General features: G+C 45.1%; 77 protein-coding genes, 1 tRNA gene and 1 pseudogene. 30 read left to right on the top strand and 49 right to left on the bottom strand.

Features of this window, described 5'->3' with window-relative positions; genetic code table 11:
- Positions 1-90: 90 nt before the first annotated feature.
- Positions 91-1,182: pseudogene (locus B7360_RS18405) on the top strand (carbohydrate-binding protein); the annotation flags it as partial.
- Positions 1,183-1,511: 329 nt separating this feature from the next.
- Here the strand turns inward: B7360_RS18405 and B7360_RS18400 are convergent.
- Together B7360_RS18400 and B7360_RS18395 are read right to left on the bottom strand one after the other, a co-directional pair.
- A tRNA-Leu gene (locus B7360_RS18400) sits at positions 1,512-1,596 on the bottom strand.
- Positions 1,597-1,787: 191 nt separating this feature from the next.
- Complete coding sequence (locus tag B7360_RS18395; RefSeq protein ID WP_085344297.1) at positions 1,788-2,453, bottom strand: SDR family NAD(P)-dependent oxidoreductase; 666 nt, start codon at positions 2,451-2,453, stop codon at positions 1,788-1,790.
- A 227-nt stretch (positions 2,454-2,680) separates the two neighbouring features.
- On the opposite strand from B7360_RS18395, the gene B7360_RS18390 reads away from it, so the two are divergent.
- The gene (locus B7360_RS18390) at positions 2,681-3,949 is read left to right on the top strand and encodes a DUF2254 domain-containing protein (protein ID WP_048626860.1); all 1,269 of its coding nucleotides are present in this window, start codon (positions 2,681-2,683) and stop codon (positions 3,947-3,949) included.
- 184 nt (positions 3,950-4,133) lie between these two features.
- Entirely contained in the window at positions 4,134-4,613 is a 480-nt protein-coding gene (locus tag B7360_RS18385; RefSeq protein ID WP_046873615.1) for an RDD family protein, read from the top strand.
- Between the two features lie 87 nt (positions 4,614-4,700).
- On the opposite strand, the gene lptG is transcribed toward B7360_RS18385, so the two are convergent.
- Both lptG and lptF read right to left on the bottom strand, forming a co-directional pair.
- Positions 4,701-5,771 carry an LPS export ABC transporter permease LptG gene (lptG, locus tag B7360_RS18380; protein WP_085344296.1) on the bottom strand — a complete coding sequence of 357 codons (1,071 nt, stop codon included), beginning with the start codon at positions 5,769-5,771 and terminating at the stop codon, positions 4,701-4,703.
- 3 nt (positions 5,772-5,774) lie between these two features.
- Complete coding sequence (lptF, locus tag B7360_RS18375) at positions 5,775-6,875, bottom strand: LPS export ABC transporter permease LptF (protein WP_006742363.1); 1,101 nt, start codon at positions 6,873-6,875, stop codon at positions 5,775-5,777.
- A gap of 200 nt (positions 6,876-7,075) precedes the next feature.
- Between lptF and pepA the strand changes: the two genes are divergently transcribed.
- The 5 genes from pepA to B7360_RS18350 all read left to right on the top strand — a co-directional run bounded on the left by pepA (position 7,076) and on the right by B7360_RS18350 (position 13,732).
- The gene (pepA, locus tag B7360_RS18370) at positions 7,076-8,584 is read left to right on the top strand and encodes a leucyl aminopeptidase (protein WP_005397459.1); all 1,509 of its coding nucleotides are present in this window, start codon (positions 7,076-7,078) and stop codon (positions 8,582-8,584) included.
- A 115-nt stretch (positions 8,585-8,699) separates the two neighbouring features.
- Entirely contained in the window at positions 8,700-9,149 is a 450-nt protein-coding gene (locus tag B7360_RS18365) for a DNA polymerase III subunit chi (RefSeq protein WP_085344299.1), read from the top strand.
- 96 nt (positions 9,150-9,245) lie between these two features.
- A complete protein-coding gene (locus B7360_RS18360) occupies positions 9,246-12,104 on the top strand; it encodes a valine--tRNA ligase (protein WP_046873613.1) in 2,859 nt (952 codons plus the stop codon).
- Between the two features lie 202 nt (positions 12,105-12,306).
- Positions 12,307-12,711, top strand: coding sequence for a DUF2061 domain-containing protein (locus B7360_RS18355; RefSeq protein WP_053809377.1), 405 nt, complete (start codon positions 12,307-12,309; stop codon positions 12,709-12,711).
- Positions 12,712-12,826: 115 nt separating this feature from the next.
- Positions 12,827-13,732, top strand: a complete 906-nt coding sequence (locus B7360_RS18350) for a bifunctional helix-turn-helix transcriptional regulator/GNAT family N-acetyltransferase (protein WP_080936680.1) — start codon at positions 12,827-12,829, stop codon at positions 13,730-13,732.
- Positions 13,733-13,751: 19 nt separating this feature from the next.
- On the opposite strand, the gene B7360_RS18345 is transcribed toward B7360_RS18350, so the two are convergent.
- Positions 13,752-14,552, bottom strand: a complete 801-nt coding sequence (locus B7360_RS18345; RefSeq protein ID WP_006742360.1) for a hypothetical protein — start codon at positions 14,550-14,552, stop codon at positions 13,752-13,754.
- Between the two features lie 166 nt (positions 14,553-14,718).
- Positions 14,719-15,132, bottom strand: coding sequence for a ribonuclease E inhibitor RraB (gene rraB, locus B7360_RS18340; protein ID WP_005381081.1), 414 nt, complete (start codon positions 15,130-15,132; stop codon positions 14,719-14,721).
- A 583-nt stretch (positions 15,133-15,715) separates the two neighbouring features.
- Here rraB and arcA point away from each other — a divergent pair.
- From arcA to B7360_RS18310, 6 genes are all read left to right on the top strand, one after another.
- On the top strand, positions 15,716-16,936 hold the full coding sequence (arcA, locus tag B7360_RS18335; protein WP_006742359.1) for an arginine deiminase: 1,221 nt from the start codon (positions 15,716-15,718) through the stop codon (positions 16,934-16,936).
- 156 nt (positions 16,937-17,092) lie between these two features.
- Positions 17,093-18,097, top strand: coding sequence for an ornithine carbamoyltransferase (gene argF, locus B7360_RS18330; protein WP_085344295.1), 1,005 nt, complete (start codon positions 17,093-17,095; stop codon positions 18,095-18,097).
- A 99-nt stretch (positions 18,098-18,196) separates the two neighbouring features.
- Complete coding sequence (locus tag B7360_RS18325; RefSeq protein ID WP_031780631.1) at positions 18,197-18,292, top strand: hypothetical protein; 96 nt, start codon at positions 18,197-18,199, stop codon at positions 18,290-18,292.
- An 87-nt stretch (positions 18,293-18,379) separates the two neighbouring features.
- Positions 18,380-19,309, top strand: a complete 930-nt coding sequence (pyrB, locus tag B7360_RS18320; protein WP_005397473.1) for an aspartate carbamoyltransferase — start codon at positions 18,380-18,382, stop codon at positions 19,307-19,309.
- A 15-nt stretch (positions 19,310-19,324) separates the two neighbouring features.
- Complete coding sequence (gene pyrI / locus B7360_RS18315; protein WP_005381086.1) at positions 19,325-19,786, top strand: aspartate carbamoyltransferase regulatory subunit; 462 nt, start codon at positions 19,325-19,327, stop codon at positions 19,784-19,786.
- Positions 19,787-19,916: 130 nt separating this feature from the next.
- The gene (locus tag B7360_RS18310; RefSeq protein WP_005381087.1) at positions 19,917-20,306 is read left to right on the top strand and encodes a RidA family protein; all 390 of its coding nucleotides are present in this window, start codon (positions 19,917-19,919) and stop codon (positions 20,304-20,306) included.
- An 85-nt stretch (positions 20,307-20,391) separates the two neighbouring features.
- Here the strand turns inward: B7360_RS18310 and B7360_RS18305 are convergent, their stop codons facing one another.
- The 8 genes from B7360_RS18305 to mlaF all read right to left on the bottom strand — a co-directional run bounded on the left by B7360_RS18305 (position 20,392) and on the right by mlaF (position 25,833).
- The gene (locus tag B7360_RS18305) at positions 20,392-21,117 is read right to left on the bottom strand and encodes a 1-acylglycerol-3-phosphate O-acyltransferase (protein WP_005381088.1); all 726 of its coding nucleotides are present in this window, start codon (positions 21,115-21,117) and stop codon (positions 20,392-20,394) included.
- Between the two features lie 146 nt (positions 21,118-21,263).
- Complete coding sequence (gene murA / locus B7360_RS18300; protein WP_046873610.1) at positions 21,264-22,529, bottom strand: UDP-N-acetylglucosamine 1-carboxyvinyltransferase; 1,266 nt, start codon at positions 22,527-22,529, stop codon at positions 21,264-21,266.
- A 9-nt stretch (positions 22,530-22,538) separates the two neighbouring features.
- Positions 22,539-22,793: a BolA family iron metabolism protein IbaG gene (gene ibaG / locus B7360_RS18295; protein ID WP_005396230.1), complete on the bottom strand. Its 255-nt coding sequence runs from the start codon at positions 22,791-22,793 to the stop codon at positions 22,539-22,541.
- A 3-nt stretch (positions 22,794-22,796) separates the two neighbouring features.
- Positions 22,797-23,117 (bottom strand): lipid asymmetry maintenance protein MlaB, encoded by a 321-nt coding sequence (locus B7360_RS18290; protein ID WP_005396231.1) that lies wholly within the window; start codon positions 23,115-23,117, stop codon positions 22,797-22,799.
- Entirely contained in the window at positions 23,117-23,755 is a 639-nt protein-coding gene (gene mlaC / locus B7360_RS18285; protein WP_005396232.1) for a phospholipid-binding protein MlaC, read from the bottom strand. Before mlaC ends, B7360_RS18290 begins: the two co-directional genes overlap by 1 nt.
- Positions 23,756-23,757: 2 nt before the next feature.
- Entirely contained in the window at positions 23,758-24,246 is a 489-nt protein-coding gene (gene mlaD, locus B7360_RS18280) for an outer membrane lipid asymmetry maintenance protein MlaD (protein WP_012841383.1), read from the bottom strand.
- Between the two features lie 2 nt (positions 24,247-24,248).
- Positions 24,249-25,040 carry a lipid asymmetry maintenance ABC transporter permease subunit MlaE gene (gene mlaE / locus B7360_RS18275; protein WP_005396234.1) on the bottom strand — a complete coding sequence of 264 codons (792 nt, stop codon included), beginning with the start codon at positions 25,038-25,040 and terminating at the stop codon, positions 24,249-24,251.
- Entirely contained in the window at positions 25,030-25,833 is an 804-nt protein-coding gene (gene mlaF, locus B7360_RS18270; protein ID WP_005396235.1) for a phospholipid ABC transporter ATP-binding protein MlaF, read from the bottom strand. The genes mlaE and mlaF overlap by 11 nt, the downstream gene beginning before the upstream one ends.
- A gap of 374 nt (positions 25,834-26,207) precedes the next feature.
- On the opposite strand from mlaF, the gene B7360_RS18265 reads away from it, so the two are divergent.
- The 11 genes from B7360_RS18265 to mgtE all read left to right on the top strand — a co-directional run bounded on the left by B7360_RS18265 (position 26,208) and on the right by mgtE (position 34,970).
- Positions 26,208-27,173 carry a calcium/sodium antiporter gene (locus B7360_RS18265; RefSeq protein WP_005396236.1) on the top strand — a complete coding sequence of 322 codons (966 nt, stop codon included), beginning with the start codon at positions 26,208-26,210 and terminating at the stop codon, positions 27,171-27,173.
- Positions 27,174-27,202: 29 nt separating this feature from the next.
- On the top strand, positions 27,203-28,174 hold the full coding sequence (kdsD, locus tag B7360_RS18260; protein ID WP_005396237.1) for an arabinose-5-phosphate isomerase KdsD: 972 nt from the start codon (positions 27,203-27,205) through the stop codon (positions 28,172-28,174).
- An 86-nt stretch (positions 28,175-28,260) separates the two neighbouring features.
- Positions 28,261-28,824 (top strand): LPS export ABC transporter periplasmic protein LptC, encoded by a 564-nt coding sequence (gene lptC / locus B7360_RS18255; RefSeq protein ID WP_005396238.1) that lies wholly within the window; start codon positions 28,261-28,263, stop codon positions 28,822-28,824.
- Complete coding sequence (gene lptA / locus B7360_RS18250; RefSeq protein ID WP_005396239.1) at positions 28,805-29,299, top strand: lipopolysaccharide transport periplasmic protein LptA; 495 nt, start codon at positions 28,805-28,807, stop codon at positions 29,297-29,299. The genes lptC and lptA overlap by 20 nt, the downstream gene beginning before the upstream one ends.
- Before the next feature lies 1 nt (position 29,300).
- Entirely contained in the window at positions 29,301-30,026 is a 726-nt protein-coding gene (lptB, locus tag B7360_RS18245; protein WP_085344293.1) for an LPS export ABC transporter ATP-binding protein, read from the top strand.
- 50 nt (positions 30,027-30,076) lie between these two features.
- A complete protein-coding gene (locus tag B7360_RS18240; protein ID WP_085344292.1) occupies positions 30,077-31,546 on the top strand; it encodes an RNA polymerase factor sigma-54 in 1,470 nt (489 codons plus the stop codon).
- Positions 31,547-31,570: 24 nt separating this feature from the next.
- Complete coding sequence (hpf, locus tag B7360_RS18235; RefSeq protein WP_005381114.1) at positions 31,571-31,858, top strand: ribosome hibernation promoting factor; 288 nt, start codon at positions 31,571-31,573, stop codon at positions 31,856-31,858.
- A gap of 2 nt (positions 31,859-31,860) precedes the next feature.
- Positions 31,861-32,307 carry a PTS IIA-like nitrogen regulatory protein PtsN gene (gene ptsN / locus B7360_RS18230; RefSeq protein ID WP_005381116.1) on the top strand — a complete coding sequence of 149 codons (447 nt, stop codon included), beginning with the start codon at positions 31,861-31,863 and terminating at the stop codon, positions 32,305-32,307.
- 14 nt (positions 32,308-32,321) lie between these two features.
- Entirely contained in the window at positions 32,322-33,185 is an 864-nt protein-coding gene (gene rapZ, locus B7360_RS18225) for an RNase adapter RapZ (protein WP_085344291.1), read from the top strand.
- A 2-nt stretch (positions 33,186-33,187) separates the two neighbouring features.
- Positions 33,188-33,463, top strand: a complete 276-nt coding sequence (locus B7360_RS18220) for an HPr family phosphocarrier protein (protein ID WP_005396244.1) — start codon at positions 33,188-33,190, stop codon at positions 33,461-33,463.
- Between the two features lie 148 nt (positions 33,464-33,611).
- Complete coding sequence (gene mgtE, locus B7360_RS18215) at positions 33,612-34,970, top strand: magnesium transporter (protein WP_006742352.1); 1,359 nt, start codon at positions 33,612-33,614, stop codon at positions 34,968-34,970.
- A 61-nt stretch (positions 34,971-35,031) separates the two neighbouring features.
- Here mgtE and pmbA read toward each other — a convergent pair whose 3' ends face one another.
- A complete protein-coding gene (pmbA, locus tag B7360_RS18210) occupies positions 35,032-36,375 on the bottom strand; it encodes a metalloprotease PmbA (RefSeq protein WP_005396252.1) in 1,344 nt (447 codons plus the stop codon).
- 110 nt (positions 36,376-36,485) lie between these two features.
- On the opposite strand from pmbA, the gene yjgA reads away from it, so the two are divergent.
- Positions 36,486-37,013 (top strand): ribosome biogenesis factor YjgA, encoded by a 528-nt coding sequence (gene yjgA, locus B7360_RS18205; protein WP_005396253.1) that lies wholly within the window; start codon positions 36,486-36,488, stop codon positions 37,011-37,013.
- Positions 37,014-37,100: 87 nt separating this feature from the next.
- Here the strand turns inward: yjgA and B7360_RS18200 are convergent, their stop codons facing one another.
- Positions 37,101-38,063, bottom strand: a complete 963-nt coding sequence (locus B7360_RS18200; RefSeq protein WP_085344290.1) for a D-2-hydroxyacid dehydrogenase — start codon at positions 38,061-38,063, stop codon at positions 37,101-37,103.
- 93 nt (positions 38,064-38,156) lie between these two features.
- A complete protein-coding gene (locus tag B7360_RS18195; RefSeq protein ID WP_085344289.1) occupies positions 38,157-38,909 on the bottom strand; it encodes a pseudouridine synthase in 753 nt (250 codons plus the stop codon).
- 342 nt (positions 38,910-39,251) lie between these two features.
- Between B7360_RS18195 and B7360_RS18190 the strand changes: the two genes are divergently transcribed.
- Positions 39,252-40,517: an NRAMP family divalent metal transporter gene (locus tag B7360_RS18190; RefSeq protein WP_085344288.1), complete on the top strand. Its 1,266-nt coding sequence runs from the start codon at positions 39,252-39,254 to the stop codon at positions 40,515-40,517.
- Positions 40,518-40,625: 108 nt separating this feature from the next.
- Here the strand turns inward: B7360_RS18190 and rapA are convergent, their stop codons facing one another.
- Entirely contained in the window at positions 40,626-43,535 is a 2,910-nt protein-coding gene (gene rapA, locus B7360_RS18185; RefSeq protein ID WP_006742347.1) for an RNA polymerase-associated protein RapA, read from the bottom strand.
- 560 nt (positions 43,536-44,095) lie between these two features.
- On the opposite strand from rapA, the gene B7360_RS18180 reads away from it, so the two are divergent.
- On the top strand, positions 44,096-45,472 hold the full coding sequence (locus tag B7360_RS18180; protein ID WP_085344287.1) for a PhoH family protein: 1,377 nt from the start codon (positions 44,096-44,098) through the stop codon (positions 45,470-45,472).
- A 67-nt stretch (positions 45,473-45,539) separates the two neighbouring features.
- On the opposite strand, the gene tldD is transcribed toward B7360_RS18180, so the two are convergent.
- From tldD to B7360_RS18035, 29 genes are all read right to left on the bottom strand, one after another.
- Complete coding sequence (tldD, locus tag B7360_RS18175; protein ID WP_085344286.1) at positions 45,540-46,985, bottom strand: metalloprotease TldD; 1,446 nt, start codon at positions 46,983-46,985, stop codon at positions 45,540-45,542.
- An 11-nt stretch (positions 46,986-46,996) separates the two neighbouring features.
- Entirely contained in the window at positions 46,997-47,818 is an 822-nt protein-coding gene (locus B7360_RS18170; RefSeq protein ID WP_085344285.1) for a carbon-nitrogen hydrolase family protein, read from the bottom strand.
- A 33-nt stretch (positions 47,819-47,851) separates the two neighbouring features.
- Positions 47,852-51,733, bottom strand: coding sequence for a YhdP family protein (locus B7360_RS18165; RefSeq protein ID WP_085344284.1), 3,882 nt, complete (start codon positions 51,731-51,733; stop codon positions 47,852-47,854).
- Between the two features lie 12 nt (positions 51,734-51,745).
- Positions 51,746-53,215 (bottom strand): ribonuclease G, encoded by a 1,470-nt coding sequence (gene rng / locus B7360_RS18160; RefSeq protein ID WP_005381138.1) that lies wholly within the window; start codon positions 53,213-53,215, stop codon positions 51,746-51,748.
- Between the two features lie 18 nt (positions 53,216-53,233).
- Complete coding sequence (locus B7360_RS18155) at positions 53,234-53,803, bottom strand: nucleoside triphosphate pyrophosphatase (RefSeq protein ID WP_005396266.1); 570 nt, start codon at positions 53,801-53,803, stop codon at positions 53,234-53,236.
- Positions 53,804-53,807: 4 nt separating this feature from the next.
- Positions 53,808-54,296 (bottom strand): rod shape-determining protein MreD, encoded by a 489-nt coding sequence (gene mreD, locus B7360_RS18150; RefSeq protein WP_012841380.1) that lies wholly within the window; start codon positions 54,294-54,296, stop codon positions 53,808-53,810.
- Positions 54,286-55,185, bottom strand: coding sequence for a rod shape-determining protein MreC (gene mreC / locus B7360_RS18145; RefSeq protein WP_005396268.1), 900 nt, complete (start codon positions 55,183-55,185; stop codon positions 54,286-54,288). Before mreC ends, mreD begins: the two co-directional genes overlap by 11 nt.
- 150 nt (positions 55,186-55,335) lie before the next feature.
- Complete coding sequence (locus B7360_RS18140) at positions 55,336-56,379, bottom strand: rod shape-determining protein (RefSeq protein WP_005381144.1); 1,044 nt, start codon at positions 56,377-56,379, stop codon at positions 55,336-55,338.
- 151 nt (positions 56,380-56,530) lie between these two features.
- Positions 56,531-60,841: a DUF6701 domain-containing protein gene (locus B7360_RS18135; protein ID WP_085344283.1), complete on the bottom strand. Its 4,311-nt coding sequence runs from the start codon at positions 60,839-60,841 to the stop codon at positions 56,531-56,533.
- An 8-nt stretch (positions 60,842-60,849) separates the two neighbouring features.
- Entirely contained in the window at positions 60,850-61,284 is a 435-nt protein-coding gene (locus B7360_RS18130) for a hypothetical protein (protein WP_053809344.1), read from the bottom strand.
- Entirely contained in the window at positions 61,274-61,987 is a 714-nt protein-coding gene (locus B7360_RS18125) for a PilW family protein (protein WP_085344282.1), read from the bottom strand. Before B7360_RS18125 ends, B7360_RS18130 begins: the two co-directional genes overlap by 11 nt.
- Entirely contained in the window at positions 61,987-62,553 is a 567-nt protein-coding gene (locus tag B7360_RS18120; protein ID WP_085344281.1) for a prepilin-type N-terminal cleavage/methylation domain-containing protein, read from the bottom strand. The genes B7360_RS18125 and B7360_RS18120 overlap by 1 nt, the downstream gene beginning before the upstream one ends.
- Positions 62,550-63,038, bottom strand: a complete 489-nt coding sequence (locus B7360_RS18115) for a type II secretion system protein (protein WP_085344280.1) — start codon at positions 63,036-63,038, stop codon at positions 62,550-62,552. The genes B7360_RS18120 and B7360_RS18115 overlap by 4 nt, the downstream gene beginning before the upstream one ends.
- 115 nt (positions 63,039-63,153) lie before the next feature.
- Complete coding sequence (locus B7360_RS18110; protein WP_005388453.1) at positions 63,154-63,387, bottom strand: type II secretion system protein; 234 nt, start codon at positions 63,385-63,387, stop codon at positions 63,154-63,156.
- 63 nt (positions 63,388-63,450) lie between these two features.
- Positions 63,451-63,954 carry a type II secretion system protein gene (locus B7360_RS18105; protein WP_085344279.1) on the bottom strand — a complete coding sequence of 168 codons (504 nt, stop codon included), beginning with the start codon at positions 63,952-63,954 and terminating at the stop codon, positions 63,451-63,453.
- 291 nt (positions 63,955-64,245) lie between these two features.
- Positions 64,246-64,707: a hypothetical protein gene (locus B7360_RS18100; RefSeq protein ID WP_005397399.1), complete on the bottom strand. Its 462-nt coding sequence runs from the start codon at positions 64,705-64,707 to the stop codon at positions 64,246-64,248.
- 3 nt (positions 64,708-64,710) lie between these two features.
- The gene (locus tag B7360_RS18095; protein WP_048626840.1) at positions 64,711-65,934 is read right to left on the bottom strand and encodes a type II secretion system F family protein; all 1,224 of its coding nucleotides are present in this window, start codon (positions 65,932-65,934) and stop codon (positions 64,711-64,713) included.
- 8 nt (positions 65,935-65,942) lie between these two features.
- The gene (locus tag B7360_RS18090; protein ID WP_085344278.1) at positions 65,943-67,667 is read right to left on the bottom strand and encodes a GspE/PulE family protein; all 1,725 of its coding nucleotides are present in this window, start codon (positions 67,665-67,667) and stop codon (positions 65,943-65,945) included.
- Positions 67,664-68,758 carry a lipopolysaccharide assembly protein LapB gene (locus B7360_RS18085; protein WP_173670006.1) on the bottom strand — a complete coding sequence of 365 codons (1,095 nt, stop codon included), beginning with the start codon at positions 68,756-68,758 and terminating at the stop codon, positions 67,664-67,666. Before B7360_RS18085 ends, B7360_RS18090 begins: the two co-directional genes overlap by 4 nt.
- Positions 68,755-69,600: an ExeA family protein gene (locus B7360_RS18080; RefSeq protein ID WP_046873590.1), complete on the bottom strand. Its 846-nt coding sequence runs from the start codon at positions 69,598-69,600 to the stop codon at positions 68,755-68,757. The genes B7360_RS18085 and B7360_RS18080 overlap by 4 nt, the downstream gene beginning before the upstream one ends.
- Before the next feature lie 44 nt (positions 69,601-69,644).
- Positions 69,645-71,288, bottom strand: a complete 1,644-nt coding sequence (gene mshL / locus B7360_RS18075; RefSeq protein ID WP_074191839.1) for a pilus (MSHA type) biogenesis protein MshL — start codon at positions 71,286-71,288, stop codon at positions 69,645-69,647.
- Positions 71,289-71,308: 20 nt separating this feature from the next.
- Positions 71,309-71,641 (bottom strand): hypothetical protein, encoded by a 333-nt coding sequence (locus tag B7360_RS18070; protein ID WP_046873588.1) that lies wholly within the window; start codon positions 71,639-71,641, stop codon positions 71,309-71,311.
- A complete protein-coding gene (gspM, locus tag B7360_RS18065; RefSeq protein ID WP_085344276.1) occupies positions 71,634-72,284 on the bottom strand; it encodes a type II secretion system protein GspM in 651 nt (216 codons plus the stop codon). Before gspM ends, B7360_RS18070 begins: the two co-directional genes overlap by 8 nt.
- Positions 72,281-73,726 (bottom strand): MSHA biogenesis protein MshI, encoded by a 1,446-nt coding sequence (locus B7360_RS18060; protein ID WP_085344275.1) that lies wholly within the window; start codon positions 73,724-73,726, stop codon positions 72,281-72,283. Before B7360_RS18060 ends, gspM begins: the two co-directional genes overlap by 4 nt.
- Before the next feature lie 11 nt (positions 73,727-73,737).
- Entirely contained in the window at positions 73,738-75,747 is a 2,010-nt protein-coding gene (gene csrD / locus B7360_RS18055) for an RNase E specificity factor CsrD (RefSeq protein WP_085344274.1), read from the bottom strand.
- 401 nt (positions 75,748-76,148) lie between these two features.
- Entirely contained in the window at positions 76,149-76,688 is a 540-nt protein-coding gene (locus B7360_RS18050) for a hypothetical protein (RefSeq protein ID WP_085344273.1), read from the bottom strand.
- Entirely contained in the window at positions 76,685-77,017 is a 333-nt protein-coding gene (locus B7360_RS18045; RefSeq protein WP_085344272.1) for an STAS-like domain-containing protein, read from the bottom strand. The genes B7360_RS18050 and B7360_RS18045 overlap by 4 nt, the downstream gene beginning before the upstream one ends.
- Positions 77,010-78,029: a hypothetical protein gene (locus B7360_RS18040; RefSeq protein WP_085344271.1), complete on the bottom strand. Its 1,020-nt coding sequence runs from the start codon at positions 78,027-78,029 to the stop codon at positions 77,010-77,012. The genes B7360_RS18045 and B7360_RS18040 overlap by 8 nt, the downstream gene beginning before the upstream one ends.
- Positions 78,030-78,378: 349 nt before the next feature.
- Entirely contained in the window at positions 78,379-79,563 is a 1,185-nt protein-coding gene (locus B7360_RS18035) for a hypothetical protein (RefSeq protein ID WP_085344270.1), read from the bottom strand.
- A 181-nt stretch (positions 79,564-79,744) separates the two neighbouring features.
- Here B7360_RS18035 and B7360_RS18030 point away from each other — a divergent pair, with 181 nt between their 5' ends.
- Positions 79,745-80,968, top strand: coding sequence for a ParB/RepB/Spo0J family partition protein (locus B7360_RS18030; protein ID WP_254048135.1), 1,224 nt, complete (start codon positions 79,745-79,747; stop codon positions 80,966-80,968).
- A gap of 362 nt (positions 80,969-81,330) precedes the next feature.
- Positions 81,331-81,519 carry a hypothetical protein gene (locus tag B7360_RS18020; protein ID WP_025621703.1) on the top strand — a complete coding sequence of 63 codons (189 nt, stop codon included), beginning with the start codon at positions 81,331-81,333 and terminating at the stop codon, positions 81,517-81,519.
- A gap of 325 nt (positions 81,520-81,844) precedes the next feature.
- On the opposite strand, the gene B7360_RS18015 is transcribed toward B7360_RS18020, so the two are convergent.
- Both B7360_RS18015 and B7360_RS18010 read right to left on the bottom strand, forming a co-directional pair.
- Positions 81,845-82,498: a hypothetical protein gene (locus tag B7360_RS18015; RefSeq protein ID WP_085344267.1), complete on the bottom strand. Its 654-nt coding sequence runs from the start codon at positions 82,496-82,498 to the stop codon at positions 81,845-81,847.
- A partial coding sequence (locus tag B7360_RS18010) for a DUF2235 domain-containing protein (protein WP_164673230.1) occupies positions 82,488-83,648 on the bottom strand: 1,161 nt, incomplete at its 5' end. The genes B7360_RS18010 and B7360_RS18015, both read right to left, overlap by 11 nt.

The raw sequence follows: 83,648 nt of genomic DNA, 5'->3' as shown, positions 1-83,648 counted from the left end.
GGCGTCAGAGATTAGGTATTGTGTCGAATTCATTTACAGTATTTTCAATAGGTGTTGATTTACTCAGACAACACCTATTGAGATAGGTTCTTAGACGGAATTGGTGATGAGAATGAAGACCGTTCGCTAGAAGCCTTAAAGCTCGCATTAGACACTGGTCATATTGTCGCGAACCATAGTTACGATCATATGGTTCATAACTGCGTTGATGAGTTTGGACCTAATAGCGCAGCAGAATGTAATGCTACCGGCGACCACCAGCTTAACTCGTACCAAGATCCTGTTTACGATGCCTCAATGTTTACAGAAAACTTATCTGTTTTAGAAAAGTATCTGCCTAACATTACAAGCTACCCGAATTATAAGGCAACAGAGTTTGCTAGACTGCCCTACACCAACGGCTGGCGCGTGACTAAAGACTTCAAAGCAGATGGATTATGTGCAACGTCTGATGACTTTAAACCTTGGGAACCAGGCTACGTTTGTGATATCAACGCCCCATCAAACAGTGTGAAAGCCTCAATTGCGGTACAAAACATTCTGGCTAATAAAGGCTATCAAACACATGGTTGGGATGTGGATTGGGCACCTGAAAACTGGGGGATAGCAATGCCAGCCAACAGTCTAACAGAGGCAGAACCTTTCCTAGGTTACGTAGATGCAGCATTGAACAACTGTGCTCCTACCACCATCAACCCTATCAATTCAAAAGCACAAGAGTTTCCATGTGGTACACCACTCCACGCAGACAAGGTCATTATTCTAACGCATGAGTTTTTGTTTGAAGACGGTAAGCGAGGAATGGGCGCAACCAAGAATTTACCTAAATTAACGGAATTTATCCGACTAGCAAAACAAGCTGGCTATGTATTCGATACGATGGATAACTACACACCAAACTGGCAAGTTGGTCATAGCTACAACGCTGGCGACTACGTCCTACATTTAGGCACCGTTTACCAAGCAGTGACCAGCCATAACGCACAGCAGGACTGGGCACCTTCCCCAACCTCTAGCCTTTGGACCAATGCTGATCCGGCAACAAATTGGGAAGTGAATGTTTCATATAAAGAGGGAGATGTTGTGACGTACTCTGGCAAACGTTATCTCGTCAATGTGCCACACGTATCTCAAGCCGATTGGACACCTGACTCACAGAACACCTTGTTCACAGCTCTATAAGCTGTTCCCTACTATTATCATGTAGTAGCTTGCGCGAGGTAATCCCTCGCGCTTTTTTATTTTTAGAAAAGTAAAAATGGAAAGCAGTAAAGAGTGGACTGACTGGGCCTGGCATTCCTGACGCCACGCTGGATTTGAATTCACAAACCCTAGATACAACAAAGCCCCGACTTTCGTCGAGGCTTTATCATATGAATTATGGTACCCGTGGGCAGAGTTGATTGGACAAGCACTCCTACCGCCACCGCAAAGGCAACGCTAACTTTCTTTTGATATTTACAAGCACCTAAAATGACGAAAGGCCGCTATAAGAGCGACCTTTCTATATATGGTACCGGTGGGCGGACTTGAACCGCCACGCCCGAAGGCAACGGATTTTGAATCCGTCGTGTATACCAATTTCACCACACCGGCATCTTTGGGCTATTGCCCTTTGATGATTGGCATTATACGGAAGCTTTTGACCTGCGCAAGCAGAAATACCTTAAATAACTATCGTTTGCTGATAATTTCGCCACAAAGTGTGACAAAGCTGTACTGATAAGAAACGTACACTCCATTTCCTACTACTGATCCAGATGAAAATGAGTATACGTAACTCTTTTTTAAACTCTATTCACTGTAATATCAGAAACATAACCATTCCCAATGCTCGACAAAGCCGTATGGAGCATCTCGGCAGCATCTTCCGCTTGCATGAAGTGACTCGTGTCCATCATGTTGCCGCTTGTTTTCCAGAATTCCGTATCCATTCCACCAGGATAAACCGCTATAATTTTCATTGGCTTTCCTTTTAACTCCAAACGAACCGACTCGATTAATCCTTTGACAGCCCACTTCACAGCACAATACGTAGACTCTTGCGCTTTAGGCTGTTGCGCAGCAGTAGACATAACCATGACCACTTTTATCGGTTGATCTTTGTAACGCTTTACTAACTCTCTTAACACATAAATCGCAGAATTCAGGTTATTATCAATCAGTTTTTGAATCTCTTCCGGCTCCTGCTCTTCCAGTTCGCCAAAATAACCACTTCCTGCACTATGAATGACCATTTCAGGCGGCTGCTTCATCCCATCAAATAGGTGTTTCACATCTTGATGTAATGAGAGGTTGCAAGCTTGATAGCCGACGCTATGAGAGAGTTGTTTAGCTAGTGCGGATAGTTTTTCTGTGTTTCTTCCTATGATATACGTCTCTTTGTCTTCCGCATCATAACGCTTTGTCAGCTCAGCCCCTAAACCGCTACTTGCACCTGTAATTACAATCATGGCTACCTCTTTTCTATCACATACTTTTAATGCATCTATCAATTAAGGTAACAGAATCTTGGTAATTCACACCTCAAGAACACCATTCTTTGAAGCAAGCGGCTTTCTTACTCTCATGATGCATGAAATTCCAAGTAGAACGAGGAAGATTTAACCTATGCTTAAGCAAGAATAACTTTCTGAATTTTCTATCGACTTTCGAGTAAGAACCTAATAGGAGCATGCGAATGACTGGGTCAAAATGGCAATGGTTACTGAAGCAAATGACGCGCAAACTGTGGGTTCGCACGTCACTTTATGCCTTACTTGCTGTCGCCACCGCCCTAATATCCATTGTTTTAAACCAGTTCATTACTCTGCCTCCTGCAATCAACGTCAGTAAGGATTTGCTTAACAACATATTAAATATCCTCGCGACTTCTATGCTTGCGGTGACCACATTCTCGCTCAATATAATGGTCTCAGCGTACAGTGCCGCTAGTGCAGGGGTAACGCCGCGAGCGACAAAACTGTTGATGGAAGACAGCACAACACAAAATGCTTTGGCGACCTTTCTTGGCTCTTTTCTATTTAGTTTGGTAGGCATTATCGCGCTAGGCATTGGCGCCTATCATCAACAAGCACAAATTTACCTATTCATCGTGACTATCGCCGTAATCGTGATGATCATACTCACTCTGCTACGTTGGATTCAGCACCTTTCCGTACTAGGAAGGGTCAGTGAAACCACTTCATACGTAGAGCAAGCCTTGTTAGATGCGATAAGAAAACGGGGCAAAGAGCGTTGGCTAGGTGCTCACCCATGGAGCCATCCAGAACATAAACCCAGAGGAAGCAAGCCTATTTTCAGCCAAGAAATTGGCTACTTACAGCATGTTGATATGCATCATCTAGATAGTATTGCTGAAGCAAACCAATGCACCATCTATCTTGAACGACAACCAGGAAGTTTTGTGTATGTGAGTCAACCATTGGCTTGGGTTTGTGGAGCGTTGCCAGACGAAAACGAAATAACTGCGGCCTTCACGATTCGAACGGAGCGTTCCTATGATCAAGATCCTCGTTTTGGATTAGTCGTCATGGCGGAGATTGCCTCACGAGCTCTCTCCCCCGCCGTGAATGATAACGGTACCGCGATTGATGTTCTTGGGCGTTCTGTACGAGCCCTTTCATTATGGGGAGAGTTACTCAGCGAGCCGCCTACCAAGACTCGATACCCTAGGTTATTTGTGCCCGCATTAAGCTGCCAAGATTTATTTGATGATGTCTTTTTGCCAATCGCGCACGATGGTGCAGCGCAACTCCAAATACAGATTCGCCTACAAAAAGCCTTGCTGGCTCTTTCTAGTATGCACCCCAAGTTGTTTTTATCACCTGCAACCAAGCTATCAGAAAAAGCTTTAGAGCTCGCCTTGAGCCAGCATTATACCGAAGATGAGAAACACCAACTCTCTCATCTGTCTAATCTAGTTACAGACCAAAAAGCTAATGGTTAGGCAAGTAAAATTCAGTTGAAATAGGTTACCGAAAGGCCTTGTACATCATGATATGTGTTCATAACACACAGCAGAAAAGTCACTTCGTTTATGCATAATTAAAGACTCTGTGCGTTAGGTCTCTTTTCTCTTGGTGAGGGAATCTATATTCTGACGCACAATTTTTAAGGTAAGTGATGGAATAATGACAACGTCTACAACTCTTCCACCTGCTGGTCTCTTTCGTCGACTTGCAGCGTTGATTTACGACACATTGATTATTATCGCAATTGAAATGATGGCCGCAGGTATTGTTATGGCCATTGTGTTTGCATTAAATGCTGCAGGGCTGTTGAGCTATGGCGAGTACGCAGATGCCGCTGATATGCTCGGGAAGCACCCTGTATTAAGCCCTCTGTTTACACTGTATCTTGCGGTTGTGTGGATATACTTCTTTGTCTTCTTCTGGACGCGAGCAGGACAAACACTTGGGATGCGCGCTTGGAAACTTCGAGTTCGCAATGCCAAAGACGGCGCGCCGATTACAGTCACTCAAGCCCTGATTCGCATTGCAACATCTGGCTTTGGTTTGGCAAACCTGACTGTACCGATTGATCCCAAGAAACGTGGGTTCCACGACATTTGGGCAAAAACAGAGGTTGTTGTGTTGCCTAAGGCAAACTAACTTATCCGGGAATACAAAAAAGGAAGGCATAATGCCTTCCTTTTACATTTAGTCCGATGAAACATGGTTTATTCGGTGATACTTCAGCTACAGCTTTCTTCTCAGCAGCGCAATCGCAATGGCTAAGAACACCAGGCTCGGGGCCAATGCACCAAACACAGGGGATATGCCATACACCAAGCTTAATGGGCCAAAGAACTCACTGGATATATAAAAAGTAAACCCGGCAACCACGCCCGACAATACCCTTGCCCCCATGGTCACACTTCTGAGTGGACCGAAAACAAACGATAGCGCCATCAACATCATCACGGCAATTGAAAGCGGCTGTGTCAACTTACGCCAAAACGCCAATTCATAGCGAGACGCATCTTGCTCAGATGCTTTCAGATAGGTCACGTAATCATACAAACCGCTCAGTGACAGTTCTTCAGGCTTTACCGTCACCACAGCTAGCTTATCTGGAGCCAATGACGTATGCCATTCCATCTGTTCAATGTCTTGCTTCGAAATCACGTTTTCATTTTTCATATCCGTGATTTGTACGTCGCGCATCAACCAGTTGTTATCTTGTTGATAGTCGGCTTCTTCGGCGAAAATAACTTTTTGTAGATTCTTATCATCATCAAAACGCCACATATTTAAAGCATAAAGCTTGTCGTCTTCGACTTTACCTATAAAGATAAAGTCGTTTGCGTCACGAGCCCAAACTCCAGAACGAACTGAGACAATACTACCTCCCGATATCGCAAACGCACGTAAGTCACGCGCCATTTTTTGTGCTTCTGGAGCGCCCCATTGCCCTAACGTCATAACGATAAGCATAAGTGGCACTGCCGTTTTGAGCACGGATAACCCGATATCCAACTTTGAGAAACCAGCAGCTTGCATCACCACCAGCTCAGAGCTTGACGCCAACATACCCAAACCAATCAGGGCACCGAGTAATGCCGCCATTGGGAAGAACATTTCGATATCACGCGGCACACTGAGCAACACAAAGTACAACGCATGAGTGAGGTCATACACGCCTCGCCCTACTTTACGTAACTGTTCTACGTATTTGATGATGCCCGATAAGCCAACAAACGTCGCTAAAACCAAGGCAGTGGTAGAGATGATGGTTCTACCGATGTAAAGGTCTAAGATTTTGAACACAGCTTACGCGAGCCTCTTCTTACGGAATTTGTCTTTTATTCGTCGAGCAGCAACGCTGTCCATCATATTTGCCATGATTGCGACAATCAGTAACATCGCATTAATAGGCCACATGCCGATTGCCGCCGGAATGTCACCATCTTCTAATGCAGATTTTGTTGCACTAATCGCCAGGAAATACGCTAGATAAATAAGAATCGCGGGCCCCATTTTGGCAAATCGTCCCTGACGCGGATTCACCGCTGACAAAGGAATAACCAACATCGTTAAGAGTGGAATACACACAAATAACGAAATTCGCCATTGCAGCTCTGCTTGCGCTTCTGGGTCTGGGTGTCCAATCAAATCGACCGTTGGGTACGCTTCCCAATCTCGCCCTTTCTTTTTGACCTCACGCTGGCCGATAACGCCTTCGTATTCATCGAATTTTGTGATCATATATTCAACGCGAGTAGGTACTCCTTCATAACGCGTGCCTTCTTTCATGGTGATGACCTGACGGCCGTCCGACAGTTCTTTTACTTCACCAGAAGACGAGAACATCACACTCGGTAACACTGAATCTCGAGGACGCATCTGCGCAACAAAAACATTGCTCAAGGTATTGTCTTTAATGTCATCAATGAACACAACCGATGAACCATCTGGCGTGCCTTGGAATTGCCCTTTCTTTAGCAAGTCAACGCTGTTTTCTGCCGCCACTTGTTCATAAAGTTGCTCTACACGGTCTTGAGACCACGGCGATAACCACAATGCATTAAAAGCCGCCACAGCAGAAGTAATCAGCGCTAAGTACAAGGCCGCTTGTACCAAGAATTTGTTACCAATACCTGTCGCGTTCATCACGACAATTTCGCTCTCTGCATACAGACGACCAAATGTGATCAATATGCCGATATACAGACTTAAAGGCAGCATTAATAGACCCATTGCTGGCATATTCAAACCAACAATCGAGAAAATCAATCCAGCAGGAATATCCCCATCAGAAGCATCAGCAAGAACACTTATGAATTTCTGGCTTACAAACACCAAAAAAAGTACGAAAAAAATCGCAAATTGGCTCTTGAGTGTTTCGCGGATCAAATATCTAACAATAATCACGCTGAAATTACCTATACAAAACTTGTTTTTTTGGTCGAATCACTATAGTTTCCCGTTGAACCATTTATTTTTTTAAAAATTATAAACTAGATGTTAGTCGCTTAATCAGCTCTGCATGTAAGCCTGGAGCTAAAATTCAACAAGTAAGCGATCATTATCTAACATTTAGAGCAATTTGTCTTCAGGATGTAGGAGTACGCATGGAGTTCAGTGTAAAAAGTGGCAGTCCAGAGAAACAACGTAGCGCATGTATCGTTGTTGGTGTGTTTGAACCACGTCGCCTTTCTCCAGTAGCCGAACAACTTGATAAAATCAGTGACGGTTACATCAGTTCACTACTTCGCCGTGGTGATCTAGAGGGTAAACCTGGTCAGATGCTGCTACTGCATCAAGTACCAGGTGTTTTGTCAGAGCGCGTTTTACTTGTCGGTTGCGGCAAAGAGCGTGAACTTGGCGAGCGCCAGTACAAGGAAATCATTCAAAAGACGATCAGCACACTTAACGAGACAGGCTCAATGGAAGCGGTATGTTTCCTAACTGAACTGCATGTTAAGGGTCGTGATACATACTGGAAAGTGCGCCAGGCTGTAGAAGCGACTAAAGATGGTCTATACACATTTAATCAATTCAAGAGCGTTAAACCTGAGACTCGCCGCCCACTGCGCAAGCTTGTTTTCAATGTACCAACGCGTCGTGAATTAAACTTGGGTGAAAAAGCAATCACTCATGGTCTCGCTATCGCATCTGGTGTCAAAGCCTCAAAAGATCTTGGCAACATGCCACCAAACGTAGCTAACCCAGCTTACCTCGCTTCTCAAGCTCGTCGTCTGGCGGACGATTACGAAACCGTAACCACCAAAATCATTGGTGAGCAAGAGATGGAAAAACTGGGTATGACCTCTTACCTAGCAGTCGGTCGTGGTTCTAAAAACGAATCTATGATGTCTATCATCGAGTACAAAGGTAACCCTGACTCAGATGCAAAACCGATTGTGCTAGTAGGTAAAGGTCTAACCTTCGATTCAGGCGGTATCTCTCTAAAACCGGGCGAAGGTATGGATGAGATGAAGTACGACATGTGTGGTGCGGCATCGGTATTCGGTACAATGAAAGCGCTAGCGAAGCTAAACCTACCAATCAACGTGATTGGTGTTCTAGCGGGCTGTGAAAACATGCCTGGCAGCAACGCTTACCGTCCAGGTGACATCCTTACAACCATGTCTGGTCAAACTGTAGAAGTTCTGAACACGGATGCGGAAGGTCGTCTTGTTCTTTGTGACGCACTGACTTACGTAGAGCGTTTCGAACCAGACTGCGTGGTTGACGTTGCAACGCTAACCGGCGCTTGTGTTATCGCACTAGGTCACCACATCAGTGGCGTTATCTCTAACCACAACCCTCTTTCTCATGAGCTAGTTAACGCTTCAGAGCAAGCGAGTGACCGTGCATGGCGTCTACCAATGGCTGATGAGTACCACGAGCAGTTAAAGAGCCCGTTTGCGGATATGGCAAACATTGGTGGCCGTCCTGCTGGTACTATCACTGCGGGTTGCTTCTTGTCTAAGTTTGCTAAAAAGTACAATTGGGCACACGTCGATATCGCAGGTACTGCGTGGAAATCAGGCGCAGCGAAAGGCTCAACGGGCCGTCCTGTCTCAATGCTTGTCCAATTCCTTTTGAACCGCAGCGGCCAAGAGACAGAAGAGTAATTTCTGAACAAAATCTAAAAGGGCCGCAAGGCCCTTTTTTATTATCCTAATTTTCTAAAATGAAAATGGGATTTAAGATGGTCTTAGGAAGAGACCCAAGGCAAGTGAGAGAATGATGCAAACTGCAACCTTCTACATCATTAACGAAGAGAGCCCGCAAGCAACGGTGGCTGGCTTTGAAGAGTACATTGTGTTTTTGGCGCAGCACTTTGCCCGCCAAGGCGCTAAAGTGTATTTAAACTGCCAAGACAAACCACACGCCGAGCAGCTCGCTGAAGCCTTTTGGCAAGTTGATGCAGACAAGTTCATGGCACATAACCTCGTAGGCGAAGGACCGAAATACGCCACCAATATTGAGATCGGCCATAACGGTGTAAAGCCGTCTTGGAATCGTCAATTGGTAATTAATTTGGCGGAAAATGAGACAACCTTTGCGAACAAGTTTGCTCAAGTGGTAGACTTCGTGCCCTGCGAAGAAAAAGCTAAACAACTCGCAAGAGAAAGATATAAAATTTACCGTCAAGCAGATTACCAGCTGCAAACGATCGAAATTCAATATCCTTAACGGTCAATCCTTATAGTTAAGGCGATCTTGTTAAGATCCCTCACTTATAAAGATTGACTAAGATTCAACCATCAACGTATCCATTAAAAGAGCGCTATGGAAAAGACATACAACCCAACTTCAATCGAACAAGCTCTGTATCAGACTTGGGAAGAGAAAGGCTACTTTAAGCCACACGGTGACACTACTAAAGAATCATACAGCATCATGATCCCGCCACCGAACGTCACTGGTAGCCTACACATGGGCCACGCGTTCCAAGATACGATCATGGATACGCTTATCCGTTGTGAACGTATGAAGGGTAAAAACACCCTTTGGCAAGTAGGTACTGACCACGCTGGTATCGCAACTCAGATGGTTGTTGAGCGTAAGATCGCTGCAGAAGAAGGCAAAACAAAACACGATTACGGTCGTGAAGCTTTCATCGACAAAATCTGGGAATGGAAAGGCGAATCTGGTGGCACTATCACTAAACAGCTTCGTCGTCTTGGCGCATCAGTAGACTGGGACCGTGAGCGCTTTACGATGGACGATGGTCTATCTAACGCCGTTCAAGAAGTGTTCGTACGTCTATACGAAGACGATCTAATCTACCGCGGTAAGCGTCTAGTTAACTGGGATCCAAAGCTACACACCGCGATTTCAGATCTAGAAGTAGAGAACAAAGACACTAAAGGCCACATGTGGCACTTCCGCTACCCACTAGCAGATGGTGCTAAAACAGCGGATGGCAAAGACTACATCGTTGTTGCAACGACTCGTCCAGAGACCATGCTAGGCGATACAGGTGTTGCAGTTAACCCAGAAGATCCACGTTACAAAGATCTTATCGGTAAAGAAATCATCCTTCCTATCGTTGATCGTCGCATCCCAATCGTGGGCGATGAGCACGCAGATATGGAAAAAGGTACTGGCTGTGTGAAAATCACACCTGCGCACGACTTCAACGACTACGAAGTTGGTAAGCGCCACCAGCTACCAATGATCAACATTCTGACTTTCGACGCGAACATCCGCGACGCAGCAGAAGTATTCAACACTAACGGCGAAGCAAGCGACGCTTACAGCACTGAGCTACCAGCTAAATATCACGGTATGGAGCGTTTTGCCGCTCGTAAAGCTATCGTTGCTGAATTCGACGAGCTAGGCCTACTTGAAGAAGTGAAAGATCACGATCTACAAGTTCCTTACGGCGACCGTGGTGGCGTGGTTATCGAACCAATGCTAACTGACCAATGGTACGTACGTACTGCGCCTCTAGCGAAAACAGCAGTTGAAGCAGTAGAAAACGGCGACATCCAATTCGTTCCTAAGCAATACGAAAACATGTACTTCTCTTGGATGCGTGACGTTCAAGACTGGTGTATCTCTCGTCAGCTATGGTGGGGTCACCGCATCCCAGCTTGGTACGACAACCAAGGTAATGTTTACGTAGGTCGCACTGAAGAAGAAGTTCGTAAGAACAACAACCTAGAGTCAGTAATTGAGCTGCACCAAGACGAAGACGTACTGGATACATGGTTCTCTTCTGCGCTATGGACGTTCGGTACTCAAGGTTGGCCAGAGCAAACTGACGATCTGAAAGTATTCCACCCTTCAGACGTGCTAGTAACTGGTTTCGACATCATCTTCTTCTGGGTTGCACGCATGATCATGATGACCATGCACTTCGTGAAAGACGAAAATGGCAAACCACAAGTACCATTTAAGACAGTTTACGTTACCGGCCTAATCCGTGACGAAAACGGCGACAAGATGTCGAAGTCGAAAGGTAACGTACTTGACCCAATCGACATGATCGATGGTATCGACCTAGAGTCTCTAGTAGAGAAGCGTTGTGGCAACATGATGCAGCCTCAGCTAGCGAAGAAGATCGAGAAGAACACGCGTAAGACGTTTGAAAACGGTATCGAAGCATACGGTACAGACGCACTGCGTTTCACCCTTGCAGCAATGGCATCAACAGGTCGCGATATCAACTGGGATATGAAGCGTCTTGAAGGTTACCGTAACTTCTGTAACAAACTATGGAACGCAAGCCGTTACGTAATGATGAACACAGAAGAGCAAGATTGTGGTTTTGGTGAAGGTGAGATCGAGTACTCACTAGCAGACAAGTGGATCGAGTCTCAGTTTGAACTCGCAGCGAAAGCGTTCAACAACCATATCGACAACTTCCGTCTAGATATGGCTGCAAACACACTTTACGAATTCATCTGGAACCAATTCTGTGACTGGTACCTAGAGCTAACTAAACCCGTTCTATGGAAAGGTACTGAAGCGCAACAGCGTGGTACTCGCCGTACACTAATCACGGTACTTGAGAAGACGCTACGTCTGGCTCACCCAGTGATTCCTTACATCACAGAAACTATCTGGCAAAGCATCAAGCCACTAGTTGACGGTGTTGAGGGCGAGACAATCATGCTACAAACGCTGCCTCAATTCGACGAAGCGAACTTCCACCAAGAAGCGCTAGACGACATCGAATGGGTGAAAGCGTTCATCACTAGCATCCGCAACCTACGTGCAGAGTACGACATCAACCCTGGCAAGCCTCTAGACGTTATGCTGAAAGCAGCGAATGAGAAAGACGCCTCTCGTCTAGAAGCAAGCAAACAAGTATTGATGTCTCTAGCGAAGCTAGAAGCAGTACGCGTGCTTGAAGCCGGCGAAGAGACCCCTGCGTGTGCAACGGCACTGGTTGGCAAGTCTGAGCTGATGATCCCAATGGCGGGTTTGATCGACAAAGATGCAGAGCTTGCTCGTCTAGATGGCGAAATCAAGAAGACGCACGGCGAAATCAAGCGTATCGAAGGCAAACTGGGCAACGAAGGCTTTGTAGCGAAAGCACCTGAAGCGGTTGTTGCTAAAGAGCGTGAGAAGCTTGAAGGCTACAAAGAGACACTAGCTAAGCTAGAAGAGCAGAAGACAACGATCGCTGCACTTTAAGCCTCAGTAAAAGAGAAGAACTAACACTTCTCACTTTGAATCCAAAGGTTGGCCATCATGGTCAACCTTTTTTGTATATCTTTCACCAAAAACCATCATCAATAGCTTTCCCCTATCGCAACAATACTCATCATCCATTAGCATTAATGAGAATTATTATCGATAATAAACTCATCGAAACAAACACGATTGAGTAATTATCATGAAAAAGACACTAACTTTCGCAGCACTGCATTTTACTATCGCATTTAGTGTCGCTTACGTACTCACAGGCGACATTTTAATTGGTAGTTTAATTGCCATGATTGAGCCTTCAGTGAACACCGTAGCCTTCTACTTTCATGAAAAGGCATGGGCAAAAGTCCCAGCACTTAAAGCTCGTCAGTGGATGACCAAATTAAAAACCGCAAGCTTTGCGACCGTGCACTTCAGCGTCGCTTTTACCGTGGTTTACTTACTAACAGGTGATGCATTTGTCGGCGGCGTAATGGCGATGCTAGAGCCGAGTTTGAATACGGTGGCTTACTACTTCCACGAGAAAGTATGGATGCGTAAATCATCAGCAAAAACTCCAGCACTGCAGTTTTGTTTACATCACCACGCTTAAACATGGAGGCTCACTACGTCTCCTAACGAGCCAAATGACATTTATCATTGACAAAGTTGCGCACCGCAATTAATTTAATTGCGGTGCGCAACTTTATTTTTAGAGGTAAGTGATAATGAACGCTCGTCAACTCCGACACTACTCCCGTCAAGCCGTCCGATTGCTTGGTATGCTCGATAAACAATGCGGCGATGTCGCTCTTACCCCGGTACAAGCGCACGCATTAGGTGAAATCCAATTGCAGCCATTGACCATCAACCAACTGGCGCAGCAGCTTAGTGTCGACAAGTCCAATGCAAGCCGCACCATTACTGGTTTGATTAAATTAGGTTTGGTTGAGAGCATCGAAAACCCGAAAGATAAACGAAGCCAACTCGTAGTGCTCACAATTCAAGGACAGCAGGCGTTATCGCAACTAGACCAACAGCAAAACAGCTTTTTTGAGCAGTTGCTTACACAACTTGATGACTGTGAGCAAGAACAACTCAAACTTGGTCTAGAGACTTACCTAAAAGGGCTAACAAAAGTGTGTCAGGCAGAGGAATACACCCTTCGACCTCTTACCAAAGCAGACAATCCGCAAGTGGCAGACGTAATTCGTAAAGTCTCCGCAGAATACGGCTTAACCGCAGACAGAGGTTATGGTGTGGCCGATCCAACGCTTGATGATATGTATTCGGTGTATAATCAAAACGGGGCCGCCTATTGGGTCATTGAACATCGCGGAGAGATCGTTGGTGGCGGTGGCTTTGCCCCTTTAGCTGGTGAGCCAAATGTGTGTGAGCTGCAAAAGATGTACTTCTTACCTCAAACACGAGGACACGGTTTAGCCAAACGCATCGTCGCATTGAGCTTACAACTGGCGAAACAGCTTGGGTATCAGCAGTGCTATTTAGAGACAACAGAATGTCTAAGAGAGGCGGTAGGCTTGTATGAAAAGCTAGGCTTTGAGCATCTCGATGCCCCGCTTGGGCAAACAGGGCATGATGCATGTGAAGTCGTAATGCTTAAGGTACTGTAATAAAAAATATTATCAGACGTTAAAGCACAACATGGGTAACGCAAAGCTCCTGGCTCAATGCAACAGTGAAGTTTTGGCGTTGCCCATCCAATTCAACAGACAACTGATAGAGATCATTTGGATCAGGGTCATTAAGATCAGCATACTTTGGCGCTTCAATCTGAAAGAGTGCACTGGCGTGATCTGCACGAACGTCAATTGGGATATGGTAAGTCATGCCATTAAACTTTACCGCTGCTGACACTAGTCCTGGCGCAAATGTCTGGTAATACAAATCGACCTTAAATTCACACCCGCCACCATGGTGCCAAATCTGCTCGGTTGCCACGCGATCTAAACGCACGTTGCGAATAAACTGCAAGTACGGTTCTTGCCACACGCCCAGTCGCTCATCACTTTTCTTATATTGATGTTCAGAAAGCGGGCACAGCTCTGGCTTATCCTCATCGAATAAAAGATCTTCTTCTTCCTCTAGGAACAATATCTCAAAGCGATTACGCCCCATTTGCATGTATGGGCGAATGTCTTTCTTATACACACTTTGCGAGCCATCACAATCAAACACAGCCACGCCGTTCAAACGTACCTCCGCATGGTAATCAACACCACCCATTACCATTTCCACTGCAGGAAATGCCATCATCGCCTCATCCACTTCAATGTCATGCATCAGGTGCCATTCTTGTTGACGGATCGCTTCCTCCGTCAATTCATCAGGCAGGACTAGACTTAAAGGGGCGGGAAAAGTGATGTCATCCTGTGGAATCGAGAGGTCCGTCAGTGGAGAGACTTGCCATAAACCGGCGAGTGAGAGTTGCATATACACCTTGCGCTAGATCAATTTTCACGCATTATAGGGAGAAATCCCCTATAAACTCAATGTGAATTATTTATCATCTCCACATTCATCTGTTGTTGGATGCCATTTTCAAGGTATAAAAAAACCAGCGTTAAACGCTGGTTTCTCTAAAAGAGGTGAGCTTTGATTACTCGTCGTCTTCATCTTCTTCAGGGTAAAGCGCATCTTCGCCTTCGTAGTACGTACCCCAACCGTCATAGATGATGTCGTATTTTTCTGCCAAGTGAATCAGTTTTTCAACTTGCGCATCAATGGCTTCTGCGTCTAATGCTGATTCCATGGTTGCGTCACAGCAAAGCAACTTGTTGCCATCTTCATCTTCAGTTTCTTCCGCTTCAAGCACTTCAAAGCCCATCTTGAATGCTTCAACTACCGCTTTTTCTAGCGTGTCAAAATCTTCTGCAAACAGGTGGTGCTCGATTTCGTATAGCGAATCTGGATCGCTGCCATCTTCTAGCAATGCTGCAATGATATCGCGAGTCTCTTCCTTTTGAATCTCAATTAATTCTTCTACTGATAGATATTCATCTTCGTGAGACATGTTTTGGCTCCAGATTAGTTACTTGATAGAAACACTATACCCGATACTGAGTATGCTGATCCGGTGAAATATGGCATGGATTGCGATGAAAAGCCACAAACAAACATCATACCACCGCGATTCTTATCGGTTATTTGAATATAAATATTAAACCGACCACGCAAAGAAACAAAAAATTAACAAAAAATGGCATTTTTTAATATTCAGAACATCCTAACTGACACTTAATGCGGTTATTTTCTCTTTCTGTGCGTGTTTATGGCGCTTTCTTGAATACACTCACGTGTAAAACGAAGAAGCATAACGAATAAATTCACTTTAATAATGCATAATTGAGAATAAAAATGCACGTTTTATGCACTATGCATGTATTCTTTCTCAACGGGGAAATTAGAATAAAAACGCACGCTCTCCACATTTCACAAAATAGAATTTAAACCCAACCCAAGACTTAATAAGAAAAACATACAAAACTAAAATCTAAAAAACAATAAAAACTCAGAATATAGACAAAGTGTAGTGATTTGCATCTTTCTAGGAAGCTTGTCATAACTATCGGCTGGAAAATTTGTAAGGATACAAAATGAGCAAGCTGTACGTTGGATCAGAAGTTGGTCAACTTCGACGAGTTCTATTAAATCGCCCAGAGCGCGCCCTAACCCACTTAACTCCATCAAACTGTCATGAATTACTGTTTGATGATGTTCTTGCTGTAGAAGCGGCAGGTGAAGAGCACGATGCGTTCGCACGCACGCTACGCGATCAAGATGTAGAAGTGCTTCTCCTCCACGATTTACTGGTCGAAACCCTCGCCGTTCCAGAAGCAAAACAGTGGCTGCTAGATACTCAGATTTCTGACTTTCGTTACGGGCCAACCTTTGCGCGAGACCTACGCCAATATTTTTCAGAAATGGATGATGAACACCTTGCCAGCATCTTTTTAGGTGGCTTAGCTTACTCAGAGCTACCGATCACCTCATCTTCTATGCTGCCAAAAATGAAGCGTCCGCTGGATTTTGTTATTGAGCCGCTACCTAACCACCTATTTACGCGTGATACCTCATGCTGGGTTTATGGTGGTGTATCGCTCAACCCAATGATGATGCCTGCACGCCAACGTGAAACAAACCACTTACGTGCGATTTATCGTTGGCACCCAATTTTTGCTGGCCAAGACTTTATCAAATACTTCGGTGATGATGATCTGCATTACGATAATGCGAATGTCGAAGGCGGTGATGTGTTGGTTATTGGTAAAGGTGCAGTTCTGATCGGTATGTCTGAGCGCACGACCGCGCAAGGTGTAGAAAACCTTGCAGCGAGCCTGTTTAAGGCAGGACAAGCAACCGAAGTGATTGCGATTGATCTGCCTAAACACCGTTCATGCATGCATTTAGACACCGTTATGACCCATATGGATGTGGACACGTTCTCTGTTTACCCAGAGATCATGCGCAAAGATCTCGACACATGGCGCTTAACACCAAAAGGCAATGGTGAAATGCATGTTGAAGCATCTCATAACTACCTACATGCGATTGAATCTGCTCTTGGCTTAGATCAGCTGAAAATCATCACCACGGGTGGTGACAGTTATGAAGCTGAGCGCGAACAATGGAATGACGCCAATAACGTTCTTACCGTAAAACCGGGCGTTGTGATTGGTTACGAACGCAATGTATACACCAACGAAAAATACGACAAAGCTGGTATCAAAGTACTGACAGTCCCAGGTAACGAGCTTGGCCGTGGCCGTGGTGGCGCCCGCTGCATGAGTTGTCCGATAGAACGAGACGATATATAACCAATTCGTCCTTTTACATTAAATGAATAAAAACTAAGGTTGATGTGAATGCATCAACCTTTTTTAGTTTTACACAAAAATAATTATTCACAAATAAAGCATTTATATGTTTTAATGCATTCTATTAATTCAATCACACGTACTAAGGGACGAGCTATGGCTTTCAATTTACGTAACCGCAACTTTTTGAAGCTATTGGATTTCTCAACCAAAGAAATCCAGTTCTTGCTCGAACTGTCTGCAGAGCTAAAAAAAGCAAAATATGCAGGAACAGAGCAGAAGACACTTCAAGGTAAAAACATTGCACTCATCTTTGAGAAATCTTCGACTCGTACCCGATGTGCGTTTGAAGTCGCTGCTTTTGATCAAGGCGCTCAAGTCTCTTACATCGGCCCTTCTGGTTCTCAGATTGGCCATAAAGAATCAATGAAAGACACCGCGCGCGTACTTGGCCGCATGTATGATGGCATCGAATACCGCGGTTTTGGCCAATCCATTGTTGAAGAGCTTGGCACTTATGCTGGTGTTCCAGTGTGGAATGGTTTGACTGATGAGTTCCACCCAACCCAAATCCTTGCTGACTTCCTGACCATGCAAGAGTACGGACGCGGTAAGCAGCTGCATGAAATGACCTTCGCTTACCTAGGCGATGCACGCAACAATATGGGCAACTCGCTCATGGTGGGCGCCGCTAAAATGGGCATAGATATTCGCCTTGTCGCGCCAAAAGCGTTCTGGCCTGAAGAAGAGCTCGTGGCAACTTGCCAAACTATCGCGCAGCAAACTGGTGCAAAAATCACGTTAACAGAAAGCGTTGAGGAAGGTGTGAAGGGTTGTGACTTCCTTTACACCGATGTTTGGGTATCTATGGGTGAATCCGCAGAGGCATGGGATGAACGAGTGGCTTTAATGACACCATATCAAATCAATATGGACGTGATTAAACAAACGGGTAATCCACATGTGAAATTCATGCACTGTCTTCCGGCTTTCCACAATGATGAAACTACCGTCGGCAAAGAAGTCGCTGAAAAATACGGCATGAAAGGCCTTGAAGTAACAGAAGAGGTATTTGAGTCAGAATACTCCATCGTATTCGACGAAGCTGAAAACCGTATGCACACTATCAAAGCCGTGATGGTAGCAACATTAGGAAGCTAAACTAGCAAGCAAAAACAGCCGCTAAAAACCATGATGTAATCGCTTGCGCTCACGAAAGTTAAGCGTATAATGCTCGGCAATTTGTCTGAGGATTATGAAATGACCAAGCTAATTGCCGACATGAAAACGCGATTTGCTCTAGCTAAGCGACTACGCTTACGTGGTGTTATTTTCGTTAATTCTATTGAATTTTAAAACCTCCCCATTTGGGGAGGTTTTTTTATGTCCAAAATTCCTTTCGGCAATTTGGATGTAGTCATCAATGTTATAGGGAAGAAGATCATGGCGAACTCGCTTTACCAGAAGCACATCATCTCTATTCCAGAGCTTTCACGTGAAGAGCTGGAACTTATCGTAGAAACAGCAGGCAGCCTTAAAAAAGCACCTCGACCAGAACTGATTAAAAACAAAGTCGTTGCCAGTTGTTTCTTTGAACCATCAACACGTACACGTTTATCGTTTGAAACAGCGATTCAACGCATTGGTGGTGACGTGATTGGCTTTGATAATGATGGTAATACCTCTCTGGCGAAAAAAGGCGAAACACTCGCAGATTCAGTACAAGTCATCTCTTCTTACGTCGATGCCTTTGTGATGCGTCATCCACAAGAAGGCGCCGCTCGCTTGGCCTCTGAATTTTCAAATGGCGTGCCAGTGATCAACGCGGGCGACGGTGCAAACCAACACCCAACTCAAACGCTACTCGACCTATACACCATCGCGGAAACACAAGGGCGTCTAGACAACCTGAACGTCGCATTCGTAGGTGACCTAAAATATGGCCGCACAGTGCACTCACTGACTCAAGCCTTAGCAAAGTTTAACAACATCCGCTTCTTCTTTGTTGCACCAGAAGCATTGGCAATGCCAGATTACATCTGCGAAGAGCTAGACGAAGCTGGCATTCAATATAGCCTACACACAGACATGGAAAGTGTGATTCCTGAACTGGATATTCTGTACATGACACGCGTACAGAAAGAACGTTTTGACGAATCGGAATACGCACATATTAAGTCGGCTTACATCCTAACGGCGGCACTACTAGAAGGCGCGCGTGAGAACTTGAAAGTACTGCACCCACTACCACGTGTGGATGAAATCACAACCGATGTTGATAAAACGCCTCATGCTTACTTCTTCCAGCAAGCTCAAAATGGCGTATACGCTCGCCAAGCACTGTTGGCGCTTGTTCTAAACGAAACACTGTAATCGAGGAGAAAACCCATGGCTAAAGAAACTCAATTGCAGGTAGAAGCAATCAAAAATGGCACAGTCATCGACCACATCCCTGCGCAAATCGGCATCAAAGTATTAAGACTGTTCGATATGCACAATTCATCACAACGCGTAACAATTGGACTGAACTTGCCTTCATCGGCACTCGGTCATAAAGATCTACTCAAAATCGAAAATGTGTTTATCAATGAAGAGCAAGCGAGCAAGCTAGCGTTGTATGCTCCTCACGCGACCGTGAATCAAATCGAGAATTATGAAGTGGTGAAAAAGCTCGCGTTAGAGCTTCCTGAGCGCATCAATGATGTCTTCGAATGCCCAAATTCAAACTGTATTTCTCACAATGAGCCAGTAGAAAGCAGCTTTAGCGTGTTCGAGAAGAAACAAGAAATCCGCCTAAAGTGTAAATACTGCGAGAAAGTGTTCTCACGCGAGATCGTAACCGAGCGATAAACACGCCGTACGACTAGGCTGTGATACGTTTAAAATACCCTGCAATGTCGGGGGATTTTGCTCTTTACCTACCACAGGTTTAGAGGCAAACTGAGAATCTTTATTCCCTACAACTGATGGAAAAAATCAAATGACGAAAGTACTTCACACTGAGTCTGCACCAGCAGCAATCGGTCCTTACGTTCAAGGCGTAGATCTAGGTAACATGGTTCTTACTTCAGGCCAAATCCCAGTAAACCCAGCGACAGGTGAAGTGTCTGCTGATATCGCAGAGCAAGCTCGTCAGTCTCTAGAAAACGTAAAGGCTGTGGTTGAATCTTCAGGCCTTAAAGTGTCAGATATCGTGAAGCTAACGGTTTTTGTTAAAGACCTAAACGACTTTGGCACGGTGAACGAAGTTTACGGCAAGTTCTTTGATGAGCACGGCGTAGCAAACTACCCTGCACGTTCTTGTGTAGAAGTCGCTCGCCTACCGAAAGATGTTGGTATCGAGATTGAAGCAATCGCGGTTCGCAAATAATTGCACTTGCTGACAAACATAAAAAAACGGGTAGCTCAGGCTACCCGTTTTTTATTGTCTTTTCGTGATGATATCGCAGTAAAACTTAAGCAGCGTTGCGCTGTTTGACTTCTTCATCTAACGATTCAAGTTTCTCTTTCATCTGTTCACGACAGATATTTGCTAGCTCGCGAATGCCCTCTTTACCATAGCCTTCAGTACTGATTGGAGGTAGCATTTCAACAATCACATGACCATTGTTCCAACGGTTCAGCTTAATTTTATTCGTCGAGCTACATACGATAGGAATGATTGGTACGCCTGCTCCAATTGCCGCATGAAAAGCACCTGTTTTGAATGGCAGCAAACCACGTCCACGAGAACGTGTGCCTTCTGGGAACATCCACACCGAAACATCACTTTCTTTCATGCTGCTCACGACCTGATCGATAGTACCTTTTGCTTTCGAGCGATTCGCTCGGTCAATCAGAATGTTACCCGTAAGCCAGTAAAGCTGACCAAACAGTGGCATCCAAGCCAAGCTCTTTTTACCTACTGTCACAACTTTCGGAGTCACAGCCGCAGAAACAGTAAACATGTCCCAATTGTTCTGGTGGTTAGCAATGTAAACATGTTGGCCGCGTGAATACGCATCTTCGGGGATACGCAACTCTAACTTAATCCCAAACACACGAGACATCTTGGCAAACAAGCGGCCAAAAGTGAAAACGTGCTTAGGGTTTCGGGGGCTTAACAGGCAGTAACCACAACCACCAATAAACATAACAATCGCAAAGATAGCGACAGCAAATACACGTAACAGTGCAATCATTCTTGTTCTCCAGGAACCGGCTTTTGCCAGATACAGCTATTAATTTCTCTCTTTCCATAAAGGATAACTATGGTCATGAGAGTGATATAAAAAAGCCGAAACTCAGGTTTCGGCTCTCTTGATATCCAAGTTACCTGCGGTGCAGTTTAACTTGCCTCGCTCACTCGCTCAATATTTGCGCCAAGTGCAGCCAGTTTATTTTCGATTTTGTCGTAACCGCGGTCGATATGGTAAATACGGTCAACGATGGTTTCGCCTTTAGCAATACAGCCCGCAATTACCAAACTAGCCGAAGCTCGTAGGTCGGTTGCCATGACTTGCGCACCACTTAATGACTCAACATCACCACAGATAACGGTGTTGCCTTCAATCTCGGCTTTCGCGCCCATACGCATGAGTTCTGGTACGTGCATAAAGCGGTTTTCAAAGATAGTCTCAGTGATCACGCCGCCGCCTTTCGCCATCATGTTTAGTAGCGTAAATTGCGCTTGCATATCGGTCGGGAAGCCTGGATGCGGCGCTGTACGTACACTCACTGCTTTCAGCTCGCGATCAGTCATATCAACTGAAATCCAATCTTCACCCGTTTCGACAAGCGCGCCAGCTTCTTCTAGCTTGGCTAAAACCGCTTCAAGCAAATGAGCGTTAGTGTTACGGCATACTACTTTACCACCAGATACCGCGGCAGCGACAAGGAATGTTCCTGTCTCAATACGGTCGGCAACTACGTTGTGTTTACAACCACCTAGGCGCTCAACACCTTCAATCGTGATCGTATCTGTACCTGCACCAGAAATTTTTGCACCAAGCTTATTTAGGAAATCCGCTGTGTCTACAATTTCAGGTTCACGCGCCGCGTTGTCTAACGTTGTAGTGCCTTCAGCAAGTGCTGCAGCACACATGATGGTGATCGTCGCGCCTACGCTGACTTTATCCATCACGATGTGCGCACCTTTTAGACGACCATCAACCTCAGCTTTAACGTAACCATCTTCAAGCGTAATCGTTGCGCCAAGCTGCTCTAGGCCAGAAATATGCAGATCAACAGGACGAGCACCGATAGCACAACCGCCAGGTAGAGAAACCTGACCTTGACCAAATCGCGCTACGAGCGGGCCCAAAGCCCAAATAGAAGCACGCATAGTTTTCACCAAATCATACGGTGCGCAGTATTCAGTAATGCTACTAGGATCAACGTGAACAGAACCATTACGGCTTACTTTCGCGCCTAAACGCTTAAGCAGTTCCATGGTTGTATCAATATCACGAAGGTGTGGCACGTTTGCCACTTCTACAGGCTCTTCCGCCAGGATAGACGCAAATAAAATCGGCAGTGCTGCGTTTTTTGCACCGGAAATGGTCACTTCACCAACGAGTGGTTTATCTGACCCAATAACTCGAAACTTTTCCATCAATAAACCTTAAAGCGACATCAGTTTCTTATCACGAGCCCACTCTTCTGGTGTGAACGCTTTAATTGATAATGCGTGAATGTCGTTACGCTGGATGTATTCCATCAGAGGACCATAAATTAACTGCTGCTTCTTAACGCGGCTCATTCCATCGAAACAAGCATCAACAGCAACCACCTCATAGTGGCTACCTTCACCTTTTACATGCACTTCTTGAAGGTTTAGTGCTTCTTCTAATAACTGTTGTACTTTTGCGCTATCCACAATTTACCCCTGATAATTCTGTATGTGTTTGGCCACTAAAGATTCAACATTGCTCAGTTGAAACAAAGTGCGCAGTTGCGCCGGCACGAAACTGAGCATTATATGACAGTTTTGCTTTTTTGCATGCTCTAATAAGTGGATTAACATCACCATTCCTGCAGAGTCGACGCGCTCTATCTCTTTTAACGAGCATTCCAGCTCAGCTTGAGCTGGTTGCCATTGCTGAGCATACGCCCACAATGAGGGCACTGTATCTCTATCAAGTGCCCCTGTTAGCTTAAGAATGTTTTGATCTAATTGCCACTGAGCGGGAGTCTGGGCCATTATTTCTTCGCCTCAAAGCGAACCGGTTCCGCAGCTAATTTTTCTAAATCTTTCGCGACAGATAGAATGCCTTCTTGACGAATTTTGCTATTCCATTCTGACTGTTTGCTAGAGAGTAAACTGATGCCTTCCGCAATCATATCGAACGCCTCCCACTCACCAGATTTGTTGTCTTTACGCAATTTGAACTCTAGCTTGATGTTTGGACGCGGCGTATCGATGATATCAACTTTGATACTGGTGATACGCTTAGAGTCATCAATGCTAGGCTCAGGACCAAATTCAATTTGTTGGTCACTGTATTGCGTTAGCACTTGGGCATAAGAAGCAATTAAGTACGCGCGAAATGCATCGATAAACTCAAGTACGTCTTCACGTTTCGCTCCTTTTAGGTTTGGACCTAGGAGCTTTAACCCAGCATAGCGGTAATTGACGTAAGGCATTAGCTCTTCTTCAACAATCACCTTAAGTAAATCTGGGTCTTGTTTGATTTTCGGCTGCTCGGCTTTTAATCTTTCGAAAGTGACTTCAGCCACTTGCTTCATCATCTTATAAGGTTCAGTTTTATCCACTTCTGCTGCACTTGTACCAAACGCGCTAAACACAGCACAAACTGAAAGTAATAATCTCGCTAACATAGTTATTCCTTACTTGAATCGTCTGAACCACCTACGCTGTAAAGCACTTGACCAATTAAGTCTTCAAGCACGAGCGCTGATTTGGTGTCTTCGATGGTATCGCCATCGACCAGCATGACTTCATCGTCAAAAACAAAGCCTGGTACTAAACCAATGTATTGCTCACCAATCAAGCCAGACGTCAAGATTTGTACGCTCGACGTTTCTGGGAATTGATTGTATTTGCTATTGATCGATAGAGTTACAACAGGTAATAAGTTATCTGGGTTAAGCGAAATATTGCTTACCCGGCCAATCACAACTCCACCCACTTTTACTGGCGAGCGAACTTTTAAACTACCAATATTATCGAACTCAGCTTTGAGGGTGTAAGTATCACCAGAGCCAATGCTTTTTACGTCAGCAACTTGAAAAATCATCACAAGAATCGCGCAAATTCCCGCTAATACAAAGCTGCCAACCCATAATTCAGTTTTACGTGTTTGTTGCATGATTAATTCCCAAACATCAATGCGGTCAGTACAAAGTCTAGTCCTAGTACTGCTAAAGAAGAATGCACAACAGTGCGCGTAGTTGCTCGGCTGATCCCTTCCGAAGTAGGAATAGCATCATAACCATTAAATAGAGCGACCCAAGTAACCGTAATTGCAAACGCAAAGCACTTGATCATACTGTTACCAATATCCTGTCCTAGTTCAACTGAGGACTGCATCGCTGACCAAAAACTGCCATGGTCAACACCTTTCCAGTCAACACCAACAAGCTGGGCGCCCCAAATACCCACTGCCATGAAAATCATAGCCAGCAATGGCATTGAAATAGCACCAGCCCAAAAACGTGGCGCAATCACTCTTTTCAAAGGATCTACCGCCATCATTTCAAGGCTAGAGAGTTGCTCCGTCGCTTTCATCAAACCTATCTCTGCAGTTAACGCAGAGCCTGCACGACCAGCAAACAGAAGTGCAGTGACAACGGGCCCTAATTCACGTAGCAATGAGAGCGCCACCATTTGCCCCAAACTGCCCTCTGCGCCGTAATCCACCAGCACAACATAGCCTTGTAGGCTCAAGACCATACCAATGAACAACCCAGATACGACGATAATCGCCAGAGACTGGACGCCTACGGAATAAAGTTGTTTAACGAGCAGAGGAAAGCTTTTAAGCGGTTGTGGCTTAGTAAACAGTGCCCCAATCAGCATGAAAGTCGCACGACCAAATGCTCCGCAGATGGAGAGCGTTCGTCTACCTAGTGAGGCGACAAAATGCATAAAGTTATCGACCATCAAATAAGTCCTTTTCGATACTTTGAGAAGGGAAGCGAAACGGTACAGGACCATCTGCATCACCTTGTAAGAACTGCTGAACGCGAGGGTCAGGATTCTGATTAAGCTCTTCTGGTGTGCCAAAAGCGATAATTTTGCCATCGGCCATCAGATAAACCCAATCGGCAATACTCATCACTTCAGGCACGTCGTGAGAAACGACTATAGAAGTTAAACCTAACGCTTGATTTAGATTACTAATGAGCTCAACCAAGACACCCATGGTGATTGGGTCTTGTCCGACAAATGGTTCATCATACATGATTAAATCAGGATCCAGGGCGATCGCACGCGCCAACGCAGCGCGTCTAGCCATGCCACCCGATAGCTCGCTCGGCATCAATTGTGCCGCGCCGCGTAGACCGACGGCTTCAAGCTTAAGCAACACCATGGTACGAATCAGCTCTTCAGATAAATTCGTATGCTCTCGCAATGGGAAGGCGACGTTATCAAAGACATTCAAATCAGTGAATAAAGCTCCTGATTGAAACAACATGCTCATTTTCTTTCGAGCATGGTAGAGTTTTTTACGCGAGAGAGAGGGAATATTGTCGCCATCAAACCAGATCTCTCCTTGCTCGGGATACAACTGACCACCAATTAAACGCAGCAGTGTAGTTTTACCTATTCCCGATGGTCCCATAATGGCCGTCACTTTGCCCTCAGGAACATGCAGATCAATACCATCAAAGATCTTGCGCTCTCCCCGTGAAAAAGTGAGGTTGTTCACGGTGACTAAATCGTTGTTCGACATATCATCTCTTCTACTGTCGGAGCGTTGCAACTCACGGCATCATCAACCAGACACACAACGGAGTTGAATTTCACGTTTAATAAAGTAACGTCGGTACATTTATTAGGCTGCAATCATAAGCACATTGGCTTTGAATTTAAAGCACTGTTCAATTAAATAAAGTCGAGTATATACCTGCAATTTTTTGTGGATTACGATCAAATCAGCGCAAAGTGTTTAAATCCTAGACAAGAACTGCTGATTTAAATGAACGACATTTGCATACATTTTCGTTACTAACCTTTAATTTATTCGTCGTTTATCTTCCATTTTAGGCCGCAAAAGGTCAAAATTAGCGGTTATTCATTTTACTTATTTAATACTTAGGAATTCTCATGCTCGAAGCCGTAGCGTTGCTTATAGTCGGTCTTGTTTTGCTCGTATGGAGTGCAGATAAACTTGTTTTTGGTTCTGCAGCGATAGCCCGCAACGTCGGTATTTCACCTCTTGTCATCGGCATGACAATCCTTGCGATGGGCTCTTCTGCGCCAGAGATGATGGTTTCTGCAACCGCAGCCTGGGACGGAAAAACCGATACTGCAGTGGGTAACGTTTTAGGCTCAAACATCGCGAACATCGCGTTAATCCTAGGTATTACAGCACTCATCAAGCCTCTGTCGATTAGCTCCGCGGTCATCCGCCGGGAACTGCCATTAATGATTGCTGTAACAGTACTCGCCGGTATTCTGCTTTGGAATAGCCATCTCGGTTTTTATGAAGGTGTCTTATTGTTTGTACTCTTTGGGGCATTTTTATTTGCTATGTTGCAGATCAGCCGCAAAGAACAGAAATCAGGTGATGTTTTTCTTGATGACCAAGAGTCAGAGATCCCAGAAGGCGTCAGCAACCCTAAAGCGATCATGTGGGTGGTTATTGGCCTGATACTGCTTCCTTTGGCAGCAAGCATGCTAGTGGATAACGCGGTGATTATTGCAAAGTATTTTGGCATGAGCGATCTTGTCATCGGTCTGACTATCATTGCCATCGGCACTAGTCTACCTGAGCTCGCAGCATCGCTTGCTGGTGTTTTAAAAGGTGAAGACGACATGGCCGTCGGTAACATTATTGGCTCGAATGTGTTTAATATTCTGGCCGTAATGGGCATTCCTGGCATCATTAATCCATCGGTACTGAGTGAGTACGCGATGGGACGTGACTTCTGGGTCATGTTAGGCGTTTCACTGTTACTTGTCGCGATGTGTTTGGGTAAATCACGCAGCATTAACCGTATTGAAGGTGCAATCTTGTTTGCATGCTTCCTAGGTTATCAAGTGTACTTATTCGCAAACATGGCCGCTTAATTACCACGATAAATAAGTAGAGAACTGATATGTCCAATCAATTTGATTTTCGCGCTGCTGCTAAACAAGTTCTTGATATCGAAGTTGCTGCTCTGCAAGAGCTGGATACCTACTTTGATGATCAATTTGAGAAAGCGTGCGAACTGATCCTTTCCAACAGCGGCAAAGTAGTCGTTATGGGTATTGGCAAGTCAGGCCACATTGGTAACAAGATTGCTGCGACTCTGGCAAGCACGGGGACTTCTGCGTTTTTCGTTCACCCTGGCGAAGCAGCACATGGCGACTTGGGCATGATCAGCCCTGGAGATATTGTGCTCGCAATTTCTAACTCTGGTGAGTCAAACGAAATTCTGTCTCTATTTCCGGTATTAAAACGCCTGAACATCAAGATAATTAGCATGACAGGCAAGCCAGAATCCAATATGGCAAAACTGTCTGACTTGCACCTGCAAATCACGGTACCTCAAGAAGCTTGCCCGCTAGGGTTGGCACCGACCAGCAGTACCACGGCCACATTAGTAATGGGAGACGCATTAGCCGTAGCCCTACTTCAAGCGCGTGGTTTTTCTGCCGAAGATTTTGCCCTATCTCATCCAGGTGGCGCGTTAGGGAGAAAACTGCTGCTTAAGTTGTCTGATATTATGCACTTTGGAGAAGCGCTACCTAAAGTTTCTCCAAACGCATTGATTCGCGATGCCCTGCTTGAAATTTCAGAAAAAGGGCTAGGAATGACCGCTATCGTCGATGAGCACGATGCTATGCTTGGTATATTCACCGATGGTGATTTACGTCGCACCTTAGACAAACGCATTGATATTCATACGACCGCGATTGGCGAAGTCATGACGACAAATCCAACCACAGCGCACCCTGATATGCTAGCGGTTGAAGGCTTGAACTTGATGCAGAATAAAAATATTAACGCTCTGATTTTATGTAAAGACGAAAAAATTGTGGGTGCACTGAACATGCACGATTTACTAAAAGCTGGCGTGATGTAATATCAGCACAAACATTTAAATCATTTATTACACAAATAAAGGCAATGGTCAGGGAAGTACTGAGCTAAACGATAGGCCTTCATTATATGAGTTTTACTCGCCTTATTTATTTGCTCTTGATCTTCGTTGTCGCATGGTGCGGTTATTACCTACTGACCCCAAAAGGCAACGACGCAATTCAAGTAGCACCAGATTCTGAACTGCCCATGTTCAGTGGTACTGGACTGGAAAACATCACCTATGGTGAAGATGGTGTCCGCAGTTACATCATCCGCTCCACGAACTTAGACCATTATGCTAAGAGTGGAGATACCATTTTTAATAACCCGACTTTGATGGTTTACCGTGAAGGTAGCGTCATTGAATGGAAGGTGACGGCCACAAGAGCCGTGTTAGATGAAGACCAAGTCTTAACGTTATATGACAAGGTCTTAATGCAAAATCTTCTGCCAGGTGCGAGTTTTGATACCATGGCAACAGACAAGTTAGTCATTAATCTAACCAATCGTGATTTTAAAGCTGATCAACAGGTCATGTTGGTTGGGCCACAATTTGAAACTACTGGAGGCGCAATGCAAGGCAACTTAAAGCAGCATACCGCAACTCTGACAGACGAAGTTCAAGGTCGATATGAAACCGTTACACCTTAGCCTACTGGCACTGGTATTGGCGGCGCCTCAAGCGCTGGCACTTAAGTCGGATACTCAACAACCGGTTTACATTAACTCTGACACCCAACAGGTGGATATGAAGAGTAACCAGGTTATCTTTAAAGGCGATGTATCTCTTAAGCAAGGTAGCATCAATATCGATGCTGATAGAATCGTGGTAACGCGCGATCCTAAAACCGAAGCCATCAAACAGATTCAAGCATTTGGTAAACCTGCGAAGTTTTCTCAGCTGATGGACGATGGTAAGACACTGAGTGGTCAAGCTGTGGAGCTGGATTACCGTATTTCTACAGACGAATTGACCATGAAAGGTCAAGCGCAACTGGCACAAGACAACAACACCATTAAAGGTTCTTCGATTCGTTACCAAATTGGTAAACAAAAGCTAGTCGCTGATAGCTCTAAGGAAGAGCGCGTTACGACCATTTTGCAACCCAATCAGATAGAGAACTAATATGGCAGTACTGAGTGCGAAAAACTTGGCGAAAAGCTACAAAAAGCGCAAAGTCGTAACCGATGTTAGCTTGGAAGTTGAATCTGGTCAGATTGTTGGGCTGCTAGGCCCAAACGGCGCAGGTAAAACCACCTCGTTTTATATGATTGTCGGCTTGGTGCCACGAGATGAAGGCACCATTACCATTGATGATCAAGACATCAGTATTCTGCCGATGCACAGTCGTTCGCGTCTCGGGATTGGCTACCTTCCGCAAGAAGCGTCGATTTTCCGTAAGCTGTCGGTGGAAGATAACATCATGGCCGTACTCGAAACTCGTCAAGAAATGACACGTGAAGAGCGCCAAGATAAGCTGGAAGATTTGTTGGAAGAATTCCACATTCAGCACATCAGAACCAGTGCGGGTATGGCACTATCGGGGGGTGAGCGACGCAGAGTGGAAATCGCTCGCGCTTTAGCAGCCAACCCTCAATTCATTTTGTTGGATGAACCTTTCGCTGGTGTTGACCCAATCTCGGTTAATGACATCAAGAAAATCATCGAGCATCTACGCGATCGCGGCCTCGGAGTGTTAATCACTGACCATAACGTGCGTGAAACACTGGACGTATGCGAAAAAGCCTATATCGTAAGCCAAGGGCACCTAATTGCATCGGGAACTCCGGCAGAAGTTCTCAATAATGAACAGGTGAAACAAGTTTATCTCGGCGAACAATTCCGTCTATGATTATATTAGGAACGGTAAGATTCTGAGCATTACAAGGTAAGTAACACTGAATGAAACCTTCATTACAACTCAAGCTAGGTCAACAGTTAGCCATGACGCCACAGTTGCAACAAGCGATTCGCTTACTGCAACTGTCGACACTCGATCTTCAACAGGAAATCCAAGAAGCATTGGATTCAAACCCATTATTGGAAGTTGAAGAAGGCCAAGATGAGCCTCTAGCAAACGGTGAAGATAAATCAGCGGTCGAGGCTGCTGATAGCAACAGTGCTAACGAACCAGCAGACATTGACGTTCCAGACAGTTCAGACGTAATTGAGAAGTCAGAGATCAGCTCTGAACTTGAAATCGATACCACTTGGGATGACGTCTACAGCGCGAATACCGGTAGCACTGGCTTAGCTCTTGATGATGATATGCCCGTCTACCAAGGCGAAACCACTGAATCATTGCATGACTACCTAATGTGGCAGCTTGACCTGACACCATTCAGTGAAACCGATCGTACGATTGCATTAGCGATTATTGACGCTGTTGACGACTACGGTTACCTAACCCTATCTCCTGAAGAAATTCATGAGAGCTTCGATAACGAAGATATTGAGTTAGACGAAGTAGAAGCCGTTCGTAAACGTATTCAGCAGTTCGATCCGCTCGGTGTGGCATCACGCAACTTACAAGAGTGCCTACTGCTACAGCTAGCGACTTTCCCAGAAGACACACCGTGGCTTGCTGAAGCCAAAATGATTCTTGCGGATCATATTGATCACCTGGGGAACCGTGATTACAAGCTCGTCATCAAAGAGACTAAGCTGAAAGAAGCCGATCTCCGTGAAGTCCTCAAACTTATCCAGCAGTTAGATCCTCGTCCCGGTAGCCGTATCACACCGGATGATACCGAGTACGTAATTCCAGATGTGTCCGTTTTTAAAGACAACGGCAAATGGACCGTTTCTATCAACCCAGATAGCGTTCCAAAATTAAAAGTAAATCAACAATATGCTCAATTAGGCAAAGGCAATAGCGCGGATAGCCAGTACATCCGCAGCAATTTGCAAGAGGCAAAATGGTTAATTAAGAGCTTAGAGAGTAGAAACGAGACGCTACTCAAAGTTGCAAGATGTATTGTTGAACATCAACAAGATTTCTTCGAGTATGGTGAGGAAGCCATGAAGCCAATGGTACTAAATGATGTAGCCTTGGCAGTGGACATGCATGAATCCACGATTTCTCGTGTAACAACACAAAAATTTATGCATACACCACGTGGCATTTTTGAATTGAAGTACTTCTTCTCTAGCCATGTTAGTACTGACAACGGCGGAGAATGTTCGTCAACAGCAATTCGCGCACTCATTAAAAAACTGGTCGCAGCAGAGAATACTGCTAAGCCATTGAGTGATAGCAAGATTGCTGCTCTTCTGGCTGACCAAGGGATTCAGGTCGCGAGACGTACGATAGCCAAATATCGAGAATCCTTGGGAATTGCCCCTTCAAGTCAGCGTAAACGCCTATTATAAGGCACTAACTGAAAAGGAAAGTCTATGCAAATCAATATTCAAGGCCATCACGTTGATCTTACCGATTCAATGCAAGACTATGTAAATTCTAAGTTTCAGAAGCTCGAAAGGTTCTTCGACCATATCAATCAAGTACATGTTGTACTAAAAGTTGAAAAAATCACTCAAATCGCGGAAGCTACGCTTCATATAAATCAAGGCGAAATCCACGCATCAGCTGATGACGAAAATATGTATGCCGCGATCGATTCGCTGGTAGATAAATTGGTTCGCCAACTCAATAAGCACAAAGAAAAACTAAACAGTCATTAATCATGCAACTGAGCGAAATACTGTCATTGGACTGCACCAAGAGTGCGGTCCACTGCACGAGTAAAAAACGCGCCCTTGAAATGATCAGCCGCATCGTGGCTGATCAAACGGGCCAAGATTCTACCGAACTGTTCGAGTGCATGCTCAACAGAGAGAAAATGGGCAGTACTGGTATCGGAAACGGTATTGCGATCCCACACGCTAGAATGCAATCGAGCGACAAGGCTATTGCTGTCTTGCTGCAATGTGATGAAGCAATTGAATTCGATGCGATTGATAATCGACCTGTCGACCTTCTTTTTGCGCTCCTTGTACCAGAAGAACAGTGCAAAGAGCACCTCAAGACTCTATCCTCTATGGCAGAACGTCTGAGCGATAAGCAAGTATTGAAACTACTGCGCAATGCTCAGAGTGATGAAGAACTTTACGACATCATGATTCACCAATAAGCAGGACGGACATCATGCGACTAATCGTGGTTAGCGGGCACTCAGGTGCCGGTAAGAGTATTGCGCTGCGCGTACTGGAAGACTTAGGTTATTACTGTGTTGATAACCTCCCAGTGAATTTGCTGGACGCGTTTGTTCATTCTATTGCTGACAGCAAGCAGAATGTTGCGGTAAGCATTGATATTCGCAATATCCCTAAAAAGCTAAAAGAACTGACTGGTACACTGGAGCAGTTGAAAACAGAGCTTGATGTGACCGTGCTTTTCTTGGACGCCAATAAGGAAACGCTACTCAAACGCTACAGCGAAACACGCCGAATCCACCCTTTATCTTTAGGTGGCACCTCTCTATCTCTTGACCAAGCCATCGAGCGTGAGAAAGAAATTTTAACGCCACTTAAAGCACATGCCGATCTTGTACTGAACAGCAGCGGACAATCTTTGCATGAGTTGAGTGAAACCGTGCGTATGCGTGTTGAAGGCAGAGATCGCAAAGGGCTTGTTATGGTATTTGAGTCTTTTGGCTTCAAATATGGCCTGCCTTCCGATGCCGATTACGTATTCGACGTTCGCTTCTTGCCCAACCCACATTGGGAACCAGCGTTGCGCCCACTTACGGGTTTGGATGCCCCTATCGCCGCATTTTTGGAGCAGCACCAATCGGTGTTAAGTTTGAAATACCAAATTGAAAACTTTATAGAGAATTGGTTACCTCTGCTCGAGAAAAACAATCGCAGCTATTTGACCGTTGCAATAGGTTGTACCGGTGGTAAACACCGTTCGGTGTACTTAACTCAGCAAATCGGTGAGTACTTCGCCAATAAAGGACACCAAGTGCAAATTCGCCATACCTCACTAGAGAAAAACACTAAGGAGTAGCTGTGGAGTTAAGTCGTAAAGTATTGATTCAAAATCGCCTTGGCTTACATGCTCGCGCAGCCGTCAAACTGGTCGAACTGGCCCAGAGCTTTGAAGCGGTCATCACTATCGACAATGAAGAAGACAAAACCGCCACAGCAGACAGCGTAATGGGTTTATTAATGCTTGAGTCTGCTCAAGGACAGTACGTCACAATCCACGCTGCGGGTGAGCAAGCAGAAGAAGCACTGGATGCCGTTTGCCACTTAATCGAAGATAAATTTGATGAAGGCGAGTAATTTACTCGCTTTTTTATTAGCTCTCACTCCCCCTCCCCTCACTGCGCCAATAAATAAATTTGCTTAGTATCATAAGTTGTTATTAAAAGGCGCCTAGAATTAAGTTATTATTCAACGCATTGTAAATATCAGGAATTGGGAGGAATGAATGGCAGAGCAAATTGAATTCGACCAAGCTCACCAAGCCCTCCAAGAAGTCACAGAAGCGCTAGAAAATGGCCGCTTCGTCCATGTTCGTCGTCAGTTACAGGACATGGAACCTGAGGATATCGCTCACCTTTTAGAAGCCTCTCCACGAAAAAGCCGTGAAGTTCTCTGGCAACTCACCGACCCTGAAGACTACGGTGAAATCCTCGACGAACTGAACGAAGACGTCAAAGATAGTCTCGTATCCAAAATGGCACCAGAAGCGCTTGCAGAAGCGACAGAAGGCATGGATACCGATGACGTGGCTTATGTACTGCGTAGCTTGCCAGACAACCTGTCACGCGAAGTCCTGTCGCAAATGGACTCCTCTGACCGTCTGCGTGTCGAAACCGCCCTGTCCTACCCAGAAGACACCGCAGGTGGGCTGATGAACACCGACGTTATCACGATTCGTGGTGACGTAGATGTGGACGTGGTTTTACGTTATCTGCGTATGAAAGGTGAACTACCAGAAGCAACGGATGCACTTTATGTCATTGATGAAGAAAGCAAACTGATTGGTGAACTACCCATTACTCTGCTGATCACGACCCAGCCTGATGTCAAAATTGTCGACATCATGGAAGATGCTGACGAAGCGATCACTGTCGATACCAGTGATTCAGATGTTGCTAGTCTGTTCGAACGTCGTAACTGGGTCTCTGCTCCTGTCGTAGACGAGAATCAGCATCTCGTTGGCCGTATCACTATCGATGACGTAGTTGACGTTATCCGTGAAGATGCCGAGCATTCGATGATGAGTATGGCAGGTATGGACGATGACGAAGATACCTTCGCACCCGTTGTAAAATCAGCTCGCAAACGTAGTATCTGGCTTGGGGCTAACGTGTTGGCCGCACTCGCTGCCGCTTCTGTTTCTAACATGTTTGAAGCCACGCTAGACCAGATGGCGGCCATTGCCGTATTGATGACGATTGTTCCTTCCATGGGTGGTGTCGCTGGTAACCAAACCGTCGCACTAGTGATTCGTGGTCTTGCTCTTGGTCATATCGGTGACTCGAACAAACGAGAACTGTTGATGAAAGAAGCCTCGATCGGTTTACTCAACGGCATCATGTGGGCGCTGATTATTGGCGGCATTGTTGTCGCTTGGAAAGGTAACTGGATGCTAGGGGGAATCATTTCCGCAGCGATGCTGACCAACTTATTGGTCGCTGGGGTTGCCGGAGTAACGATTCCAATCCTCTTAAAGAAAATGAACATCGATCCAGCTTTAGCTGGTGGTATGGCGTTAACGACCGTAACGGATGTAATTGGTTTATCAGTATTCTTAGGGCTTGCCACAATACTGATTACCTAACTGCAAAAACTAAAAAGCCTGATGAACACATCAGGCTTTTTTAATTCTGAATTAGGAAAGCTTACTCACCCGCAACTTTCATCGCATCCAGTAAGATTGAACCCGTTTGAATTTGCGAGCGCGTTTCAACGTCGCTACCTACGGCAACAATCTTATTGAACATGTCTTTTAGATTACCAGCAATGGTAATTTCCGATACTGGGTATTGGATTTCGCCGTTCTCAACCCAAAAGCCTGCAGCACCGCGAGAGTAATCACCTGTTACCACGTTCACGCCTTGCCCCATCACTTCTGTCACTAGAAGACCAGTGCCGAGCTCTTTGAGCATTTGTTCGAAGTTTTGACCAGTCGATTTCACGTACCAGTTATGGATGCCACCAGCGTGACCTGTCGGCGCCATCTTCATTTTACGTGCGGCATAACTGGTTAACAGGTAAGTCGCTAGCACACCGTCAGTGATGATCTCACGATCTTGAGTGTACACGCCTTCGCTATCGAAGGGGCTTGACGCCAAACCACGTAATACATGTGGACGCTCCGAGATATTGAACCACTCAGGAAGCACTTGCTTACCAAGGTGATCAAGTAGAAAAGAAGATTTACGGTACAGGTTACCACCGCTGATCGCCATAACAAGGTGACCAATCAAGCCAGTTGCAACATCAGCAGCAAACATGATTGGGTATTTACCTGTCTTTAGGCGCTGCGCATCTAAGCGGTTAATCGTATTCTCTGCCGCCTTACGACCCACTGTTTCTGGTGTCCATAAGTCATCGCGATGACGTGCCACAGTGTAGCTGTAATCACGCTCCATTTCGCCATTTTGACCAACGCCAATAACACAACAGCTGGTACTGTGGCGGCTAGACGCATAGCTTGCTAATAAGCCATGGCTGTTACCATACACTTTTACACCGTAGTGGCTATCATAACTCGCGCCATCACTTTGCTTGATTGCACTGTCATAACTTAACGCTTCTTTCTCAGCGGCGATCGCCACATCGGCAGCATAATCGGGATCAGGGGCGTCTGGGTGGAAAAGATCAAGCTCAGGGATCTCTTGCACCATGTATTCTTTGGCAGCGGGCCCTGCAAATGGATCTTCAGATGTGTAATGCGCAATATCCAGCGCCGCAATAACGGTTTGCTCGATAGCAGCTTCACTTAAATCAGACGTGGAAGCACTGCCTTTGCGTTGACCTCGATAAACGGTAATGCCCAGCGCACCATCGCTGTTGAACTCGACATTTTCTACCTCGCCCATGCGAGTAGATACACTTAAACCAGTGCTTTTGGTAATTGCGACTTCGGCGGCGTCAGATTTTGCCGATGCAAGCTTTAAGGCTCTTGCGACGGCTTGCTCTAGCTCGGTACGTTGCTCAGCAACCTGCTGTTTAATATCCATTGTCTTTCACATCTTGTCTTTGATGAACAATAGGATAACAAGAATTTCGCTTTCTCCCCACGATTCTTGTTAAAATAGTCATAATATTAATCAAAACACAGGCAACTGAAATGGCACGTAAGAATCAAAAAGCGCCATGGGAACCAGAAGAAGAGATCATCTGGGTAAGCAAATCCGAGATGAAGCGAGACATGGAAGAACTGCAAAAGCTAGGTGAGGAGCTTGTCGGCCTCAAACCTGCAGTTCTCGAAAAGTTTCCATTGAGCGAAGACCTGCGAGAAGCAATTGCAGACGCACAACGCTTTAAAAACGAAGCACGTCGTCGCCAATTACAACGTATTGGTAAGTTGATGCGTTATGAAGATCCAGAGCCAATCCAAGCGGCGTTGGATAAGATTCGTAACAAGCACTCTCAATTAACGGCGGTATTCCACAAACTTGAAGCTCTGCGTGATCGCGTGGTGGAAGAAGGTGACAAAGCCATTGATGACGTAATGGAAATGTACCCAGAGGCGGATCGTCAGCGTCTACGCCAATTGGCTCGCCAAGCAGCCAAAGAGAAAAAAGCAGGGAAACCAGCAAAAGCGTACCGCGAAATCTTCCAGATCCTAAAAGGTCTGAACGAAGAAGAGTTTTAATTCGACGGTTCTATTCCAACGAGCATTCAATTAACGAAAAAAGCAGACATGATGTCTGCTTTTTTATCTTTTACTTAAATGTCAGCGTTACACCAAGCGATTAATACGCTCTCCGCGCTCGAAAGCGTTAATGTTCTCAATCAAGATTTCCACTAAACGTTGAATCGATGAGTCGCTGCCCCATGCAACATGCGGTGTCAGTAACAAATTAGGTAAACCCATATTGGCAATCAGCGGATTGCTCTCATCTGCTGGTTCTTGGGTAAAGACATCAAAGCCAGCCGCAGCGATTTCTCCCTGCTTTAGGGCATCCACCAGCGCTTGCTCATTCACCAAGCCTCCACGCCCCGTATTAATTAGAATGGCGTTGGACTTCATTTGTTGCAACTCTGCTTGACCAATTAAATTCTGAGTATGCTCGTTGAGCGGACAGTGCAAAGTCAACGCATCAGAGCGTTTCAATACTTCCTCAAACGGCACATAACCAGGTCGGCATTCTGATGCACCTTTACGCTCAGCAAAGATCACCTGCATGCCTAGCGCATCAGCTAACTGTGCTGTCGCTTGCCCTAAAGCGCCGCTGCCAATAACACCTAGCGTGCTACCACCTATATCCCCGATTGGGTGCGTAAAAAAGCAAAACTGCTTATTACGCTGCCATTCGCCAGCGGCAATATCTTGATGGTAACCAAATAAATTTCGGCGTAAAGCAAACAGCATCGCAATCACGTGCTCAGGCACCGAACGCGTCGCGTAACCACGTACATTGGCAACCGCAATATCATGCTTAGCACAGTAGTCCACATCGACGTTATTAAAACCAGTCGCGGCAACCGCGATCATCCGCAATTGTGGTAGTTGCTCTAATATATTTTGGTCAAGCAGGACTTTATTGCTAATCACGATATCTGCATCTGCTAACCTTTCTATTACCTGCTCTGGCGCGGTTAAGTCGTACTCACGCCAGTGGTGCTGAAAGCTAGGTCGTGGGATCTCAATATGTTCTGGGATGGTCGCTCGGTCCAAAAATACGATGGTCGGCAAAGACATAACAACTCCTTGTTCACGGCTGAAAGACAGGATACATCAACCACAGTAACGAAATAGCGAACTAGAAAGAACCGTTGTTGAGTGCAATTGGCATTAAGGGTGTGGCAACGTTTTATAATCAGGCAATGTACGTTCTGGCGAAAAATAGTTAAAGATCGCCGCCTCGGCTCCAGGATAAAAGTCACAAGGTACAAAAATACTGCTCAGCTGATCCGTGGCTGGGTGATAAAAACTTAGCTCCGCAGCGTGCAACTCTAAACGTTCTGAAAACTGATACGCCTCTTCAGTTGCATAAAACTCATCACCCACAATTGCATGACCAATCGCCATCAAATGCACGCGCAACTGATGCGATCGACCAGTAATGGGCAGTAGTCGCACAACGGTCGTATGGGTGCCATCTGGGTGCACTTCACGCTTCACCACTTGGAATAAAGTTTGAGATGGCTTGCCGTCGTCGAAGCATACTTTTTGTCGCGGACGGTTTGGCCAATCACAAATTAATGGAAGGTCAATATTCCCTTCTTGCGGCTCGACATGCCCCCAAACACGTGCGTAATACACCTTGTGGGTGAGACGATATTGGAACTGCTTTTTTAATGCTCGCTCCGAAGGTTTATTTTTCGCCAGCAGCATCAGCCCTGATGTCGACATATCCAAGCGATGCACTACTTGGATTTCTGGATGCACTTCCTTGAGGCGGCTCCACATGCTGTCGTAATGCTCTGCAAGGCGACCAGGAACAGACAGCAATCCTGATGGCTTATTCACTGCCAGAATGTCGTCATCCTCAAAAACGATATCGACCCAAGGGTCGGTGGGAGGGGTATATTCAAGCATTGCCATGGGAGATCTCTACAAAATAAAAACGCCGCGATTATATACCTAAATAGCACCCAGATGCAGGGTGCTGAAGAAAAGTTCAAACCAATAAAACAAAGTCAATCCTTTAGCATAAAAACTAAAAATAGCACGTTGTAAATTTAGTTTGACAACAAGACGCATAACTGAATAGAGTGCTAGATGCACACAGCATGATATTCGCAAAGAATACTTAAAATAAATACATCAAAACACAGCATTTAAAAGACATTACCGTTGCGCAGTATAGGGCGAGCGCTCAGCTTGTCATGCACTGCGGTATGTATCTCTTTAGAAAGATACATAAGATAAAAAGGACAATAAGCAATGGACTCCGCCGTTATAGATAAACCCCAATCCAAACTTTCCTTATTTTTTCGTTCGCTAGGCCCCGGCATATTAATGGCATCTGCTGCGGTCGGTGGCTCTCACCTCGTCGCATCAACCAAAGCTGGTGCGATTTATGGTTGGCAATTGGCGGCGCTGATTCTGCTCGTAAACCTGTTTAAATACCCTTTTTTCCGAGCGGGCGTACAGTACACCATGGGGACAGGGCTCACCTTGGTTGAGGGCTACGCGAAATTAGGTCGGCCTTATCTATGGCTATTTCTATTTCTGAGCGTGGTATCGGCCGTCATCAATACCGCCGCTTTGTTGATGTTTAGCGCTAGCTTGCTGGGCTACTTCATTCCGTTTTCACTATCAATGGCATCACTCAGCATCATTGTGATTGTCACCTGCCTGATCATATTATTTGCTGGCCATTACAAAGCGCTCGATACGCTATCTAAAGTGATCATGTCGGTGTTAACCATCGCGACTTTACTCGCTGTTTCTATCGCCTTTGGTAACCCTGTTGAACAAGTGGCCAACTTCGAGCCGCCGTCACCTTGGTCTATTGCGGCTATTGGTTTTATCGTTGTGACAATGGGGTGGATGCCTGCACCGATAGAGATCTCCTGTTTAACCTCAGCATGGCTAAAACGCCAATCAAGCCAGCAAGAAGTAACATACCGCTCTGCTCTATTTGACTTTAACGTCGGTTATATTGGCACGGCTTTTCTTGCCATTATCTTTGTATCATTAGGTTCTTTGATGCTTTATGGCTCTGGCGTTGCGCTTGAAAGCTCTGGCGTTGGCTTCTCCCACCAATTGGTTGGCTTATATGCGGCAACAATTGGCGAATGGTCTCGTTACTTAATCGCGGTAATTGCGTTTTTCTGTATCTTTGGCAGCACGATTACCGTTATTGATGGCTACTCACGCGTTATTTCTGACTCTCAACGTCTACTGCGCTCACAACCAGACACTAACCCTAAAGCCACGTCAGCGATCATGCTGGTGGTCGCCTTACTTGCATTATGTATTGTGGTTTTCTGGGCTTCTGCGTTATTGCCTATGCTGAACTTTGCGATGATCCTCGCCTTTATGACCACGCCATTCTTTGCTCTGCTAAATTACACATTAGTGAGCAAAACCGAGTTACCTGAACCTTTGGCTGTTGGACCTAAATTGAAGTGGTTGTCGATTGCAGGGCTGATTTACTTGTTTGGCTTCTTGGCTGTATTTATCTGGTGGAAATGGTTGATGTAAATGAGTTAGCTATGAGTGAGTAATGCATTTAGCATAAAGAAACTAAACCGCAAATAAAGAAAAAGGTCTTCAACTGAAGACCTTTTTTAATGAACAATAAATGCTTACTTAGTTGTGGCTTACCACAATCAAACGTAGCGAGTCGAGCTGCACTTGAGCTTGGTTGATGTAACCAGTGAGCTCCTTAATTTGTGCATCAATGGCTTCAATTTCTTCGTCACGAATATTGGGGTTTACCGCTTTCAGTGCTTGCAAACGCTCAAGTTCTGCATTCAAGCTATGCTGCATATCTTGATGAGCTTGCTTGCGTACTTCCTCAACCTTCGCTTCGATAAGATTGTCCCCCGCTTCGATCAAGCGGTGTACGTCTTTCTGTACCGACGTGACCAACTTGCTGCCTAAGTGACGGTTTACAGGGCTGAGCTGGCGGTTAAAGCTTTCAAATTCCACTTGAGCAGACAAATCATTACCACGCGAGTCCATCATCAAACGGATTGGCGTTTTCGGTAAAAATCGCGCGATACCACTGCGTTTTGGCGCTTGCGCATCCACCGCGTAAATCAACTCAAGAAGAATGGTCCCGACTGGTAACGCTTTGTTTTTCAGTAGAGATACCGCAGACGTCCCCACCCCTTCACTCATCAGAAGATCGATACCACCCTGGATCATTGGGTGCTCCCAACTGATAAAGTGCATATCTTCACGAGATAAAGCCGTATCACGATCAAACGTGATCGTCGCTCCTTCGTATGGCAGGCCTGGATAGCTTGGTACCATCATGTGCTCAGATGGGGTCACAATCAGTGCGTTTTCACCTTTGTCGTCTTGATTCAAGCCAATCGTGTCAAATAGAGAAAGTGCGAAGGTGACCAGATTGGTATCGCCGTCGGTTGATTCAATTTTCTCAACGATTTGTTGTGCTTTTTCTCCGCCATTTGAATGCATTTCTAACAGGCGATCACGGCCTTGCTCCAATTGGGATTTCAGCTCTTTATTCATTTTTGCTGACGCTTCAATGATCTCATCTAGCGTGCTGGTGTCACCAGAAGCAAGGATTTCAATCAGATCATCAGAGTACTTATCGTAAACGGCACGGCCTGTTGGGCAAGTTTCTGCAAAAGCGTTTAAACCTTCATCAAACCAGCGAGCAAGAATGGCTTGCGAGGTACCTTTCAGGTAAGGAATATGAATGTCGATGTCGCGGTTTTGGCCGATACGGTCCAAACGACCGATACGTTGCTCAAGCAAGTCAGGGTTGAACGGCAAGTCAAACATGACTAATTGGTTGGCAAACTGGAAGTTACGACCTTCAGAGCCGATTTCACTACAGATAAGAACCTGTGCACCACCTTCTTCTTGCGCAAAGTAAGCGGCTGCTTTGTCACGCTCAAGGATCGACATACCTTCATGGAAGACGGTCGCACGAATGCCTTCACGCTCACGCAGCGCTTGCTCCAATTGCAGAGCCGTACTTGCACGAGAGGCAATCACCAGAATTTTCTCGCTGCGCTTCTCTTTTACCTTTTCAAGTAACCAATTCACGCGCGAGTCAAACTGCCACCAGCTTGCGTCATCGCCTTCAAATTCTTGGAAAATTTCTTCCGGGTAAAGGTTCTTCATCGCACGTGCTTCAGAACTCATCTTACCGCCGATCATCCCAGCAACACGCATTGACGTGGTGTATTGCGGTGGAATATCCATTGGCATCAGATGCACGTTACGCGCAGGGAAACCTTTGATAGCCGCACGTGTGTTACGGAACAGAACACGTCCCGTACCGTGACGATCCATCAAGTTGTCGATCAACTCTTGGCGCGCTGACGCTTTAGCTTCTTCGTCCGCTTCACTTTCGATAATGCGGAAAAGTGGTTCTACGTCTTGTTCAGACAGCAACTCAGTGATCTGGTTTTTCGCTTCATCAGGCAGTTTTTCACCAGAGAAGAGTGAAGTAATCGCATCCGCTACAGGCGCGTATTGTTCTTCTTCCTCGACGAACGCTTCGTAATCGTAGAAACGGTCAGGATCCAGCAAACGCAGACGAGCAAAGTGGCTCTCACGACCAAGCTGTTCTGGCGTTGCCGTCAATAGCAGTACGCCCGGAGTGCGTTCAGCTAAACCTTCTACCACTTGGTATTCACGGCTCGGTTTATCTTGGCTCCACTCAAGGTGATGCGCTTCATCGACAACTAATAGGTCCCATTCGCCTTCCAGTGCTTGTTCAAAACGCTTGCGGCTCTTGCGTAGGAAGTCTAAAGAACACAGCACGTATTGCTGGGTATCAAATGGGTTTTCTGCATCCGCAAATGCTTCGATACAACGCTCTTCGTCAAAAATAGAGAAATGCAGGTTGAAACGACGCATCATCTCAACCAGCCATTGATGCTGCAGTGTTTCAGGCACCACAATCAAAATACGTTCTGCACGGCCAGACAGAACTTGCTGGTGGATGATCATGCCCGCTTCGATGGTTTTACCCAAACCCACTTCATCCGCCAGTAATACGCGTGGCGCGTGGCGACGGCCAACTTCGTGCGCGATATAAAGCTGATGAGGGATCAAACCTGCACGCATACCACACAAGCCACGCATTGGACTCTTATGCTGCTCAAATTGGTTGGTTAGCGCACGGTAACGCAGAACAAAGTTGTCCATGCGATCGATTTGACCGGCGTACAACTTATCTTGAGGTTTATTAAAACGAATTTGGTTGCTCAGAAAAATCTCACGCAGAACAACGGCGGTTTCTTGCGTGTCTTCACGAGTACCGAAATAGGTGTATAGACCTTCATCTTCCAGTACTTCTTCAACTTTTAGAGACCAACCTTCTTGGCAGTCGATGACATCACCAACGTTAAAGGTGACTCGGGTAACAGGTGCATCGTTACGTGCGTAAACTCGGTTTTCCTCTGACGCTGCAAACATCAATGTCACAGTACGAGCATCCATTGCTACAACGGTACCTAAACCTAAATCGCTTTCCGTATCGCTAATCCAGCGCTGCCCCAAAGCAAATGTCATGAATTGACTACCTCGTTATTAGTTCTTGATTCGTGTTTCTTGTTGGTCTACTCATGCCCGTAGGCATGGATAATAGTTTAGATCTGATTCTGGCTTCTGCTATGCCGATAGCATTCGTCATTCTAGTATGAACTGAGTATTTTTAAGCCAGCTCAACATGATAAATCGGACGTAGCCTATACGTAGAAAAAGGTCGCTAATCTTACTTGAAGCTGTGATTTAGGTCACGCCGAAACCGCATCAAGCGGAAACTTTTTTTCCCAAACTATAAATGCAATCAAATTGTAAAATACTCATGCCAATTATTAAGTTGTAGAACGTAAATATTACGTATACTTCTAGTGAGGGGCGTTTAAAACCATTGCATATGATTTAAGCGCGTTAGTACACGATTAGGATCAACACGGGTTTGCAGTAAGTTGTCTTGCTACTCGGTTGCACACTAACCGACATCAGCCCGACAACCTCTATTGCAAGCAATCAGAGTTAGGCCGCTTCACACCTATTTGAGAACGACCTAACCACTCGCATGCAGAGCCGTATTACGGCAAGGAGACGCTATGGGCGATACCGATCGGAAACTGTTTGTACTTGATACCAACATTCTTCTTCATGAACCCTTTGCCATCTTCTCTTTCCAAGAACACGATGTCGTTATCCCCATGACCGTGTTGGAAGAACTCGACCGAATCAAAGACAGCAAACGCGATGTCGCAAGAGACGCTCGCGTGGCTATTCGCGCTTTGGAAGATTTGTTTAAAGAAGCAACGCCCGATGAAATTTCTGAAGGTATTCCTGTTTCTAAAGACAGCCCCGACCAAGGCACCATTTCCATTTTGGCGGATTTCGAACTGCAGGAAACCGTCAAAGCCTTCGCCGACAAAGCCGGTGACAACCGCATACTCAATGCGGTGCTTTATCTGCAAAACAAACGAGCACTACGTGAAGTGGTACTGATCACGAAAGACATTAACATGCGTCTGCGCGCCAAAGGCGCTGGCGTACGTTTTGTTGAAGACTACCGAACCGATCAACTGATTGACGACATTCAATACCTCACCAAAGGCTTTCAACTGCGTGAGGGGGATTTCTGGAGTGATATTGAGGAAGTGGAAAGTTATGCGCTGGGCGGAAAAACCTATCACAAGCTCAGTCGTGAACCTTTTGAACCAACCTTTATTAACCAATATGTGATTGATGAAGACAGCGACTTTGCTGGCCGCGTGGAAACCATCAATGAAGACAAATTAACGCTACTCGACCTGAGCCGAGAACGCATGATGCACCGTAAGGCTTGGGACATCACACCAAAAAACATCTACCAAGGAATGGCGTTGGATGCCTTACTTGACCCGGATATTGACCTAGTGATTTTAACTGGTGCAGCAGGTAGTGGTAAAACGCTATTAGCCATGGCAGCAGCACTGGAGCAAACCATTGAAAAAGGCATGTTCGATAAAATTATCGTGACTCGTAACACGCCAGATATCGGTGAATCCATCGGCTTCCTACCCGGCTCAGAAGAGGAGAAAATGATGCCGTGGTTAGCGGCGGTGACCGACACCTTGGAAGCGCTACATAAACACGATCACTGCACTGAAGGCTCATTGAAGTACATCTGCGATAAAGCCAACATTCAGTTTAAATCGATCAACTTTATGCGTGGCCGTTCGATTCAAAATGCGTTTGTGCTGCTTGATGAGTGTCAAAACCTCACCGCTTCACAAATCAAAACCATCATCACCCGCTGCGGCGAAGGAACCAAAATCGTCTGCTCCGGTAACTTGGCGCAGATTGACTCCCATTACCTCACCCCTGTGACCTCTGGTTTGACCTACATGGTTGAACGCTTCAAGAACTTTGAAGGCAGCGCGAATATTCACCTTAACGGCGTGGTTCGTAGCCGCTTGGCAGAGTTTGCCGAAGAGAACCTGTAGTCGACATCGACTTACAAAAACAAAAGAGCGCTCTAATGAGCGCTCTTTTTATAACGATTTTAATGAGTTACTCAGTACCACCCACCGTCAGTGAGTCTAATTTCAAGGTCGGCTGACCAACACCAACTGGCACACTTTGACCTGCTTTACCACATACGCCAACGCCCTTGTCGATACTTAGGTCGTTGCCGACCATTGATACTTGCTGCATAGCTTCAATACCAGAGCCAATCAACGTCGCACCTTTAACAGGGCGCGTAATTTTGCCATTTTCAATCAAGTACGCTTCCGATGCGGAGAACACAAACTTACCCGAAGTAATGTCCACCTGACCGCCACCAAAGTTTGGCGCATACAACCCTTTTTCTACCGTCGAGATGATTTCTTCTGGCGTATGTTCACCTGGAAGCATGTAGGTGTTGGTCATACGCGGCATCGGCAAATGTGCATACGACTCACGACGACCGTTACCTGTTGGGTTCACACCCATTAACCGCGCGTTTAGCTTGTCTTGCATGTAACCTTTCAGCACACCATTTTCGATAAGCGTGTTGTACTGGCCATTCACCCCTTCATCATCCACATTCAGTGAACCACGAAGGTCTTTTAATGTACCGTCATCAACAATGGTACACAGTGAAGACGTCACTTGTTGACCCATTTTGCCAGAGAAAACCGAAGATTCCTTACGGTTAAAGTCACCTTCTAAGCCATGACCTACCGCCTCATGTAGCAATACGCCTGGCCAACCTGAGCCCAATACCACTGGCATCATGCCTGCTGGCGCGGCTTCTGCTTCAAGGTTAACCAACGCCATGCGAATCGCTTCGTCTGCATAATGGAAAGCTTGTTTCACACCATTGCTTTCCGTTAAAAAGAAATCGTAACCAAAACGGCCACCGCCACCAGCGCTACCTCGTTCACGTCGTTCACCTTTTTGAGCGAGCACGCTAATAGACAAACGTACCAAAGGACGAATATCGCCTGCATAAGTACCGTCTGTTGCCGCAACAAGCATCTGCTCATGCACACCGCTGATGCTGATCGAGACTTCTTTAATCAATGGTTCTTTAGTGCGGATATAAGCATCTAGAGATTTGAGCAATTCTGTTTTTTGCTGCTTTTCCCACCCAGCTAGTGGATTCACAGCCGCGTAGTACGCTTGGTTCTCCGTACGTTTAAACGCATGAACTTTGCCATTTTGCCCTTGCTGAGCAATACCGCGCGCCGCCATTGCACTCTGCTTCAGGCCTTCAGGCTGGATTTGATCAGAGTAGGCAAAGCCTGTTTTTTCGCCAGTTACGGCGCGGACACCAACACCACAATCAATGTTAAAAGAGCCATCTTTGATGATGCTGTCTTCTAGAACCAGAGACTCATGCCAGCTGGACTGAAAGTAAATGTCCGCATAATCGATCTGGCGCGTCGCAATGCTGGCAAGCGTGTCAGCAATGTCTTGTTCTGTCAGACCATTTGGGGCAAGGAGTGCCTGTTCTATTTGGTTTGTGCTCATAGTTAGCTCTTTTATTTCCGTCTCAATTCATTTTGAAAGCGACTGTGTTGAGTCAGCGGCATATTCTGCCTTACTTGTTGGCTCTGTGACAAATCTATCTCTGTCACCAATAAGCCTACTTCATCCTGAAGCTGTTTATGAATACGTCCCCAAGGGTCAACGACCATTGAGTGTCCCCATGTTTTTCGTCCACATGGATGCGTTCCAGTTTGTCCGCTCGCCAAAATCCAACATTGTGTCTCAATCGCTCTAGCTCGCAATAATACTTCCCAGTGAGCTTGCCCCGTCACAGCGGTAAACGCAGCAGGCACCACAATGATATCCGCGCCTTCTTGGCGTAATACTTTATAAAGCTCAGGAAAACGAAGATCGTAACAAATGCTCAATCCAACGCTGCCGATATCGGTTTCCGCCACTACAATTTGATTACCCGCCATAAACGTATCCGACTCACGATAACTACCATAACCATCGGCTACGTCGACATCAAACATATGCAGTTTGTCATAGTGAGCAATGCATTTACCGTGCGGCGGCAATACAAGCGTTGTGGTCGTGACACCTTTTGCGGTTTGAATGGGCATGCTTCCGACAATCAGTGTTAACTGGTTCTTTCTTGCGATTTCAGAGAGCCGCTGTTGAATCACGCCACTCCCAAGTGGCTCTGCATGTTGATGGTACGCTTCGCGGTTGGCAAACAGCACCGTATTTTCAGGGGTAAGGACAAGCTTGGCACCTTGCTTACTCGCCAAAGCACACTGTTTTTCAATAAAGTCCAGATTCGCAGTGATATCTGGACCCGATGTCATTTGAATAATGCCAACACGTTCCATGTGTTTCCTCCTTATTCCATTTTAGTCGGTGAGTTATTTGGCCTGTTCACGCAGCTTTTCTGGCAGTTTGTATTCACCTTTACTTCGCGAAATTTCTTTCACCGTTGGTGAATCTAGTGGACCTTTCACTTCATAATTGACTTGAGTGAAGACCTCAACCACCGGAGAAATCACTGTTGAGATGGCTAAAACATACAACGCGGTTTGTGGCGCTACTGCAAACGCGGTCAGCATTGGTAGGCCTGATGTGATGTCTGGGGTGAACTTCACTTCCGCATCGACCATTCTGCTGTTCATATTGGCGATGCCGCGGATCTGCATTTCCCCTGCTAACGCATCCATCACGATATCGTTGGTGATAAATACGCCATCTTGGATTTTGCCCGTGCCTGTGATCGAGTTAAACGCCATGCCTTTGTCGAATGCGTCGGTAAAGTCGAGCTGCATCTTACGGATGATAGAATCCAAGCTGAACAAACCTAACAAGCGTGCCGCACCACTGACTTCACTGATCACGCCTTTACCAAATTCCGTTGAGACATTCCCTTGCAAGGTTTGTGTCTTCATCGACCAAGGCGCGCCGTCCCACTCCATATTGGCATTGATCTCAAATGGTGCCTGCTGAATACCCGATGTGATACCAAAGCGCTCCATAAGATCAGTGTTGTTATCACCTTTCATTTTCATGGTTAAGTTGGAATGGCTATTCTCTTTTGTCAGATCCCACCAACCGCTCATATCAATGCGGTTTTTGCCGCTGCTAAAGGTGATATTTTTCCACTCCAAACTGTTCTCGCGACGCTGCAAATCAACATTCACCTTCCCCACTTTGTAACCTTGCAACCAAAAATCATCGATGTTCAAAGTTAAGTTTGGCATCTCAGCGTGAAACTGGCGGTCAAAATTGGTAATCAAAGGCGCGTTTTGGTCTTCACTGGCAAAGAGCGAGCTGCGCTCTTTGGTCATCTCTTCAAACCCTGGAATATACAGGTGCAAGTGCTCCAAAGAGACCGATAAGTCATACGGCTTCAGATAGTTAGCCTTACCTTTAACCTCTTGACTGTCCACATCGAGTTGCCAGCTCAAATTCTTTTTGCTTGCGGAGAAGTCCACATCATGAAACTCAATCCCACCAAGCTGCAAGTTAGGCGTTTCAACATCAATCCGTGTAGGCAATGGAATACTCGGCGTCTTCATGCTTGCCAAAACAGACGATGACGGCTTGCTTTCTGAGCCCTGAACCAGCTCTGCCCACTGGTCTAAATTAAGCTCACCGACACGCACTGATGCATCGTGTCCGACAATAGGGCTGATCCTGAAACCACCTTTGCCGACCATTAAATGAGTCGCCGTCAGAACAGGTACATCGCCAGTTATATCTATCTCGGTTTGATACTTAGCATTTGGTATCTGTAGTCTTGCTGAAATACTTTCTTGGTTGCCGGATGCCTGTAGTTTTGCTTGCCCGGACTCGCCAACTTGTTTCGCTAGCGGATAGGGATATTGACTCGCTAAACGATTTAGCTGCGCCAACACATCAAGTTGATAGGTGAAGCCTACATCATTAAGTTGTAAGTCAATGTCCATTTGCCACGGCGCATGTCCAGAAACAAGCTTTAACCAACGCTCACCAACATAAGGTTTGAGAGGCTCAACGTCCCAATCCCCTAATGTATTAATCGTCACATTGTAGCCCTGTTCCGCACTCTCACCACGAAAATCGAGGGAGATAGGCTGGGTAAGCAACTCTGCAGACAAACCCGATGTGGTGACCACATCATTATCGAAGTGGATACGCCCTGTGGCTTTCTCCAGCGTCATTGGCGGCGCTTCAATATCGACACGGTTTTCAGTTAAATCGGCATAACCCCAAGCATGGGACTCTTTTTCAAAATCAAACGGAATGTTGAGCTGGAACTCAGAGTAAACCGGACCACTCACTTGCAGCGCCGTCAACGCTGCCCCGACCGAGTCCACCAATGGCGTCGCCATCATGTAGTCACGAACTTCATTGCCCGGCGCGCTCGCTTTAGCTTCAATCTCAATGCGTCCACCTTCCGCCAACTCAGGGATTCGCCCAGTAATACGCTTGGCATGGACACCATTTAGCGTAGCGGACTTTGAATCCAAATACATGGCATCATTTTCAAACAGCAAGTCCAGCTGCAGATCAGTGATGGTTGGCCACGCCGTATCAAAGCTAAATTTCGCGTCTTTTAAACCGACCCACGCCTGAAACATGCCATTATGATCTTTGTAAGGAAAATCCCCTAACTCGCCATACCACAGCAGCTTAGCCGTATTCACTTTACCGCCTTGAATCGCAGTCGATAGGTAATCCGTTAAGTCTTGTCCAAGTGCCAGAGTCGGCAGGTAACGCCATGTTTCACCTGCGTTATAGAGATCTGCTTCAGCATAAAACGATAAAAATGGGCTTTGTTCTTTTGGAAAATCAAGACGGAATGCTCCTAGTACTTGAAGATCCGGTGTCGCTGCCGTCACTTTATCAGACCACAAGCGCCAGCCACTCACATCTTGTTGCCAGATAATATCGACTTCACCTTGTTTGATATTCAGCGGAGCTTGAAATACATCACCGTACGGAAATACATCATCAATGACGGTTACTTTCGCTTTTGCCTGATCTAAATCACCAGATACACTGCCCTGTACATGATGGAATCCTGGTAGCAGTTCCCATTGCGTCATCGCAAGTTCATCCAGTTCCGCGGAGTAGCGTAACGTGTCTAAACCACCGTTCATGGACAAGCGAACATCTTCAACTCGGCCTTTCGGTGCCAATTTGTTGATAAGGTCACTGGTCGATTCTGACTCTGGAGCCAATTTGATGAGCGGAATAAGTGCTTCGATATCGAGTTGAGAAAGGTTGAGCGTCCAACCATTCGGTTGCCAATCAAACGCTGCGTCTAATTCCGGCCAAGGGGTGTTGTCGGTTCGGATCCGAAGTGAGTGACCATTTACTTTCCAACCTTGTTTATCTGGTCGAAGGTTGAAAATACCTGACTCGATAAACAGCTCATGACGACCGTTTTCATTCCACACCAGCTCAGAAGGTAATAGTTCAACATACGCATCATTCGGTTGGCTGTGTTTCAGCGTCAGCCAAGTGTTTAAGCTGACCTTACCCGACTCAGCACCCGACTCTTCTTGCATGTAAGTGGTTAACCAAGGCGTCACTGAGACATCTTGGGCACTTACGTAAAACTCACCAGACACATCACGCAGCGAACCATGGTCTTTAAAGTTAGCGCTCACTAACAATGAATTCAGACGAACATCGGCAATGTTCACGGTGCCTTCGGCTAAGTGATGCTTGCCTTGGTTGCTCCAACGGAGCTGCTCGATATCTAAACGGCGAGTCTCACCAGATACCGATTTATACCAAATCCGTGAGTCGGTAATAGTAAAGTCTTCAAACTGACGTAAAAGAAGTGAGTCGAGTTGGTCGATGAGCTTCACTTCGCTCTTATCCACACTCGGCTCCTGCTCTTGACGACTAGAGGTCGGCAGAATGTCTACGGTGTGAATATCCAGAGCGAGGTTATGAATGGTGAGGTCTGCGACCACCGGTTTGAGTTGCAAAAGAGATTGAATGAGATCGAATTCAATTTGGATTTCTTCAACGGCAAAGCGTGCATCCTGAATATTCGGCAGGTTCGCTTCTAAACCGAGTAGCGCGATGGAGGGGTGATTATTGCGCCACGTCCCTGCGACGTTGGCGATAGAAAAGTCAAAACCTGTGTCCTGCTTGACCCAGGTTTTGATCTCATCTTGGAAGTGGTTAAGTTGTGGCAATGTGACGCGCAGTGTGGTTACTAATATGGCCAATAACACCAGTACAGTAACTAAACTCCACGCACAAAAACGCCCAAAACGGTTAACACCAGAATTCACAAATGTTCCAAATTACATCATTACGACGTCAAACTGTTCCTGAATGTACAGGGGCTCAGCCTGAACTCGCACTTGCTTGCCAATAAATACTTCGAGCTCAGCCAATGCATGAGACTCATCACCCAACAGCGCTTCAGCAACAAACGGCGATGCGTACACAACAAAATTATCGGCGTCGTAAGCACGGTTTACACGAGTAATCTCGCGTAATATCTCAAAGCACACGGTTTCAACCGTTTTCACGCTACCACGGCCTTCACAAGTAGGACAGCCAGAACACAAGATATGTTCAATACTTTCTCGTGTGCGCTTACGCGTCATCTCGACTAAGCCGAGCTGAGTAAAGCCGTTGATGTTGGTTTTTACTCGGTCTTTAGCCAGTGCGGTTTCCAATGAGGTAAGCACTCGCTGACGGTGCTCTTCAGACGCCATATCGATAAAGTCGATAATGATGATGCCGCCGAGATTGCGCAAACGCAGCTGACGAGCAATAGCTTGCGTTGCCTCAATGTTGGTATTAAAGATGGTCTCTTCAAGATTACGACGACCAACAAATGCACCAGTGTTGATATCGATGGTGGTCATGGCTTCAGTTTGATCGATGATCAAGTAGCCCCCCGACTTTAGCTCAACCTTGCGCTCTAAAGAACGCTGAATTTCATTCTCGGTGTCGTACATGTCAAAGATTGGCTTGTCACCTTCGTAAAGCTCAAGCTTGTCTGTTAACTCAGGTACATACTCAGAAGTGAATTCTTTCAGGTTTTCATATTCGAGGCGGGAGTCGACCATGATTTTATCTAGCTCTGTGCCGACAAAATCACGTAGAATGCGCTGGGCTAAACCAAGTTCACCGTAAAGCGTTGAACGTGTTTTGTATTTTGAACGACGCTCCATGACTTTTAGCCACAAGCGCTTAAGAAATGCCGCGTCTTGAGAAAGCTCTTTTTCATCTGCGCCTTCCGCTGCGGTACGAATGATAAAACCACCGTGCTCATCACAGTAATGATTCACCACTTTTTTCAGACGCTCGCGCTCTTTCTCACTCTCAATACGCTGCGAAACACCGACATGACTGGCCCCCGGCATAAAAACAAGATAACGCGAAGGTAAGGTGATATCCGTCGTTAAACGCGCGCCTTTCGTACCGAGCGGATCTTTGACCACTTGTACAACAATGTCTTGCCCCTGACGTACCAGCTCAGAGATATCACGGACTTGAAACTGCTGTTTTTCGTTCTCTGCCACACATTCGGTATGCGGGACAATATCTGACGCATGTAAAAACGCCGCTTTATCTAAACCGATATCGACGAAAGCCGCTTGCATACCTGGCAGTACTCGGCTGACTTTGCCTTTGTATATATTGCCCACAATGCCACGACGCGATTCGCGCTCGATATGTATTTCTTGTAGTACTCCACCTTCAATCATGGCCACACGAGTTTCACTCGGGGTCACGTTAAGCAGCAATTCTGCACTCATGTGCACACCTCAAAACAATTATAAAAATTCTTGAATTAGCTGATCGGTTTCGAACAAAGGTAAGCCTACTACAGCGTGATAACTGCCTTCGATTCGGGTGACAAATCGCCCTCCGAGTCCCTGAATACCATAACTTCCAGCTTTATCGCATGGCTCTCCTGACTGCCAATATTGTTCGATTTCTTCGTGAGTCAGTTGTTTGAACCACACGTCAGTGGTGACGACCACTGAATGTTGTTGTTCCGATGATACGACGCTCACCGCAGTCATCACTTGATGACGACGACCGGATAAGTCAGTAAGCATACGCTTTGAATCTTCAAAACTTTTTGGTTTTTCTAACACACGGTCATCGCATACTACGACCGTGTCAGAGCCCAATACAACGGAATCAGGCTTAGCTAATGCTAAGCCTGCCTGAGCTTTTTCCAAAGAAAGACGCAGCACGTACTCTCGTGCCTGCTCATGAGCCTGTTTGGTTTCCTCAATATCAGGCAATACGATCTCAAAGTCATAACCTAGTTGAGCAAGCAGCTCTTTTCTTCTCGGAGAACCCGAAGCGAGAACGAGAGATAAGCTTTTCTTCACCGCTTTACCTTACGTGCCATGCACGACGAACTCGTCGCATTAATAAAAACATCCATGGCCAAAGTATACAGTTTATTGCCGCCGTCCACAGAGATAATGGATTAAATACTACGTCCTGGTTCAAATATTCCCCACAGAATATCAAAACTTCCAATAACGCAGTAAAAAAGGCAATTAAAATCGACTGTTGCCACAATGCCATGTTACGAATCAACAGGAAATTCAACGCCACCAGATAGATGACAATCGACATCATCATGCCGCGAATTCCAAGCGTTGAACCGATCAAGATATCCCATAATAAGCCCAGCACTAGCGCGGTTCCAACGTTCACTCGGTGCGGCAGTGCCAACACCCAATAACAAGTGACAAGAAACAACCATGATGGACGTAAAACATCCAACACACCTGGCCACGGAATGGTTTGCAATACCAGCGCAACGAAGAAACTGACACCAATCACCATTCGGCTGCTCACTACATTATTGGCCATCAGTTACCTCTTGTTCTTCTTGCTCTAGCCCTTCATCCACATTGGATCGCAGCACTTTGTGTTGACGATCTTCATTCGGCCAAATCAGCAGTAGGTAACGTAAACGATCAAACTCTACAACTGGCTCAGCCTTGATTGACGCAAACTCTTGGCGCGTATCGTGATCCACATTGGTAACCGTCGCGACTGGGTACCCTTCTGGGTAAATCCCACCTAGGCCGGATGTCACCAATAGATCGCCAACCTGAATATCAGTACTGGTTGGAATGTGCTCCAGTTGGATTTCATCCATTTCACCATTGCCCGACGCGATCACTCGAATATCGTTACGGATCACCTGGACAGGAATCGCATTTTTCGCATCCGTTAGCAACAGAACACGTGCGTTGTGCGCTGCGACAAACGTGACCTGACCAACAATGCCTTTTTCGTTGATCACTGGCTGTCCGACGTACACACCGTCTATTTGTCCTTTATCAATCACCACTTGATGACGATAAGGTGAGGTATCAACCGCCATCACTTCTGTTACGACTTTCTTTTCATCCCGGACAAATGAAGAACCTAACAATTTGCGTAGACGTTGGTTTTCTTCTTTATATTGATCGAGCAAGATCAGCTCGCTTTTCAGGCGTAGCACTTCTCGCTTTAAGTTGCGATTGCCTTCAACTAATGCCTGACGAGTATTAAAACGTTCAAATACGCCATCGAACATGCTGCGAGGCAAATTGGCTGCGTATTGAATGGGGGCAACCATACTGTTCAATAAGTATCGGACGTTGGAAAACGTATCTAGACGACTATCAGCCAGCATTAAGCTCGCCGACACGATGACAGCAAAAAACAGACGTAATTGCAGAGACGGACCTCTGCCAAAAATCGGTTTCATCTTGTTTTTGACCTGATTGCTTCCATGATTATTGAGCCTTACTTGGCAACCTAAAAATACTTAAATAAATACTTTTAGGTATGGAGCATGTTTGAATTACAGAGAGAGCAGAAATGAAGGTGAAGCCCGACATGAGCTTCACCTAAACCTTTATTCTTCAGAGAACAGATCGCCACCGTGCATGTCGATCATTTCTAGTGCTTTACCACCACCACGCGCAACACACGTTAGTGGATCTTCCGCGATAACCACAGGGATACCGGTTTCTTCCATCAATAGACGATCGAGATCTTTCAGTAGCGCGCCACCACCAGTCAGAACCATGCCGTTTTCAGAAATGTCTGAAGCAAGCTCTGGTGGACACTGCTCTAGTGCAACCATGACTGCTGAGACGATGCCAGATAGCGGCTCTTGAAGCGCTTCTAGGATCTCGTTTGAGTTCAGGCTAAAGCTGCGTGGCACACCCTCTGCAAGGTTGCGACCGCGAACTTCAATCTCTTGAACTTCATCGCCAGGGTAAGCAGAACCGATTTCGTGTTTGATCTTTTCAGCCGTGGCTTCACCAATCAAGCTGCCGTAGTTACGACGTACGTAGTTAATTACCGCTTCATCAAAGCGGTCACCACCGATACGTACAGACGATGAGTAAACCACACCGTTTAGAGAGATAACAGCAACTTCAGTTGTACCACCACCGATATCAACCACCATTGAACCTGTCGGCTCAGATACGCGCAGGCCTGCACCAATTGCTGCCGCCATTGGCTCGTCGATTAGGTAAACTTCACGCGCGCCAGCACCAAGTGCTGATTCACGAATTGCGCGGCGCTCAACTTGGGTAGAGCCACAAGGAACACAAACAAGAACACGTGGGCTTGGCTTTAGGATGCTGTTATCGTGCACTTGTTTGATAAAGTGCTGAAGCATTTTTTCGGTTACGTAGAAATCAGCGATTACGCCGTCTTTCATTGGGCGGATAGCGGAAATGTTGCCAGGTGTACGACCAAGCATCTGTTTTGCTGCGTGACCGACTGCAGCAACGCTTTTTGCAGAACCTACACGATCTTGACGAATAGCAACTACAGAAGGTTCATCAAGGACAATACCTTGCCCTTTTACGTAAATTAGAGTGTTGGCTGTACCTAAATCGATAGATAGATCGTTAGAAAACATGCCACGAAGTTTCTTAAACATACTCTTCGCTCATCCTGCAAAAATATAGAAGACAAAAATTGCTCTAAATGTACCAATGCCTCGCTGTCACAGCAAGGTATTGGTACACAAACATGAGCAGAAAGCCTCAATTTCTTGCAGTTTCCTAACTTAAGGGCAAAAACCTAAGTTGTTACTGTCCGGTTAACCCAGGCTCACCACGGTAAATCACACGGTCATTACCACGGTGAATACCGAAGGTGACGACGGAAGATGGGTTTTCTTCACCAGCTTTCTTATTATCCCAGTTGTACTTGAGCCAAGGTAAGCCATTTTTTGAATCATCAAGATCTAACCAAACGCGCGTTTGCTGACGATACGATTCAGCTTGCGTTGCAGTTACAGAACGAGAAGAACCTGAGGAAACGGTCCCACCGTCGCCTAGAATTACATCTTTTGCACTATTATCTTTCGGCCAAATGTGCACCTGAGAGTCATCTTCAATTTCTCCAAACACTTTAGTTTGGCTGTCATCAGGGTTAGCAATAAAGCGGCTACCATTCCAGTATTCAACTCGGAGTGGCACATGTAATGTCGTGCCTTGGTTACCACCAACATCATCTAGATCAACACGACCAAAGCGGATGTCGGGCTGAGTAGGCAACACTCCCTCACTACCATCGATAGATACTGGATCCTTATTATCATCCGCAGATTTGATTGATATCGCCGTGTCTTTCGCGTTCTCGTTAAAGTTGAGCGGACCATCTGGGTAACTTGAGCCAGAACCCTTTAATAGCTCTAACCCATCCGTCATTGAACCAGTAAACTTACCTAGACTTCTTGAAGTGACATAAGCAGCACCATTATTCACCCAAGTCCCCGTATAGGTTTTGTTCAAAATAAAGCGAGGCTGATAAGAGCTAGTATCTTTCAAACCAAACTTTGCTTGTAAGCCACCAGAGAAGAAGGCGTAGTTTGTTAAAGCGCCTTTATCCGCATTTAATGCCTCAACATAAAACTCCTCGACGCCAAAGCCTTGTCCCATATAAGCAAAGTTTTCTTTATGTGGGTAAGCCCATTGATTTCCTTTCGCTTCATCAACTCGGAAATACTTAGGGTAGAAACGACCAATATTTTCCTCTGCTGGCGTAATGGTGAAAGCTTTACTGCCGAGATACGTTTCAGGTGGTGTAATCGTAAAATCAAAAGCACCAACTTCGGACACAGTTTGCGTCACTGACCCCGTACCATTAGTTAGATTGATATGATCATATGTGGTCGTCCCTAAAGTGCCAGGAATCGCACTATCAAACTGCGGGTAAGATACTTTATGACTAATCGTTAAACCTGATTGTTGATAGTTTTGTGCTGGCTTCTTGTCATCACCAAATTGATAAGCCGTCACTTTCATCGTGAACTCTTCTCCAGCAGCAACAAGTTTCTGGCTACAAGAGCCTGAACCACACAGACCACCATCAACCGTCAATTTGAGATATGCAGGAAAACTCACAAAGCTATTCTGTCCTAACGAATCCTTTTCATCTTTTATTTTCGCCTTCAGCGCGACTTTTCCTGCCTCTGGATACTTTAAGTTGAAGTAAGCTTTACCTTGCTTATTAAAGTAGACATCAGCAACCTCAACAGTATTTGTCCCAACGGTAACCTCGTTACTGAAAGAACCATCTCTCTTTTTGAAAGAGACATAAGCGGGAACTGATACTGCATTGCTTGTCGGTTCGATTCTTTCAATGGATAACTGAACATCTCGATTTTCGCCGTCACCGCCTTGTTGGCTTGGTGAGCTACAAAACTCCAAATAAGGCGAACTTTGATTGCTATATTGTGCCTGTCCTTTGGTATTGAAGAATGGCTTACCAGCGACCTTATCTGGAACCGTTACACCCAACGCCGCAGAGTTAAATACGATATTACAGTTTTGCTCAGATAGCGGGCCACCAGCAATACGACACTTCGCTCCGTCAAAACCAAACTGTGGAACCGAGCTACTTGCAATTCCAAGTTTTGCTGAGCCTGATTGGAACGCTTGTAGCTTCAACGAAACAGAGTCAGAGAACGTAACACGATCTCCCCCTTCCCATGCGACAAGAGAATCCGATTGCGGCAATAAGGACACCGTCACAGGGTCAACCGTTGCTCCAGGGTTCGAGCTCAATACTGAAGATGGGTACGTTTTCGAACAAGAAGTATCCATACATGCTCGTAGTGTTACCTCGGACGCCTGACAAATACTGCCAGTACCAGCGTAATCAAATTCGAAGTGGTGAATGCCTTCCGTTATTTTCTGATATTTATCGGCACAAACTTGGAAGTTATCCATTTCGTGTACATTGGTAATGTCACCAGTCGAGGCGGTAATCGACACGCGGAAATTTTCTGGAGGCGTGGTTTGTCCAAAACCTCTCATAACATCAAATTTGGAGATCAATGTTGTCCAAGAGTTCGCACTACCTATCTTACGCTGAATCGTAATGTAGACTTTACCTTGTTGTTTAGAATCAATGATAACTTTGTATCTATGATTTGGATCGCGGCGTCTATCTAAGTCACCAACATTGTGGTTACCTTTGATATAGCGATAACCTCCCATCCATTGCCCAGACCCGTTCTTAATCCCAGAACCACGAATTGCGACTGTATTTGGCTTAAATCCTGGTCGGTAATGACTATCCTCAAAGCTACCTTCTCTTGAGTAGTTGCCGTATTCATCGATACCAAACCCAAGCCAACCGCCAGCAAAGCCTTGTATGTTAGGTTTCACACCATAGCCAAGTGGACCACCAAATGCCCCAGTTTGTGGCGGCACATTAGCATCAGATAAAACCAATGCCACACCATCAGCCCCAGAGCCGGAGTGCGCATAGTGGTCAAACTCCACTTCAAGGTAGTTATCTTTCGAAGGGAATAGATAGTTGTATGCCGATGCTGTTGCTTGATTTTTTTGAGACGAGTTTAAAACGAATCGACCACCAGATGGCGTAGGTTTGATGCTTTGCTCAAAGCCAATAACAGACCAGTTGCTGATATCATTGGCATTGAAGTCTTCCATTGGAAGTAAATTACATTGTTGTGCTGGGGGCTCAACCGGACAAGAGTAATCAGGCTTCTGAATCACAACTTTCTTTTTCATCGTAAGATGACGTGCAGTAATGGAGCCATAAACTGTTATCGGGTTATTGAAATTAACAGTATCAGCTAGAATAAACCCATAAAATTTTTCAGATCTGGTTTGGAAGTTAACCGTAGCATTTGGTGCATAAATCGTTGCATAGTAGCTTGTTGTCACATCAATAGGGTTCGAGAAAACAACCGAGCTACCACTCACATTAATCCTTGAGTTGTTATAAAAAGAGTACTTTGTGTGACCAACGTGCTCCCAACTACCAAAAGTTACTGTCGAATTTTGAGGAATAACAATTCTCAAGTCATCGCTCGGCCCCGCTTCTGCTTTAAAATTACGAATGTTGGTACCGTCGGGTAAAATCACCTTTACTTGCTCAAAAAGTGAGTTGTTTTGACTTATCCATAAGCTATCAAGATTCTTTTCGATTTTAATCTCGATTCCACTCTTACCGTTTACATCGTAGCGTGTTGCACTACACAAGTTAGTATTGTCACACTTATAGCCGATATTATGAGCCTCTAACGATAATGAACGGTCACCAAAGTCGGTAGGAACACCTGTAGGTTCAGACGCTTTTCTCGCCTCTAGATGCGCATCATTATTACCGACATCACACCCCGTATCACTTCCACAAATAGGGGAACGATACAATCTATCTCGAGCATCATCTACGTTCGCTTTATCAAAACCCGCCAAAATATACTGAGGTTTATTCGGCTGTTGAGCATTCGGAGAGTAGTAAAATAAATCTTCTTTATTTGTGACTGTATAGTAGCTCTTGTACTCTTCAGACCACCCGAGCGCACGCGCACTTTTATTTGGTACATTAAGCGTGTTCTCAGTGTAACCTTTCATCCCTTGAATTGGCTGAGGGAAGTACTGACATACATCATCTGGCACTTCAGGCTCTACTGGATCGGGAGTACTACCGCTACAATCAACTTGACTCGGGCTTCCCTGATCATACAAAGTCAACTTACCATTTTTTAAATCTACATCATTCTTAACGTCAATGAGTTGCCATTCACTGTCTCCGGCAAACTTGCGGTAATATTTTAACGTTCCAGAATTATGGCTAACTTGATGCTCAAGACGAATATTATAGGGTTGGCCTGCTAGTAAATTAGGCTCATCAAAGTAGTAGTTTGCATTGCCATATTCGTAGCCATTATACCAAAGTACTTCTCGAGGATGTGAACCACTATGATCGAGATACACATAGCTATTTGATGCTGGGCCAACCACATTAAAGGTTACAGTAAAGTCTTTATTTCCCCACACGTCACAAGTAGCAGCTTGTGCAGCAGCATTAAGCAGGCAAGCAAGCAGTGTAATTATGATTAATATTATTTTTTTCATTATTTCATTTACTCCCTAACCCAAATCTCTTGTTGTCGCTGTACTTGTGCAACCCCGGAACCACAAATTGCTGTGGCTTGCACCCTAAATAGAGATTCAGCTTCAGAGGTACCTGCATTAAAGGTACCAATGTTTGAACATGTCATAGCACGTAATTGACAACTAGTGCCTTGTGTAACATTTGGTGTAGCGCCACTTACCGTATTGGCACAAAAATCGGCCACATCTGGAGTAGTGTCGTTTAAAGGATAGAGCTGGGTTAGAGCCCACTCATTGGCAGATTGCGCAATAAACCAAGCTTTCGTTCCTAAGAATTCTCTGGTTAACGTACTTTGGTTTGACCAACTCACCTTCATTAAAGATGCGGCTAGATAGCCCATCACAATGATGACGAACAATACGACGATCAGGACATTACCTTGCAGAGCTTTTTTACGGAACATTGAGCACCTGTACGTCTTGTTGGTAAACACTACGCTCCCCATTTTGAGTGAACTCTAAATTGATATGCACGATACCGCCACGTTGAAGTGTTGGCTCGAGGTAATGCATATCGCTAACGGAAGTATCTACACTGTCCGCGACAGTAATATCATTCCGTGTGATTCGACCATTGTCGAAGCAGTAACGTACTTCAGAGTTATCTTGATAGATATAATGACGGCTCGAAATGGAAGACCCGCCAATCGTACTAGCTGCACCACTGACAATAAAAACATCACCAGTTTTCGCTAGATTGCCAATCGCCAAACTCTGAGGAGAGGCAGATTGCAAATCTTCATAGCGACTTGGATTGATCACCATCCAACGATCCGCTGGAATAGGATTCAATGTAGAGTCATTGCCTAACAGAAACTCTAAATTGTTATTCGTCAGCGTGTAAAAACCAGAATATTCAATCGGCATAAACTCCAAGCAATTGGTAGTTCCGGTAGGGACATGAAAGCTGTTTGGGACTGCGTGACGAATTTCTCGCGACATTTTCTCTAGCACAAACTGCGCTTGCGTTTGCATTCGTTGGCGATCAATCGTGTCTGCGTATCCCTTCATACCTAGCTGTACGTAACCCGCAATACCAAGCATGATGAAGCTGCCGATTACGATGGTGACGATCATTTCCATTAAGGTGAAACCACGAACTTTCATCAGTAGTTACCTCTTATTGCAGTCAGTGTGAGGGGTTGAGTGTTACTAGCAAAAATCGTAATCGTGACTTTTTTATAGTTAGTGATTCCTGTCGGTGGTGTAGCAGTCAGATTGTCATATACCACACCGACTTCAACTCGGAAGTTTCGGTATTTATTCTCGCTGCTTCCCCCCAAAACATCTGAGATATTACCCCGGCTGGTCCCTTGGCATTGAGCAACTGTCGTTGGTGTACTCCAACAACCGATGTAATCATCAACATCGTCAAAGTTTTCGGGAATAGACTCACCAGAGTCAGGACCAAGATTGGCCGGTAGGGTGCAGGAAGTCGAGTTCTCCCCACAACGTAATAGGCCGCCATCAAAGTCGCTGTTCTCATCAAAACCACGCGCCAATATCTGAGACATAAAACCTTGGCCTAAGGCGGCAGCGCGAGTTTGATAATGAGGAATGGCTGAATCTCGAATTTGAGGGACAAGAAAAGAAGTAAACGCCACCATCGCAATACCCATTAAAACAATTGCGATGATCATTTCTATTAAAGTCATGCCACTAGATTTCTTCATGAGCATGTACCTTTTGAAACATAACCTTGAGTATTAATTTCAACTTGGCAGCGGCTTCGACCATGTTTATCTTCAATCAGGATTGAAACTCCACCACTCGCAGAATTTATAGGATTACCCAACAAATTAAACTCGATTGGATTATTTACGGCATTGGTCAGTGAAAACTTTGCGGATTTATCAATAACTACGTCACTACGAGCATCTTGTGCACTGCCTGTTAGTGCACAGGCAGCAACCGAGCCAACACATGAGCTAGAAACTTGTAAACGAAAATTGTTGTCAGGACTTGCAACATTCGACTGCATACGATTCACTTGTACTTGGCGAATCACAGAAATCACGCGTTCTTGTAATGCATATGCAGAAAAGCTGCCTGAGCCCACAAAACGGCTGGCTGCAAAAAGTGAAAGGATAGAGAGGAGCACAATCACGAGGATTAACTCCATTAACGTGAACCCTAATGCAGAGCTGCGAATTTTCATAACCCAACCTTAGGCTTAGAACAAGCAAGATAAGTATACGATGAAATTATGAGATTAATGATAGGTTTATAATTTTTCGATTCGAAGTGTGAACAGACGAACAAATAACCAATATCTAGTTATTTTGCCCTTTTGAACGACCAATCTCTTCTTCAATTCGATCGTAAGTTTCTTTGTTGCTTAGCGTCTCAGAAACGTGCTCTGCGGTCTGCTTAGTTTGCTCCCACTTCGCTTCGTAAGTTTCTGGCTCAAAGCTGATAAATCTTGGTAATACCACATAACCGATCACACCCAAGATAATTAGCACAACCACAAACTCTATTGCACTAAGACCCGATGATTTACGCATATGAACTATTCCGAGATTAATCAAAATAAAGAGATAAAGGCCAGACTAGCTGGCCTTTAATGATCATGATTCTTTGTCGTTACATACTGTATCAGCAAGGCTATCTTCACCAGGTGTAACTACTTTAGTTGTAGCTACTGCTCCTGATGTAGCTTGCGCATATTCTACACATTTCTTAGTGTATTTCTCGATACCAAAGTATGCTTTACCGTCAGCAGTTCCTGCTTTCTCAACGAAATCACCATCAGTACCTAAGCCATCAACAACCTCTTGTAGGTCTGTAGCTGTAGCTAGAGGGTAGCCGTAAATTGTTTTGATCTTCTTACCATTACCAAGATCTAGCTCTGTACCTGCTTCTTCGTCTGCTGTTTCGATACCTGCGATTGCAGACTTACCATACACAATTCCAGAAGCACCATTGATAGCTCCCTTAAGACCTTCTAGCGTTGAATCGCGAGCATCATCTTGCAGGTTAAGGAAACGTGGTGCTGCAGTGACCGCTAGAATACCTAGGATTACAATTACCACTACTAATTCGATAAGGGTGAAACCACCTTGTCTTTTCATTGTTTACTCTCTCTATGTAAGTATGCAGTACAACTGCAAAGTTTCGTTTAGGTCACGCGACCATTTTGGATATTGTCAAAACGGTTTGGGGCAGCAACGTTCACTAAAACTGACCGTGAAGTGGATACTGTATCTACCGCTTGAGCAGAATGACGATTCGCCATTATTCAGTTCATGCTGCAATGAGAAAAACACATTATTGTTTACCCTCTATTACAGAGTCTTACTTATGGTAATGATTGCATTATACCGACTTTCATTACCAATTATAGTGATTAGGTGTCAAAAAATTCACTCCGCCGACATTTCGACGTCTATTTTCAGTTGATTAGCTGTTGAAATAACTACAATCGACTGACCATTTTCATAAGTATAGTGACAGACATAACGATCAGTTTTGATGGCTCCACTGATATCTATTAACTTATTGGTCATTATTTTACGTTGTGGATAATGCACTGCTAGCCAATAACCACAATCTAAAACACCTTGTTGAGTAAAGGGAGACACTAGCCCGCCCTCAGTCATGGTGAGATTAAAACCATCCATCAGCATATGTTCTGGCTCGCCTTTTACGAGCCAAGCTTGACGATAACGCTGAACACTATCTTGCATCCAAACTCTCGCCAACTTCGCTCCGGTCACTTGCGCCTGCTCGGTAACAGGACGTAATTTGACCGCCAAGCCAACAGCAATGATGGTAGCAATTACCCCAAAAACGATTAGCGTCGCTCGACTTTGATTTTCAACCACCGATTAGCCGCCTTTGATGATGTCTAACATTCCCCACATTGGCAGGAAGATACCCAGTGCTAGCACCATGACCATGCCTGCGACAATCACCAAAAGTAGCGGTTCTATTCTTGCGGTCAGTGTTTTTAGATCGTAATCAACTTCTCGATCGTAAAAATCCGACACTTCTAGCAGCAGCTCATCAATACGACCGGTTTCTTCACCTACTGCAATCATCTGAATCACCAATGGGGTGAATATTTTACTGTTGATGGCTGTTACTGAAATGGTGCTACCCGCTTCAATTGCGGACTTCATCTCAAGAATTCGGTTTTCTAAAAAGCGGTTCCCCAGAGCTTCCCCGGCTAAAGCTAAAGACTGGTTAAGTGGAACGCCTGACTTAAGCATCAACGAGAAGGTTCTGGCAAAACGGGAAAGCTGCGCGCGATTAACGATATCGCCCACAATTGGAAGCCGAAGCCGAAACTTATCGAACTTTTCCCGACCATCAGCCGTCGCCACCCAGGCTCTGAAAACCGCAAACGCGCCAATCATTGCCACAATCAACAACACCCAATAATTAACAAAGAAATTAGAAGTCGCGATCAAAATACGCGTCGGCAGTGGTAACTCAACACCAAAGCGCGTAAACATCGATGCAAACTCAGGGATCACCAAGATATTCAATATAAACATGGCGATAGTGATAAAGATAATGACAAACGTCGGATAACGCATCGCCGCTTTGATGCGTTTACGAGTCTCGAGTTCCTGCTCGTAGTAATTCGCCAGTTGCAATAGTGCTTGATCGAGTCGACCCGTATTCTCACCTACGTTGATCATAGAAACGAACAGTGGGCTGAATACTTTGCTGTGTTGCTGCATCGCAGAAGACAAACCTCGGCCATTACTCAGTTCAGAAACGACATCTTCCAGTGCCTCTTTGAGCTGTTTGTTTTCACAATTTTGCAGCAGGCCACGCATAGAACGCAGCAACGGTACGCCCGCTTTAGTTAAGCTAAACAACTGGCGAGAGAAAAGAATGATCACTTCCAATGGAATGGCTGGCACAAATAGCTTAGACAAGCTCATTTGGCTTTTTGCCGACTCTTTCTCTAACCGCACATTGAGCGGGATGATCCCTTTGTTCATCAATGCTTCCGCCGCAGCCTCTGAGTTCACTGCTTCGATTTTGCCGTTAGTGGATGAGCCGTCTAGCGTGCGGCCTTGATAACGAAAAGTTGGCATTCACTTACCTATATGAAAATGGGATCAGTCTTACCAGAAGCGTCACCTTCACCTAGGGTCATCACTTCATCCAAACTGACGGTACCTTGTAGCGCCAGTCCCATTGCAGAAGCAAGCAGTGGCTTATAGTTTTCTGAGCGACGCGCGGCTTGGGCAAAGCCAACCGCATCATTGGCGCGCAATTTATCCATCATTTCTTGCTCAAGTTCGAGCATTTCAAACACACCAATTCGGCCTCGATAACCAGTCAAGTTACAGTTTTGACAGCCTACACCTTTATAAAAAGTGGTCCCTACTTGGTTTGGAAAACGCCCAGCTAACCACTGTTGGCGTGACTCGTCTAGATGGTCTTCTGTTTTGCAATCTGGACAAACACGGCGAACAAGACGCTGCGCCACCACAGCTCTGACCGCACTAGCAACCAAGTAACCCGGTGCGCCCATATCGATCATGCGTAACGCACTGTCGACAGCATCATTGGTGTGAAGAGTGCTCAATACTAAGTGACCCGTTAGTGCAGCTCGTAGACCAATTTCTACCGTCTCTTGGTCACGCATCTCACCAACAAGAATGATGTCTGGGTCTTGACGCAAGAAGGTTCGAAGCACACGCGAGAAAGTCAGATCGATCTTACTGTTTACCTGTACCTGAGTGATGCGAGGCAGGCGATATTCAACCGGGTCCTCTGCTGTAATGATCTTTTTCCCAGGTTCGTTGAGCTCACTTAATGCGCCGTAAAGCGTGGTGGTTTTACCTGAACCTGTCGGCCCCGTCACCAAGATCATGCCGTGCGGACGAGCCAACTGTCGACGTAAACGAGCAAGCAAATCTGGCGGCAAACCTGACTCTTCTAATGGACGCAAACCAGCAGACTGGTTAAGCAGACGCATTACCACGGACTCCCCGTATTGCGTTGGTAGCGTCGACATACGAATATCGATTGATTGACCACGCACTTTGATATTGAATCGGCCATCTTGTGGCAAGCGCTTCTCAGAGATGTCTAGGTGCGCCATCAACTTCAATCGAAGAACCAAAGCCGATGCGATATTCACTTCATTCAGGATGGTTTCATGCAGTACACCATCAATACGCTGACGTAAGCGCAATATCTGATCGTCTGGCTCAATATGAATATCCGATGCCCCGACTTGTACCGCATCTTCAAACATGGAATTAACCAGCTTTACAACGGTAACTTCCTCACTGTCGGTTCCATCAATACCGTAATCGAAGCTTTGCTCGTCTTTATGCTCTTCATGCAACTGTTCCGCGAAAGAAGCGATTTCTTTGGTGCGGCGATAATAGCGGTCAAAGCTTGAAATGAGTTGGCGCTCTGAAGCCACAATGAACTCAAGGTTGTATTCACCTAGCAAATTCATCAGTGACTCTTGGATGAACAAATCTGCAGGGTCACTCATAGCAACGCGCAACGTGTCCCCATGTCGAGCAACGACCATCGCACGTAAGCGACGTGCGTGTACCTCAGGTAGAATCTGTACCGCTTCCGCATCCACAGGGGCACGACCAAGATCGATCAATGGCAAACCAAGTTGTTGGGACAAGAAGTCCAACATTTGCTTCTCAGTAATAAAGCCGAGATCAATTAACGCATCGCCTAGCTTCTGCCCGGTGCTACGCTGTGCGTTCAGTGCTTGCTGGATTTGTTCTTCAGAGACGATGCCTTCTTCAACCAGAAGATCGCCTAAGCGTTTTCTCAACTGAATTTTCATTGTGCATTCTCCAGCTGTTTCAAGATGCTCAAACGGTCACGAATAAACGCTTGCGATTGATTCGAAATGCCAACTTTACCCAGAGCTTGGTTGTAAGAGTTGATCGCGGCGGTAAACGTCAGCGCGCGCTCTTGTTGAATCGCTAAACCTAGCCACCAGCGCGCATTTTCCGGCTCACGCTGAGTAAGGAGTTGATAACTCTCAAGCGCAATATCATTCTGCTTGTGTTTTTGTGCCAATGCCGCACGCATCGCCAAGTAATCTCGACTTGGTATTGGAGGCAAATGCACAAGCGGACTCAGCGCCGCTTCAGGTTGATTGGCTTTCACTAGCAACTTAGACAAAGCCAAGCGAAGTACTTGGTTGTTCGTGTCAAGGTTGATGCCTTCTTGGATAATCTCATACGCTTTACGCGTGTCGCCTTTGCCAAAGTACAACGCCGATAATTTTTGACGCGTGTCTGCATTCATTGACTCATAACGTAACGCCTCAGCATAAGCCGACAACGCCGTTTGCATATCGTTAGCATCCAGTGCTTTTTCCGCTCGGCTAACCGCTTTAAGAGATAACTGGCGGTGCGTAAGCTCAACCTGCTCAATACGCATTGAACTGTTTTCTGCTGTTGTGCGGGTTACGTGATTAGATTGCTCATCGCTTGGCATCGTTGCCACTTGTGCGAGTAGCACTGCATCTTCAGAGACCGCATTTACCTCCGCTCTTGGCGTGAACCTATCAGTCTCAGGCATATGAAGCTGTTGCGCAGCCAGTTGTGTCACTGGCTTCGTGTAAACCACATGGGCTGTCTCGGGCGTCATTTTACTCGTTGGCGAATGAGTACGCTCTGATGATGTGATTGACGAAGCATTCACTGACGACAATGGCATGGTTTCTGTTTGAGCAGATGAAAGCTCGCCTGAAGGGATAGGACCGCGAGAGACCGCCCAGCCGCCCACCGCAAGGCTTAACGAGAAACCAGCAACGAGCCAAAGCCAAGGTTTACTGCGTGAAACGTTGGGAATGTCCGCACGAGTAAGCTCTGACGGTGATGTTTTTTCAGCGAGTTCTGATAATGCTTTATTGATGGCACTCAAGGTTGACTCCATCCCCAAAATACGGGTGTTTTAAACTTAGGTTTACGGGCATCAAACGTATCGTGCATAGCTGCGTAAACGTGATGATTTTTTAATAGTGTGCAACGATCATTAAATGCCGCAAGCAACGACTTGTGGCTAATTTGGTTGATCAAACGTGGAATCCCCATGGATGAACGCCAAATCGCTTTTTTCTGCTCAATAGAAAAAATGTGCGCTCCATTGCCTGCCTTGTCTAAACGATTATTGATGTAAGCCACGCCTTCATCGATAGAAAGAGGACGCAGCTGACAACTAAACGTAATACGTTGACGAAACTGCCTTAGCTCGTGGCTGGCTAACCGCTCATCCAACTCAGGTTGTCCGAATAACACCAGTTGAATGAGTTTATCTTGTTCCGTTTCTAGGTTACCGAACAGACGCAATGTTTCTAAAGCTTGTGGAGAAAGAGCTTGCGCTTCATCGACGATCAAGACGGTTTTCTTTCCCGCAGAATGCACTTGAATCAGGTGTTCTTGAATGAGAGAAACAATACGTAGCGGGTCATCGTTCTCGATGCCTAACTCTCTGGCGACAGCAAACTGCAACTGCTCTCCATTCAAAACTGGATTGGGTAAGTAAATCAGCTCGACTTCAGATTCAATCTGCTCAATTAACTTACGACACACCATGGTTTTTCCGGTGCCGACTTCTCCCGTCACCTTAATCACCCCTTCTCCCATTTGCACAGCGGCTAAAATGGTTTGGATCGCCTCATAGTGAGGGACTAACCCCAAGAACATTTCTGTGTTTGGGGTTAGCGAAAAAGGCTGAACTCGAAATCCAAAATGTGACAAGTACATACTCGAATCACAAACTCATTGAAAAACGGAAGCTTTCCCCGCGCTTATTGCGCATCTGGGAACCACTCTTGCAGCAGATCACGAGAGCGCTCTAGCTCTTTCTGCCAAGAGTTCACACCAACTACGGTCGGTTTTAGCAAGATGACCAATTCTGTTTTCTCAGTCACGTTATTTACGTTGCGGAACAAATGCCCCAATGCGGGCACATCGCCTAAGAATGGGACTTTAGAAACAAGCTCACGATTTTGCTGTTTCATCAAACCGCCGATAACCACAACATCGCCATCTTTAGCACGAATAACCGAGTCAGATTCACGAATAGAGCTTTTTGCCAATGGCAATTGGATGTTTTGGAACTCACCGCCCAAGTTCAATTTCTTCACTTCTTCCGAGACTTCAATAACCGCAGGGTGAACATGCAGGAACACATTGCCTTTGTTATCAATTTGCGGAGTCACATCGAGAGAGATACCTGAGAAGAATGGTGTCAATTCCACTTCTGGAACGGCATTTGAGTTTTCACCGTTGCCTGCATTGCTCGATAACTCGGTAACAAAATACTCATCGGTACCCACTTTGATGACCGACTTTTGGTTGTTGGCTGCGGTAATACGAGGGCTCGAAAGAACGTTCAAGTCACCTTGCGTAGACATAAAACTCAACACAGCATTGAAGTTGCCATCAGAGATAGTCACGTTGGTTTGGCCGCCCAATAGCGTGCCAATCGCATCCAACGGTGGTAATGCCGACGCTGGGCGGTTCACGACGACACTACCCGAGTTACCAATTGACGCCGATAAGTTCGACCAGTTGATGCCTTGTTGGTAGCCATCATTCAACGTCACTTCTAGAATTTTAGCTTCAAGAATGACCTGACGCTGCATGCGCTCCTGCGATACACCTAAGAACTCACGGACTTCTCGAATATCATCTGGAAACGCTCGAACCGTAATCACTCCTGCTTGTGGTGTTACGACAACGCTTTGTCCTTTGCCTGAACCAATTAGATTCGCAACGGCTTGCTGCAGCATCGGCCAGAAGTCACTTTCAGTGATGGTTTCGATGCGCGTACCGCCCGTAGAAGTCGTCGAGCTATCGCCGTTGTTACTTCCATTGTCAGAGTCTGATGAGTCAGAACTGTCTGAGCTACCGCCAGAATTAGACGTACCAGCCGAGGTCACTGAGCCCGTGACAATGCTCGTCAATGATCGACCAGAGCGTTTGAACTGGAGGTAATCAACAGGAATGGTTACCGTACGCATACCAGCAGGGTAGATTTGAATAACTTTGCCAGACTTCACCACATCATAGCCATACATGTTCTGTACAACGCTCAGGACTTCATCCAACGTAACATCTGACAAGTTGACGGTGATATTACCTTGTACCGCTGGATGAATCGCCACGCTGTACTCAGTGCCTTTGACTAGAGAGGCAAAAAAGCTTCGTGCATCGACCGCATTCGCTTGAATACGGAAACGCTTCGAGGTGCCTTGCTCTGAAGCAACATTCGAGTCTAAGTTAGGCATCAGGTCCGCTTCGACAGAAGAAGGAATTTCTTCTAACGTGCGGCTGTTCGCTTGATTGATAGATTCATTGAGTGCTTCTTTGACTTCCACGGGGTCACGGTGACCCATTGAACATCCCATTAAAGAAGCAATCGTTATTCCTACAACTAATTTGCGCATATCTGATCAGGCTCTGGTTATTATTTTTTTACGTTTAAACCAAAAAGCTCTAGGTCCCACTGACGGTTACCACGCTTTAAAGTTACAAATTCACTATTAATGCTCGCGACGCGATAACCCTTAAATAGCTCGCCTTTTTCAACAAGCTTGTTATCCATAATCGCGACACAAGCAGTACTTGGCTTACACACAATACTGTTGAGCGTAGGCAGTCGGTACTGTTTTGCTTTTGGTTTCGCTGACGTTTCAACCGCAGGCTTTTCCCAGCCAAGTGGTGCCGTTGGATCTTGGTTCGCCCAAGCGGTTCCTGCCGCAGCCATGACAAGTAATGAGATGATGAGTTTTTTAACCACCAATAAACTCCTCTCGAGATCCTAGTGTGTAGACTTCCAACACAAGCTTCGCTTTCGGGTACTCTTCGACTTTGTAACTAAAGCTGCGCCAATAATAACTGGCAGGAAGGCTCTCCAACTTATTTAGGTAATTGGCAATAGAAAAGTAGTCGCCAGTCAGCTCCATACGTACAGGGTGTACGTAGTAACCAGAGTATTGCGATGCTTCTTTATCTTCCGTAATTGGCTCAGATGGCAAAGTTTGCAAAGACAAAAGGTGAATGCCACTTTGCTGCTCTAATACATTTTCCAGCAGCTCAGCCATTTGCGAAGGTGTAATAAGGTGTTCGATGATCTCCGCTAGCTGCATCGAAAGGTGCTGACTTTCTGTTAGCAGGTTAGATATCGCGCGATCAATCTCAGCGTTTGGATCTTTCTTCAGCTGCGCTTGAATACGTAGCGTGTCGATTTCAATCTTTTGATTGGCTTGCTTTAAATTGCTTAGTTGCCTCTCATTACTGATGATCTCGTTAAGCTTTGGTTCCAGTACCAGCGTAAAAAGCAACATGATCACGACAACTAAACCACACAGCGCGATAAGCAATTTTTCACGCGCGCTCATTTCGCTAAAGCGCTCTTCTAATGAGAGCCAGAATTCGTTCATTTCTCTTTATCCTCGCGCGTTTTTAGTTCAAACGTCACAATATCCTTATCATTTCGGCCAATTTTGACGTCGTCAAATGTCCGGCCAACCAAGCTAATCTCAGTTTTAAATTGGTTAACCCAACTTGGTACTGAGCTCGGCTTTTTCGCCAGTCCCTTCAGATCTAAGGTATGGTTATTGATTCGAATTTCGGACAAAGAAATTTCTTGGTTTCCTAGCTTAGCTAATGATTGCATCACGCCAGAGTAACCCGTGCGCTGCGAGTCATCGTATTTCCCGACGGCTTTAAGCGAGTCTCGCTTCGCCTTGACTTCACGCTCTAAGCGGGCTTTAGCTGCCAGCTTATTATTGTCGGGTTGATGCTTACGTAGCTTGACTTGATAGCGTTCAAGCTCTGACTTCATGATATCGCCTTTGCTTTTTACAATAGCAATTTCATCTTCTAAACCACTGCTCTGCCAAGTCACATAGCCGTAAGAGAGTAGAATGGCCGCAGCCGCGACACCCCAAGATAACGCGATATTTCTTAGTGTCAGGAGCTCTTTTTTCGGCTTTAAGTAATCAGGGTATAAGTTAACGCGTCGAGTATTAGAAGCCGCAGCAGCATCTGCTAAAACGTGTCCTGATAGCTCATGTTCTGGTGGTAATAACGGAGAAACTTTAGTGCTTAAACGGTAGTTCAGAGACTGAACAAGCTCACTCTCATCCTCCTCATCACAACACACTTTCAATTGATGCAGCTGCACATGGCGCAACTGAGAAGAAAGATAATCAATCGAACGTTGCAGTTCTAACGAGAGGCTATCCATCTGTAACTCGCTAGACGGAACCCCCGTTAACGGTGGCGTCACACTTCGAATCGAACGATGGAACGCGATAGTATTTTCGACAAAAGCGCTAATACGGAAGTGACCACGCACACTGCGTTGTAATAATAGGAAGTTACCTAGTTCACCTGCGGTCTCTCCCCAAATGTCGTCTTCAGGAAGAATAGCTTCTAATGGCAACTGGGCGCGACTGGCCAGTAACACGATCTTATCCAACATTTTTCGTGATAAGACGTAAGCTTGCACTTTGGTTGAATTGGGTAGCTCTACCGCATCGGCAATGATGTCAACGGCACGCTCAGAGATCAGTTCTTTCAACAAAAACGGTAATGCTGCAGGCCATTCTTGGCGCGGCATGACAGGTTTGTCGATTTGATACATCTGATAATAGTTATGAGAAAGGACAACCGTTAGAGAATCATACGCACTCGCAGCAACGCTCAATGCTTGCTCTACGGCTTTCTCCCAATTGGATTCAGAAATATCAAATTGGTATGGGCGACCACTTTTTATTGAAGATGATAAATAAACGGCGTCTGGCTGAATAACCAAAAAGCAGGAACGACCACCACCAGATGATCGTTTGAGCTTGTCGAGTAGTGCTTTGAAATCCATGATTATTATCTTTATTTTTTACGCCAGCGATTTCGTCTTCCCAATTTCACTTGGGATTCTGATTGAGAACTTGGCAATGCTTGTGGACGAGGAAGAAACTGCTGCTCTGCAGAGAAGTAGCGCCCTTGCCCACCATAAACCCCGAGCTCAATTAACGTGTTGAGCTCGTTTTGATTCTCAATTCCCACTGCTATGATTTTAGTTTTACTGTTTGCCGCGGCACCTAGCATGCTGCGGACAAATAGCTGGTTCTCATGTCGCTGGTCGATTTTTGCTACTAAACTGCGATGAAGTTTAAGGTAACGAATATCCACTTCTTTTAAATAGTGAGTGCTGACGATGGTTCGTCCAGCCTGCCCAACCATTAAGTGGCACCCTAAACCGGCCAGCATTTTAGCGACTGGTCGCATAAAGTCTAAGTGTCTTACAAATTGTGCTTCAACAAACTCAAAACTGAGACACTTTCGCTGTTCACGTGACAACTGTAAGAGTTCATCACGAAACCATTTAAAGTACTCTCGGTTAGAAAAAGGCGTTACATTCAAATTGAGCGCATACTCTCTCGAGTTATCAAAATTATCCTTAAACTCTCTTAAGAATTTATTAATAACAGACTTATCCATTTGCGCTTCATAACCAACCTGTCTGATCGCAGAAATAAACCGAGACGCTTTAACAATGCCATTCTCAGGATCGCGAATCCGACATGTTAACTCTTCATATAATGATTTTTTATGCGTCGCATCACTTATTGGGTGCACAGATTGTGCGTAGAGTATCACATTTTCTGGTGTAAGTGCTGTGTCAAATAACGTTCTCCACCTCACACTTCCGCGAGCTTCTTCATCGTGGTTCCATTTTTTGAAGCGACTCCAATTATTGTTATTTTGTAGTTGCGCACTACGCAAAGCTGTCTCTGCTTCATCGATGATTTGGCTGTGTCGCTCACCCTCTTTATAAGTAGTGATGCCTATATGGCACCAGTTGTCTGGGTCGAGTGGCTCTGGCGGAATTAATTTTTCTAACTGGCGAATGCATTGTGATGCCAAATTAGCCACATCTTTGGCACTTTGATGTGGCAGAAATAACGCAAAATCAGCATCGTAATAACGAGAAAATACAACATCAGGGTATCGCTGAACTAAGTTGGATAATAAACTACCAACTTCAACAATAAACTCATCCGTAATTTGCTTATCTTGCTCTTCTTCAACCAGTTTCCAGTCTTGAATGCGTACTAGCAATACTGCGCCGCGAGCCCCACTTTCTAGTAACGCCGATTCCAGTTTGCTATCAAACAGCACTCGATTGGCGGTACCTGTTAACTTATCAAGGAAGGTTTGAGTTCGAATAAAGGTATCAAATCGGCTTCGCTCTTGACGCGCATCTTGTAACTCTTCAATTAATACATCGAGCGCTTCACTGGCAGTATAAGGCCATTCTTTTTTGTCACCTTTTGCATACTGCTCTACCCGACCAGCAAGGATCATCCTGCCTCGCTCTTCGAGCATTTCAGAGCCTTCTAATTGCTCCTTAAGCCACGCAACACCGCGCATTAAACAGAAGATGATCAGGATAACGGCAAGCGTGATCGACCAAAGCGCCTGCATTGAGTAGCTGTAACCTAAGTAAGGCGGGATCGCTTTAAAATGAATCGTGTAATCTTGATTGTGAGTCAGTTGGTATTCTGTCTCAAACAAGACTGACGCTTCCATTTGATGAGAAGTATCTTTGAAACGATAAACAACCGCATTGTTGGTCGACAATGTCATTTCGACAATATTGGAAGCCTGCAGCATTTTCGGCATCCAGCGCTGCATAGAATAAGCAGCGTCAGGATCTTCCATCTCCTTGTCGACCACCTCTACGATCCCTTCTAAATAATGGGTGAGATATTCCTGCCCAAGACGTTTAAAAGAGAGGGTGCCACCGACAAACAAGATAAACATGGCGCAGATGACGATCATGGTGACAAAAGCCACCAGCCGTGTGCTTAACTTAAGAGTTGGGGTATACCTCATGAATACCAAATTCCTTTTTTATTCATCATATACCTTATTGAAATATTTATACTTGATAAGAGTTCATCAAACAATCGGATTCGTCTGATAGTGAGAGGCTGGAGCATAAAGAACATCACACTCATTGATAAGTTTTATTGTTACGCCTAACCTTGCTGAGATAAGCCTTTGAGATCATTAGATAGCGACAATAAAAAAGACCGCGATATTCGCGGCCTTTTCGATTCAAGCATAAGCAGAATTTAGAACGGTTATGGTTACCTTGCCAAAGCAAGAAAAACCTAAACAACTGATATTTAATAAAAAAATACACAAAAAAAACAAAAGTGTAAAGTTTATGGTAAAATTTAATATATCAAATGATGAAAGCTTTACAAAAGAGGCCTAAAGACAATTCATCACTAAGGGAATGGCTTACCAATAAAGTACATTCCCGAAGCAAAATAAATCACACACCATATACTGATAACGGCTGTAATTTGTATCCAAAATGGCACGCTGTGATACCACTTCCTGCTAAACTTTTTTGAAAATTTATCTTCGGCTAAATCTATAACATCCAATGCAATTTCTATAGCTTCTCCAAGCTTTGCCTCGTTAGGAACGGCATTACTTCGGATTATTGCAATTTGAGCTTCTTCAATAAACTTGCTTTTAGTTCGCTTAAAAAGATAATTATTCTTTGTCTCTACACTACTAAGAAGTGAGGAGGATTTACCTTCAAATCGGTATCTCACACTATCAGCACTAGAACCTTCGTTTAGTTCATGTATACATTCATATGCAAGCTCAATAAACTCTTCGAGCTTCTTTATGCATCCATCAATTGCTGCTCTACTCTCATTTCGAAGGGCAATTCTATCTGTGTTATATAAAACAATACCCCAACCAAAGATAGTCAAAAGTGGAGCAACATAATCTTTTATAGCTTCAAAACTCACTTAGTTGCTCTATCCGCTTTCTTAATCTCATCCCAACACCAAGACTCGATACTATCAAGTTTGTCATGCCGAATTTTCAACTTCTCTTTTAATGTATTGTAATCAAAACCTTCATCACGAACCAATCCACCAAAAGCCTCTGAAATGAAGGATGGGCCGTATCGATTATAACCTGTCAAGTCAACCTCAACTGAGTCAAACTTTCTCAATGCTGGAGCCAAATAGTCTTCACGAAAAACTTCACCGCTACCTTCGCCTTCGTCACGATAACGCCACTTAGGCCTAGGGTAATAATCTTCAACAACTGAGATTTTTTTATTACTAACCATTGTTTAACTTAATATTCCATTGAACCAATGTCCCAGAAATACTTCGCTTGAAGTTTTTGGACTCAGTCTTACTATCAGTCTTGTAGTATACCCCTTTATTACTAAAGACCCAAAGAGCACCATCAGGGTTCTCGTCAACCAAGGCTTTGATACTTTTACTACCCAAGCCATGTTTCTCTTGTTTAGTTGATGTTTGCCCAACCTCCATCGAGAGAGAGATTGAATCAGCATCTGTTCCATGAAGGAACTTCTGAAGAAGAGTTGGATATCTGCTTACACGCGATTGTATCCAGTTCTGCTTTTTAATAGTGTTTGGTATTCCAACACCTTTATCACAGATTGCCAAGTACAAGTCATTGCCAATCACGTTACAAATTATCCACCAAGGTTTGTCATCTTCACCTTTGTAAGCATGTAATTTGACATTACTCACCGTTTCAATAACCGCAGTGGCTAGCGTATTCTCTTGTTCTGGTGTCATATCATTATTGAAAAGGTGGTGCTGCACATGATCAATTACAACCTCAAACTCCTCTCCTTTTGATGTACCTCTCACTATAGGCAAAGGAGATGAATGTATATCTATTTCAGGCCTTTCTTTGTTTAGAGTCACCCCCTTTAGACCTGACTTTTCAATAGTATTCTTTACACTACCCTTTAAATTACTGAACCGAACTAGCTTTGCGCCTGGGTTATTTTTTAATTCATCAATGGTTGCATACATTAAGAGTAACCCCGCCGCAGATACACCCTCCGTATGCTGAAAGTCTATACTAACTCTCCTTTGCTGAGCCGTACTTTCAACCAACTCTATGAACTCAAGGAACAATTCTCTATTTTCTTCATTATATAAATCGAGATTCACTGGGGCGGAGATAACATCATTACCTAGTACTCTGTGAACCTGAATATCTCTCTTATGAGGATTGTATACCTTTCCTTTTCGGCTCAAATTATGGCGAGTACGACGCTCCCAAATTTGACGTTCTTTAGTTTTATTCTGATGACGCATTGTTCGCTCTTAGCTATAAATCATTGAAAATAATAGTATCATTATAGCAATAGCTATAGTATGCATCTCATTAAATATCATGCATTTTATCCTGAATAACAATTAGTCTCTGCTTATAACTCACACTCATGACCCATAAAGCAAACTGAAGGTTAATCGAACAATCGAGTAAAGCCTCCCATTGCTCGTTCGAAGTCATGATTGTGGAATTATCTTTCAAAGGTAATATGGATAATATGATTTATTGAAATATCGATAAAATAAAACACTAACGGTAGGCAACTTGTGACATGTAGATGCTATAAGTATGTTGTATTTAAGTTTGTAAACACCAGATTGTAAAAGTTTGTTATTTAACCTTTCTATTGTTTTCTGCATCGGCACTCACTTTCAAGAAGTACTTCATCAAACCGAGCCTAAACTGACGTGTGGAGTTTGCGGCATTTTTATAAATGCGCCCCTGAGCATCTAGCTCCATCACAGGGCAGTTTTCCCAATGCTTAGCCTGCTTGCTGTAGTCAAGGCTCCCAAGCTCTCGCCCTGCATTTTCAAGTACGTCAAGCGACATACCATCCTTCACAAGTTGATGAATAACTAGGCCTAATGCTTGCCAAACCTGAGGAGATAGTTGATACCCGGAGCGATTACTGACGAACGATTCTTTCAAAGGCTTTAGCCATCCTCTCATGAATGCTGAGATGTTATTCATATAACCACCTGCAAGTACCGATGTTAAACTTTCTCCCGATTCCAATGTTATGTCTTTAGGCATCTTACTGTACTCTTGAGTACCAGCTCCAGCTACCGCACCAACGACTAACTTAAACAGAACATACTGGGTGGAAATCGTACTCTCAGACACCTTTACATGTTTAGAATCAAAGTTGACACCACCATAAGACTCGATATCAGTGTCTTTGATTAACTGAAGAATAAATGGGCGCAATGGGAAGTTACTTTCTCCAGACAAGCTATTACCTTCACTAACATGAGGCAGATTTAGAGCTGTGTCGAAGAGCGCACTTTTTTTAAATAAATGAACGATATCTGCGGCATTCAACCCTTTCTCATCATCAAAAATAACTCGAACTTCAACATCTTCCATTGCTAATCGTTGCCGAGCGAGGCTTTTTTGATTGATTTCTTTCACACTTAACCTTGAACTAAACAAGAAAGTCTTAATTCCCAACATTCTGCAAATAGCCACGAAGGTCAGTACATTACCAACAATATGGGTACTGCTCGAATTGAAAGCCAAAGATGACAGACTTCGAGAAGTTCCATCCAAGACAGGCTTTCCCTCAATAGCAAACGTGATAGATAGTGGGGCAAAAACCTCGCCTTTGACCACACGCTCCTCAAGCTCGGCTTGAATAGCTTTTACTTTATCTAAGTTTGTTACATTGGTTGCTGCATCAATGATCCACTTCAATTCTGATCTAACATTCTCGGCGGAAAAATAGGCATCAATCGCAACCATCGGCATGGTTGTAATAAGAGTTTTACAAGTTTTGCCCTTAGTCGAAAGCAACATGCCAGTTATTTTTTGTTCTAAGGCTTTCAATTCTTTATATCCAACATCGTGTTTATCGCAGTTTAATTTACAAATAAAATTTGATCCGACATGCGCGTCGGATCAATAATGTTCTGTAAATACTACCTAATTCGTACTCTTGCGCACTATGTTGCCACAGGAAGAACAAAGCATGAAAAACATGACAGAACCACGTATCGGAGATACCGATGCAATCTCAAATGCAGATCTAGAGAACTCGATTGTAAACAGCCTAGTCAGTCACTTTGACGAAAGTGAACGAACTAGCTATCTAGCCAGTTCAACCAGTCTGCTCAAAAACTCGACCGAAACACTTTCCCCCACTCAGCTAGAAGAAATTTTCAAAGAGAACGCTAAGTACTACGCTGGGGTAAAGGCCATACAAACGACGCTTAAACACACCACTATTTTCATTAGCCCTCAGCTAGCGAGAGATATGTTGACGTTTTCTAGTCGAGGCACGGTAAATAAAAAAAACAAAAACAGACGATTGAGCAAAACCAAGGTCGCAAAATATGCAGAGTCGATGCGTCGGGGCGAGTGGTGTCTCACTGGTGAACCAATAATCATATCTAATGAAGGCGAGATCCTGAACGGTCATCATCGATTAGAGGCCGCTTGCGAGGCTTGTGTAGGCTTTATAGCACCTATAACTTATGGCGTTACCGATGATTTGAGTTTTGCACATATCGACGTGGGAAACATACGTTCACGAGCACAAGTTTTAGAGATGGCAGGTGTGACGGTTAGCGCTTCAGTACTTTCTCGCGTCGCCATGCTCGCCAAAGCGTTTGACATGACTAGAAATCCATTCGCCTTTCGTGGGACGCAAGGAACATCGTTTCAACCCGCAGAAATACTTACATATGTGGAAGAGCATAATGAATTAGCACTTTCGGTTCATTTCATCTCAGAAGTGTTTAAAAAGCATCGACTTGAAAGCCAAGCATCTGAAACGATCTATGCGTTCGCACACTACCTAATCAAAAAACAACTATCTGTTTGCGAGTATAAAGAGTTACCTCTTTGTCCCGAAACTTATCTAACTCGTGTAATCTCCTCATTAGGGCTTAGCTCTGAGGAGGATATCGAATATCAGGTTAGGAATTACCTTCAGTCAATTGTTCACGAATCAACATCTTATTCGCTTCTTTGCAAACTATCCGCGATCTTTAAAGGATGGAATGCACATCTCGGTCTTACGATTGCGGGCAACAAGATTTCCGTGCGTCGAGTTGCTCGCTATAAAAAAGATGAAAGTGGGAACAAAATTCCGCTTACCGCTGCTGGTAATATTAACGAGCCATTTACAGTCCCATGCGTACCCAAAGGCCCTACCCCAAAACGAATTCAGAAACAAAGCAATGTCCAAATAAAACAATAAAGATGGTTAGGCAGGCATAGCGTAAGCCTGCCTTCTTAACCCTAGAGAGTAACGATGACATTCGATAAGTAAGGGGATTCTATGAGAGAGCTAGTCCAAGAACTGAGGCTGCTGGATAAAAACGCTTTGCATTTGTTTACGGTCGATAATGTGAGGATACAAGGGAATTTTGCAGAGTTTGACTTAACTATCCAAACGTCATCCCAGATTTTGAGCCGATGGCTTATAACATGTAAGCACTGCCTAAAAGCTAAGATAGATCACAAAAATCTAGCCAGAGAGGTAACAATCAAATACGACATATTCATCGTTGGCAGTAGCTACTTTTCAGGGGCATATTTTGATGCCACGAGGTTAACTTCATGACTTCGGAAGACATACTTCACATAATACAAGACGAGATGGGAGAGAAGGTAATCGCATCGGTCACATTAAGTGATGCCGGAAACCTTATCGTCCAGTACGGCGATAAGGTTATGGTTTACAAAACTGCCACCTCGGCAAAGCCTGCATCTGAGCTATTAAAAATAGTGGCTGATTTTATCAACTGATTTCCCCGTCCAACCATGAGAAAGGCCTCCGAAGATGCTTGGGCTTAGATTTGGCCAACAAATAGTTGGTAAGCCTAATAACGTTTCTAGTGTAGTAACTCATACACGATCTTACACATCCGCTGGTTAATCACGAAAAGACCGCACTGTCAGCCTGAAGGTATACCAACTCACAATTGGACAAAAATGATTTTCAGAAAAGCGAACATTAGCAAACCATGAATAACTAAAAGTATGGCAAAGTGAAAAAAGCCCACTGTCAGATTCTATGAAAGTGGGCTAAAACTATACAGGTTAAGGTATGGAAAATCGGCTATTTCTATGGTTAAGGTGTATTTTCCGTAAATGGTTTGTCAGACACTTCTCCTTTACCATCATATAAGACGGTAACGACAGCGACGCTTTTAGGGTGTCTATTAGGGGAAGGGACTATCCATCCATTAGGATCTGCACCTTCGTTAACCGTGCAGTCATCATTTGCAGACTTCACACACAAGATAGAATACAGAAGCATAACTTTGTCATCATTAACAAGAAGCTTCATGACTGGGTTTGCATGATGGTTCTTGTAGTAATGGTTCATTGTTTCTATTTTTTTCTTGGCAAGCTCACTGTCTATCACATCATCAATTCGAAACCATTTAGTATCATAATTCTCATCAAAATTACCCCATTCGGGCTTCCAACGCTTTTGCCACTTTTCACGGGATGAGCCGCCACCAACCCCATTCTCCCATTCGCCTTTTATAGCGCTAGGAATACCAATGCCAATGCTTGCGCTAGCACAACAGCCCTGAACGCTCCCATACGCAAAATTTGCACCTCCACCATAAATGTCACTGACCCACATATCACGAATAAAATGAGGGCCACCTAAAGACCCTGCATTGCCAATACTTGCAACTGAAACAGGCTTACTCTCAAAGCAACCATTAAGTAAAAAGCACATGCTTACAGCAATTAAAAATCTATACTTCATTGTCAAATACCACTCGCTTGAGTTGGTTTCCTTCTTTCGTTACCGCATTAACAAGATTGTCCATTGCAGTCTCACACCCTGCATTAATGAGTGCATCATGAGGACGATGTATCCATTCCTTTCCATACTGGCTAATCTCACCCTGCCAATGTGTCGATGTAATGCTTCCTAACGGTTGAGCTAATAACTTTTCGTTCAACGTTTTTAAAGCCACATCATTTCCTGTTAATTGGGTAAAATCTTGTGGATAGGCGAGCTTTTCGTCATCCCAATTTACACCTGCGACCTCTGACTGCTGTTTCATTCTTTCTAATGACAAAGCCGAAAGAGCATTACTAATAGGCTGTAGCTCGTAATAATAAAGGATGCCATTCACCAGTGTCACAACACCATGTAAACCCTTAGTGCTGCATTCCAAATTCCAAGCATCTTGAGCTTGCTTGTGTAGGCGCTCACTGTATGCGGCGGCTCCATAAACATTCTGTTGTGCTTGTATACCTTTCCTTATGGATTCTGTTTTTATTAACTCACGATTATAAGTTGCAGACAGAGGCATGCCATACCTTTCAGGTAAACCTTGCTTTGCATACTGCTCTTTTGAAGGATAACCGCCACCAATGTCTGTGTGACAGCCAGCAAACACTTCCTCATAAAAGTTAGAAGGTAGAATGCCATCACTAGGTAGCAGTGACGTTAGAGGGAAATTCTTTCTGTATTCGTGATGGGCACTTATCTGGAATACACGCTCCGCACAACCAGTATCAAGCCCTAGTTCAAAATTGCCTTCATCGTTGTTTCCAGCCAGATAGAAGGAGCCTACGGTATCGAACAACCCTAAAAAACGAACACTACAGGTACGTGTTTCGTCAGGATAATAACCATGTTTAGGTTGGCTACTGACATCATCTTGGTGTGCCAATAAGTTTGGGAAAACTTCACCGAATGCTTCGCCATCTCGCGGCTTGTCATAATCAGGTAATCCATCTTTAACGGCATTAACAAAGTGGCGAGCTAGAGCCGCTCCGCGACTAAAGCCGAAAACATCGAACTCAATATGTGTTATCCCCTGAAATGATTGGTTATCTTTTAAGGATTGGATAATGTTAAAATATTGCTTTGTCCAATTTTGCCACTTATAAAATGCCCCTGT

Source organism: Vibrio sp. ArtGut-C1 (assembly GCF_002105475.1).
Classification (GTDB): domain Bacteria; phylum Pseudomonadota; class Gammaproteobacteria; order Enterobacterales; family Vibrionaceae; genus Vibrio; species Vibrio diabolicus.
This window is presented reverse-complemented; position numbering and strand designations above follow the sequence as displayed.

Coding starts and splice junctions, on each gene's coding strand:
- B7360_RS18395 (WP_085344297.1), bottom strand. CDS start 2,453: ATGATTGTAATTACAGGTGCAAGTAGCGGTTTAGGGGCTGAGCTGACA.
- B7360_RS18390 (WP_048626860.1), top strand. CDS start 2,681: ATGACTGGGTCAAAATGGCAATGGTTACTGAAGCAAATGACGCGCAAA.
- B7360_RS18385 (WP_046873615.1), top strand. CDS start 4,134: ATGACAACGTCTACAACTCTTCCACCTGCTGGTCTCTTTCGTCGACTT.
- pepA (WP_005397459.1), top strand. CDS start 7,076: ATGGAGTTCAGTGTAAAAAGTGGCAGTCCAGAGAAACAACGTAGCGCA.
- B7360_RS18365 (WP_085344299.1), top strand. CDS start 8,700: ATGCAAACTGCAACCTTCTACATCATTAACGAAGAGAGCCCGCAAGCA.
- B7360_RS18360 (WP_046873613.1), top strand. CDS start 9,246: ATGGAAAAGACATACAACCCAACTTCAATCGAACAAGCTCTGTATCAG.
- B7360_RS18355 (WP_053809377.1), top strand. CDS start 12,307: ATGAAAAAGACACTAACTTTCGCAGCACTGCATTTTACTATCGCATTT.
- B7360_RS18350 (WP_080936680.1), top strand. CDS start 12,827: ATGAACGCTCGTCAACTCCGACACTACTCCCGTCAAGCCGTCCGATTG.
- B7360_RS18345 (WP_006742360.1), bottom strand. CDS start 14,552: ATGCAACTCTCACTCGCCGGTTTATGGCAAGTCTCTCCACTGACGGAC.
- rraB (WP_005381081.1), bottom strand. CDS start 15,132: ATGTCTCACGAAGATGAATATCTATCAGTAGAAGAATTAATTGAGATT.
- arcA (WP_006742359.1), top strand. CDS start 15,716: ATGAGCAAGCTGTACGTTGGATCAGAAGTTGGTCAACTTCGACGAGTT.
- argF (WP_085344295.1), top strand. CDS start 17,093: ATGGCTTTCAATTTACGTAACCGCAACTTTTTGAAGCTATTGGATTTC.
- B7360_RS18325 (WP_031780631.1), top strand. CDS start 18,197: ATGACCAAGCTAATTGCCGACATGAAAACGCGATTTGCTCTAGCTAAG.
- pyrB (WP_005397473.1), top strand. CDS start 18,380: ATGGCGAACTCGCTTTACCAGAAGCACATCATCTCTATTCCAGAGCTT.
- pyrI (WP_005381086.1), top strand. CDS start 19,325: ATGGCTAAAGAAACTCAATTGCAGGTAGAAGCAATCAAAAATGGCACA.
- B7360_RS18310 (WP_005381087.1), top strand. CDS start 19,917: ATGACGAAAGTACTTCACACTGAGTCTGCACCAGCAGCAATCGGTCCT.
- B7360_RS18305 (WP_005381088.1), bottom strand. CDS start 21,117: ATGATTGCACTGTTACGTGTATTTGCTGTCGCTATCTTTGCGATTGTT.
- murA (WP_046873610.1), bottom strand. CDS start 22,529: ATGGAAAAGTTTCGAGTTATTGGGTCAGATAAACCACTCGTTGGTGAA.
- B7360_RS18290 (WP_005396231.1), bottom strand. CDS start 23,117: ATGGCCCAGACTCCCGCTCAGTGGCAATTAGATCAAAACATTCTTAAG.
- mlaC (WP_005396232.1), bottom strand. CDS start 23,755: ATGTTAGCGAGATTATTACTTTCAGTTTGTGCTGTGTTTAGCGCGTTT.
- mlaD (WP_012841383.1), bottom strand. CDS start 24,246: ATGCAACAAACACGTAAAACTGAATTATGGGTTGGCAGCTTTGTATTA.
- mlaE (WP_005396234.1), bottom strand. CDS start 25,040: ATGGTCGATAACTTTATGCATTTTGTCGCCTCACTAGGTAGACGAACG.
- mlaF (WP_005396235.1), bottom strand. CDS start 25,833: ATGTCGAACAACGATTTAGTCACCGTGAACAACCTCACTTTTTCACGG.
- B7360_RS18265 (WP_005396236.1), top strand. CDS start 26,208: ATGCTCGAAGCCGTAGCGTTGCTTATAGTCGGTCTTGTTTTGCTCGTA.
- kdsD (WP_005396237.1), top strand. CDS start 27,203: ATGTCCAATCAATTTGATTTTCGCGCTGCTGCTAAACAAGTTCTTGAT.
- lptC (WP_005396238.1), top strand. CDS start 28,261: ATGAGTTTTACTCGCCTTATTTATTTGCTCTTGATCTTCGTTGTCGCA.
- lptA (WP_005396239.1), top strand. CDS start 28,805: ATGAAACCGTTACACCTTAGCCTACTGGCACTGGTATTGGCGGCGCCT.
- lptB (WP_085344293.1), top strand. CDS start 29,301: ATGGCAGTACTGAGTGCGAAAAACTTGGCGAAAAGCTACAAAAAGCGC.
- B7360_RS18240 (WP_085344292.1), top strand. CDS start 30,077: ATGAAACCTTCATTACAACTCAAGCTAGGTCAACAGTTAGCCATGACG.
- hpf (WP_005381114.1), top strand. CDS start 31,571: ATGCAAATCAATATTCAAGGCCATCACGTTGATCTTACCGATTCAATG.
- ptsN (WP_005381116.1), top strand. CDS start 31,861: ATGCAACTGAGCGAAATACTGTCATTGGACTGCACCAAGAGTGCGGTC.
- rapZ (WP_085344291.1), top strand. CDS start 32,322: ATGCGACTAATCGTGGTTAGCGGGCACTCAGGTGCCGGTAAGAGTATT.
- mgtE (WP_006742352.1), top strand. CDS start 33,612: ATGGCAGAGCAAATTGAATTCGACCAAGCTCACCAAGCCCTCCAAGAA.
- pmbA (WP_005396252.1), bottom strand. CDS start 36,375: ATGGATATTAAACAGCAGGTTGCTGAGCAACGTACCGAGCTAGAGCAA.
- yjgA (WP_005396253.1), top strand. CDS start 36,486: ATGGCACGTAAGAATCAAAAAGCGCCATGGGAACCAGAAGAAGAGATC.
- B7360_RS18200 (WP_085344290.1), bottom strand. CDS start 38,063: ATGTCTTTGCCGACCATCGTATTTTTGGACCGAGCGACCATCCCAGAA.
- B7360_RS18195 (WP_085344289.1), bottom strand. CDS start 38,909: ATGGCAATGCTTGAATATACCCCTCCCACCGACCCTTGGGTCGATATC.
- B7360_RS18190 (WP_085344288.1), top strand. CDS start 39,252: ATGGACTCCGCCGTTATAGATAAACCCCAATCCAAACTTTCCTTATTT.
- rapA (WP_006742347.1), bottom strand. CDS start 43,535: ATGACATTTGCTTTGGGGCAGCGCTGGATTAGCGATACGGAAAGCGAT.
- B7360_RS18180 (WP_085344287.1), top strand. CDS start 44,096: ATGGGCGATACCGATCGGAAACTGTTTGTACTTGATACCAACATTCTT.
- tldD (WP_085344286.1), bottom strand. CDS start 46,985: ATGAGCACAAACCAAATAGAACAGGCACTCCTTGCCCCAAATGGTCTG.
- B7360_RS18170 (WP_085344285.1), bottom strand. CDS start 47,818: ATGGAACGTGTTGGCATTATTCAAATGACATCGGGTCCAGATATCACT.
- rng (WP_005381138.1), bottom strand. CDS start 53,215: ATGAGTGCAGAATTGCTGCTTAACGTGACCCCGAGTGAAACTCGTGTG.
- mreD (WP_012841380.1), bottom strand. CDS start 54,296: ATGGCCAATAATGTAGTGAGCAGCCGAATGGTGATTGGTGTCAGTTTC.
- mreC (WP_005396268.1), bottom strand. CDS start 55,185: ATGAAACCGATTTTTGGCAGAGGTCCGTCTCTGCAATTACGTCTGTTT.
- B7360_RS18140 (WP_005381144.1), bottom strand. CDS start 56,379: ATGTTTAAGAAACTTCGTGGCATGTTTTCTAACGATCTATCTATCGAT.
- B7360_RS18135 (WP_085344283.1), bottom strand. CDS start 60,841: ATGAAAAAAATAATATTAATCATAATTACACTGCTTGCTTGCCTGCTT.
- B7360_RS18130 (WP_053809344.1), bottom strand. CDS start 61,284: ATGTTCCGTAAAAAAGCTCTGCAAGGTAATGTCCTGATCGTCGTATTG.
- B7360_RS18125 (WP_085344282.1), bottom strand. CDS start 61,987: ATGAAAGTTCGTGGTTTCACCTTAATGGAAATGATCGTCACCATCGTA.
- B7360_RS18120 (WP_085344281.1), bottom strand. CDS start 62,553: ATGAAGAAATCTAGTGGCATGACTTTAATAGAAATGATCATCGCAATT.
- B7360_RS18115 (WP_085344280.1), bottom strand. CDS start 63,038: ATGAAAATTCGCAGCTCTGCATTAGGGTTCACGTTAATGGAGTTAATC.
- B7360_RS18110 (WP_005388453.1), bottom strand. CDS start 63,387: ATGCGTAAATCATCGGGTCTTAGTGCAATAGAGTTTGTGGTTGTGCTA.
- B7360_RS18105 (WP_085344279.1), bottom strand. CDS start 63,954: ATGAAAAGACAAGGTGGTTTCACCCTTATCGAATTAGTAGTGGTAATT.
- B7360_RS18095 (WP_048626840.1), bottom strand. CDS start 65,934: ATGCCAACTTTTCGTTATCAAGGCCGCACGCTAGACGGCTCATCCACT.
- B7360_RS18090 (WP_085344278.1), bottom strand. CDS start 67,667: ATGAAAATTCAGTTGAGAAAACGCTTAGGCGATCTTCTGGTTGAAGAA.
- B7360_RS18080 (WP_046873590.1), bottom strand. CDS start 69,600: ATGTACTTGTCACATTTTGGATTTCGAGTTCAGCCTTTTTCGCTAACC.
- mshL (WP_074191839.1), bottom strand. CDS start 71,288: ATGCGCAAATTAGTTGTAGGAATAACGATTGCTTCTTTAATGGGATGT.
- gspM (WP_085344276.1), bottom strand. CDS start 72,284: ATGAACGAATTCTGGCTCTCATTAGAAGAGCGCTTTAGCGAAATGAGC.
- B7360_RS18060 (WP_085344275.1), bottom strand. CDS start 73,726: ATGGATTTCAAAGCACTACTCGACAAGCTCAAACGATCATCTGGTGGT.
- csrD (WP_085344274.1), bottom strand. CDS start 75,747: ATGAGGTATACCCCAACTCTTAAGTTAAGCACACGGCTGGTGGCTTTT.
- B7360_RS18045 (WP_085344272.1), bottom strand. CDS start 77,017: ATGGTTAGTAATAAAAAAATCTCAGTTGTTGAAGATTATTACCCTAGG.
- B7360_RS18040 (WP_085344271.1), bottom strand. CDS start 78,029: ATGCGTCATCAGAATAAAACTAAAGAACGTCAAATTTGGGAGCGTCGT.
- B7360_RS18035 (WP_085344270.1), bottom strand. CDS start 79,563: ATGTTGCTTTCGACTAAGGGCAAAACTTGTAAAACTCTTATTACAACC.
- B7360_RS18030 (WP_254048135.1), top strand. CDS start 79,745: ATGACAGAACCACGTATCGGAGATACCGATGCAATCTCAAATGCAGAT.
- B7360_RS18020 (WP_025621703.1), top strand. CDS start 81,331: ATGACTTCGGAAGACATACTTCACATAATACAAGACGAGATGGGAGAG.
- B7360_RS18015 (WP_085344267.1), bottom strand. CDS start 82,498: ATGAAGTATAGATTTTTAATTGCTGTAAGCATGTGCTTTTTACTTAAT.